Genomic DNA, 115,343 nt, shown 5'->3' with positions numbered 1-115,343 from the left:
GCCGCCACCACCTGCTCACGCTCCGGCTCCTGCAGGTCACTGAGCTCGTGGACGACAACGGTCGTCTCGTCATCCAGCCGTCGCACCCGGAGAATCGTGAAGGTGTCCGAAGCGAACCAGAGGTGGAGCGCGACCTCGCCGTGACCGGGATCGGCGAGAACGTCGGCCAGGTCCCCCGAGTCCCGCACAAGCCGGGCGTCTCCACCGTCTTTCCCCGTACGGAACAGGGAGATGTCACCGGTGAGGGGATGACGAGCCTTCAGCCCTGCCGCCTCCAGACTCTCCAGCAGCCGGCTGCTGCTCTGTGAGGTCAGATAGGACAGGTACCAGGAGAAGAAACCGTCCGCGCCTTCCTTGCCGCCTGCCCCAGTGGCGAAGGGAAGTCCACCGAAAACATCCCGAACGATCTCCTCGACGCGGTCGCGTGACACTGCCGGAGCGGTGTAGCGCGTGGAGCGCATTGTCGCGAGGAAATCTTCCGGCAATTCTGCGTGGTACCGCTTCACGTAATGGTGTAGTTCGATCGGCCACATCCAAGTGCCGTCGGTGACGAGTGATCCGGCTCCCGGAATCCACTCGTCGCCCGTAACGACATCCCGTTCCGCCCCCATGGCGCTGAAGATCTCGGTCCCCGATGAAAGGTACGCCAGGATTCCGGACTCGTCATCCATCCCATGCGGTCGAACAGCATCATGAATCGACGGAGCGGAGAGGTCCGCGTCCTGAGGCTCGAATTCGCGAAAGAACCCCACTCGCTTGATCATTGTGTCTCCGTTGATCGTTCCGCTATTCGGCCATTGGCAAGAAATATTCGCCAGTAGCCGTTGTTGCCAATCTGAGGCGTCTGCCCGGGGCCCAGGTCGGGCGATGTTCCAACCTTGTTGGTCGGTGCGTACACCGGCACCCCAAGGTCGTTGGCCACCCTCTGGGCGAGAGGGAGTTCCACGGAGTTCGGCGCGGCGTAGCCGGAGTGGCACGAGATGAGACGTACCGGGCCGCCGTCGCAGTTCGCTGCCGCACAGTACGCGTGGGCCCACGACGCCCCCGGTGCTGTGCGCTGTGCGGTACCGGGGGCGGAGTCCAACAGAAACGGCAGACGTCAGCCGGTCAGCTGCTCGTACGCGGGCAGCGTCAGGAAGTCCGCGTAGTCGGCGTCCAGGGAGACGCGCAGCAGTAGGTCGTGGGCCTGCTGCCACTTGCCCGCCGCGAACGCCTCCTCGCCGATCTCCGCGCGGATCGCCGCCAGTTCCTGTGCCGCGACCTTGCGGGCCAGCTCCGGGGTGGCGAGCTCGCCGTTCTCGAAGACCACGCCCGCGTTGATCCACTGCCAGATCTGGGAGCGGGAGATCTCCGCGGTCGCCGCGTCCTCCATCAGGTTGAAGATCGCGACCGCGCCGAGGCCGCGCAGCCATGCCTCGATGTAGCGGATGCCGACCTGGACGGCGTTGCGCAGACCCTCGTACGTGGGCCTGGCGTCCAGGGAGTCGATGGCGATCAGGTCGCCCGGCGCCACCGAGACATCCTCGCGCAGTCGGTCCTTCTGGTTGGGCTTCTCGCCCAGCACCGCGTCGAAGGAGGCCAGCGCGATCGGGACCAGGTCGGGGTGGGCGACCCAGGAGCCGTCGAAGCCGTCGGCCGCCTCGCGGTCCTTGTCGGCCTTGACCTTCTCGAAGGCGACCTTGTTGACCTCGGCGTCGCGGCGGGACGGGATGAAGGCCGCCATGCCGCCGATGGCGTGGGCGCCGCGCTTGTGGCAGGTGCGGACGAGGAGTTCGGTGTACGCGCGCATGAACGGGGCGGTCATCGTCACCGCGTTGCGGTCCGGGAGCACGAACTTCGCGCCGCCGTCACGGAAGTTCTTGACGATGGAGAAGAGGTAGTCCCAGCGGCCGGCGTTGAGCCCGGCCGCGTGGTCACGGAGTTCGTAGAGGATCTCCTCCATCTCGTACGCCGCCGTGATCGTCTCGATCAGGACGGTCGCGCGGACGGTGCCCTGCGGGATGCCGACGTAGTTCTGCGCGAACACGAAGATGTCGTTCCAGAGCCGGGCCTCCAGGTACGACTCCGTCTTCGGGAGGTAGAAGTACGGGCCCTTGCCGAGGTCGATCAGGCGCTGCGCGTTGTGGAAGAAGTACAGGCCGAAGTCGACCAGTGCGCCCGGGACCGGGCGGCCCTCGAACTGCAGGTGGCGCTCTTCGAGGTGCCAGCCGCGCGGGCGCATCACGACGGTCGCGAGTTCATCGTTCGGCCGCAGAGCGTAAGTCTTCCCGGACGCCGGGTCGGTGAAGTCGATCTTCCGCTCGTAGGCGTCGATCAGATTGCGCTGGCCGAGGACGACGTTCTCCCAGGTGGGGGCCGAGGCGTCCTCGAAGTCGGCGAGCCAGACCCTGGCGCCCGAGTTCAGGGCGTTGATGGTCATCTTGCGGTCGGTGGGTCCGGTGATCTCCACCCGGCGGTCGTTCAGCGCCGCGGGGGCCGGAGCGACCTTCCAGGAGTCGTCCGCGCGGATCGCGGCGGTCTCCGGGAGGAAGTCCAGGGTGGAAGTACGGGCGATCTCGGCGCGGCGCTCGGCGCGGCGGGCGAGAAGCTCGTCACGCCGCGGCGTGAACCGCCGGTGCAGCTCAGCCACGAAGGCGAGGGCCGCGTCGGTGAGAACCTCTTCCTGCCGGGGCAGGGGCTCGGCTTCGACGATGGCCAGCGGGGACGGCGCTGGTGCGGACATGAGCTGTCACTTCCTTCAGCGGGCGGTGCCCGACGGCCGCCGGGCGTGCTGATACGGCACTCGGTGCCGCAAGAGCCGAGGTGCGGTCGCGGGCGCCGTCTGGGTGTCGGGCGCTTCTGACCAGTGGATAGTAGTTTCCTCATGGTGGAAGTTCAATGGTTTGTTGATATCGAGATTCTCTGGGTCGACAGACCGTGTCGCTGAGTGCCACGCCGCTCACTCAAGGTGCGCCAGATCCTCAGCCGTGTCGATGTCGTACGCCTCGGCCACATCGCCGCACTCGATCAGCGCGAGCGAGGACTCGTGGTCTTTGAGATAGGCGCGGGCACCGCGGTCGCCGACCGCGCCGGCCGTGATCTCCTGCCAGTGCCCCGCGCCGAAGAGCACCGGATGGCCGCGCTCACCCCCGTACGCGGCCGCCGCCAGCGACTGACGGGAGCGGCAGGCGGCCCGTACGCGGGCCACCGCTTCGGCGCCGATGCCCGGCTGGTCCACCAGCGAGACAAGAGCGGCGTCCGCCGCCGTGGCGGACAGCGACTGAAGGCCCGCACGCAGCGAAGAGCCCATGCCCTCCTCCCAGTCGGGGTTGTCGACGAGTACGCAGCCGGGCAGATCGGCCTCCTTGCGTACGCGGTCGGCGGCCGCACCCAGCACCACATGCACGGGACCGCAGCCGCCCTCGCGCAGCACGCGCACCGCGTGCTCCACCAGCGGCCTGCCCCGGTGCGTCAGCAGCGCCTTCGGGCGTCCGCCGAGCCGCCGTCCGCCGCCCGCGGCGAGCAGCAGTCCGGCCACGACCGGTTCCATCCTTGGTTCTGCGACGTGTGCCATAAGGACTCCCTACCTCATTTCCGGGCGAAGCGCTGCGCCGTCCGTCTGCCGCGGGCGCCCATCCGGAACCGCCCGCTCGAAGGCTGTCGTCTGACCTGGAGAGCCCGAGGTGACCTTGGATAAGGTGCATCTCCAATGCTGAACTTCGCCATGGGGGACGAGAGTCGATGAGTGGGCGCGCACACCAGGGAACGGTCTTTCAGCCGCTGGGCGAAGACGATCCGCGGCACGTCGCCGGATACAAGATCGCCGCGCGGCTCGGCGCCGGCGGCATGGGCAAGGTCTATCTGTCGTACACACCCGGCGGGAGGCCCATCGCCATCAAGGTGATCCGGCCCGACTTCGGCCAGGACGCCGAATTCCGCCGCCGCTTCGCCCAGGAGGTGCAGGCCGCGCAGCGAGTGCAGGGCCTGTACACCGCCCCTGTCATCGACGCGGACGCCGAGGCCGAACAGCCCTGGCTGGCCACGGCGTACGTCCCCGGGCCCTCCCTCGCCGACGCCGTCGCCGAACACGGCAAGCTCCCGGTCGAGACCGTGCTGCTGCTCGTCGCCGGAATCGCCGAGGCGCTGCAGATCATCCACGGTGCGGGCATCGTCCACCGTGACCTCAAGCCCGCCAATGTGCTGCTCGCCGCGGACGGGCCGCGCGTCATCGACTTCGGCATCGCACGGGCCGCCGATGCGACGTCGCTCACCAGCAGCGGTGTCACCATCGGCACCCCGTCCTTCATGGCCCCCGAGCAGGCGGCCGGCAGCCAAGTCACCCCGGCCACCGACATTTTCGCCCTTGGCCAGGTCGCGGCGTACGCGGCGACCGGCAAGGCGGCCTTCGGCGAGGGCACGTCGCACGGTGTGCTCTACCGGATCGTCCACGAGGAGCCCGACCTCACCGAACTCCCCGAGCAACTGCGGGAGTTGGTGACCCGCTGCCTGGTCAAGGACCCCGAGGGGCGGCCGTCGGTCGCCGAACTCCTCACCATCTGCCAGTCCGCCAATGCCGAAACGGTGCTGCGCCGTCCCGAGGAGTGGCTGCCCGGCGCCGTCGCCGCGGAGATCACCACGCGCAAGGCGGCCCCCGCGCCGCCCGCGACCCCGCCGGGCGGACAGGCCCCGGCCGCGTACGCTCCCACCGCCCCGGCTCACCCCCCGACCGCGCCCGCCGCCGCTGCGCCGATGCAGGCTCCTCCCGGACCCGGCCAGGTCCCGGCGCCCGGCCAGGTCCCGGCGCCCGGCCAGACCCCGGCCGCGTATGCCCCCACCGCCGCGGCCACGCGACCGACCCCGCCGCCCGGCTTCGGCCCCCCTCAGACGCAGCCGCCGACGTACGGCTACCCTCACCAGCAGGCTGCCCCGCCGCAGTACCACCACCAGCCGGTGCAGCCGTACAACACCCTCGCCGCACCCACCGCGCCGCCCAAGAAGAAGACGGGGCGAAATCTGGCCATTGCCGTCGTCGCCACTCTGGTGGTCGGCGCGGTGGCCGGAGGCCTCCTGTACCTCGCCCTCGGCGACAAGGGCAACGACAAGGGCAATCAGTCGCAGGGCAGTGGCAAGGCCGGCAGTTCGCCGAACGCGGGCGGTAAGGGAGGCGCCACCCCGACCCCTGGGCAGAGCAAGTCGTCGACGCCCGCGGCTGCGCCGGACCCGGCGCCCAAGACGTACAACGGCCTCAACGTCACGGACGATTACGGCATCACCCTCGGCGACGACCCGCTCAAGCCGGTATCGAGCGACTCCGGCACCGTCGACGTCGAGCACGAGTGGTACCTCGGCACGATCGAGGCCCGGAACGCAAAGCTGATCCTGCTGCGCCCCGGCCAGAACGCCGATCTGGAGACCTGCCGGTCGGAGACGCGGTTCGCCACTGTGCTCAAGATCGAAAACCTGTCGAAGGGCGCGAAGTTCTGTGTGCTGAGCGAAACGGGGAACGTAGGCGTGGTGACCTACCAGGGGAGGTCGCCCGAGTCGGACCCCAGCCACTACATCACCCTCGATGTGACGGTCTGGCGCGGCGCGATCGACTCCGTACAGCCTACGTACTGATTTCGGTCGGCGGAGTGGCGCGCACCGCGCCGGATGACGTTAACTTGCCCGCGACCCCGGGCGGCTGACCATCGACCCACGGGTCGCCGAGGCGGCACATGGGTGTGCGAGGGGAAGAACTTTTGTTGCGGAGCGTGGGGCAGACGCGGGTGACGGAGAGCGGCGAGGACCCTAGGGCGACGGAGCTGCGCGCTGCCATCTCCCGGCTCCGCCGCGAACTGGCCGGTCATCCGGGCGAGTTCCCCGACCGGGGGATCGCCGAGGACGAACTGGCCGTGCTGGCGGCGATGGTGGCGGCGGGCGATCCCGAAGTCCCGCGGATGCGGCGCTCGTTGCTGCTGATCGCCGGGGCGATCGGGTCGGTGAGTGCGTTGGCGCCGGGGCTGCTGAAGGTACGGAACGCGGTGGACCTGTTCGGCGAGGTGCCGCGCTAGGAGTCTGAGTCAAACGCCGGACGGGGTGAATACGGGACGGGCTCAGCCGCGGATCAGGCGGCGGGACCGGGCCGTTGCCACCGCCGACGTCCGCGAGTCCACCCCCAACTTCGCGTAAATATGGACCAGATGGGACTTCACCGTCGCCTGGCTCAGGAACAGTTCCTTGCTGATCTGCAGATTCGACAGGCCGTCCCCCACCAGTTGCAGCACCTCCAGCTCCCGCTTCGTCAGTGCCTCCGACGGCGTCCGCATCCGGTCCATCAGCCGGTGCGCCACGGCCGGGGCGAGCGCCGACCTGCCCGATGCCGCCGTGCGGACCGCCGCGGACAGTTCCTCCGGCGGTGCGTCCTTGAGGAGGTAGCCCGCCGCGCCCGCCTCCACCGCCGCCAGGATGTCCGCGTCCGTGTCGTACGTCGTGAGGACCAGCACGCGCGGCGCGTCCGGGAGGGCGCTGATCGCCGCCGTCGCCTCCGAGCCGTGCATACCGGGGCCGAACTGGAGGTCCATCAGCACCACGTCGATGCCGCCCGCCGCGGCCCGGACCACCGCCAGTTCCGCCGTGGCCGCCTCCGCGACCACGGCGAAGTCGGGCTCGGTGTCGAGGACCGCCCGCAGCCCCGCCCGTACGACGGGATGATCGTCGGCGAGCAGCAGGCGGATCGGCGCTTTCATGCGGAAACCTGCGCCGGAAGGGGCAGCGTCAGCGCGAGCGCCGTGCCCTGGCCCGGGGCCGACTCCACGCTGAGCGTCCCGCCGAGCGACCGCGCTCGCGACCGCATCGCGGGCAGTCCGAACCCGCCGTCCCCGCCCGGCACCGGCGCCGCGGTCGTGGGGTCGAAGCCCCGGCCGTCATCGACGACGTCGAGCGAGACCGAGGTGTCCATGAAGCTGAGCGTGATCTCGGCCCGGCCCGCGGCGGCATGGCGCACAGTGTTGGCGAGCGCCGACTGCGCGGTACGCAGCAGGGCGACCTCGTACGGAGTGGGCAGCTCGACGGGCGTACCGCTGATGCCGAACTGGACGGCGGGCCCGGGCCCGGATGCGAGCGTGCACAGGCGCTCCAGCGCGCCCGCAAGCGAGCCGCGCTCCAGATCCGGCGGCGTCAGGGCGCGTACAAAACGCCGCGCCTCGGCGAGGTTGTCCTGCGCGGCCTGCCGGGCCCGGCGTACATGCACGGCGGCCGGAGCGTCCTCGGGCAGGGTCCGCTCGGCGGCGCGCAGCAGCAGCTGGATGCTGGACAGCCCCTGGGCGAGAGTGTCGTGGATCTCCCGGGCCAGCCGCTCACGTTCGGCCAGCACCCCGGCCTGGTGCTCTGCCTCGGCGAGCTCCGCCCGGGTGGAGATGAGTTCCTCGATGAGCTCGCGGCGTGTCTCGCTCTCCCGGTACAGCGCGCGATAGCCGAGCACGGTCGCGACGGCGACGGCCGCGCCGAGCAGCGGCCCGATGAAGGTGCCCGGGGTGATGGTCCTGCCGTGCAGCAGGAAGCTTCCGATGGCGGCGCCCGCGGTGACCGCGACGGCGGGCAGCCCCCAGCGCACCGGAAGCAGGTGCAGCAGCAGGAAGTACAGCGGGAAGGCGGCCCACAGGCCGTCGGGGGAGAGGGCGAGCAGCGCCAGCCAGGCCGCGCCGAGTGCGGCGAGCCAGAGCGCGGCGGCGCGCGGCGAGCGGTGCACGGCCGGACTCAGGACACCGGCGGCGTACACAGCGGCCGTCACGGCGGCGGCCGCCACGACGGCGTGGGCGTGCGGGGTGCCGTCCGCCACGGCCCGTATCGCGGCGAGGGCGAGCAGCCCGGCCAGCAGCGCGTGCAGGCACAGCGGCAGCACGCGCAGGACGGGGGTGAGGGTTCGGGAATCCATGGTCGTCCCAGCGTAAGCGGGGGGCGCGGGCGCGAGGTCAACCAAAGGATTGATGTGAGTACGCACCGAGGCGCGATGTTCGCGAGGCCCTCGTACCGGAGGCTGAGCCCATGTTCGTCGCATGGAGAGATCTGCGGTTCGCCAAGGGCCGGTTCGCCCTGATGGGCACGGTGGTCGTGCTGATCACGCTGCTGGTGGGGCTGCTGTCGGGGTTGACCGCCGGGCTGGCCCGGGAGAACACCTCGGCCGTCACCGGCCTGCCCGCCGACCACATCGCCTTCGCCGCCCCGCCCGGCGGCCGGCCGGTGTCCTTCACCAACTCGTCAGTGAACGAGGACCAGTGGGTGAGCTGGGCGCGGCAGCCCGGCGTCACCGGAGCCCACCCCATCGGCATCCGTACGCTGAACGCCGCCGCCGGGGACCGTAGCGCCGCCGTGTCGTCCTTCGGTGTGGAGCCCGGCTCCGGGCTCGCGCCGCGAGGCCTCGCCCCGGGCCGTGTCGTCCTCTCCGGGAAGGCGGCGAAGGAGCTGGGCGTCGGCGCGGGCGACCGGATCAGGATCGGCAGCCTGGACGAGCGCGTCGCGGCGGTCGAGGGCGATGCCTCCTTCGGCCATACGCCGGTGGTGTGGACGGCGCTCGACGACTGGCAGCGGATCGGGAACTCCGGCACGGCGGTCGGCAAACAGGCCACCGTCATCGCGCTCACGACGTCGGACGGCGCGGGCGGCGTGGACCTCGCGGCCGGTGACAAGGCGGCCGGTACGAAGACACTCGGCGTCGGTGAAGCCCTGACCGCGATCGGCTCCTACCAGGCCGAGAACGGCTCGCTGCAGCTGATGCGCGGCTTCCTCTTCGTGATCAGCGCCCTGGTCATCGGGGCCTTCTTCACGGTCTGGACGATCCAGCGCAGCGCCGACATCGCCGTTCTGAAGGCGCTCGGCGCGTCGACGCCGTACCTGCTGGGGGACGCGCTGGGGCAGGCGGTGACGATGCTGGCGGCCGGAACACTCCTCGGTACCGCTCTGACCGCCGCGATCGGCGCACTGATCGGCGGCGGTGACGTGCCCTTCGTACTGGCGGCGCCGACCGTGCTGCTGCCCGCCGCCGTGATGATCGTGCTCGGCGTCCTCGGCGCGGCCCTGTCCATCCGCCGGATCACCGCCGTCGACCCCCTGACCGCCCTCGGGAGCGCCCGATGACCTCTGCAACCTCTGCGACCGCCGCGAGTCTGCTGCTCGACGACGTGACCCTGACCTACCCCGACGGCGACGGGCGGCTCACCGCGCTGGATTCCGTCTCGCTGGAGGTCACCGCGGGCTCGCTCACCGCCGTCGTCGGCCCCTCCGGCTCCGGGAAGTCGAGCCTGCTCGCGGTCGCGGCGACCCTGGTCACCCCCGACCGGGGAAGGGTCGTCGTCGACGGTACGGACACGGCCGGCCTGGACCGGGCAGGCAAGGCCGCGCTGCGGCGCGAGCGCATCGGCATCGTCTTCCAGCAGCCCAATCTGCTGCCGTCCCTGACGGCGGCCGAGCAGTTGCAGGTGATGGCCCATCTGTCCGGGCACCGAACGCGCGAGGTGGGCGCCAGGGCCCTGGACCTGCTGAACGCGGTCGGCCTGGCCGACCAGGCTCACCGCCGCCCACACCAGCTCTCGGGCGGCCAGCGCCAGCGCGTGAACATCGCCCGGGCGCTGATGAACGAGCCCGCGGTGCTGCTGGTCGACGAGCCGACCAGCGCCCTGGATCATGAACGGGGCGCGGCGATACTGGACTTGCTGGGCGCCCTGACACGGGAGCGGGGGACGGCGACCGTATTGGTCACCCATGACCTGGCACATCTGGAGCGGACCGACCACACCGTGACGATGGCGGACGGGCGGCTTGCGGCCCTGCCGGTCGCGGGCTGAGCCACCGCCCGCCCGCGACTGTTCAGAGGGCGATGCGGCGTTCGTCCGTCGGGGGCCGTCCCCGTCTCGCCGGCCGAGCCTCTTCTGCTCCTGGTGGAGGCGCCATCACGACCGCCGCCATCACCGGGAGCAGCGCGACGGCGGCGCGCGCCAAGGAGGCGGCGCGCGTGCTGCTGGAGGCGGATCGCGCGCAAGGCCCCGACAAGCCGAACGCCCCGCTCCCGCGGCATCGAGCAGGCAGGAGCGGGGCGGTGGGTGTCGCTTGGGGGATCAGCCTTGCGCGGCCGTGTTCGCCAGCGCCGCCGAGAGATCCTTCGCGACCTCCTGGAGGATCGGGACGATCTTCTCGGTGGCCGCCTCGGTGACCCGGCCCGCGGGACCGGAGATCGAAACCGCCGCGGCCGTGGGGGAGTTGGGCACCGAGACCGCGAGGCAGCGGACCCCTATCTCCTGCTCGTTGTCGTCGACCGCGTAACCGGCGCGCCGCACCTGTTCGAGCGCTTCCAGGAAGCCCTCGGGAGTCGTGATCGTTTTCTCGGTGGCCGCCGGCATGCCGGTACGGGCGAGTAGCGCGCGTACCTCGTCCGGCGGGGTGTGCGCGAGCAGTGCCTTGCCCACGCCGGTGGAGTGCGGCAGCACGCGCCGGCCGACCTCGGTGAACATCCGCATGGAGTGCTTGGAGGGCACCTGCGCGACGTACACGATCTCGTCGCCGTCGAGCAGTGCCATGTTCGCCGTCTCGCCCGTCTCCTCGACCAGCCGGGCGAGGTAGGGGCGGGCCCAGGTGCCGAGCAGCCGTGACGCGGACTCTCCCAGGCGGATCAGCCGGGGGCCGAGTGCGTAGCGGCGGTTGGGCTGCTGGCGCACATAACCGCAGGCCACCAGCGTGCGCATCAGCCGGTGGATGGTGGGCAGCGGCAGGCCGCTGCTGAGGGAGAGTTCGCTCAGCCCGACCTCGCCGCCCGCGTCGGCCATTCTCTCGAGCAGGTCGAAGGCGCGCTCCAGGGACTGCACGCCGCCGCTGTTCGCGGGCTTGGCGGCGTCGGTGGAGCCGGCGCTGGACGTTGGCACGTCAACGGTCCTTTCGGGCAGGCGGGCAAGTGAGCAGCCTACCGGGCGTCCGGGCTGCTCGGCGAAAAACACATTCTGCTTTGCGAAATTCTACTTCCACGTTGTGGAAATATCCAGGACCTCAGACCGGATCGGGCAGGTCTTGACGGCGAGGACTGCGGAGTGAAGACTCCTTCAACAGTTCGTTGAATTTCTCTGAGTGGTCCGCTGTACCGGACGGAAGTGAGGGGCACGGGTGTCCAATGTGGACGTGAGGCTGGTACTGCGCTCGACGCGCGTGATCACCCCGGACGGCACACGGGCAGCATCGGTCGCCGTGGCCGCCGGGAAGATCGAGGCGGTGCTTCCGTACGACGCCGAGGTGCCGCCCGGTGCGCGGCTGGAGGACTTCGGGGACGACGTCCTGCTCCCCGGTCTCGTCGACACCCACGTCCATGTGAACGACCCCGGCCGCAGTGAGTGGGAAGGCTTTTGGACTGCCACTCGCGCGGCCGCGGCGGGCGGCATCACCACCCTGCTGGACATGCCCCTCAACTCCCTGCCCCCGACCACCACCGTCGCCAACCTCGCCGCCAAGCAGGAGGTGGCGCGCAGCAAGGCCCACATCGACGTCGGCTTCTGGGGCGGCGCCATCCCGTCCAATGTGAAGGACCTGAGGCCGCTGTACGACGCCGGAGTCTTCGGCTTCAAGTGCTTCCTCTCGCCGTCCGGCGTCGAGGAGTTCCCGGAGCTCGACCAGGAGCAGCTCGCCCGGTCGATGGCCGAGATCGCCGGTTTCGGCGGGCTGCTGATCGTCCATGCCGAGGACCCGAACCATCTGGCCGCGGCGCCGCAGGAGCCCGGACCGACGTACGCGAACTTCCTCGCCTCCCGTCCGCGCGACGCCGAGAACACCGCGATCGAAGGCCTGATCGCCCACGCCAGGCGGCTCGACGCCCGCGTGCATGTGCTGCATCTGTCCTCCTCCGACGCGCTGCCGCTCATCGCGGCCGCCAGACGCGAGGGCGTGAAGATCTCCGTCGAGTCCTGTCCGCACTTCCTCACCCTCACGGCCGAGGAAGTCCCCGACGGGGCAACGGAGTTCAAATGCTGCCCGCCGATCCGTGAGGCCGAGAACCAGGACGCCCTGTGGGACGGCCTGGCCGACGGGACCATCGACTGCATCGTCTCCGACCACTCGCCCTGCACCTCCGACCTCAAGACCCCGGACTTCGCCTCCGCCTGGGGCGGTATCTCCTCCCTCCAGCTCGGCCTCCCCGCCATCTGGACCGAGGCACGCAAGCGCGGGCACACCCTTCAGGACGTCGTCCGCTGGATGTCCGCCGCGCCCGCACAGCTCGCGGGACTCGCCCACAAGGGCGCGATCGAGGCCGGACGCGACGCCGACTTCGCGGTCCTCGCGCCCGACCAGACCTTCACCGTGGACCCGACCGAACTCCACCACCGCAACCAGGTCACCGCGTACGCGGGCAAGACCCTGCACGGAGTCGTCAGGTCGACGTGGCTGCGCGGCGAACGCATCGTGGAGAACGGCACCCTGACCGAGCCGACCGGCCGGCTGCTCGAAAGGAACAACTGATCGTGTCCATTCCCTCCTTCACCGGTGACGCCGGCCCGTTCGGCGGCGGCGACCCGTACGCCGACTACCGCACGGCGGACTTCCCCTTCACGCACTACGCTGACCTCGCCGACCGTCGGCTCGGCGCGGGCGTCATCGCGGCCAACGACGAGTTCTTCGCCGAGCGCGAGAACATGCTCAAGCCCGAGGCCGCGGAGTTCGACCCCGAGCACTTCGGTCACAAGGGCAAGATCATGGACGGCTGGGAGACCCGCCGCCGCCGCGGCATCTCGGCCGAGCAGCCGCACCCCACGGACGACGACCACGACTGGGCGCTCGTACGCCTCGGAGCACCGGGCGTCGTACGCGGCATCGTCATCGACACCGCCCACTTCCGCGGCAACTACCCGCAGGCCGTCTCGGTCGAGGCCACCGCGGTGGCCGGGTCCCCCTCGCCCGGGGATCTGCTCGCCGACGACGTGAAGTGGACGAAGCTCGTGCCCCGTACGGCCATCGGCGGCCACGCGGCGAACGGTTTCGCCGTCGACGTCGAACAGCGCTTCACACACCTGCGCGTCAACCAGCACCCCGACGGCGGCATCGCCCGCCTGCGCGTCTACGGCGAAGTCGCGCCCGACCCCGAGTGGCTCGGCGTGCTCGGCACCTTCGACCTCGTGGCACTGGAGAACGGCGGCCGGGTCGAGGACGCCTCGGACCGCTTCTACTCCCCGGCCACCAACACCATCCAGCCCGGCCGCTCCCGCAAGATGGACGACGGCTGGGAGACCCGCCGACGCCGGGACAAGGGCAATGACTGGATCCGCTACCAGCTGGTGGCGCAGTCCGAGATCCGCGCGGTCGAGATCGACACGGCGTATCTCAAGGGCAACAGCGCGGGCTGGGCGGCGGTTTCGCTCCGCGACGGTGAGACGGGGGAGTGGACGCAGATCCTGCCGAGGACCCGGCTGCAGCCGGACACGAATCACCGGTTTGTGCTCGGGGCTCCGGCGGTGGGGACGCATGTACGAGTGGACATATACCCGGACGGCGGGATCTCGCGGCTGCGGCTGTTCGGCTCGCTGACCACACAGGGCGCGGCGCGGCTGGCTGCGCGGCACCAGGAACTGGGCGGCTGACCCCCGCGGGGCTTGTTCCCCAACCCGCCCTTTCCCGTAACCGGGCGCGCTGCCCCGGACCCCCGCTCCTCAAATGCCGGAGGTGCGGCTGGGCCGCACATTTTCAGCCCGTCCGGCGTTTGAGCACATGCGGCCGAAGGTCGCATACGGGGTCTGGGGCGAAGCCCCAGTTCGGGAAGGGGCGGGTAGGGGAACAGCAGCCGCAGGCGCAACGCCGCGACGACGGCGGCCCTGCCTCCTCGGCGCCGGCGGCAAACCCACGTTGAATCCCCGTGTGACCCTTCAGCAAGAGATCGTCGGCAACGCCATGCAAATGGCGGTCGTCTCCCTCCAGCCGGGCCAGACCGTCTACTGCGAGGCCGGGAAGTTCCTGTTCAAGACGTCCAACGTGACGATGGAGACGCGGCTGTCAGGAGCCGGTGGCCCCGCCTCCGGCTCGGGCTCCGGCGGCATGGGCGGAATGCTGCGCCAGGCCATGGACACCGCCATGCAGGCCGGCCAGCGCGCCCTCGCCGGTGAATCCCTCGCCTTCCAGTACTTCACCTCCACCCGTGGCGAGGGCACCGTGGGCTTCGCCGGCGTACTGCCGGGCGAGATGCGCGCCCTCGAACTCGACGGCACGCGCGCGTGGATGGCCGAGAAGGACGCCTTCGTCGCCGCCGAGTCCACGGTCGAGTTCGGCATCGCCTTCCGGGGCGGCAAGACCGGCCGCAGCGGTGGCGAGGGCTTCATCCTGGAGAAGTTCACCGGCCGTGGAACGGTCATCATCTGCGGCGCGGGGAATTTCATCGACCTCGACCCCGCCGATTTCGGCGGCCGTATCGAGGTCGACACCGGATGCATCGTCGCCTTCGAGGAGGGCATCCGCTACGGCATCCAGCGCATCGGCGGCCTCAACCGCCAAGGCCTGATGAACGCCGTCTTCGGCGGCGAGGGACTCTCCCTGGCCACGCTGGAGGGCAACGGGCGGGTGATCCTCCAGTCGCTGACCATCGAGGGTCTCGCAGGCGCCCTCAGAAAGGCCCAGGGCGGCGACAAGCAGGGACCGACCGGCGGGCTGTTCTCCACGGACGCCGGCTAGGGCGTAAGAAGCACCCCGGGCGCGTCCGAGGCACGCGGGGCCGACCGATGATTTCCTGGTACGAGGGGGGTCTCAGCAGATGACCGGAACACCGCAACTCAGAGCACCCCGAAAGAGGAACCTGCCATGGCTCAGCTCTCGATCACCAGTTTTGTCACCCTCGACGGCGTGATGCAGGCCCCCGGAGGTCCCGAAGAGGACACCAGCGGCGGCTTCGCGCTCGGCGGCTGGTCCGTGCCGTACGGGGACGAGGACTTCGGCCGGTTCATGACTGAGGTCTTCGATCAGGCGGGCGCCTTCCTGCTCGGCCGCCGTACGTACGAGATCTTCGCGGGTTACTGGCCCAAGGTGACCGACCCCGCCGATCCGGTCGCCTCGAAGCTCAACTCCCTGCCGAAGTACGTCGCTTCTACCAAGCTGGAAAAGGCCGACTGGGAGGGCAGCACCATCATCCACGGTGATCTCGTCGAAGAGGTCACCGCGCTCAAGGAGCGCACGGACGGAGAGCTCCAGGTTCACGGCAGCGGAGCCCTCGCCCACTTCCTGATGGCGCACGACCTGATCGACAAGATCAATCTGCTCCTCTTCCCCGTCGTCCTGGGCACGGGCCGCAAGCTGTTCGCCAGCGGCGCCGTCCCGACGGCCTTCCGGCACACCGCCTCCCGGGTCACGGGCGCGGGCGTGGCCATCCACACGTACGAGCTGGCGGGCCGCCCCGAGTACGGCAGCTATTAGGGTCTGTCGTTCGGATCTGGATCTCAACAACCGTGTCCAGATCGCGCTCTTGGCACACGATGCGGGCCTGCTCGACGAGGACGAGCCGGTGCAGCCGACGTACCCTGGCGCGATGGAAACCGTCGATCTGGGGGAGTACGGAGCGGATTTCACCGCGAACCCGTATCCGTACTACGCGCGGCTGCGCGAGTCGGGGCCAGTCCACAAGGTGCGTATGGCGGGCGGCGAGCCGGTCTGGCTGATCGTCGGCCACGAGGAGGCGCGGGCCGCGCTCGCCGACCCACGGCTGTCCAAGTCGCCCGCCACGGTCGGCGCGATGATGCTCGACGAGCAGGTCGTCGGACCGAATCTGCTGGTCCTCGACCCGCCCGACCACACCAGGCTGCGCAAGCTCGTGGCCCGCGAATTCACTGCGCGGCGGGTGGAGAACCTGAGCCCGCGCATCCAGCAGATCACCGACGAGCTGCTGGAGGCGATGCTGCCGGCGGGGCACGGCGATCTGGTCGACGCGCTGGCCTTCCCGCTGCCGATCACGGTCATCTGCGAACTGCTCGGGATCCCGGCCGCCGACCGCGACGCGTTCCGCAAGTGGTCCAACGAGGTGGTGGCCCCGACCGGGGCGAACGCCGAGGCCGACGCCGTCCACGCGCTGGCCGCGTACCTCGACGAACTCATCGAGGACAAGCGCTGTGCCGGGCCCGCCGACGACCTGCTTTCCGCCCTCATACAGACCCGGGCCGAGGACGACGACCGGCTCTCTGTGGCCGAACTGCGGGCGCTCGCCTACCTGTTGCTGATCGCAGGCCACGAGACGACGGTGAATCTCATCTCCAACGGCGTACGGGCCCTGCTCACCAACCCCGACCAACTGGCCGCCCTTCGTGCGGACTTCGGGCTCCTGGACGGTGCGGTCGAGGAGATGCTGCGCTACGACGGCCCCGTGGAGACCGGCACGGCACGCTTCACCGCCGAGCCGGTCCCGGTCGGGGACCGGGTGATCCCGGCCGGCGCGACGGTGCTGGTCGGCATCGCAGCGGGCGACCGCGACCCGTCGCGCTATCCGGCACCGGACACCTTCGACATCCGGCGCGAGACCCGGGGCCATCTGGCCTTCGGGCACGGCATCCACTTCTGCCTCGGGGCGCCGCTGGCGCGGATGGAGGCCCGCATCGCCATCCGTACCCTGCTGGAACGCTGCCCGGACCTCGCCCTGGACCCCTCCGGCGGACCGCTCGACTGGCTGCCGGGCCTGCTGATGCGCGGCGTGCGGCGGCTGCCGGTGCGCTGGTAGCCCGGCGGGGCCCGGCAGTCTGCCAGTCGGCTCAGTCCGCCGGGATCTCCTCCAGCCGGACCGGCCGGTGCTCCCGGCGGGACAGCTCGCACGCCTCCGCGATCCGCAGCGCCGTGAGCGCCTCGCGGCCGTCGCAGGGGTTCTCGGCCTCGCCCTCGACCATCCGGATGAAAGCGTTCAGCTCCGCCTCGTACGCGGGGGCGAACCGCTCCAGGAAACCGGGCCACGGCTTCGTGGCGGGCGGCGGGCCCTTCGGCTCGGTCGAGGTGATCGGCGTACGGTCGTCCAGGCCGACCGCGACCTGGTCGAGCTCACCTGCGAGTTCCATGCGTACGTCGTAGCCCGCGCCATTGCACCGGGTGGCCGTCGCCGTGGCCAGCGTCCCGTCGTCCAGGGTCAGTACCGCGGCCGCCGTGTCGACATCGCCCGCGTCGCGGAACATCGAGGGGCCCCCGTCCGAGCCGGTCGCGTACACCTCGACGACCTCCCGGCCGGTCACCCAGCGCAGGATGTCGAAGTCATGGACCAGGCAGTCCCGGTACAGGCCGCCGGAGAGCGGAAGATACGCGGCGGGCGGCGGTGCCGGGTCGGAGGTGATGGCCCGTACGGTGTGCAAGCGGCCGAGGCGTCCCGAGCGCACCAGCTCGCGGGCCGTTGTGTAGCCCGCGTCGAAGCGGCGCATGAAGCCCAGCTGGAGCTGGGTGCCCGCGGATTCGACCTCGCGCAGGGCGCCGAGCGTACCCGGCAGATCCAGGGCGATGGGCTTCTCGCAGAACGTGGGGAGCCCGGCGCGGGCGGCGCGGGCGATGAGGTCGGCGTGGGCGGCGGTGGCGGAGGCGATCACGACGGCGTCCACGCCCCACTTGAAGATCTCGTTCGCGCTGGGCGCGGCGGTGGACCCGGTGCGCTCGGCGACCTCGGCCGCCCGCGCCGCGTCGGTATCCGCCACGACCAGTGAACCCACCTCCCGGTGCCGGCTGAGCACGCCCGCGTGAAAGGTTCCGATACGTCCCGTTCCGATCAGTCCGATGCGCATGGCCCAAAGGTGGCGTCGCGCCGGTCACGATGTCAAGACTTTGTCCTGACAACCGAACTTCACGACTTCCCGTCAACATTCCGTGCGACTACGCTCACTCCGTGCCCAAGCAGCCCAGACACGTGACGGACCCGTCCCTGTCTCTCGAGCTGAGCGTGGACCGCACCAGTCCGGTCCCGCTCTACTTCCAGCTGTCGCAGCAGCTGGAATCCGCCATCGAGAGAGGGACCCTCACCCCCGGCAGCCTGCTCGGCAACGAGATAGAGCTGGCCAACCGGCTCGGCCTGTCCCGCCCGACAGTCCGCCAGGCCATTCAGTCCCTCGTCGACAAGGGCCTGCTCGTGCGCCGCCGAGGCGTCGGCACCCAGGTGGTGCACAGCCAGGTCAAGCGCCCGCTGGAGCTCAGCAGCCTCTACGACGACCTGGAGGCGGCCGGCCAGCGCCCGGCCACCACCGTGCTGCGCAATGCCGTCGAACCGGCGAGCGCCGCCGTCGCGGCCGCGCTCGGAGTGGCGGAGGGCAGCGACGTGCAGCTGATCGAGCGGCTGCGCTATGCCCACGGCGAGCCGATGGCCAGGCTGCGCAACCATCTGCCGGCGGGCCTCTTCGACTGCGACAGCGAGCGGCTCGAGGCAACTGGCCTGTACCGGTTGATGCGGTCCGCCGGGATCACCCTGCACAGTGCCCGGCAGTCGGTCGGGGCGCGGGCCGCCACCGAGCTCGAGGCCGAGCTGCTCACCGAGGCGACCGGTGCTCCGCTGCTGACGATGGAGCGCACCACCTTCGACGACACCGGCCGTGCGGTCGAGTTCGGCTCGCACATCTACCGGGCCTCGCGTTACGCCTTCGAGTTCCAGCTCCTCGTCCGCCCCTGACCGCCCGTGGAGGGCCGCAAGCAGGTCACGTAAGAATGTCATTCGCGTAAGAATGTTCGGACAAAGTCTTGACGGGGTCGCGTGGCCCCCGTAAAAACTCACCCAGCCGCAATCGGGCGGCCGGGAGAGAAGGCGGACCCACCATGCGAACCACCCGCACGGCAGCAGCCCTGCTCGCCGCAAGTGCCCTGGTCGTCCTTGCCGGATGCAGCAGTTCCGGCGGCAAGGAAGCCAAGGACAGCCCCTCCAAGGACGGCGGAGGAGGGGTTCCCGCAGCCACCGGACGTCTGAAGATCGCGATGGTGACGCACTCCGGCGAGGGCGACACCTTCTGGGACATCGTCCAGAGCGGCGCCAAGGTCGCCGCCCGCAAAGACAACGTCGAGTTCCTCTACTCGGCCAACAAGGAGGGCAAGGAGCAGGCCCAGCTCGTGCAGGCCGCCATCGACCAGAAGGTCGACGGCATCATCGTGACCCTCGCAAAGCCCGAAGCGGTCCAGGATGTCGTCAAGAAGGCCGTCGCGGCAGGCATACCCGTCGTCACGATCAACTCCGGCGCCGAATTCTCCAAGGCGCTCGGCGCGCTCAGCCACATCGGCCAGGACGAGTCCGTAGCGGGCGAGGCCATCGGCGAGGAACTCAACAAGCGCGGCAAGAAGAAGGCCGTCTGCGTCATCCACGAGCAGGGCAACGTCTCGCTCGAAGCGCGCTGTGCCGGAGTGAAGAAGACCTTCAAGGGCACGGTCGAGAACCTCAACGTCGACGGCACCAACACACCCGCGACCACCTCGTCCATCGAGGCCAAACTCCAGGCGGGCAAGGACATCGACTCCGTCGTCGCCCTCGGAGCCCCCATCGCGGCCGCAGCGAGCAAGGCCAAGGAGGGCGCAGGCTCCAGCGCCGAGGTCGACACCTTCGACCTCAACGCCGAAGTGGTCAAGCAGCTCAAGGCCAAGCAGATCGGCTTCGCCGTGGACCAACAGCCCTACCTCCAGGGCTACCTCGCCGTCGACGAGCTCTGGCTCAACAAGGTCAACGGCAATGTGATCGGCGGCGGCAAGCCGATCCTCACCGGTCCCGCGCTGGTCACTGAGAAGGACGTGCCCGCGCTGGAGAAGCTCACCGCCGACGGAACCCGATGACCTGCGTGGCATACCCGATGCCAACCCTCCGACCTGCTGTGACACATACTTGGGCGGCCGGGGCGCGTCACCAAGCCCCCCGGCCGGACCGGGAAGCACAGCGAGTACGGCAAGAGAGGCACGGCGTCGTGGACGCAGTCACCGAGCTGCAGGAATACACAGATCGGGGGACACGATGAGTGCGACCGCACCACCTGCCACACCACCACAGAAGAGCGACGAGCGGCTGCTGCGCACCTCGCCCCTGCGCAAGCTGATGGGCAGGCCCGAACTGGGCTCGGTCGTCGGAGCCGCCGCGGTCTTCATCTTCTTCTCGATCGTCGCGGACTCCTTCCTCCAGGCGTCCAGCCTCTCCACCGTGCTGTACGCGGCATCGACCCTCGGCATCATGGCCGTACCGGTCGCGCTGCTGATGATCGGCGGCGAGTTCGACCTGTCGGCCGGTGTCCTGGTGACCAGCTCCGCGCTGATCTCCTCGATGTTCAGCTACCAGATGACGGCCAACGTCTGGGTCGGCGTCCTTGTCTCGCTGCTGGTCACGCTGGCCATCGGGGTCTTCAACGGCTTCATGCTGACCCGTACGAAACTGCCCAGCTTCATCATCACGCTCGGCACGTTCCTGATGCTGACCGGCCTCAACCTCGGCTTCACCAAGCTGATCAGCGACACGGTCTCCACGAAGTCCATCGCCGACATGGAGGGCTTCAGCTCGGCGAAGAAGATCTTCGCGTCTCAGCTGACCTTCGGTGACGTCACCCTCAAGGTCACCATCCTGTGGTGGTTCGCGCTGGTCGCCCTGGCCACCTGGATTCTGCTGCGCACCCGTTTCGGCAACTGGATCTTCGCAGTCGGCGGCGGCGCGGACGCGGCCCGCGCGGTCGGCGTCCCGGTGAACAAGACCAAGATCGGCCTGTACATGGGCGTCGCCTTCGCCGCCTGGGTCTCCGGCCAGCACCTGCTGTTCTCCTTCGACGTGGTGCAGTCCGGCGAAGGCGTCGGCAACGAGCTGACGTACATCATCGCGGCCGTCATCGGCGGCTGCCTGATCACCGGCGGATACGGCTCCGCGATCGGCTCGGCCGTCGGCGCGTTCATCTTCGGCATGACCAGCAAGGGCATCGTGTACGCGGAGTGGAACCCGGACTGGTTCAAGTTCTTCCTCGGAGCGATGCTCCTTCTCGCCACCCTGCTCAACGCATGGGTCCGCAAGCGTGCGGAGGCAAGCAAATGACGGCCCTCGTCGAGCTCGACAACGTCAGTAAGTACTACGGCAACATCCGCGCCCTGGAGGGTGTCTCGCTGGAGGTCCACGCCGGGCAGATCTCCTGCGTGCTCGGTGACAACGGTGCGGGCAAGTCCACGCTGATCAAGATCATCGCGGGTCTGCACCATCACGACGCCGGGACCTTCCTCATCGAGGGCGAGCAGGCGAACCTGTCCGGCCCGCGCGAGGCGCTGGACCGCGGTATCGCCACGGTCTACCAGGACCTCGCCGTCGTACCGCTGATGCCGGTCTGGCGGAACTTCTTCCTCGGCTCGGAGCCGACGAAGGGGGTCGGTCCCTTCAAGCGCCTCGATGTCGAGCGGATGCGCGAGACGACCAGGTCCGAGCTGCTGCGCATGGGCATCGACCTGCGCGATGTCGACCAGCCCATCGGCACGCTCTCGGGCGGCGAGCGCCAGTGCGTGGCGATCGCCCGGGCCGTGTACTTCGGCGCGAAGGTCCTGGTCCTGGACGAGCCGACCGCCGCGCTCGGTGTGAAGCAGTCCGGCGTGGTGCTGAAGTATGTGGCCGCTGCGCGGGACGCGGGTCTCGGTGTCGTACTGATCACCCACAACCCGCACCACGCGTATCTGGTCGGCGACCGCTTCGTCCTGCTCAAGCGCGGCACGATGTCCGCCAGCCACAGCAAGAGCTCTGTGACGCTGGACGAGCTGACGCGTCAGATGGCGGGCGGGAGCGAGCTGGAGGACCTGCGGCACGAACTGGAGAGGGCGCCGGTGCCGACGCATCTCGGGGGCCACCCGGTGAAGGAGGCGGACGCTTCGTAGCGCCTGCCGCGGACCTGTTCCCCGACCCGCCAGGCCGTAGGGAGGGCGGGTCGGGGAAACAACGCCCGCGCACCGGCACTGCCCACCGGCGCCCGGCGCCCCGTCCCGCCGGATGGCAGAATCGGCCCCGGTGGGCACTGCCCATCGCCGGGGACATGACAGCCGTCGGCCCCCGCCCCGAGACCCCGCAGGGACATGAGCACCTACCGCGACTTCCCGCACCGCGGCGCCGCCCGCGCCACCGTCCTGAAGACCGTCGGCACCCGCGAGCGGCGCTCGCATCTCACCGCGCCCCGCGTTCCCACCGTCGGCATCGACATCGGCGGCACGAAGGTGATGGCGGGTGTCGTCGACGCCGACGGCGTGATCCTGGAGAAGGTCCGCACGGAGACGCCGGACAAGTCCAAGAGTCCCAAGGTCGTCGAGGACACCATCTGTGAGCTGGTCCTCGACCTGTCCGACCGCCACGACGTGCACGCCGTCGGCATCGGCGCGGCGGGCTGGGTCGACGCCGACCGTTCCAAGGTTCTCTTCGCGCCGCATCTCGCCTGGCGCAACGAACCTCTGCGCGATGCCCTCTCGGCCCGGCTCGCCGTTCCCGTCCTGGTCGACAACGACGCCAACACCGCCGCCTGGGCCGAATGGCGCTTCGGCGCGGGCCGCGGCGAGGACCACCTGGTCATGATCACTCTCGGTACGGGTATCGGCGGCGCGATCCTCGAGGACGGCCGGGTCAAGCGCGGCAAGTACGGCGTCGCCGGTGAGTTCGGTCATATGCAGGTCGTGCCCGGCGGCCACCGCTGCCCCTGCGGCAATCGCGGCTGCTGGGAGCAGTACAGCTCCGGCAATGCTCTGGTGCGCGAGGCCCGTGAGCTCGCCGCCGCCGACTCCCCGGTCGCACACAGCCTCATCGAGCGCGTCGGCGGGAACATCCCCGAGATCACCGGCCCGGTCATCACCGAACTCGCCCGCGAGGGCGACGCCATGTGCGTCGAGCTCTTCCAGGACATCGGCCAGTGGCTCGGCATCGGCATCGCCAATCTCGCCGCCGCCCTCGACCCGTCGTGCTTCGTCATCGGCGGCGGTGTCAGCGCGGCCGACGACCTGCTCATCGGCCCCGCCCGGGACGCCTTCCGCCGTCATCTCACCGGCCGCGGCTACCGCCCCGAGGCACGCATTGTCAAGGCCCAGCTCGGCCCGGAGGCAGGTATGGTCGGTGCGGCCGACCTCGCGCGGCTCGTGGCCCGCCGCTTCCGCCGGGCCAACCGGCGCCGTGTGGAGCGCCATGAGCGATACGAGCGCTATGCGCAGGCCATCCGTAACTCCGGCCCCACCCGCCCCACCCGCCCCACCCAGGAACCGTAGTCATGACCGTGCCCCGCCAGTCCATCTCTCCGGACGAGAGCACCCGCCTCCCGGAGGACCACCGCCACATGGTCCGCCGTCGCTGGCTGACGGCGATCATCATCGTGCTCCTCGTCGGAATCCCGGCCGGCTATCTGGTGATCTCCGCGGAGCAGAGCCGTGACAGCGGGCGGGACAAGGAGTCGGAGTCCTCGGCCACCGGCCTGCGCGACACCTGGCCCTCCCAGATGAAGCGCCGCGTCTTCGAGGTGCCGATCCCCGAGAGGTCCACGCATGTCGCGTACTACGAGACGAGCAACTGGAAGACCAGCAGGCTGTACGTACAGTTCCGGACAACCTCCGCCGGGCTCGACCGGTTCCTCAAGGGCGTCGGCACGAGCCGCGCGCAGCTCGACGAAGGCGAGGTCAGCATCGCACCGCATGACGCCGAGACCGTCGCCTGGGACTTCGGCGCGAGCGAGGGCGAGTGGGCGGGCACCAGCCATGTGCAGAAGGACCCCCGTCCCACCCAGGACGTCACCGTCGATCTGACCGACAAGTCCCACCCCATGGTCTATGTCGTCTCGACTGCGACCCCCTGACCGCAGGGCGTTACGTCCAGTCATTACCGTGGGGCGGGTGAGTGAGACGCAGACGCCCCCGAAGACCCTGCAGTACCGGATCGACGGTCCGGACGACGCACCCGTACTCATCCTCGGTCCCTCCCTGGGGACCACATGGCACATGTCGTAGAAACCGTCCATGGGCGTCCAGCTGGCCCAGGGTGAGCGCGTAAATCCAGGTCAGGGCCTTGTGGCGTGAGTGCGTCCGTAGGGTTGGTGACACGCCTGTGACACGTGAGGGGCCCCGTCGGCTTGCTCCGGCAGGGCGTCGTCGTGCAGTTGGTCAAGACGGATTGGGGCTTGCACCGGAGGCTCCGTTGTACTCCGGCTTGCCGCTCTCGAGTACGCGGAGCAGCGAGGCGGTGACGACGCGGGCGGTGCGGCCTATCGGCAGCACGCGGCAGGGGAATTCCCCGCGGCGACCAAGGTCGTAGCCCTTCGATCTCGACAATCCGAACGCCTGGGCGGCGTCCTCGACGCTCGCGGTCCCACTCAAGGTGGCGCGGATGTGCTCGGGGCTGAACGGGCCGTGATGCGTTTCGCTGCCCTGGCTGGGCATTCCTGCCAACAGTGCCTTTCGGTTCGGTTGCTTCCGGGGCAGTGGGGAAGCAGGGAGCTGCGGTGGACTGCCGATTGTCCGAGGAATCACCGGTTTCGGAAACCGGCCATTGACGGGTACCCTGCTCCGCTCAGCGTTGGGATTGAGGTGCAAAGGGCCCAATCAGCGCCAGCGTTGCTGGTTGGGGTCGTCGGCATTGTCTCTACATGTTTCCGATGACGCATCATGTGGAGTGTGTCGCGATCCTTGAGCCAGCCGAAAAGGGTCGCTGACCTGCGGTTTCGCTGAGTGTGCGTTATGGGCGTTACGTGCGTTACGGGCGATATATTGACGCATGTTTGACGCACGAACGGCGCAACTTCTGACGGGTCGTCACGCACAGTTTGGTGGCTGCCAGCGAAGCCCGCAGCCGGTGGTTAATGGGCCCCGGAGGGGGCGGGGGGACGGCCGCCGACCCGTCGGCTGACCTCGCCCTCGCGCCTCTCGATGCTGACGGTCCGTGACGCTGGGTGGAGCCTCAGTCGGGCGGCGTGTCATGGGCTGTGCCCGAGGAATGGCTTCAGGTCGTCGGCTCGTGGTTCGGGGATGTCGGGCAGCCGGGGCGGCGTGCTCAGGGGGTCGAGGTGCTCCACGGTGGCTGACGTCCAGTTGATCCCTGCTTCGGCTTCGGTCCTGGCCTGGCCCGGCAGCATGGCCTCGACTCGCGTGCGTACCGCGCTCATGTATGTGGTCAGTCGGGTGGCGTGGCGCCATGCCGATTCCTGCGCTTCGAAGTGTCTGAAGCGGTACGCCTCGGTGTACTGGACGCGGGCTTCTTCCATGGGGCTTCCCAGCGGATGCGCTTCTGGCGTGCCGCTTCGATCTCGTCGAGGCGTCTGCGTTCGGCGGCTTCTCCGCGAAGCGTGACCTCCTGGAACGTCGTTAAGATCACTGTCGAGGGCATGCCATTTAACAAGCTGCTGTCGGCAACGAAGCACCCGTACTGATCGTGAGTGCGGGCCCCACCGGCTTCGCACTGGCCTGCGACCTGGTGAGGCGCGGCATACGCGCCCGCGTGGTCGAGCGCTCGGATCGCCTCTTCCCGGGTTCGCGGGGAAAGGGCCTGTAGCTGCGCACCCAGGAGGTCTTCGACGACCTGGGCGTGATCGACGCCGCGCGGTGCGATGGCTGCCGCGCGAGGAGCGGAACGCGACGAACGTGCTCACGCGTCGGCAGGAGCACACCGTGTCCTGAGTGCGTCGGAGCGTTCCTCCCGTAACATGCCGCGCTCCTCCGGTACGACGCCCACACCCCCTTCGCGGGCGTCGTACGGGAGCGACCGCGCGTGGATTCAGCGCAAGACCGGGAAGGGGTCTGTACGGTCAGCTGGACAGTCTCCCGCGTGATCATCACCGCCCGGTTTTCCGCCATCGACTCCGCTCAGCCCACCGCCGACGAAATTGGCCCCGTCCAACACGCATGGGCCACAGCCAGCACCAACAGCGCTCAATAACCTACGAGAACCGCGACAGCCGAGCGCAACCGAAACCCCTACGAATTGCCGCGACTGTTCCCCGTTGGGTTCACCTGGCCCTAGGGGCCCCTTAGGGGTTAGCCCGAGCCCTGCGCCCTCCATAGCGTGCAGCCCTGGTCAGGGCAATTGCCCACCCAACGACGAAGTGACGGGGTTGTATGAACAGCGTCAGCGTGCTGATCAGCGGGGCCGGGCCGACCGGTCTGACCCTCGGGCTCGAACTGGCCCGCCGGGGCGTACCGGTGCGGATCATCGACAAGGAGCGGAGCTTCACGACCGCCTCGCGCGGCAAGGCCGGCATCCAGCCCCGCACCCTGGAGGTGTTCTACGACCTCGGGGTCATCGACAAGGTTCTCGCGTCCGGTACGCAGCGGCTTCCGTTCCGGCGCTACCGCCGCGACCGGCTGATCAACGAGACCATCCCGTACCTCGACAACGCGCCCACCCAGGGCGAGCCGTTTCGCCGGCTGCACTTCATGCCGCAGTCGCGGGTCGAGGAGATTCTCCGGGAGCGGCTCGCCGAGTACGGCGTCGCGGTGGAACTGGGCACCGAGCTGGTCGAGTTCGGCCAGCCGGACCCGGACCAGGTGACCGCCACCCTGGCCACCGCGCAGGGCACCGAGCAGGTGTCGGCCGCCTATCTCGTTGGGTGCGACGGTGGCCGCAGCCTGGTCCGCAAGCGACTCGGCATCTCCTTCGAGGGGTTCACCGAGCCGGAGAAGCAGCTGATCGTCGGGGACGTGGAGATCGACGGGCTGGCTCCCGACGCCTGGTACCAGTGGCTGGACCTCGACCTCGGCGTGGTCATGCTGTGCCCGCTCAGCGGCACGCGCTCCTGGCAGATCCAGGCCACACCGCCCGTCGGCGCGGACGGCCGGCCCATGGAGCCGTCGGTGGAGGCCCTCCAGCGGGCCGTCGACCGGGCCACGGGGATGCCGATCCGGGTCCACGACGCGACCTGGCTGTCGACCTCGCGGATCAACGTGCGGATGGCCGACCGGCTGCGGGTGGACCGGGTGTTCCTGGCCGGGGACGCCGCGCACGTCCACCCCGTGCTCGGGGCGCTGGGCGCCAACACGGGCGTCCAGGATGCCTACAACCTCGGCTGGAAGCTCGCGCTCGTCCTCGCCGGGGCGGCACCTGAGCTGCTCGACACCTACCAGGAGGAGCGGCTGCCCGTGGCGCGCTGGACGCTGGACACCAGCGTCGCCAGCACCAGGGCCGTGTTCGAGGAGATGACCGGCGGCACCGGCGGCGCCGAGGCCGGCCTCACCCAGGACACCCTGCAGTTCGGTCTCGAGTACCGGGCCAGCCCGCTCAGCCGCGCGACGCTCAGCGACACCGGCGGCGTCCAGGCAGGCGACCGCGCCCCGGACTCGGTGTGCCTGGACATGGCCGGCCAGCTCGTCCGGCTGTTCGACGTGTTCCGCGGTCCGCACTTCACGCTGATCGGCTTCGGGGCCGGCTGCGAGGCGGCCCTGCGCGAGGTGGCGGCCGGGGGCCCGGACGACCTCAGGACCTGCCTGCTCGGCGAACGGCCGGCGCCCTACGGACTGGGCGCCGACACGCTGGTCCTCGTCCGCCCGGACGGCTACATCGGGCTCACCGCGCCGGCGGGGGACAGCGCGGCGGTGCTCGGGTACCTCGGCTCGCTGCTCGGCGGCGCGGTGTCCGCCGCCACCGCCTGATCAGGCCCCACACGGAAAGGAGAGCGCAGATGGTCTACCGCCCCGACTACTTTCGGCCGCCGGACCTGGAGACGCAGTGGGACCTCATCGAGGAGTACCCGCTCGGCCTGATGGCGTTGTCGGTGGAAGGCCGGCCCGCCGCCGTCCACATCCCGTTCGTGCTCGACCGGCACGCCTGGCCCTATGGCAAGCTGCGCGGGCACCTCTCGCGGGGCAACCCGATTTGTGAGGCGCTCGCCGGCAACGTCGAGGTGGTGGTGGCGTTCCTCGGCCCCAGCTCCTACATCTCGCCCGACCACTACGCCTCCCAGCCGCACTTCCCCACCTGGGCCTATGCGGCCGTGCACGTCACGGGACGGCCGCGGCTGCTGGACGAGGTGCGCACCATGCGCCAGCTGGACGACCTGATCGAGGACCAGGAGAGCCGGCTCGCGCCGAAGCAGCCCTGGTCGCTGCCGCGCCGGGCGAGCGCGCTGTTCGACGAGTACCTGCGGCTCATCCAGGGGTTCGAGATCCCGATCGGGCGCATCGACGGCGTGTACAAGCTCGGCCAGAACAAGTCCCCGGCCGACATGGCCTCCCAGGCGCGGGCCTTCCGGGAGCGCGGCACGGACAGCATGGACCGGCTGGCCGACTACATCGAGCGGCACAACAACCTGCCCAGGCAGGAGCCCGGCCATGATCCGGATCGGCCGGCGGACGCGGCCGACTGATCCGGCGTACGACGGCAGAACGACGACGGCGCCGCCTCTTCGGAGGCGGCGCCGTCGTCGGTCTCACTTCTGGGCGGCTGCCCCCGCCAGGCCCTGGCGCAGCAGGGCATAGGCGTGGTCGGCGTCGGCCACCGCCTCGGGGTAGACCTCGTCCGCGGACCGGCCGGCGACGATGCGCTGCCAGTTCACCGATGCCAGGATGCGCTCGGTGGCGATGACCTGACCGGCCAGCAGGGCGGCCGTGATCGCGCGGTCGGAGTCCAGCGCGTCCAGCGCGTCCACCAGGGCCTGGGCGAGCGCCTCCTCGGCCTGGGCCAGGTACTGGCTGACGCGTGCCACCAGGCTCGGCGTGGAGTACACGAGGTGGTGGAAGGCGAGGACGTCCTCGTCGTCGTTGAGCCCCGTGATGGGGTCCCGGGCCGCCAGCCCGTCCAGGAAGTGCTGGTGCAGGGCGTCGATCGCGGACACCCCGGGCGGCCGCTCCGCGACGACGGTGCTGCTCACCGTCTGGTGGTCGGCGAAGCGGTGGACGACCAGGTCTTCCTTGGTGGGGAAGTACTTGAACAGCGTGGGTTTGGAGACCTCGGCGACGGCCGCGATGTCGACGACCGAGACCTGGTCGAACCCGTGCTCAAGGAAGAGCGTGATCGCCGTGTCGGAGATCGTCTCTCGCGTTCGCTGTTTCTTGCGCTCCCGCAAGCCCATCGGCGCATTCACCAGGCCATCCTAGCACATTCCTTACCCGGGCAATCAGGTGACCGAGTCTGTGAATTGACTTGGTTAAGAAATCTGCTCTAGTGTCCGCTAGCGGAAGACGGACGGGCCGGACCGAGTGCCGCCCGCGGTGAGGGAAGGACATCAGGACATGGCACAGGCAACAGCGGCCTCCACCGAGAGGTCGGTGCGCTACCGGTGGTGGGGGCTGGGGGTGATCGCCCTGGCTCAGCTGATGGTCATGCTGGACATGACCATCGTGAACATCGCCCTCCCGTGGGCCCAGCAGGACACCGGGATGTCGGACGCGAGCCGGCAGTGGGTGGTGACCGCCTACACCCTCGCCTTCGGTGCCCTGCTGCTGCTCGGCGGACGGGTCGGCGATCTCGTGGGCCGCAGGCGCGCCTTCGTGGCCGGCGCCGTCGGCTTCGCCGTCGCCTCAGTGGCGGGCGGCGCCGCGCCGAACGCCGAGGTGCTCGTCGGCGCCCGCGCGGCGCAGGGCGTGTTCGCCGCGCTGCTCGTGCCCTCGACCCTGGCCATGCTCGCCACCACCTTCACCGAACCGCGCGAACGCGCCAAGGCGTTCGGTGTCTTCAGCTCGGTCGCCAGCGCCGGCGGCGCCATCGGCCTGCTGGGCGGCGGTGTGATCACCGAGTACCTCGACTGGCGCTGGTGCTTCTACGTCAACGTGCCCATCGGCGCGGCCGTGGTGGCCGGGGCCTTGCTGCTGCTGCCGGCGATGCCCGCGGGCCGCCAGCGGGTGGACGTCCCCGGCGCGGTGCTCTCCGCCTGCGGGATGCTCGCCCTCGTCTACGCCTTCGACCAGGCGGCGACCCACAGCTGGACCTCGCCCCGCGTCCTCGGCTGCCTCGCGGCCGCCGTGGTCCTGCTCGGCGCGTTCGGCCTCACCCAGGCCAAGGGGCCGGCTCCGCTGCTCCCGCTGCGGCTGGTCGCCGACCGCAACCGGGCGGGAGCGAGCCTGACCATCGCCCTGGCCATGGTCAGCCTGTTCGGCCTGTTCCTGATCCTCACCTACCAGTTGCAGGTGGTAATGGACTTCTCGCCGCTGCGCACGGGTCTGGCGATCCTGCCGGCGACCGTGGCGACGGTGCTCACCTCCACCCAGATCGCCGCCCGGCTGGTGCCCCGCGTCCCGCTGCGCCTGCTGGTGGTGCCGGGCCTGCTCATCGCCATGCTGGGCCTGCTCAACCTCGGCCGGCTCACCCCCGACAGCTCCTACGCCTCGACCCTGATGCCCACCCAGATCCTGCTCGGCATCGGTGTCGGACTGGTGATCTCGCCGTGCATCAGCGCCGCCACCTACCGCGTGCCGCCGCAGGAGGTGGGTGTGGTGTCGGCCTTCGTCTCCACCTCCCAGCAGCTGGGCGGCTCCATCGGCACGGCCCTGCTCAACGCCATCGCCACCAGCGTGACCGCCGACCGGATCGCGGGCGGCGGTCGCGGTGAGCGGGCCGTGACCGAGGCGACCGTCCACGGCTACGCCGTCGCGAGCCTGTGGGCCGCGGGCATCACCGCCCTCGCCGCCGTACTCGCGGGCCTGCTGATCACCATCGACCTGCGCAAGCCCGCCCAGGCTCCCCCGGAGCAGGCGCGCGCCACGGAAGGCGACCTGGCGCCCAGCAACTGACCGCGCCACCACCGGACCAGCAGCTGCCGGGTGATCTCCCCCGGCCTGGTGGCTGCTCCGGCCGCCCGCCGGGACTCACACAACCAACCGGCGGGCGGCCCCTATCAGGCCCCTAGACCCCCTCTTCTCGCCGTGGATCGGCTTCGGCCCCCAGGGGCGTACATAGGCTCAGCGCGACCCGCGAACGGCCCGGAGCCGTCATTTTCGAGGATGTGCCCATGCTTCAGGATTCAGCCCCTCTGGAACTCGACGACGCGTTCATGCAGGACCCCCACTCCGTGTACACACGGCTCAACGCCGAAGGCTCGGCGCACCGGGTGATGATGCCTCCCGGGGTCCCCGTGTGCGGCGGACTGCCGGTGTGGCTGATCACCGGATACGAGGAGGTGCGCTCGGCGCTCGCGGACCCCCGGCTGAGCACCGACCTCAACAGGACGGACCGGCTGTTCGCGCAGAACGAGCCCGACCGCAACAAGCGCGGCGCGTTCTCCTCCGCCCTCGCCACCCACATGCTGCACTCCGACCCGCCGGACCACAACCGGCTGCGCAAGCTGGTGAACAAGGCGTTCACCAGCCGCGCCATCGAAAAGCTACGGCCGGAGATCGAGCAGATCACCGGCGAACTGCTCGCCGCCCTGCCGGACGAGGACCCGGTGGACCTGCTGGACGCGTTCGCGTTCCCACTGCCGATCCGGGTGATCTGCCTGCTGCTGGGCGTGCCGCTGGAGGAGCAGGAGAACTTCAAGTCCTGGTCCAAGGCGCTCGTCTCCGGCGACTCGCCGGCTGCGACCGCCGCCGCGTCGACCGCGATGATCGAGTACCTCGGCGACCTCATCGAGCGCAAGCGCCGTACGCCCACCGACGACGTGCTCGCCGCGCTGGTCTCGGCGCGTGACGTCGACGACCGGCTCACCGAGACCGAACTGGTCTCGATGGCCTTCCTGTTGTTCATCGGCGGCCATGAGACCACCGTGAACACCCTCGGCAACGGCACGCTGCACCTGATGCGGAACCTGGACCAGTGGGAGGCGCTGCGCCAGGACCGCTCCCTGCTGCCCGGCGCCGTGGAGGAGTTCCTGCGGCTGGAGAGCCCGCTGAAGCACGCCACGTTCCGGTGCGCCACGGAGGACCTGAGCATCGGCGACACCGAGATCCCGGCCGGCGACTTCGTGCTGCTGGCACTGGCCTCCGCCAACCGGGATCCGGAGCGCTTCGGCGATCCGCACACGCTGGACGTCCGCAGGCCCACCGGCGGCCATGTCGCCTTCGGGCACGGCATCCACTACTGCCTCGGGGCACCCCTGGCGAGGATGGAGGCGCAGATCGCCTTCGGCGCGCTGCTGGACACCTTCCCCGCCATGCGGCTCGCGGTCGACCCCGAGGACGTGCGGTGGCGCACCAGCACGCTCATCCGCGGGCTCCACTCACTGCCGGTGCGGCTGAACCGCCCATAGTGTTCAGGCCCTGCGGCAGTTCGTCACGGCGGGACAGGTTGAGCTTGCGCAGGACACGCGTCATGTGCTGCTCGACCGTGCTGACCGTGATGAACAGCCGCCGGGCGATCTCCCGGTTGGTGTGGCCCTCCGCCGCCAGGGCGGCGACCCGCAGCTCGGCCTCGGACAGCACGTCGTGGATCTGCTCGGAGGCCTCGTGCCCGGCGGCGCACACCCGGCCATCGGCCGACCGCTCTGCATCCGGCAGCAGGCTCTGGCTGAGCGGCTCGGCATGGCACTTCTTCGCCATCCGGTAGGCACGCCGTACGATCACCCGGGCTCGGTTGGACTGGCCCAACAGGTGGTAGACACGGCCGAGGTCGCCCAGCGCGTGTGCCAGCAGCAGATCGCAGCCGGAGTCCTGGAGTTCGTCCACGGCCTCCCGCAGCGCCCGCAGCCGCTGCCGGGGCTCCATCGTCGAGGCCAGCAGACGCAGGGCGTTGCCGTGCACCCGGGGGCGGCCCTTGTGCCGGGCCAGTTCCTCCCGCAGATACGTCACGGCCTGGTCCGGCTCGCCCAGGCGCAGCCGGGCCTCGGCCACCCCGGTGCGCCAGGGGATGAGCGTGGTGTCGGCCACCCCCCAGCTCTCCAGGGCCTTGCCGCACGCCAGGAAGTCGCCGAGCGCGGCCTGAAGTCGCCCGGTGGCGAGGTGGAACTGCCCTCGGGCGTACAGGTAGTGCTGGCCGAAGAGGGTCTGGAAGACCGCCTCGGGCACCGGCTGGCCGAGCCGGGCCCGCGCCTCGTCGTAGCGGCCCATCGCGGTCAGCGCGTACACCGAACTCGCCAGCGGCAGGCCGATGCTCAGCCCCCAGCCCCCTGACGACATCCGCGACAGGGCCAGGTCGCTGTGCCGCTCGGCCTCCAGCAGCCGGCCCTGCCGGATGAGGTTCGCCGCCCGCAGCGAGGACAGCAGCGCGTCCCAGGTGGGGATGTTGCGCTCGCGGGCCGCCTCCAGCAGCGTGGTGCACCAGGCGTCGACCTGCTCGGTGCGGTCGGCGTAGAACAGCGTCATCAGCGCCAGCGGGATGGTCTCAAGCGTCGGCGTCAGACTGGACATCTCCAGCACATGCGCGGCGCCGACCACGGCCGGCCCGGGTTCGCCGCCCCGCAGGACGACGGACAGGGCGGTGGCCGCGTGCAGCCGCGGCTGCTCGGCGATCGCCGCTGGGGCGATCTCGTGGGTGACGTCGACGCAGACCTCGCCGAACATGCGCCGGTGGAACGGCGGGCACAGCACGGACAGCCACCGCTGCAGCGCCCGCACCTCGGCCACGCCCTCCTCGCCCGGGTCGTCGGCCAGCTGCCGGTCGACCAGCTCCAGCACCTCCGCGGCCTCGTCCACATAGCCGTGCCAGACCAGGTTCTTGATCAGGGACATCGCGCCCGACGTGGCCGTGAGATGCCCGGCCTGGAGCGCCTCCTTCAGTTCCGGGAGCCGCCGCATCGCCTTGGCCGGGTCGACCTGCCAGGCGGACAGCGTGCGTTGGAACAGGATGGACGCCCGCAAGAGCCCGTCCGGGCAGATGGCGTGGGCCAGGTCGAACAGCCGCATCGCCTTGGGGAACTCGTCCTGGGCGAGCGCGTCGGCAGCGGCTTCCCGGAGCAGTGGGGGCGCCCAGGATTCCGCCATACCTCCCGCCGCCACGATGTGTTCGGCCACCGCGGCCGGATGTGCGCCGTTGTCGTGCAGCAGTACGGCGGCCCGCCCGTGCAGCCGCGCCCGCTCCTCGGCGGAGACCTCGCCGCCCAGCACGGTGTGCATCCTCGGGTGGCGGAAGCCCGGGCCCGCCAGCAGGCCGGCCTGGGTCAGCTCCTGAAGGTGCCGGGTGGGTGGGTTCGTGCTGTTGTGGTCGAGCAGCACCGTCAGCGCGTCCGGCCCGAGCACCGCCAGGTGCCGGGCGAGATCGGCCGCGGGCGCGCTGACCCGGTGGACGCAGTCGACCACCGCGGAGTCGAACATCTCCCCGGCGACCGGCCGTAACGCGGCCGCGCCCGTGTACGTGCCTTGCAGGGCGTTGCAGGTGTCCTCGACCAGGGCTCGCGTCAGCAGCGGGCTGCCCCCGCTCGCCGCGTGGAACTCCGCGGCGCCGGCCTCGTCGGCGGGCACGCCCAGCCGCTCGGTGAGCAGCAGCCGGATGTCGCCGGCGGTCAGCGGGCCGACCCGCAGCTGGTGGAATCCGGGCTGCCGGGCGAACTCGGCCCGCGCGGCGGCGTACGGGGGCAGGGCCTGCGGCCGGTCGGTGAACACCGCCAGGACCCGGGAGGCGACCATGCGGCGGGCGAGGTGCCCGAGGCAGCCCAGCGACTCGGGGTCGGCCTCGTGGATGTCGTCGCCGGCGAGGACGAGGGGATGGTCGTCGGCCAATTCCATGACGGCCGCGCAAAATTCATCCATGGCTTTGTCGCGTTCACCTTCCGGTGCCCGGGTGACCGCCGCAAGGCTGCGGCCGACGGCTGCGAGCGTGTCACTCGTACGCTGTGAAGCTCCTTTGAATCGCCCTGTGTGCCACAGGAGTTGATGGACCACGCCCCAAGAGTTGGCGCGTTCCCTCGGGGAGCAGGCCGCTCTCAGGACGAGGGAACCGGATTTCGCCGCGCTCTGGGTGAATTCGTGGAGGAGGGCGGTCTTGCCGATCCCCGCAGGGCCACTGACCAGGGCGATCGGACCCGCTCCGCGGTCGCGTGCGGTCAGCAGGTCATGCAATTGGGTGAGTTGTATGTCCCGTCCGACGATGGACATCCGCAGGTGCTCCTATGGTGCCGAGGCTTCGGTATGTCTTCAGCCATCCTGCAACTTCAGACAGTCCGCGGGGCCTTCAGTGATCATTGCCACAGGGATTTGGCGCAAGTGCGACCGTCGGCAACGGCAATTCGGCCAACTTTGAAAGCCAGGGCAATTTTCCGCCTTGGGGTTCTTCAAGGAGGCGTAAAGAAAATGCGGCCCGGGGGTCCCCGGGCCGCACATCTCGGACAGGTCTCGACAGTTCTCTGACGGTCCCCGCGCCTCAGGCGGCGAGCGGCTCCGGCAGCGGCCGGGTGTGTAGGACGTCGAGCCGGGAGACCGCACGCGTCACCACGACGTACAGCCGGTGCAGGCCGCGCGGTTCGGACTCGACGATCGCAGTCGGCTCCACCACGACGACATGGTCGTACTCCAGGCCCTTGACGACTGTCGCGGGCAGCACGGTCACCCGGGTGGCCGTGCCGACCTCTGCGGCCGTCGCCGTCTCGATGCCCGCCCTGCGCAGGGCGGCCGAGGTGGCGGCGACCGCGTCGTCGGCGGCGATGACGGCGACCGACCCCTCGCGGCCGAGGGCCGCGCGGACGGCGGACACGGTGGCGGACGCCAGGTTGTCGACCGCGCTGACCGTCAACTCGCCGTCGTGGCGCAGCGAACGGGCCGGCGGCACGTCCACGCTAAGGGCGCCCACCAGCCGGTTGGCCAGCTCCATCACCGCGGCGGGCACACGGAAGCCGGTGGTCAGCGGGACGACCGTGGCCTGCGCCTTGCCCAGGTGCGTCAACTGCTCCTGCCAGGTCCGCGCCGACCACGGTGCCGTCGCCTGGGCCAGGTCGCCCAGCACCGTGATGGAGCCGAACGCGCTGCGCCGGGCGATCGCCCGGCACTGCATCGGCGACAGGTCCTGGGCCTCGTCCACGACCACATGGCCGTAGCCCTCGGGGCGCTCGATGAGCCCCGCGACCTCGTCGAGCAGCAGCATGTCCTCGACCGACCAGGTGGCGCTCTTCTCCGAACGCGGAGGCTTCGCCCACAGCAGGGCCCGCTGCTCGGCGGCGTCGAACATCCCGTCCGCCGCGGCCTCCATCACCCCCGGATCGCTCAGCAGCGTGGCCACGACCTCCTCCGGCCGCGCCACCGGCCACGCCGCCTCCAGCAGCGCGGCGACCGGCTTCGAACGGCCGATCTTGCGCGCCCAGGTCACGCTCTTCGGGCCGGCCCGCCGCTCGGCCTGCTGCTGGATCAGCGTCACCACCCGCGAACGCACATGCTCGCGGCCGATCCCGTACGGCACCCCCATGCCCCGCACCTCGTCGATGACCCGGGCCAGGTCGTACGAGTCCACCCGCCAGCGGTACGAGCCGTCGGTGACCGCGATGGACTCCTCCGGGTGCCTCATCCGGGCGCACAGCGCACGCTCAAGGACGGTGGCCATACGGTCGCTGTGCTTCAGGACGCTGACGTCCTCCGGGTCCGCCCGCCGCACCGGGTGCCGGGCGACGACGTCCTCCACCGTCAGCTGGGCGATGTCGATCTCGCCCAGCGACGGCAGCACCTCCGAGATGTAGCGCAGGAAGGTGCGGTTGGGGCCGATGATCAGCAGGCCGCTGCGCTGCAGCCGCTCGGGGAACGTGTAGAGGAGATAGGCGGCGCGGTGCAGGCCGACGGCGGTCTTGCCGCTGCCCGGCGCGCCCTGAACGCAGACCGACTCGTTCAGTTCGCTGCGGACCAGGTTGTCCTGTTCCGGCTGGATGGTGGCGACGATGTCGCGCATCGGGCCGAGGCGGGGCCGCTCGATCTCGGCGGCGACGATCGCGCTCGCCGCGTCGCCGCCGTCGTCGCCCCGGGCGTGGTCGAGGTGCTCGTCCTCCAGGCCGGTGAGGTCCTCGGGAGCGCCGTGGCTCCAGGGCGCCCACCCGAAGCGCCGCCGTACCGCGACTCCGCGCGGTTCCAGGGCGCTCGCCTGGTAGTAGGTGCGGGAGACCGGCGCACGCCAGTCGATCACCAGGGGCGGTGCGGCCGGGTGTTCCGACACCCGCCTGCGGCCGATGTAGTACCGCTGCCGCCGGTGGTCCCCCGCTTCCTCGGAGTCCTCGAAGTCGAGCCGGCCGAAGAACAGCGGGCTGTCGGGCTCCTCCGCCATCTGCCGTGCGCGGGTGCGCAGGTAGCGGCCGAGCGCCTCGGCGCTCGCGCCGTCGCCCGACACGCCCTCGCCCGCGACGACCTGGTACTGGGCATCGTCCACCTGTCGGGTCATCGCCTCGTGGCACACCGCGACATACGCACGCTCCAGGGCCAGCTCGTCGTCGAGTCCGACGGCCTCCTGGGTGCCGTACGTGTCCTGGACGTGTGACGTCATCGATCGACCTTTCCGAAGTGACGGCCTTGCGCGCCGCCCGACGAGGCCGGACGGCGAATTCCGGGTCCCAGCATAACTGAACCCGGTTAATAGACTGGCTGAGTTGTGTTATTGCTGGCCGGATACCGGCGGCCCGTTACCGCCTGGCCGCGATCAGTGCGCCCAGCACCGCCGCGCGGACCAGATGGCCGGGGGCGTACAGCTCCTTGCCGATCCACAGTGGGGGGTGGCGTTCGGCGTCCAGGCCGTGCTTCAGGAGGAAGGCGCAGCCTCGGTGTACGGCCTGGGTCGCCTCCTCGGAGCGGGCGTCGCCGCCGGTGGTGAGTTCCAGCAGGGTGCGTACCGCGTAGGCGGTCTCCTCCGGTGTGCCGTCCGAGCGGCCCCAGGAGCCGTCCTCGTGCTGCCGGTGCAGGAGCCAGTCGACGGACCTGCCGAGGGCTTCGGCCGAGGTCGGGCCGGCGTACCGGTGCAGGGCCAGGGCGCATCGCATCGTCGCGAAGTAGGGCGAGGCGTGCCACTTGTCGGACCAGCTGCCGTCCGGCCCCTGGCGGCCCCGCAGCCACGACGCGATCCGGTCGACCGCGTCCCGGTACCTGTCGCGGTCCCCGCCGGCGGGGCCGTCGGCCAGGTGGCAGCCCAGCGCCTCCAGGATGTGCGCGTTGGTGGTCGTGGACGGCTCGTGCTCCGGGATGGTGGACATGAAGTGGCTGCCGGCGTCGTACTGCCACAGGTACTCCGGCTCCTGCGGCGCCCCCAGGCGGGCCAGGGCCGTCAGGACGATCGCGCTGGTCTCCGCCTCGTACGCGAAACCCGGCGCGGTCGGCGCCCCCGACCGGCCGACGTCGCCGGGCAGTTCCTTCAGCAGCGGGGCGAGCACCTCCCGCGGAACCCCCGCCGTCGCCAGGTTCCCGGCGATCCACGCCCGCTCGTAGAACACGATCGAGGTCATCGCGGCGACCGCGCCGGCGCCCCGCTCCTGGGCCTGCCGCAGGAAGCGCACCGACGGGTGCATGGGATCGGCCGGCTCCCTCGGGCCGAGCCAGGCGGCGGTGGCGGCCGCGGAACAGCCGACGACCCCGTCGACCGGCTCCATCTCGGCGGCGCCGACGGCCGCCGGGCCGACGATCTCCAGGTAGTGACCGGCGAGCGGGTTGCGCCAGGCACCCTCGCGCAGCCCACGCAGCGCCTCGTCGGTCAGTCCGTGCGGCAGCGCCAGCGGCTGCACCGGTCCGTCCCCGAGGACGGCGAGCCGGGCGTTGATCCTCTCCACCAAGGCCGGGATGACCATGAAGAACACGACCGTCGACGGCACCGGCTCCTCGGCGCTCCGCGCCACCAGCGCGGCCGCCGCCGCGAGACCCCGCCGCGCGGCCTCGACGAGCGCCGCGGGCGGCAGCGGCAGCTCGCCGCCCTCCCGGCCCAGCACGGCCAGCAGTGCCTCCGTCGCGCTCAGCGTCGGCACGAGGGCATACCCGGCGGGGCCGCCCCAACTGCCGTCGGGCCGCTGCTCGTCGAGGAGATACCGGACCCGCGCGGCGTCCCCGTCCAGCCACTGGGCCAGCGACACCAGCCGAGCCGTCTCGTACACCGAGGGACCCAGCGCGCCGGTCGGGTGACCCAGCACCCTCTCCACCAGCTCGGCGACGAGCCCGTCGAGATCCACGTCCGTGGGCGCGCTCACGCGGGGAGCTCCTCGGAGACGGTGATGCTGTTCAGGAGCAGCGACGACGGCAGCGTCGCCGGGTCGGGGTCGCCCGGCAGGACCGGGCCGCCGGGGCTGCCGATGATGATCGCCAGACAGAAGTACACGGGCTGGTCGAACAGCCAGCCCTTCGGGGTGGTGTCCTGCGGGGTCAGCTTGAGGTACTCGCGGCCGTCCAGGTACCACGTGATCGAGTCGGGCCCGCGCCGCCAGACCGCCGAGTAGGTGTGGAAGTCCGCGCTGAGCGGGCTGCCGTCCTCCGTGGTCGTACGGGCGCCCATGCCCAGGGACGGGATCTGGTGGCACTCGGGGGAGTGGACGGCACCCCACACCGAGTCCGGCTCGGAGCCGAGCGCCTCCAGTACGTCGATCTCCCCGGCCCGGTACCACGCCTGCACCGGGTCCTCGTCGCCCCGGTGCCGCAGCTGCGTGCCCCAGGCCCACAGCGCGCAGTCCAGGCCGGGACCCGCCGCGGTCTTCACCCGGGCGTCCAGGCGCAGCGCGCCGCCGGGCCGCGGCACGAAGTCCTCGCGCCGGGTCTCCAGCCACGCCGCCCGGTACTCCCCGTCCTCGTGCGTGGCGGTGATCCGCAGGTGCCCGGCGCCGTCGAGGCCGACGTTCGCGGGGTCGTCCGTGTGGAACTCGATGCCGGCGCCGAACGGCTGCCCGGTGACGACCTGCCACAGGGCGGGGTCGGGCGGGGACCCGGCCGGGCCCTCGAACGTGTCCTGCCACAGGACCTTCCACGACGGCGGCGCGGTCGCGGCGGCCGGGGCGGTGGCGTGCTTCTGGTTCACGGTCTCCATGTCTTTCTCGGGCTCCGTCTTCCTCAGTTGCCCGGGGCCGACGGTGCGGCGGCGTCCGGATCGAGATGCTCGGCCATGGCGAGCGGGGTGGGATGGGCGAACAGGTCGGCCAGGCGCACAGGCACACCCAGCGTCTTCTCAATGCGCTGCACGAGCTGTGCGCCGAGCAGCGAATGCCCGCCGCTGTCGAAGAAGTTGGCGTGCGGGCCGAGGTCGGTCCGGCCGAGCGTGCTCTGCCACAGGGCGAGCAGCCGCCCGGCCGTCCCCGACTGCGCCTCGGGCGAGGCCTGCGCCGACCCCGCGGCCGCGCTGCGCTCGGAGCGGCGCTGCTCGGCGAGGCGGGTCAGCGCGAGATGGTCCCGCTTCTCGTTGGCGGTGGTCGGCAGCGACTCCAGCACGACGATCTCCTGGGGCACGGCGGCGGAGGGCAGCAGGGACCGGGCATGGGCGGTCAGCCCGGCGGTGTCCACCTCGGCCACGCCGTCCGTCCCCTCCGCTCCTTCCGCCGGTTCCACGAACGCGACCAGGGCCGCTTCCGGCCCGCCACGGCCCACCACGACCACGGCGACGTCCCGTACGTCCGGACGGTCGAGCAGCACCGTCTCCACCTCGCCCAGTTCGATCCGGTGGCCGCGCAGCTTGATCTGGCGGTCGGTCCGGCCCAGCAGCTCGACGCTGCCGTCGGGCCGCAGCCGGGCCAGGTCGCCGGTGCGGTAGTGGCGCCCGTACGCGGGATGGTCGCGGAAGCGGTCCGCCGTCAGCTCGGGGCGGTTGTGGTAGCCCAGCGCGACGCCCGCCCCGGCGATGCACAGCTCGCCCTGCACACCGACGGGCAGCTCCCGGCCGTCCGGGTCGACGACGAACACCTGGGTGTTGACGATCGGGCGGCCCACCTCCACGCGGACCACCTCGTCCGGCACCGGCCCCGAGGTGGACCAGATGGTCGTCTCGGAGGGGCCGTACACATTGAGCAGTGAGCCGCCCGACGCGGCCAGTGTGCGGGCCAGCGCCGGCGGCAGCGGCTCCCCGCCGCAGACCAGGCGCCGGCCGGCGAGCTGCCCGTCCGCCGCGTCGGCGACGACCCGCCAGGTCGTCGGGGTGGCCTGCACGATGCCGACGTCGTGCGCGACCGCCTCGGCGAGCAGGGCGCGGCCGTCGGTGCGGGCCTCGTCGGAGGCCACGACCAGCCGTCCGCCGCACACCAGCGGCAGGAACAGCTCCAGGGCGGAGATGTCGAAGGCGAAGGTCGTCAGCCACAGCACGGCGTCGTCCGCGGTGACCTTCAGCTCCTCGGTGAAGTGCTGGACCACATTGGCGAGGCTGCGGTGGCTGACCAGGGTGCCCTTCGGCTTCCCCGTCGAGCCGGAGGTGTAGATCAGATAGGCGCAGGAGTCCGGATCGGGGCCGCTCGCCGCGGAGTCCGGGAGCGTGCCGGAGCCGTCGTGTGTGAGCGGCTCCAGCGGAAGCACCCGCGCCCGGACCCCCTCGGGCAGCTCCACCCCCGGCGCCGTGAGCACCGCCTGCGCCCCGGAGTCGTCCAGAACGTACGCCAGGCGCTGCACGGGGTGCTCCGGATCGACGGGCAGATACACCGCTCCGGCCAGCCACACCCCGAGGGCCGCGGCCGCGAGTTCCGGACCCCGGGGCGCGGCGAGCGCGACGATGTCACCAGCCCTCACCCCGGCGTCCGCCAGGACGTCCAGGGTGTGCTCGGCGGCCCGCCACAGCTCGGCGTACGTCGTGCTGCGACCGTTGCCCACGACGGCCGGCGCGGACGGCGTCAGCGCCACCCGCTCCCGCACTGCCGCGAGCACGCTGGGCGGATCCACCGGGCGCGCGGTGTCGTTGCTCGCGGCCAGCACCGCGAGGTCGGAGGGCCCGGCCAGCGGCAGTTCGCCCATCGGCCGGTCCGGCCCGTCCGCGGCCGCGAGCAGCAGCGCCTCGAAGCGTTCGAGCAGCCCCTGTACGTCCGCCCGGTCCAGCACCCGCGTGTAGTACGCGGCCCGGACGGTCACCTTGTCCGCGGAGGACAGGAAGAAGAACTCCAGGTCGAACTTGCTGAAGCCGTTCTCCACCGGGAGCCTGCGGGCCGTGGTGTCGCCAAGGGGGAAGCTCGTACGGCCGTCGTCCGGAACGTAGTTGAACAGATGGCGGAAGACGGTGTTGCGCCAGGAGGCGCCGCCGTCCCTGCGCAGTTCCGGCAGCAGGACGTCGACCGGCACATCGGCGTGGGCGACCGCCCCGAGGAACGCGTCGCGGGCGGTCCGTACCAGGTCGCGGAAGCCGCCGCCGAGGTCGACGGGTATGCGCAGCGGCAGGGTGTTGACGTGGTAGCCGACGGCCCTGGACGCCTCGCGCGCCCGGACGTTGACCGGGGTGCCCACCACCAGGTCGGGACCCGCGCCGTGCCGGGCCAGCAGCAGGCCGTACGCGGCCAGCAGCACCACTGCCTCCGGCGCGCGCAGCTCCTTCTGCAGCCGGCGCAGCACCTCGGTCGCCCGCGGGGACAGGGCGGCCGTGATCTGGTCACCGGTGAGGGTCGGCTCGGGAAGGTCCTCGCTGCCGCACCACAGGGCGAGGCCCGCGGCGTCGGCCCCGGCCAGCTGCCCGCGCCAGTACTCCACGGCGGCCGCCCGGGGAGCGGGCTCCCGGTACGGCGGCTGCGCGGCCAGCAGCTCCGCCGGCGGCGCGGCACCGGTCGCGAGCGCCGTGTACCCGGCGGTGAACTCCTCCAGCAGGACCGCGCCGGAGACTGTGTCGAAGACCAGGTGGTGCACGGCGAGACAGAACGCGTCGCCGTCCGCGCACCTCACCCGCGCGGCCCGCACCAGCGGCCGCCCGTCGATCTCGAAGGGACGCGCGATGAACTCCCCGACGACAGCGGCGACTTCACCCGGCTCCGCCGCCAGCTGCTCGACCTCGACCGGCAGGGTAGCGGGGGCGAGCACCTCCTTGACGAGGCCCCCCTGCTCCTGCCGGAACACCGTGCGCAGCGCCTCGTGCCGGCGCAGCAGCAGATCGACCGTGCCCTGGAGCGCCGGGCCGAGCAGCGGCCCGTCGGCCTGGAGGGCGACGGAGAGGTTGTTGACCCCCTTGACGGGCACCAGCTCGTCCAGGAGCCAGAGGGCGTGCTCCTTGCTGTCGGCCGGGCGGGACCGCACTTCCGTTGCTTCTGGCATTCCAACCGTTCCGTGGGTTCGCGGGAATTCGCGGCGGGGGGCGTACGCACGCGGTTTCTGCGTACGGGACTTGTGCGTACGGGACTCGCGCGTACGGGACTTCTCAGGCGCGCGTGTCCGTGCCGAGCAGCTCGGTCACCGTGCGGGTGACACCGGGGTCGCGCAGCAGGTCGACGTGCGGGACGTCGACGCGCAGTTCCCGGCCCACGGCGATGTCCTGGCCGGCCGCGCGGGAGCCGTTCAGACCGCTCGTGGGTGACGAGGACGTGACGACGACGGCCTCCCGCCACGCAGGCAGCGGGTCGATGTCCGCGGCCGCGATCAGATAGCCGACGAACGACGCGAAGACCGCGGTGATCTCCTCCGTCCGCTTGTCGTCCAGCTCCAGCCGGTCGAAGGCGGGCTTGGCGGTACGCCGGTACACGTCGAGAAGTTCGGCGCCCAGCGCGGCCATCGTGGTGTGCTGCTCGTGGGCCCGCCGCGCCTCGTCCGCCGCCTGCGCGGTCTCCTCGGCGCTCAGCAGGGCGGACATGGAGTCGAGGACCTTGTGGAACTGCGAGTACAGGGTCAGCGGGCCGGACTGCTCGGGGTCGAACAGCACCAGCGCGGGCGCCTGTTCCTGCCGGGCGGCGAGGCGCTGCGCGATCGCGCCCGCGTAGACGCCGCCGACACAGAAGCCGAACACCGCGCGGACCGGGCGGCCGTCGGCCGCCACCTCCTCCAGCCACCGCTCGACGGGGTCGGCGTCGTCGGCACCGGTTCCGGCCTCCTGGGGAATCGTCTCCCAGATAGAGCAGGGCAGCAGATCACCCAGACCCGAGGCCAGATCGGTGAAGCGGCCCTCGGCCCGGCCGGTGGCGTCGAAGTCCACGGCGAGCACGAGCTCGTGCGCGTCCGCGTTGCCGAGAACCCGCCACGTCTGCGGATCGGTCATGGTTCGGGATCCCCCATGGTCTGTGGAAAACACTGCGTTCGGTTCGGTGGAAAACGGTGCACTCGCGTCCGTGGAGAACGGTGAATTCGCGTCCGTGGAATACGGAGAATGCGCGGTCACGCTATCTTCGCCTCCTGGCTCGGATAACCCCTAGCCGACCCCTGCGACCCCCAGCCGCGCGGCCAGCACCTCGGCGACCGCGTCGGTCTGCTCCGAGACGTAGAAGTGACCGCCGTCGAAGACCCGCAGGTCGAACGGGCCGGTGGTGTGCTCCTGCCAGGCCCGGGCCTCTTCCACGGTGGTCTTCGGGTCGTTGTCGCCGGTCAGCGCGACGAGGGGGCAGCCGACGGACGCGCCCGGCGCGCTGCGGTACCGCTCGATCGCCTTGTAGTCGGCCCGCAGGGACGGCAGGAACATCCGGACGATGTCCTCGTCGTCCAGGGCCGCCTGCGCGGTGCCGTCCAGGGCGCGGATCTCCCGCAGCAGCGCGTCGTCGCCCTTGCGGTGCAGGTCCTCGCTGCGGTGCCGGGAGGGGGCCCGGCGCCCCGACACGAACAGGGACACGGGCGTGACGCCCGCCCGCCGCTCCAGCCGTGCGGCCACCTCGAAGGCGACGGACGCGCCCATGCTGTGCCCGAACAGGGCGAGCGGGCGGTCGGTGCCGACGGCCTCGACGACTGCGTCGAACGCGGCGTCGGCCAGCTCGTGCAGATCCTCGAAGGCGGGCTCCCGATGCCGGTCCTGACGGCCGGGATACTGCACGGCCACCACGTCCAGCCGCCCGGCGAGCGCCCGGGACAGCGCGTGGAAGGCCGTGGCCGAACCGCCGGCGTGCGGGAAGCACACCAGGGTGACACCGTCGGCGGGCGCCGGCTGGTAGCGGCGGATCCAGGGGCTCTCGATGGGTGCGGTACGTGTGGGGGTCATGACGCGGTCCTCTTCATCTCCTGGTGCAGGTGCGCGGCGAGCTCCGCTGGCGTGGGGTGGTCGTAGATCAGCGTGGGCGGCAGGTCGAGGCCCGTGACCTTGGTGATCCGGCCGCTCAGCTCGACGGCCGTCAGCGAGGCGAACCCGGCGTCCAGGAAGTCCTGTCCGGCCGGCAGCGCGTGCGGGTCGGCGTGCCCGAGCACCGCGGACGCGGCCGACCGCACCGCCTCCAGCAGCAGCGCCGGCCGCTCGTCCTCGGGCGCCTCGGCCAGGGCCCGCGCCAGGTGCCCGTCGTCCTCATAGGGCTGGGCGTCCTCCGGCGCGTCCGTGGCGGTGGTGGCGCGGCTGTGGTCCCACGCCGAGAGCAGCGACAGCACCGCGTTCAGGGAGTCGGCCTCACGGGCGGAGTCGACGTCGAGCAGCGCGGCCAGAGCACCGACGTCCCGGCTGCCGACAGCACGCCAGAACCGCCGCTCCAGGTCGCTGCCGCCGGCCGGAGCCTGCTGCGGCCCCGACGGCAGCCAGTACGCCGTGCGCTGGAAGGCGTACGTCGGCAGCTCGACCGTCCGGGCGCCGGTCGGCGCGAACACCGCCGCCCAGTCCGGGGACACGCCATGGACGTGCAGTTCGGCGACGGCCGTGGCCAGCGCCCGGGCGTCGGCGCGGTCGCGCCGCTGGACGGGCACCACCAGCGCCTGACCGCCGAGGCACTCCCGGGCCAGCGCGGCCAGCACCGCGTCCGGGCCGACCTCGACGTACGCGGTCACGCCCTCCTTCTCCAGATGCGTCAGCTGATCGGCGAAACGCACCGCCTCCCGCGCGTGCCGCACCCAGTAGCCGGGCTCCTGAAGCAGCCCGTCCGACGCGGTCTCCCCGGTGACGTCGGAGACGACGGGGATACGCGGCGCCCGGTACGACACCTCGCGCGCGACCGCCGCGAACTCGTCGAGCACCGGATCCAGCAGCGGCGAGTGGAAGGCGTGACTGACCCGCAGCCGACGGGTCCTGCGGCCCAGAGCCTTGAAATGCGCGGCGATCTCCTCGACCGCGCCCTCGCGGCCCGACATGACCACGGCCGACGGCCCGTTGACCGCGGCCACACCCACCTCGTGCGTCCGCCCGGCCAGCAGCGGCAGCACCTCGTTCTCGGCCGCCTGCAGCGAGGCCATGGCCCCGTCGGCGGGCAGCGACTGCATCAGCCGGCCGCGGGCCGCCACGAGCCGTGCCGCGTCGGGCAGGTCGAAGACCCCGGCGACATGGGCCGCCGCCAGCTCACCGATCGAGTGCCCCGCCAGCAGCTCCGGCCGCAGCCCCCACGTCTCAAGCAGCCGGAACAGCGCCACCTCGACGGCGAACAGCGCGGGCTGGGCGTACTCGGTGCGGTCCAGCAGCTCCGCCTTAGGGGTGCCGGACTCCGCGAACACCACCTCCGCCAGGGGCCGTTCCAGCAGCGGACCGAACTGCGCGCAGACCTCGTCGAACGCCGCCGCGAACACCTCGGACGAGGCGTACAGCTCCCGGCACATCCCGGGCCGCTGGGTGCCCTGCCCCGAGAACAGGAAGGCGACCTTGTGACCGCCCGCGGTGGCACCCGTCACCACGGACGGCGAGCCCTCGCCACGGGCCAGCGCTTCCAGCGCCGCGAGCCGCTCCGCCGGGTCGTCGCCGAGAACCGCACCCCGGTACGCGAACGTGGACCGGGTCGTGGCCAGCGACAGCCCGACCTGCGCGGCAGTCAGCTCCGGCCGCTCCCGTACGAAGTCCCGCAGCCGGGCGGCCTGGGCGCGCAGGGCCTGCGGACTCCTGCCGGACAGCACCCACGGCAGGGCGACGACCCCGTCCGGCTCGCCCTCCTCGGTCCCGGCCTCGTCCGGCGCGGCATGCTCCAGGACGACATGGGCGTTGGTCCCGCTGATCCCGAAGGACGACACGGCCGCCCGCCGAGCTCGGCCGGTCTCCGGCCACTCGGTGGTCTCCGCCAGCAGCGAGACGGCGCCGGAGTCCCAGTCGACGTGGGTGGAGGGTGTGTCGACGTGGAGGGTCCGGGGGAGGAGGCCGTGGCGCATGGCCATGACCATCTTGATGACGCCGCCGACGCCGGCGGCGGCCTGGGTGTGGCCGATGTTGGACTTCAACGACCCCAGCCACAGTGGCTGTTCGTCGGTGTGGTCCTGGCCGTAGGTGGCCAGCAGCGCCTGGGCCTCGATGGGGTCGCCGAGGGTGGTGCCGGTGCCGTGGGCCTCGACTGCGTCGATGTCCGCACCGGTCAGCCCCGCACTGGACAGGGCCTGGCGGATCACCCGCTGCTGCGCGGGCCCGTTCGGGGCGGTGAGGCCGTTGCTCGCGCCGTCCTGGTTCACCGCGCTGCCCCGCACCACCGCCAGCACCGGGTGGCCGTTGCGCCGGGCGTCCGACAGCCGCTCCAGCAGCACGACGCCCGCGCCCTCGCCCCAGCCCGTGCCGTCCGCGGAGTCCGCGAACGCCTTGCACCGCCCGTCGTGGGCCAGCCCCCGCTGCCGGCTGAACCCGATGAACGTGCCGGGCGTGGTCATCACGGTCACGCCGCCCGCGAGCGCCAGCGAGCACTCGTCGTTGCGCAGCGACTGCGCGGCCAGATGCAGGGCCACCAGCGAGGAGGAACAGGCCGTGTCGACCGTGATGGCCGGGCCTTCCAGACCCAGGTGGTACGCCACCCGGCCAGAGGCGATGCTGCCGGAACTGCCGTTGCCGAGGAACGCCTCCAGCCCCTCCGGCACCTCGGTGACCTGCGTGCCGTAGTCGTGGTACATGATGCCGGCGAAGACGCCCGTACGGCTGCCCCGCAGGGTCCGCGGGTCGATGCCGGCCCGTTCCACGGCCTCCCAGGAGGTCTCCAGGAGCAGGCGCTGCTGCGGGTCCATGGCGAGCGCCTCGCGGGGCGAGATCCCGAAGAACCCCGCGTCGAACTCGGCGGCGTCGTACAGGAATCCGCCTTCCACCGCGTACGTCGTGCCGGGGTGGTCCGGGTCCGGGTGGTACAGCGCCTCCGTGTCCCAGCCGCGGTCGGCCGGGAACCCGGAGATCGCGTCGCCGCCGGAGCGCACCAGCCGCCACAGGTCCTCCGGAGTGCGCACCCCGCCCGGATAACGGCAGGCCATGGCCACGACGGCCACCGCGTCCTCGTCGGGGTCCAGGTCGCTGCGCCGAGCCGGGCCGGCCGCGGTGCCGGGCTCGTCACCGAGGGCCTCGGTGACGAGGTATCGGGCCAGTTCGACCGGGCTCGGGTGGTCGAAGACCAGCGTGGCGGGCAGCCGCAGGCCGGTGGCCGCGGCCAGCCGGTTGCGCAGCTCGATGCCCGTCAGCGAGTCGAACCCCAGTTCCCTGAAGCTGAGTTCGGCCTCGACACCCCCGGCGCCCGCGTACCCCAGGATCCCGGCGGTGTGCTCCCGCACCAGGCCGAGCACCGACGCCATCCGCTCGGCCGGCTCCAACTCGCCCAGCCGGGCGGCCAGGGAACGGCCCTGCGGTTCGGCTCCCTTCCCTGCGGCGGCGCGGCGCACCTGGCGGCGGACCAGCCCGCGCAGCAACGGCGGCACGGGCTCCTCCGCGCCGAGGGAACGCCGCAGCGCCCCGACATCGAGCCGGATCGGCAGCAGATGCGCCTCGCCCGACGCACACCCGGCGTCGAACAGTGCCAGCCCCTCGGCCGCGGAGAGCCCGGACACCCCGTGGCGGGTCATGCGGTGGAGGTCGGTGTGGGTGAGGGTGCCGGTCATGGTGCTGCGGTCTTCCCACAGGCCCCAGCCGAGGGAGAGGGCGGGTTGGCCGTGTGTGCGGCGGTGGTGGGCGAGCGTGTCGAGGAAGGTGTTGGCGGCGGCGTAGGCGGCTTGTCCGGGTCCGCCGAAGGTGGCTGCGGCGGAGGAGAAGAGGATGAAGGCGTCGAGGTGGGGGGTGTGTTGGGTGGTGAGTTCGTGCAGGAGGAGGGCGCCGTCGAGTTTGGGGTTGAGGACGGTGTCGAGGTGGTGGGGGGTGAGGGTGTCGAGGGTGGCGTCGTTCAGGGTGGCAGCGGTGTGGATGACGGCGGTGATGGGGTGGTGGGTGAGGGTGTGGGTGAGGGTGTCGGGGTCGGTGACGTCGCCGGTGACGACGGTTGCGTGGGCGCCGAGCTCTTCGAGTGTGGTGGCGAGGGTGTGGGCGGGGCGTCGGGAGAGGAGGACGAGGTTTCGTACGTGGTGGTGGGTGACGAGGTGGTGGGCGAGGAGTCCGGCGAGGGTGCCGGTGGCGCCGGTGATCAGGGCTGTGCTGTCGGGGCGGAAGACGGGGGCTGCGGCGGGGGCGAGGGTGGTGCGGGCGAGGCGCGGTACGAGGAACCGGCCTTGGCGGACGGCGACCTGGGGCTCACGAGTGGTCAGGGCGCCGCGTATGTCGTGGGTGTGGTTGTCGGTGTCGATGAGGACGAGTCGGTCGGGGTGTTCGGACTGGGCGGAGCGGATCAGGCCCCAGATGGCGGCGTGTTCGAGGTCGGGTGTGTCTTCGGGTGAGGTGACGACGGCGTTGCGGGTGAGCAGTACCAGCCGGGAGTCGGCGAACCGCTCCTCCGCCAGCCACCGCTTGACCAGGTCCAGCACCCAATGCAGTGAGGCGCGTTCACCGGGCGGGCAAGGAGCGACCACGACCTCGGGAGCTGACAGGCCGTCGAGGCCCGCACCGGCGGACAGCCAGACCGGGTCCGGCCCCTCCGCCTGCGCGGCCTCGACGGGCACCCACTCCACGCGGAACAGCGCGTCGCGCAGGCTCGCTGCGGCGGCGGCCTCCGCCGCCCGTCCGGACAGCGGCCGCAGCGCGAGCGAGTCGACGGTCAGGACCGGACTGCCCAGGGCATCCGCCGCGTCGAGCCGTACCTCCTCCTGACCGGTCACGGTCAGCCGCACCCGCAGTACGGTCGCGCCCGTGGCATGCATGCGTACACCTCGCCAGGAGAACGGCATCAGCGCCGCCGCGCCGTCCTCGGCCAGGCTGCTGAGGCCGACGGTCTGCAGGGCGGCGTCGAACAGGGCGGGGTGCAACTCGAATTCCGCCGCGTCCTTGGCCAGGTCCGCCGGCAGGGCGACCTCGGCGAACACCTCGTCACCGCGCCGCCACGCGGCCCGCAGGCCCTGGAACTCCGGGCCGTACTCGAAGCCGCTCTCCCGGAACCGCTCGTAGCGGCCCTCGATGTCCAGCGGCTCGGCCCCGCCCGGCGGCCAGGCCCCGCTGAGGTCCTGCCCGGGGGCGGCGTGGTCCGGGCTCAGGGTGCCGCTCGCGTGGCGCGTCCAGGGCAGGCCGTCCTGCGTCGCGTCGCCGTCCGGCCGCGCGTGCACGGTCAGCGTGCGCCGGCCCGACGCGTCGGCGGCACCGACCCGCACCCGGAGTCGTAGGCCACCGTCCTCGGGCAGCACCAGCGGCGCCTCAAGGGTCAGTTCCTCCAGCAGCGGGCAACCGGCCCTGTCCCCGGCCCGTACGGCCAGTTCGGCCAGCGCGGTGCCGGGCAGCAGGGCCGCGCCCTCGACCCGGTGGCCGCGGATCCACGGCTGGGCGGCGAGCGAGACGCGGCTGGTGAACAGCAGCTCGTCGCCGTCCGCGCTCTCAAGTACGGCACCCAGCAGCGGATGGTCCACCGACTCCAGGCCGAGCGAGCGTACGTCCCCGGACGCACCGGAGGGGGCCTTCGGCCAGTAGCGCTGCCTCTGGAAGGGGTAGGTCGGCAGATCCACCCGACGGGCACCGCTGCCGGCGAACAACGCCGCCCAGTCGACCCGGGCTCCGCGGGCGAACACCGTCGCCACCGCCTCTACTACCGACTCCGGTTCGGCGCGGTCCCGGCGCAGCGCGGCGGCGAACGCCACGGCGTCGCCGGGCAGGCAGTCCTGGCCCATGCCGGAGAGCACCCCGCCGGGGCCGAGTTCCAGGCAGCTGCCGACGCCCAGTTCGCCCAACGTCCGCACGCCGTCGGCGAACCGCACGGCCTGCCGCACATGGCGCACCCAGTAGTCCGGGTCGGTCAGCTCCTCCGCGGTCGCCGTACGGCCGGTCACGTCGGAGACGACCGGGATCAGCGGATCGCTGTACCGCAGCGAGCGCGCGACGGCCCGGAAGTCGCCGAGCATGGCGTCCATGCGGGGCGAGTGGAAGGCATGGCTGACATTGAGCCGCTTGGTGCGCCGGCCCCGCTCGGCGAGTTCGGCGGCCACCGCGAGCACCGTCTCCTCGTCGCCCGACACGACGACGGACCGCGGGCCGTTGACGGCGGCGACGGACACCCGTTCCGTGCGTCCGGCCAGCACCTCCATGACCTCGTCCTCGGTGGCGCGTAGGGACACCATCGCCCCGCCCGCCGGCAGCTCCTGCATCAGCCGGCCGCGGGCGGCCACCAGCGCGCAGGCGTCCGGCAGGCTCAGCACCCCCGCCACATGGGCCGCCGCCAGCTCGCCGACGGAGTGGCCCAGCAGCGCGGCGGGACGCAGGCCCCAGGCCTCGACCAGCCGGAACAGCGCGACCTCGACGGCGAACAGCCCTGCCTGGGTGTACTGCGTCCGATCCAGGAACTCCGCCTCGGGTGTGCCCGGCTCGGCGAACACCACCTCACGCAGCGGACGGTCGAGGTGCGGGTCCAGGGCGGCGCAGACCTCGTCGAAGGCGGCGGCGAACACCGGGTGGGCGGCGTGGAGTTCACGTCCCATGCCCGGGTACTGGCTGCCCTGCCCGGTGAAGAGGAAGGCCGTCCGGGCGGCGCGGTGACCCGCGCCCGTCACCAGCCCCGGAGCTGCGTCCCTGCCCTCGGCGAGCGCCGTCAGCGCCGCGTCGAGCCCGCCGGGACCGTTGTTGTGCAGCACCGCGCGGTGCTCGAAGACCGAACGCCCTGTGGCCAGCGAGAAGCCGACATCGACGGGGTCCGCGTGGACGAACTCCCTTAGCTGTGCGGCCTGTTCACGCAACGCGTCCGCCGACCGGGCGGACAGCACCCACGGCACGACCGGCATCCCGGCCCCGCGCTCCGGCGCGTCCTCGGCGGACTCGTCCTCCGGGGCCTCCTCCAGGACGGCGTGCGTGTTCGTGCCGCTCACGCCGAAGGACGACACGGCCGCACGGCGCGGCCGGTCGGCGGTCGGCCAGGGCCGCTCCTCGGTCAGCAGCGAGACGGCGCCGGAGTCCCAGTCGACGTGGGTGGAGGGTGTGTCGACGTGGAGGGTCCGGGGGAGGAGGCCGTGGCGCATGGCCATGACCATCTTGATGACGCCGCCGACGCCGGCGGCGGCCTGGGTGTGGCCGATGTTGGACTTCAACGACCCCAGCCACAGTGGCTGTTCGTCGGTGTGGTCCTGGCCGTAGGTGGCCAGCAGCGCCTGGGCCTCGATGGGGTCGCCGAGGGTGGTGCCGGTGCCGTGTGCCTCGACTGCGTCGACGTCCGCCCCGGTCAGTCCGGCGGCGACCAGCGCGTCCCGGATCACCCGCTCCTGGGCGGGACCGTTGGGGGCGGTCAGGCCGTTGCTGGCGCCGTCCTGGTTGGCCGCCGTGGAGCGGACCACCGCGAGCACCGGGTGGCCGTTGCGGCGCGCGTCCGACAGCCGCTCCAGCAGCAGCAGACCCGCGCCCTCCGACAGGCTGGTCCCGTCGGCGCTGTCCGCGAACGCCTTGCAGCGTCCGTCCGGGGCCAGCCCGTGCCCCTGCCCCCGGCTGAACTCGTCGAACAGCGTCGGCGTCGACATCACCGCCACACCACCGGCGAGCGCCAGCGAGCACTCGCCGTTGCGCAGCGACTGCACCGCCAGATGCAGCGCGATCAACGAGGACGAGCAGGCGGTGTCGACCGTTACCGCGGGCCCCTCCAGGCCGAGCGTGTAGGCCACCCGGCCGGAGGCGACGCTGCCCGCGCTGCCGTTGTAGACATAGCCCTCGACGGCGTCCGGCGACGCGTCGACCAGCGTGCCGTAGTCGTGGTACATGACGCCGGCGAAGACGCCCGTACGGCTGCCCCGCAGGGTCCTCGGGTCGATGCCGGCCCCCTCCACGGCCTTCCAGGAGGTCTCCAGGAGCAGGCGCTGCTGCGGGTCCATGGCGAGGGCCTCGCGGGGCGAGATGCCGAAGAAGGCCGGGTCGAAGTCGGCGGCGTCGTACAGGAATCCGCCGTGGTCGTAGAGCCCGTCCAGCTGCCAGCCGCGGTCCGTGGGGAACTCCGACACCGCGTCCTCGCCCGCGGTCACCAGCCGCCACAGGTCCTCCGGGGTGCGTACGCCGCCCGGGTAGCGGCAGCTCATCGCGACGGTCGCGATCGGCTCCCGGCCGCGCTCGGTGAGCTTACGGTTGTGCTGCCGCAGCCGCTCGGTCTCCTTCAGGGACGCCCGTAGGGCGGCGACGACCTTGTCGTTGGGGTTGCTCATGGGTGTCACTCACGCTCCGCGTCGGATCCGGCGCTGTCGCCGTCGAAAGCAAGGTTGATGAGGAGGTCGACGTCCATCTCGTCGATGGCGTCGATGGCGTGCACGGTGTCCTGGGCGGTCCCGCGGGGCGCCTCCACAGCCGCCACGGCGGTCTGCGCGGTCTCCTGCGGGAACAGCTTCCGCTCCACGAAGCGGGCGATCGCCTGCGGAGTCGGCTGGTCGAAGACCAGCGTGGCCGGCAGCCGCAGCCCGGTGGCCGTGTTGAGCCGGTTGCGCAGCTCGACCGCAGTCAGCGAGTCGAACCCGATGTCCTTGAAGGCGCGGTCCGGTTCGATCGCGGCCGTCGACGCGTGGCCCAGCACGGCCGCCACCTGCGCGACGACCAGGTCCTCCAGCGCCTGCGCCCGCTGCTCCCCGGACACCCGGGCGAGCCGCTCGGCGAGCGACAACTCCGCAGGCCGTCGCAAGCCGGCCTCCGTCGTACTACGACGCACCCGACGCTGGGCCAGACCCCGCAGCAGCGCCGGAAGACTGTCGTCGTCGGCCCGCCGCCGCAGCGCCCCGACATCGAGCCGGATCGGCAGCAGATGCGCCTCGCCCGACGCACACCCGGCGTCGAACAGTGCCAGCCCCTCGGCCGCGGAGAGCCCGGACACCCCGTGGCGGGTCATGCGGTGGAGGTCGGTGTGGGTGAGGGTGCCGGTCATGGTGCTGCGGTCTTCCCACAGGCCCCAGCCGAGGGAGAGGGCGGGTTGGCCGTGTGTGCGGCGGTGGTGGGCGAGCGTGTCGAGGAAGGTGTTGGCGGCGGCGTAGGCGGCTTGTCCGGGTCCGCCGAAGGTGGCTGCGGCGGAGGAGAAGAGGATGAAGGCGTCGAGGTGGGGGGTGTGTTGGGTGGTGAGTTCGTGCAGGAGGAGGGCGCCGTCGAGTTTGGGGTTGAGGACGGTGTCGAGGTGGTGGGGGGTGAGGGTGTCGAGGGTGGCGTCGTTCAGGGTGGCAGCGGTGTGGATGACGGCGGTGATGGGGTGGTGGGTGAGGGTGTGGGTGAGGGTGTCGGGGTCGGTGACGTCGCCGGTGACGACGGTTGCGTGGGCGCCGAGCTCTTCGAGTGTGGTGGCGAGGGTGTGGGCGGGGCGTCGGGAGAGGAGGACGAGGTTTCGTACGTGGTGGTGGGTGACGAGGTGGTGGGCGAGGAGTCCGGCGAGGGTGCCGGTGGCGCCGGTGATCAGGGCTGTGCTGTCGGGGCGGAAGACGGGGGCTGCGGCGGGGGCGAGGGTGGTGCGGGCGAGGCGCGGTACGAGGAACCGGCCTTGGCGGACGGCGACCTGGGGCTCACGAGTGGTCAGGGCGCCGCGTATGTCGTGGGTGTGGTTGTCGGTGTCGATGAGGACGAGTCGGTCGGGGTGTTCGGACTGGGCGGAGCGGATCAGGCCCCAGATGGCGGCGTGTTCGAGGTCGGGTGTGTCTTCGGGTGAGGTGACGACGGCGTTGCGGGTGAGCAGTACCAGCCGGGAGTCGGCGAACCGCTCCTCCGCCAGCCACCGCTTGACCAGGTCCAGCACCTCGTACAGCACCTCATGGACGCGCGCGGCGAGCTTGTCGGTGCCGTCCTGCTGAGGCGCGTACGGCACGACCACCACGTCCGGGACGACGTCCAGCGTGGCCACGGAGTCCAGCTCGTCGGCCGCGAAGACCGTCGCACCGGTCTCCTCCAGCGTCCGTCCCACCCGCAGCGGGTCGGGCCCGACGACAGCCCAGCGCCGCATCTCGACGGGGGAGAGCCCCGCGGAGGCCGGCCCCCAGTCCATGCGGAACAGGCTGTCGTTCGCGGAGGAACCGGCCGCCTCCAACTGCGCGGTGACCACCGGCCGTACGACCAGCGACTCGGCCGTGGCGACCGGCACGCCGGCCGGGTCCGCCACGGTGACCGACACGGTGTCCTCGGCGTCCCCGAGCGGAGCCACGCGCACCCGCAGCGCGGCGGCGCCCGCCGCGTGCAGGGTCGCCCCGCTCCACGAGAACGGCAGCCGCGCCCGGCCCTCGCCCGCCGCGGGCAGCACGCCCAGACCCAGCGCGTGCAGGGCCGCGTCCATCAGCGCCGGGTGGATGCCGTACTCCGCGGCCTCGGCGGACTCCTCCTCCGGCAACGCGACCTCGGCGAACACCTCGTCGCCGCGCCGCCACGCCGCCCGCAGGCCGTGGAAGGCAGGGCCGTACCCGTAGCCCTGCTCGGCCAGCCGGTCGTAGTAGCCCTCGGTCTCCACCGGCTCGGCCCCGGCGGGCGGCCACGTGGTCAGGTCGATGTCCGGCCTCGGGCACTGCTCCACGGGGACCAGGGTGCCGGTGGCGTGCCGGGTCCACGGCTCGTCGCTGCCGGCGTCCTGCGCGCGTGAGTGGAGAGTCAGCTCGCGCCGCTCCGAGTCGTCAGGTGCGCCCACGTTCAACTGCACGTCCACACCGCCCCGTTCGGGAAGGATCAGGGGTGCTTCGAGGGTGAGTTCCTCTACGGCGCCGCAGTCGACGTGGTGGCCGGCCTGGAGGGCGAGTTCGAGGAACCCGGTGCCGGGGAGCAGCACGGTTCCGGACACGGCGTGGTCGGCCAGCCAGGGGTGGCTCCGCAACGACAGCCGCCCGGTGAACAGGTGCGTGTCCGTGCCGGCCAGCTCCACGGCAGCCCCCAGCAGCGGGTGACCGGCGGCCGCCAGGCCCGCGCCGGAGAGGTTCGTCCGGCTGTCGGTGGGGTTGATCCAGTAGCGCTGGTGTTGGAAGGGGTAGGTGGGGAGGTCGGTGACGTGGTTTCCCTTGCCGATGGGCCAATTGATGGGGTGGCCGTGGGTGTGGAGGTGTGCTGCTGAGGTGAGGAGGCGGGTGAGGGTGCCTTCGTTTCGGCGGAGGGTGCCGGTGATGGTTTCCGTGCCTGCGACTTCCTCGATGCTGTAGGTGAGGACGGGGTGGGCGCTGGACTCGATGTAGGTGGTGTGGCCAGCCTCTGTGAGCTGCTGGATCGCGGTGTGGAAGTGGACGGTCCGGCGGAGGTTGCGGTACCAGTAGCCGGCGTCGAGGTCCGAGGTGTTCAGGAAGCCGGGTTCTACGGTGGAGAAGAAGGGGATCTCTGCCGGGCGCGGCTGGATTCCCGAGAGCGCACGGGCCAGTTGAGCCTCGATGGTTTCGACGTGTGCGGAGTGTGAGGCGTAGTCGACGGGAATGAGCCGGGCCCGGATGTCCTTGCTCTGAAGGTCCGCGACCAGGGTTTCGACGGCGTCCTTGTCGCCGGAGACGACAGTCGTATGAGGGCCGTTGATCGCGGCGATGCCGACGCCGCTGGGCAGGTGCTCTTCGATCACGCGGGCGGGCTGGGGAATGGAGGCCATCGTGCCCAGCCCGGCGAGGTGTTCACCGATGATCCGTGCACGTACGGCGACGACCTTCGCCGCGTCCTCCAGGGACAGCGCACCCGCCACAGCCGCAGCCGCGATCTCGCCCTGTGAGTGGCCGACGACCGCATCCGGACGGACGCCCAGCTGCTGCCAGGTCGCGGCGAGGGACACCATCACCGCCCACGTCACAGGCTGAATGACGTCCACACGGTCCAACTCCGTGCCGGAGCGCAGCACCTCCCTCAGCGACCAGTCGACGTAAGGCGCGAGCGCCTCCTCACAGCGAGCCATCGACTCCGCGAACACGGGCACGGTGTCGAGGAGTTCGGCGCCCATACCGGCCCACTGCGTCCCCTGCCCCGGGAACACGAACACGGTCTTGCCGACGGTCTTGGCCTGGCCTTGAACCAGATGAGTGTGAGGCTGCCCGGTGGCGAGCGCATCGAGCGCGGCGGCGACGCCATCAGGAGCTTCGGCAAGGACAACCGCACGGTGCTCGAACAGAGCCCGCCCGTTGATGAGCGTGTCGGCGACAGCGGCGGTGTCCAACTCGGGCCGCCCATCGACGTATTCACCCAGCCGCCGTGCCTGGTCGCGCAGCGCCTCCGAGTTCCGGGCGGAGATCACCCACGGCACGACGCCCGGAGACTCCGACACCGACACCGGCTCGTCATCCGGCGCCTGCTCCAGCACAGCGTGCGTATTCGTGCCGCTGATGCCGAACGACGAGACACCCGCCCGGCGCGGCTGTCCCGTGCTGGGCCAGGCCGTCTCCTCGGTCAGCAGGGCGACGGCTCCGGCTGACCAGTCGACCTTCGGCGTGGGCTCGCCGACGTGCAGCGTCCTCGGCAGAACGCCGTGTTGCAGCGCCATGACCATCTTGATGAGGCCCGCGACACCCGAAGCGGCCTGGGTGTGGCCGATGTTGGACTTCACCGAACCCAGCCACAGGGGCCGGTCGGCCGGGCGGTCATGGCCGTACGTGGCGATCAGTGCCTGTGCCTCGATGGGGTCGCCCAGCTTGGTGCCGGTGCCGTGCGCCTCGACCGCATCCATCTGGTCAGGGGCGAGACCCGCGTTGGCGAGGGCCTGCCGGATCACCCGCTGCTGGGAGGGGCCGTTGGGGGCGGTGAGGCCGTTGCTGGCGCCGTCCTGGTTCATCGCCGTACCGCGGACGACGGCAAGGACGCGGTGTCCGTTGCGGCGCGCGTCCGACAGCCGCTCCAGAAGCAGCATGCCCACGCCCTCGGACATGCCCATGCCGTCGGCGTCGGCCGAGAAGGCCCGGCACCGGCCGTCCACGGACAGGCCGCGCTGCCGGCTGAACTCGGTGAAGGAGGTGGGCTCCGCCATCACGGACACACCGCCGGCCAGCGCCAGCGTGGACTCGCCCTGCCGCAGCGACTGCGCCGCGAGATGGAGGGCGACCAGCGACGACGAGCAGCCCGTGTCCAAGGTCACCGCCGCGCCCTCCAGGCCGAGGACGTACGACACGCGGCCCGAGGCGATACTCGCGGTGTTGCCCGTACCGAGGTAGCCCTCGATCTCCTCCGGGGTCTCGCCGAGGCGCGAGCCGTAGTCGTGGTAGCTGACGCCCGCGAACACGGACGTACGACTGCCCCGCAGGGACTGGGGATTGATGCCGGCCCGTTCGAAGGCCTCCCAGGACGTCTCAAGCAGCAGGCGCTGCTGCGGGTCCATCGCCAGGGCCTCGCGGGGCGAGATGCCGAAGAACGCCGGGTCGAAGTCGGCGGCGTCGTACAGGAATCCGCCGTGCCGGGTGTACGACTTGCCGCGCTGCTCCGGGTCCGGGTCGTACAGCGCGTCGAGGTCCCAGCCGCGGTCGGTCGGGAGGCCGGAGATCACGTCGCCGCCTCGCAGCAGGAGTTCCCACAGCTCCTCGGGCGAGCGCACGCCGCCCGGGAAGCGGCACCCCATGCCGATGATGACGATCGGGTCGTCGTCGGCGGCCGGCAGGGCCGGCGGCGCCGCGGCGGTCCCGGCCAGCGCGGTGTCCGGCAGCGCGCCGAAGAACTCGTCCCGCAGATGGGCGGCGAGTACACCGGGGGAGGGGTAGTCGAAGACGAGTGTCGTCGGCAGCCGCAGCCCGGTGGCCGTGTTGAGCCGGTTGCGCAGCTCGACCGCGGTCAGCGAGTCGAAGCCCAGATCGCGGAACGCCCGCCCCGGCTCGACCGCCTCACCGGAGGCATGACCGAGGACCGAAGCCGCCTGGTCGCGCACCAGCTCCAGCAGCACCCGGTCCCGCTCCTCGGCCGCGAGACCCTCCAGCCGGTCGCGCAGCGGCGACGACGGAGCGCTCGGCGCGTCCGCGCTCGACGCGGTTCCGGCGGACGACGTGGCCGCCTCGATCTCGCGCTGCGCCTCGGGAACACCCGCGAGAAGCGGGCGAGGCCCCGCCGAGGTGAAGACAGGGACGAACCGCTCCCAGTCCACCTCGGCCACGGCCACGAACGTCTCGTCGTGCGCGAGGATCTGGCGCATCGCGGCGAAAGCCGTGTCCGGGTCGAGGAACGGCAGGCCCCGGGCCTGCAGCTGCTCCGGCTTGACGCCCTCCGGCAGCCGCTCCGGGTCCCAGACGTTCCACACGCCCCACGCGATGGAACTGGCCTTCAGACCGCGGGCACGGCGCTGCTCCGCGAGCGCGTCCAGATGGGCGTTGGCGGCGGCATAGGCACCGTGGTCACCGCTGCCCCAGACACCGGCGATGGAGGAGAACAGCACGAACGCGTCGAGGTCGGCGCCGCCCAGCAGCTCGTCCAGGTGAGCGGCGCCCGCCACCTTCGCCGCCAGCACGTCCGCGAACTCGTCGAGCCCCGACTCCGCCAGCGACGCCAACTCGATGAACGCCGCCGCGTGTACGACCGTACGCAGGGACTCCCCGTCGGCCTTCAGCTGCTCCAGCACACCCGCGAGGGCCTCGCGGTCGGCGGCGTCGCACGCGGCCACCGTGAGACGGACCCCCTCGGCGGCGAGTTCCGTCGCCAGCTCGGCCATGCCCGGAGCGGACGGGCCGCGCCTGCTGGTCAGCACCACATGCTCGGCCCCGTTTGAGGCGAGCCACCGCGCGATGTGCGGGCCGAGCGCTCCCGTCCCGCCGGTCACCAGCGCCGTGCCACTGGTCCGCCAGCCGGGCGCCGCCTGCTGGGGCGTCCGCACGTCCAGTGGGTCGCGCACCAGGCGCCGGGCGAAGACGCCCGAGCTGCGGACCGCTACCTGGTCCTCGCCCGCCGGCCCGGCCAGCACCGCGCACAGGCGCGCCCGGGCCCGGTCGTCCAGCTCGCGCGGCAGATCGACGAGGCCGCCCCAGCGCTCGGGCTGCTCCAGCGCGACGACCCGGCCCAGGCCCCAGACCTGCGCCTGCGCCGGGCTGGTCACGGCGTCGGACGCCCCGACCGCCACCGCCCCGCACGTGCCGAACCACACCGGCACCTCAAGGCGCGCGTCACCGAGCGCCTGAACCAGAGCGAGCGTCCCTGCCGCACCGGCCGTCATGGCGGGATGCGCGGGGTGGGGGCTCTCGTCGAGCGCCAGGAAGGACAGCACGCCGGCGAGCGGAGAGTCCTGCGCGGACAGCTTCTCGCCGATGAGATCGACGTACGTCCCCCGGGCGGCCCCGGAGGCGTTCAGCTCCAGCGGCACGACCTGCGCGCCGTGCCGCGCCAGCCCCTCCGCCGCCGTACGGACAACGTCGTCGGTGGACCGCCCCTCCGGGAACACCACGAGCCAGGTCCCCCCGAGCCTGGTCGTGGCACCCCCGTCGGCCACCGGCTTCCAGCTGATGCCGTACCGCCAGTCGTTCACCGTGCCCTCGCGCCTGCGCTCCTGCCGCCAGGACGCGAGCGCGGGCAGCACCGTGCTGAGCGAGGCGTCGTCGGGCACGGCGAGCGTGTCGGCGAGCGACTCCCAGTCCTCGTTTTCCACCGCCTCCCAGAAACGCGTGTCGACGATGTCGGTCGCCGGGACGGGGGCGTGCGCCGCCGTGATCTCCGGTACGTCGATCCAGTAGCGCTGGTGTTGGAAGGGGTAGGTGGGGAGGTCGGTGACGTGGTTTCCCTTGCCGATGGGCCAATTGATGGGGTGGCCGTGGGTGTGGAGGTGTGCTGCTGAGGTGAGGAGGCGGGTGAGGGTGCCTTCGTTTCGGCGGAGGGTGCCGGTGATGGTTTCCGTGCCTGCGACTTCCTCGATGCTGTAGGTGAGGACGGGGTGGGCGCTGGACTCGATGTAGGTGGTGTGGCCAGCCTCTGTGAGCTGCTGGATCGCGGTGTGGAAGTGGACGGTCCGGCGGAGGTTGCGGTACCAGTAGCCGGCGTCGAGGTCCGAGGTGTTCAGGAAGCCGGGTTCTACGGTGGAGAAGAAGGGGATCTCTGCCGGGCGCGGCTGGATTCCCGAGAGCGCACGGGCCAGTTGAGCCTCGATGGTTTCGACGTGTGCGGAGTGTGAGGCGTAGTCGACGGGAATGAGCCGGGCCCGGATGTCCTTGCTCTGAAGGTCCGCGACCAGGGTTTCGACGGCGTCCTTGTCGCCGGAGACGACAGTCGTATGAGGGCCGTTGATCGCGGCGATGCCGACGCCGCTGGGCAGGTGCTCTTCGATCACGCGGGCGGGCTGGGGAATGGAGGCCATCGTGCCCAGCCCGGCGAGGTGTTCACCGATGATCCGTGCACGTACGGCGACGACCTTCGCCGCGTCCTCCAGGGACAGCGCACCCGCCACAGCCGCAGCCGCGATCTCGCCCTGTGAGTGGCCGACGACCGCATCCGGACGGACGCCCAGCTGCTGCCAGGTCGCGGCGAGGGACACCATCACCGCCCACGTCACAGGCTGAATGACGTCCACACGGTCCAACTCCGTGCCGGAGCGCAGCACCTCCCTCAGCGACCAGTCGACGTAAGGCGCGAGCGCCTCCTCACAGCGAGCCATCGACTCCGCGAACACGGGCACGGTGTCGAGGAGTTCGGCGCCCATACCGGCCCACTGCGTCCCCTGCCCCGGGAACACGAACACGGTCTTGCCGGTCTCGTCCGGCGCGACGCCCTGGACGACGTGCGGCGAGGGTTCGCCATGGGCAAGGGCGTCGAGGGCCTTGAGGAGTTCGCCGGTGCTGCTGCCCAGGGCGACCGCGCGGTGCTCGAACGCGGAGCGGGTCGTGGCCAGCGCGTGGGCGACCTCCGCCGTGTCGAGGTCGGGCCGCTGATCGACGAATTCACGCAGCTGTCGTGCCTGAGCACGCAGCGCCTCCGCGGTCCGGGCGGAGATCACCCACGGTACGACGCCCGCCGGTGCGACGTCGTCCTGTTCCTCGTCCGCCTCGACGGGCGGAGCCTCCTCCAGCACGGCATGGGCGTTGGTGCCGCTGATGCCGAAGGAGGAGATGCCGACACGGCGCGGCCGGTCGAGCGTCGGCCACTGCACGTCCTCCGTGAGCAGCGAGACGGCCCCGGCCTCCCAGTCGATACGGGAGGACGGCTCGTCCACGTGCAAGGTTCGGGGCAGCAGGCCCCGGTTGAGGGCCATGACCATCTTGATGATCGAGGCGGCCCCGGCGGCGGCCTGGGTGTGGCCGATGTTGGACTTCACCGAACCCAGCCACAGGGGCCGGTCGGCCGGGCGGTCATGGCCGTACGTGGCGATCAGTGCCTGCGCCTCGATGGGATCGCCCAGCTTGGTGCCGGTGCCGTGCGCCTCGACCACGTCGACCTGGTCGGGCGTCAGACGGGCGGCGGCCAGCGCCTGGCGGATCACCCGCTCCTGCGAGGGGCCGTTGGGGGCGGTGAGGCCGTTGCTGGCGCCGTCCTGGTTGATGGCGCTGCCGCGGATCACGGCGAGCACCCGGTGCCCGTTGCGGCGCGCGTCCGACAGCCGCTCCACCAGCAGCATGCCGATGCCCTCGGACAGCGCCGTGCCGTCCGCGCCCGACGCGAAGGCTTTGACGCGGGCGTCCGGCGCCAGCCCCCGCTGCCGGCTGAACTCGATGAACGACGCCGGCGAGGACATCACGGAGATGCCCCCGGCCAGCGCCATCGAGCAGTCGCCCTGCCGCAGCGCGTGGCAGGCCAGATGCAGCGCCACCAGCGACGAGGAGCAGGCCGTGTCGACGGTGACGGCCGGGCCCTCCAGACCGAGGGTGTACGCCACCCGGCCGGACACCACACTCGGCGTGTTGCCGATACCGAGGTGCCCCTCCAGCTCGGCAGGCACCTCGGGCAACCGGGTCGCGTAGTCCTGGTAGTTGCTGCCGACGAAGACCCCGGCCTTGCTGCCGCGCAGCGACTGCGGGTCGATGCCGGCCAGCTCCACGGCCTCCCAGGAGGTCTCCAGGAGCAGGCGCTGCTGCGGGTCCATGGCGAGGGCCTCGCGGGGCGAGATCCCGAAGAACGCCGGGTCGAAGTCGGCGGCGTCGTACAGGAATCCGCCCTCCCGCACATAGGACGTGCCGGAACGCTCCGGGTCGGAGTCGTACAGCGTGTCCAGGTCCCAGCCTCGGTTGTCGGGGAACGCGGAGATCGCGTCGCGGCCCTCGGCGACGACCTGCCAGAGGTCCTCCGGGGAACGGACGTCACCCGGGAAACGGCAGCTCATACCGATGATGGCGATCGGCTCGTGGTCCTTGGCCTCGGCCTCGTTGAGCCGGCGGCGGGTCTGGCGCAGGTCGTTGACGACCCGCTTCAGGTAGTCGCGGAGCTTGTCCTCGGTCATGTTCTGGGCAGCCTCGGAGGAACGGGCGGGCTTTGACATCAGGTCACGTCCTAGAAAGGCCGGGAAGGCCAGTGGTCAGGTGGCACGGTGGGGAGGAGAGGGCGGCGGCGCCGCCGCCGAGGGGCGGAGCGGAGACGGGATCAGAGCTGGCCCAGCTCCTTGTCAATCAGGTCGAACATCTCGTCGTCGCTGACAGGGTCGAACTCCCCGTCCTCGAGCCCTTCGAGCCCTTCGGCGTCGACCGCGGTGCCGCGGGTGTCGTCCCACTTCCAGAGCAGGGCCTGCAGCCGCGCCGCGATCTTGCCTCGCGCGTCGTCGTCCAGGGCGGATTCGAGGAACGCGGCCTCCAGCCGCTCCAACTCCGCCGAGAGGGGCAGGCCGGCCTCCTGCGCCTGCGGTACGAGATCGTCCAGCAGCCGCTGCGCGAGCGCGGCCGGGTTCGGATAGTCGAAGACCAGGGTCGGCGTCAGCCGCAGCCCGGTCGCCGACCGGAGCCGGTTGCGCAGCTCGACGGAGGTCAGCGAATCGAACCCGAGATCCTTGAAGGCCCGGTTCGCCCGTACCTCCTCGGGCGAGGCATGCCCGAGCACGGCCGTCACCTGCTCCCGTACGAGATCCAGCAGCAGCCGCTCCTGATCGGCCCGGGCCAGCCCGGCCAGCCGGCCGGCGATCCCGGACACGGCTTCCTCGGTACGGCCCCCGGACGCCGCCGCCGTACGCCGGACGGCCAACGTGCGGACGACACCGCGGAACAAGGGCGCCATGACACCGGCCGTCGCCTGCGCGCGCAGCTCCGCCAGATCCAGCCGGGCCGGCACGACCACGGCGTCGCCCAGCGCGGTGGCGGCGTCGAACAGGGCCAGGCCCTCGTCCGCGGACATCGGCGCCGCACCGACCCGGGACATCCGGGCCAGGTCCACATCGCTCAGCCGCCCGGCCATACCGCTGCGCTGCTCCCACAGGCCCCAGGCCAGCGACACGGCGGGCAGTCCGCGCTCGTGCCGGTGGCGGGCGAGGGCGTCGAGGAAGGCGTTGGCCGCCGAGTAGTTAGCCAGCCCCGCCCCGCCGAGGGTGCCCGACAGGGAGGAGAAGAGCACGAACGCCGACAGGTCCAGATCCTCGGTCAGCGCGTGCAGGTTCAGCGCCCCGTCGACCTTCGGCCGCAGCACCCGGTCGATCCGCTCCGGCGTCAGCGCCTCGGCCACCCCGTCGTCCAGGACGGCCGCGGTGTGCACCACGGCGGTGAGCGGACGCTCCGCCGGTACGGCGGCCAGCAGCTCGGCCAGCGCGTCCCGGTCGGCGACGTCGCAGGCGGCCACCTCGACCGTGGCACCGAGCCCGGTCAGCTCGGCCACCAGCTCCGGCATCCCGTCGGCGGCGGCCCCGCGGCGGCTGGTGAGCAGCAGGTTCCGCACCCCGCGCTCGGCCACCAGATGCCGGGCGAGCAGCCGGGCGAGTCCACCCGAGGCGCCGGTCAGCAGGACGGTGCCCACCGGCGCGAACCCGAACTCCACCTCCTCCGGACGCTCGGCACGGGCCAGCCGCGGTGCGCTGACCTCGGTGCCGTGCAGCCGCAGCTGCGGCTCCTCGCCGGCCGCCGCGGCCGCCAGCGTCTCCCAGTCGGGCTCGCCGCCGTCCGTCTCCACCAGCACGAACCGGCCCGGATTCTCCACCTGCGCCGACCTGACCAGACCCCAGACCGGCGCACCGGTCAGGCCCTGCCCGGCCAGGATCACCAGCCGCGACGCGGCGAACCGGTCGTCGGCCAGCCATGCCTGTACGAGGTCCAGGGCGTGGTGCGTGACCTGGCGTACGGCATCCGCGGTGTCGGCGTCCGCCGTGGTGCAGTCGGTGGTGTCCGGGAACGGGGCGAAGACCAGCTCGGGGACGGGCGCGGCTGCGGCGGCGAGGCTGCCGAGGTCGTCGTACACGTCGATGTTGCTGTGGCCGATGCCGCTGCCGATGATGGCCGACTGCCCGGCGGGGGCGCTTGTCTGAGGCACCGACATCGGCGCCCACTCCACCCGGAACAGCGAGTCGCCCCGCGCCTCCCGCGCTCCCGCGAGCTGCTCCGTGCCGACCTGCCGCAGCGTCAGTACGTCGACCGCGGCGACAGGACGGCCCACCGAGTCGGCCACCGTGACGGACACGGCGTCCTCACCGGCCAGGGCGATCCGCACCCGTACCGCGTCCGCGCCCTGGGCGTGGAGGGTCACCCCACTCCATGCGAACGGACGCCGGGTGAGTCCCTCACCGGGCTCGGCCAGCAGCACACCCAGCCCCAGCGGCTGGAGCGCCGCATCGAGCAGCGCCGGGTGAATGCCGTACTCCTTGGCCTCGGCGGCCGCCTCCTCCGGCAGGGCGACCTCGGCGAACACCTCGTCACCGCGCCGCCAGGCGGCCCGCAGCCCCCGGAATGCAGGGCCGTACTCGATACCCTGCGCGGCCAGCCGGTCGTAGGCATCCGCCACCGTGATCGCCTCCGCCCCGGCGGGCGGCCAAGCGGCCAGATCGGTGTCCGGTCCCGGCGACTGCTGCGCACCGGCGGGAGCCACCGTGCCGGTGGCATGCAGGGTCCACGGCTCGTCGTCCCTGGCGTCCTGCGCCCGCGAGTGCAGGTTCAGCTCCCGCCGACCGGAGTCGTCGGCCTCCCCGAGCCCGAGCTGGATCCGTACGCCGCCCTTCTCGGGCAGCACCAGGGCTGCCTCCAGGGTGAGTTCCTCCACGGTGCCGCAGCCGAGGTGGTGGCCGGCCTGGAGGGCGAGTTCGAGGAACCCGGTGCCCGGGAGCAGGGCGGTGCCGGCTACGGCGTGGTCGGCGAGCCAGGGGTGGCTCTGCAAGGACAGCAGCCCGGTGAACAGATGCGTGCCCGTGCCCGCTAGCTCCACGGCCGCGCCGAGCAGCGGGTGTCCGGCGATGCCGAGCCCGATGGATTCGGCGTCGACGGGCCGTGCGGCGGCCGACGCGGGCCAGTAGCGCTGGTGTTGGAAGGGGTAGGTGGGGAGGTCGGTGGCGTGATTGCCGTCGGTGATGGGCCAGTTGATGGGGTGGCCGTGGGTGTGGAGGTGTGCTGCTGAGGTGAGGAGACGGGTGAGGGTGCCTTCGTTGCGGCGGAGGGTGCCGGTGATCGTCTGGGCGCCTTCGGTTTCCTCGATGCTGTAGGTGAGGACGGGGTGGGCGCTGGACTCGATGTAGGTGGTGTGGCCAGCCTCTGTGAGCTGCTGGATGGCGGTGTGGAAGTGGACGGTCTGGCGGAGGTTTCGGTACCAGTAGCCGGCGTCGAGCTGTGTGGTGTCGAGGAAGCCGGGCTCCACGGTGGAGAAGAACGGGATGTTGCCCGGACGCGGCTGAATCCCCGCGAGCGCCTCGGCCAGTTGAGTCTCGATGGTTTCGACGTGTGCGGAGTGTGAGGCGTAATCGACGGGGATGAGCCGGGCCCGGATGTCCTTGCCCTGAAGGTCCGCGACCAGGGTTTCGACGGCGTCGTTGTCGCCCGAAACGACGGTGGCGTTGGGGCCGTTGACGGCGGCGATGCTGACACCGCTGGGCAGGTGTTCCTCGACAGCCTGGACGGACTGGGGGATGGAGGCCATGGCGCCCCGGCCGGCGAGGTGTTCGCCGATGATCCGTGCGCGTACGGCGACGACCTTCGCGGCATCCTCCAGCGACAGGGCACCAGCCACAGCCGCGGCGGCGATCTCGCCCTGCGAGTGACCCACAACAGCGTCCGGTCGGATGCCGAGGTGCTGCCAGGTCGCGGCGAGGGAGACCATGACGGCCCAGGTGACCGGCTGGATGACGTCGACACGCTCCAACTCGACACGGGAGCGCAGAACATCGCTCAGCGACCAGTCGACGTAAGGCGCGAGCGCTTCCTCGCAGCGAGCGATCGACTCGGCGAACACGGGCACGGTGTCGAGGAGTTCGGCGCCCATGCCCGCCCACTGCGTCCCCTGCCCCGGAAACACGAACACGGTCCTCCCGGTCTCGTCGGGCGCGATGCCCTGCACGAGCTGGGGTGAGGGCTCCCCCTGAGCGAGGGCGTCGAGCGCGGCGACGGCGTCGCGGGTCTCGGCGACGACGACGGCGCGGTGCTCGAACAGGGCGCGCCCGTTGATGAGCGTGTCGGCGACGGCCGCAATGTCCAACTCGGGCTGCTGGTCGACGTATTCGCGGAGCTGTCGTGCCTGGGCGCGCAGCGCCTCCGCGGTCCGGGCGGAGATCACCCACGGCACGACGCCCGAGTCGGCGGGCTGGTCCTGGTCGAGGGCGATGGGGGGTTCTTCGATGATGGCGTGGGCGTTGGTGCCGCTGACGCCGAAGGAGGAGACGCCGGCCCGGCGGGGCCGGTCGGTCTCGGGCCAGGCCTGTTCCTCGGTGAGGAGGGTGACGGCTCCGGCGTCCCAGTCGACATGGCTGGTGGGCTCATCGACGTGGAGGGTGCGAGGCAGCAGGCCGTGACGCAGGGCCATGGCCATCTTTATGACACCGGCGACACCGGCGGCGGCCTGCGTGTGCCCGATGTTGGACTTCACCGAGCCCAGCCACAGGGGCCGGTCGGCCGGTCGGTCCTGCCCGTAGGTGGCAAGGAGCGCCTGAGCCTCGATCGGGTCGCCCAGAGTCGTACCCGTGCCGTGTGCCTCGACCGCGTCGACCTGGTCAGGTGTGAGACCGGCATTGGCGAGGGCCTGCCGGATCACCCGCTGCTGCGAGGGGCCATTGGGCGCGGTCAGCCCATTGCTGGCCCCGTCCTGGTTGACGGCCGTACCGCGGACCACAGCCAGGACCGGATGCCCGTTCCGCCGCGCGTCCGACAGCCGCTCCAGCAGGAGCATGCCGACGCCTTCGCCCCAGCCGGTGCCGTCGGCGGCCTCGGCGAAGGCCTTGACCCGGGCGTCGGGGGCGAGGCCCCGCTGCCGGCTGAACTCCACGAAGACCTCGGGAGTCGACATGACCGTCACACCGCCCGCCAGGGCGAGCGAGCACTCGCCGGAGCGCAGTGACTGGGCGGCCATGTGCAGGGCGACCAGCGACGACGAGCAGGCCGTGTCGACGGTGACGGCCGGGCCCTCCAGGCCCAGCGTGTACGCCACGCGGCCCGACGCCACGCTGCCCGCGATGCCCGTACCGAGGTAACCCTCGACGGTCTCCGGCACCTGCCGGAGCAGGGTGGCGTAGTCCTGCCCGTTGCTGCCGACGAAGACGCCCGCCTTGCTGCCGTGCAGGGACTTCGGGTCGATGCCGGCCCGCTCGAAGGCCTCCCAGGAGGTCTCAAGCAGCAGCCGCTGCTGCGGGTCCATGGCCAGGGCCTCGCGCGGGTTGATACCGAAGAAGGCCGCGTCGAACTCGCTCACGCCCTGGAGGAAGGCGCCTTCGCGCACATACGACGTGCCGGAACGGTCCGGGTCGGCGTCGTAGAGCGCCTCCAGGTCCCAGCCGCGGTCGGGGGGGAACGGCGAGACCGCGTCACCGCCGGCCGCCAGCAGCGCCCACAGCTCCTCGGGCGTCCGTATCCCACCCGGGAAGCGGCAGCTCATGGCCACGATCGCGATCGGGTCGTCGTCGGCGACCGGCGCACCGGGAGTGGCCACCTGCCCGGCCGCGGCGGTGTCACCTCCGAGGCCGGGGAACTCGCCCAGCACATGGCGGGCGAGTTCGGTCGCCGTCGGGTAGTCGAAGATCACGCTGGTCGTCAGCCGCAGCCCGGTGGCCGCGTTCAGCCGGTTACGCAGTTGGACCGCGCCGAGCGAGTCGAAGCCGAGCTCCTTGAACGCGCGGTTCGGGGCCACGGACTGCGGCCCGGCGTGGCCGAGCACCAACGCCGCCTGCGTACGCACCAGTTCCAGCACCAGCTCCTCCCGCTGCGGCGCCGCCAGCGCGGCCAGCTGCCCGGCCAGCGACGACTCCTCGTCGCGCTGCGCGCTGCCGGACACGGCCGGCCCGGCCGCCGCCCGCAGATCCCGTACGTCCGCCAGGTCGGAGATCAGAGGGCTGGGACGGGCGGCGGTGTACGCCGGTACGAAGCGATCCCAGTCGATGTCGGCGACGGTCACGGCCGGAGTGCCGTGGCCGACGGCCTGGGCCAGCGCGGTGAGCGCGAGGTCCGGGGACATCGGGGGGAACCCGCTGCGGTGCAACTGCTCGGCCGCCGCGTGCCCCGTCGCCATACCGGAGTCCGCCCAGGCGCCCCAGGCCACCGAGGTCGCGGGCAGTCCCAGCGCGTGGCGGTGCTGGGCCAGCGCGTCCAAGTGGGCGTTCGCCGCTGCGTAGTTGGCCTGGCCCTCGTTGCCGAAAGTGGCTGCCGCGGAGGAGAACACGACGAACGCGTCGAGGTCGAGGTGACGGGTGTACCGGTCGAGAAGCGCGGCGGCGATGGCCTTCGGCCCCAGGACGTGGTCCAGGCGGTAGGCGGTGAGGTGGTCGAGTACGCCGTCGTCGAGGCTGCCAGAGGTGTGGACGACCGCGGTCAGGCCGGGGCGCTCGGCGATCAGGGCGCGCACCGACTTGGGGTCGCTCACGTCGCAGGCGGCGAAGGTCACGGTGACGCCGAGCCCGGTAAGTTGGTCGTGCAGGTCGGTGGCCCCGGGGGCCTCGCTGCCGCGCCGGCTGGCGAGGACGAGGTGCTCGGCGCCGTTCTCGGCGGCCCAGCGCGCCACGTGTGCGCCGAGGGCGCCGGTGCCGCCGGTGATCAGGACCGTGCCGCGCGGCTGCCATGTCGTACCGCTGCTGCCTGCCGCCCGGGTCAGTCGGCGCGCGAGGAGACCGGCCGCGCGGATCGCTACCTGGTCCTCACCGCCGGGCCCGGCCGCCAGTACGGCACGCAGGCGTGCGCCGCCGCGTTCGTCGAGCTGTTCGGGCAGGTCGACGAGCCCGCCCCAGCGGTCGGGGTGTTCGAGCGCGGCGACCTGTCCCAGGCCCCAGACCTGTGCCTGGTCGGGGTGGGTGAGCGGGGCGGAGCCGCCGGTGGCGACCGCGCCCTGGGTGGCGCACCAGAGAGGAGCCTCGACGCCCGCGTCGCCGAGCGCCTGGACGAGCGCCAGGGTCGGGGCGACCGTACAGGTCTCCTCCCCACGGTCGGCGTCCGCGAGCGCGAGCAGCGAGAGCACGCCCGTCATCGGGGCAGCCAACTCGCCGAGCGCACCCCGCAGTTCCTCGGCGAATCGCTCCCGGTCGGCCTCGGCGGTGTCGAGCACGACCTGACGTACGGCACCGTGCCCGATCTCCAGAGCCCGGACGACGTCACGTACGAGAGGTCGGCTCTCGTGACCGGCAGGCAGCAACAACAGCCAGTCACCCCAGAGTTCAGCCGCCGAGTCGGACGCGTCCGGCATCGGCTGCCACACCACCCGGTAGCGCCAGTCGTCCACCGGCGAACCAGCGGTCTGCTCCCTGCGCCCGGACCACGCGTCGAGCCAGTACCGCCGGCGCTGGAAGGCGTACGTCGGCAGGTCGACGCGGTGCGGTGTGTTCCCTACCCCGGTGAAGAAGGCCTGCCAGTCGACGGGTGTCCCGTTGACGTGGAGTTCGGCCACGGCGCGGGTGAGGGCGTGGGTTTCGTCGAGGTTCTTGTGGAGGGCGGGGACGAGGAGGGTGTCGGTGCGGGTGACGGTGTCCTGGGCGAGGGCGGTGAGGACACCGCCGGGGCCGATCTCCAGGTAGCGGGTGGTGTCGTGCTGTTCGAGCCATGTGACCTGGTCGGCGAAGCGGACGGTGTCGCGGATGTGGCGGACCCAGTACTCGGGGTCGCGGACGGCGTCACCGGCGGGCAGCGGGAGCTGGGTCGGGTGGAACTCGACGCTGTCCAGGACCTGTCGGAACCGGTCCAGCATGGGGTCCATGAGAGGGGAGTGGAAGGCGTGGCTGACCTTCAGGCGCCGCGTGCGGAGACCACGCGCGGAGAGCTGGGCGGCGATGTCCTCGACGATGTGCTCGGTGCCGCTGATGACGGTGGCGCGGGGGCCGTTGACGGCGGCGACGGATGCGTGCTCCTCGTGTCCGGCCAGCAGGGGCAGGACATCGGCCTCGGGTGCTTCGATGGCGATCATGGTTCCGCCGGCCGGGAGTTGCTGCATGAGCCGGCCGCGGGCGGTGACGATGGTGCAGGCGTCGGACAGTGACCAGAGGCCTGCGGTGTGGGCGGCGGCGAGTTCGCCGATGGAGTGTCCGGTGACGAGGTCGGGGTGGATGCCCCAGGACTCCAGCAGCCGGAAGAGGGCGACTTCGAGGGCGAACAGGGCGGGCTGGGTGTAGGCGGTGTGGTCCAGTAGAGCCTGTTCGGCGGGCGCGGCGAACATCAGCTCGCGCAGAGGCCGGTCCAGCAGCCGGTCGAACTCGGCGCAGATCTCATCCAGCGCGGCGGCGAACATGGGGAAGACTGCGTAGAGTTCGCGTCCCATCCCGGCCCGCTGGCTGCCCTGCCCCGAGAACAGCAACGCCAATTGTCCCTGTGCACGGTCCACGGACCCGGTGAGGACCCGGCTGTCCGCCTCGCCCCGCGCGAGCGCGCCCAGTGCGTCGAGGAGGTCCGAGGGGTCCTCCGCGACCACGGCGGCACGGTCGTCCAGCGCCGCCCGCGTGGTGCCGAGCGAGAACGCTGCGTCGGCCGTGGCGAGTTCGGGCCGCGCCGCGACGAACGTCCGGAGCCGCTCGGCCTGGGCCCGCAGGGCGTCCGTGCCCTGGCCGGAGACGACCCACGGCAGCGGTCCCGACTCGGTGCTGGACGCGTCGGCGACGGCTGGCTCCTCCTCGAACTGCTCGATGATCGCGTGGGCGTTGGTGCCGCTGACACCGAAGGACGACACACCGGCTCGGCGGGGCCGTCCGGTCTCCGGCCACTCGACCGCGTCCCGCAGCAGAGTCACCGCACCGGCGGACCAGTCGACGTGCGGAGTCGGCTCGTCCACGTGCAGCGTCCTCGGCAGCACACCATGGCGCATCGCCATCACCATCTTGATGACACCGCCCACGCCCGCCGCGGCCTGCGTGTGCCCGATGTTCGACTTCAGAGAGCCGAGCAACAGGGGCTGTCCGGCGGGCCGGTCCTGGCCGTACGTGTCGATCAGCGCCTGCGCCTCGATCGGGTCGCCGAGCCGGGTGCCGGTGCCGTGCGCCTCGACGGCGTCGACGTCGGCGGCGGTCAGCCGGGCCCGGCCGAGCGCCTGGCGGATGACCCGCTCCTGCGAGGGGCCGTTGGGGGCGGTGAGGCCGTTGCTGGCGCCGTCCTGGTTGACCGCCGTACCGCGTACGACACCCAGGACCGGATGCCCGTTGCGCCGGGCGTCCGACAGCCGCTCCAGGAGCAGGACACCCGCGCCCTCGCCCCAGCTGGTGCCGTCGGCCGCCGCGGAGAAGGACTTGCTGCGGCCGTCGGGAGCGAGCCCCCGCTGCCGGCTGAACTCCACGAACGTCCCCGGCGAGGCCATCACGGTGACGCCGCCGGCGAGCGCGACGGTGCATTCGCCATCGCGCAGCGCCTGGACGGCCATGTGCAGGGCGACCAGCGAGGACGAGCAGGCCGTGTCGACCGTGACGGCCGGGCCCTCCAGACCGAGGGTGTACGCCACCCGGCCGGAGATCACGCTCGCCGCGGTGCCGGTGAGGAGGTACCCCTCGAATCCCTCGGGTGCCTCACTCATGCGCGGCCCGTACTCGTCCTGCGACGCCACACCGACGAAGACGCCCGCCTGGCTGCCGGCCACCGACCGCGGATCCATCCCGGCCCGCTCGAACACCTCCCAGGACGTCTCCAGCAGAAGGCGCTGCTGCGGGTCCATCGCCTGCGCCTCGCGCGGCGAGATCCCGAAGAACTCGGCGTCGAAATCGGCGGCGTCGTACAGGAATCCGCCCTCGCGGACGTACGACGTGCCCGTACGCTCCGGATCAGGGTGGTAGAGCGCGTCGATGTCCCAGCCGCGGTCCGTGGGGAACACGGACACCGCGTCCCGGCCGTCGGTGACCAGCTGCCAGAGGTCCTCGGGCGAGCGCACGCCGCCCGGATAGCGGCAGGCCATGGACACGATGGCGATCGGGTCGTCGTCGGCCGCGGCACCCGCCGGCACCGGGAGCGCGGAGGCGGACTCCGCGGTGCCGGTCGCCTGCGTGCGCAGGAAGCGGGCCAGCGCCTGCGGCGTCGGATGGTTGAACACCAGCGTGGGCGGCAACTTCAGGCCCGTGACGGCGACGAGCCGGTTGCGCAGTTCGACCCCGGTCAGCGAGTCGACACCGATGTCCTTGAAGGCATGCGAGGCGTTCACCGAGTCCGCCGACGCGTGCCCGAGAACAGCGGCGGCCTGCGTCCGCACCAGGTCCAGCAGCAGCCGCTCGGCCTCGGCATCGGAGAGGCCCGACAGGTTCTGCGCCGTCCACGTCCCGTCCTCGTCGGCACGCTGGGCGCCGGACTCGGCCCGCAGATCCCGTACGTCCGTCAGGTCGGAGATCAGCGCGCTGGGACGGGCGGCCGTGTATGCCGGCACGAACCGCGCCCAGTCGATGTCCGCGACGGTGACCGTCGCCTCGCCGCGCCCGACGGCCTCTCCCAGCGCGGTCAGCGCGAGGTCCGGCGCCAGGGCCGGCAGCCCGCGCCGCCGCAGCTGCTCGGCTACGTCACCTGCCGCCATGCCGTCCGCGTCCCAGGGGCCCCAGGCCATGGAGGTGGCGGGCAGCCCGAGCGCGTGCCGCTGCTCGGCGAGCGCGTCCAAGTGGGCGTTGGCCGCACCGAAGTTCCCCTGCCCGGCCCGGCCGAGCGTGCCGACCACCGACGAGAACAGGACGAACGCGTCGAGATCGAGGTGACGCGTGCACTCGTCGAGAAACACGGCGGCCGTGGCCTTCGGACTCAGGACGTCATCGAGGCGCTCGGAGGTGAGCCGGTCGAGCACCGCGTCGTCGAGGACACCCGCGGTATGGATTACGGCGGTCAGGCCGGAGTGCTCGGAGATGAGAGCGCGCACCGACTTGGGGTCGCTCACGTCGCAGGCGGCGAAGGTCACGGTGACGCCGAGCCCGGTAAGTTGGTCGTGCAGGTCGGTGGCCCCGGGGGCCTCGCTGCCGCGCCGGCTGGCGAGGACGAGGTGCTCGGCGCCGTTCTCGGCGGCCCAGCGCGCCACGTGTGCGCCGAGGGCGCCGGTGCCGCCGGTGATCAGGACGGTGCCGCGCGGCTGCCAGGCCGTGCCGCCGCGGTGCGTGCCGCCGCCGGTGCCGGTCCGGGTGAGTCGTCGGGCGAGGAGACCGGTGGCGCGGATCGCTACCTGGTCCTCGCCGCCGGGCGCGGCGGCCAGTACGGCACGCAGGTGTGCGGCGCCGCGTTCGTCGAGCTGTTCGGGCAGGTCGACGAGTCCGCCCCAGCGGTCGGGGTGTTCGAGCGCGGCGACCTGTCCCAGGCCCCAGACCTGTGCCTGGTCGGGGTGGGTGAGCGGGTCGGAGCCGCCGGTGCCGACCGCGCCCTGGGTGACACACCAGAGAGGAGCCTGCACACCGGCTTCCCCCAGCGCCTGGAAGAGAGCGAGCGCCGGCGCCGCGGGGGCGACGTCGTCGCCGCTCAGCGCGAGGAGGGACAGCACGCCGCTCAAGGCAGCGTTGTCATCGTCCGAACCCAAGGCGCCGGAGAGCTGCTCGGCGTAGCCCGCCCGGTGCGCCTCGGCCGGGTCCAGCACGATTTGCCGACCGCGTACAGCACGGGTGACGGCGCCCACCAGCGCGTCGTCCTCCCTGCCGAGGGGAACCACGACCAGCCAGGTACCCGCCGGTCCGGCCTGCGGATCGGCGACCGGCCTCCACGTCGCCCGGTAGCGCCAGTTGTCCACCGTCGACGCACGATCCAGGCTCTTCCGCCAGGACGCCAGTGCCGCGAGCACCGTACTCAGCGGGGCATCGCCCTCCACCGAGAGCGTGCGGCCGAGCGACTCCCAGTCCTCGTTCTCGACGGCCTCCCAGAAGCGGGTGTCCTCGGTGTCGGGGGAGCCGATCGGACGGGGGTTGATCCAGTAGCGCTGGTGTTGGAAGGGGTAGGTGGGGAGGTCGGTGACGCGGTTGGTGTGCGGGGTGGGCCAGTTGATGGGGTGGCCGTGGGTGTGGAGGTGTGCTGCTGAGGTGAGGAGGCGGGTGAGGGTGCCTTCGTTGCGGCGGAGGGTGCTGGTGGTGAGGGTGTCCGCTGCGGTTTCTTCGATGCTGTAGGTGAGGACGGGGTGGGCGCTGGTTTCGATGTAGGTGGTGTGGCCGTCGTCGGTGAGTTGCTGGATGGCGGTGTGGAAGTGGACGGTCTGGCGGAGGTTTCGGTACCAGTAGCCGGCGTCGAGCTGTGTGGTGTCGAGGAAGCCGGGCTCGACGGTGGAGAAGAACGGCACCTTGGCGGTCTTGGGTGTGATCCCGGCGAGGGCGGTGGCGATCTCGTCCTGGATGGTTTCGACGTGTGCGGAGTGTGAGGCGTAGTCGACCGGGATGAGCCGGGCCCGGATGTCCTGTTCCTGCATCTGGGCCACGAGGGTTTCGACGGCGTCCTTGTCGCCGGAGACGACCGTGGTGTTGGGGCCGTTGACGGCGGCGATGCTGACACCGCTGGGCAGGTGTTCCTCGACAGCCTGGACGGACTGGGGGATGGAGGCCATGGCGCCCCGGCCGGCGAGGTGTTCGCCGATGATCCGTGCGCGTACGGCGACGACCTTCGCGGCATCCTCCAGCGACAGGGCACCAGCCACAGCCGCGGCGGCGATCTCGCCCTGCGAGTGACCCACAACAGCGTCCGGTCGGATGCCGAGGTGCTGCCAGGTCGCGGCGAGGGAGACCATGACGGCCCAGGTGACCGGCTGGATGACGTCGACACGCTCCAACTCGACACGGGAGCGCAGAACATCGCTCAGCGACCAGTCGACGTAAGGCGCGAGCGCTTCCTCGCAGCGAGCGATCGACTCGGCGAACACGGGCACGGTGTCGAGGAGTTCGGCGCCCATACCGGCCCACTGCGTCCCCTGCCCCGGAAACACGAACACGGTCCTCCCGGTCTCGTCGGGCGCGATGCCCTGCACGAGCTGGGGTGAGGGCTCCCCCTGAGCGAGGGCGTCGAGCGCTGCGGTGAGAGCGTCGCGGGTCTCGGCGACGACGACGGCGCGGTGCTCGAACAGGGCGCGCCCGTTGATGAGCGTGTCGGCGACGGCCGCAATGTCCAACTCGGGCTGCTGGTCGACGTATTCGCGGAGCTGTCGTGCCTGGGCGCGCAGCGCCTCCGCGGTCCGGGCGGAGATCACCCACGGCACGACGCCCGAGTCGGCGGGCTGGTCCTGGTCGAGGGCGATGGGGGGTTCTTCGATGATGGCGTGGGCGTTGGTGCCGCTGACGCCGAAGGAGGAGACGCCGGCCCGGCGGGGCCGGTCGGTCTCGGGCCAGGCCTGTTCCTCGGTGAGGAGGGTGACGGCTCCGGCGTCCCAGTCGACATGGCTGGTGGGCTCATCGACGTGGAGGGTGCGAGGCAGCAGGCCGTGACGCAGGGCCATGGCCATCTTGATGACACCGGCGACACCGGCGGCGGCCTGCGTGTGCCCGATGTTGGACTTCACCGAGCCCAGCCACAGGGGCCGGTCGGCCGGTCGGTCCTGCCCGTAGGTGGCAAGGAGCGCCTGAGCCTCGATCGGGTCGCCCAGAGTCGTACCCGTGCCGTGTGCCTCGACCGCGTCGACCTGGTCAGGTGTGAGACCGGCATTGGCGAGGGCCTGCCGGATCACCCGCTGCTGCGAGGGGCCATTGGGCGCGGTCAGCCCATTGCTGGCCCCGTCCTGGTTGACGGCCGTACCGCGGACCACAGCCAGGACCGGATGCCCGTTCCGCCGCGCGTCCGACAGCCGCTCCAGCAGGAGGATGCCGACGCCTTCGCCCCAGCCGGTGCCGTCGGCGGCCTCGGCGAAGGCCTTGACCCGGGCGTCGGGGGCGAGGCCCCGCTGCCGGCTGAACTCCACGAACATGCCGGGGTTGGACATGACGGTCGCCCCGCCCGCGAGGGCGAGCGAGCACTCGCCGGAGCGCAGTGACTGGGCGGCCATGTGCAGGGCGACCAGCGAGGACGAGCAGGCCGTGTCGACGGTGACGGCCGGGCCCTCCAGGCCCAGGGTGTAGGCCACCCGGCCCGATGCCACGCTGGGCGTCGTTCCGGTCAGCACATAGCCTTCGATCTCCTCGGGCGCCTCGTGCAGCCGGGGGCCGTAGTCCTGTGCCGTGGCACCGACGAAGACACCGGCATTGCTGCCGCGCAGGGACTTCGGGTTGATGCCGGCGCGTTCGAGGGCCTCCCAGGACGTCTCAAGGAGCAGCCGCTGCTGCGGGTCCATCGCCAGGGCCTCGCGCGGCGAGATACCGAAGAACGTCGGGTCGAAGTCGGCGGCGTCATGGAGGAACCCGCCCTCCCGCGCGTAGGACGTGCCGGACCGGTCCGCGTCGGCGTCGTAGAGCGCCTCCAGGTCCCAGCCGCGGTCGGCGGGGAACGGCGAGACCGCGTCACCGCCGGCCGCCAGCAGCGCCCACAGCTCCTCGGGCGTCCGTATCCCACCCGGGAAGCGGCAGCTCATGCCGACGATGGCGATGGGGTCCCAGGCGGCGTCGGCGTTCGGGGAAGACAGCGCCTGCGGATCCGCCACCACTCCCCCCCGGCCCGCGAGTTCGTCGCGTACGTGTCGTGCCAGCAGCTCCGGGGTGGGGTGGTCGTAGAGCGTGGACGACGGCAGCCGCACGCCGACCGCCCGGCCGAGCGCGGCACAGAACTCCACCGACATCAGCGAATCGAAGCCGAGCTGCTTGAACGGCACGTCCACCGTGACCTGTTCGGGGCTGTCGTGTTCGAGCACGGCGGCGATGTGCCGTCGTACGAGATCCAGCAGCTCCCGGTCCGTCTCCTCTTCGGACATCCCGGCGAAGGAGGCAACGGGACCGGCCGTCTGCGGCACGGACTCCTCGTCCACGACGGCATCGGCCACGTCCTCAGGGAGCCCGGCCGACATACTGACCGTTTCCTTGAGCCAGTACCGCCGGCGCTGGAAGGCGTACGTCGGCAGGTCGACGCGGTGCGGTGTGCTCCCTACCCCGGTGAAGAAGGCCTGCCAGTCGACGGGTGTCCCGTTGACGTGGAGTTCGGCCACGGCGCGGGTGAGGGCGTGGGTTTCGTCGAGGTTCTTGTGGAGGGCGGGGACGAGGAGGGTGTCGGTGCGGGTGACGGTGTCCTGGGCGAGGGCGGTGAGGACACCGCCGGGGCCGATCTCCAGGTAGCGGGTGGTGTCGTGCTGTTCGAGCCATGTGACCTGGTCGGCGAAGCGGACGGTGTCGCGGATGTGGCGGACCCAGTACTCGGGGTCGCGGACGGCGTCACCGGCGGGCAGCGGGAGCTGGGTCGGGTGGAACTCGACGCTGTCCAGGACCTGTCGGAACCGGTCCAGCATGGGGTCCATGAGAGGGGAGTGGAAGGCGTGGCTGACCTTCAGGCGCCGCGTGCGGAGACCACGCGCGGAGAGCTGGGCGGCGATGTCCTCGACGATGTGCTCGGTGCCGCTGATGACGGTGGCGCGGGGGCCGTTGACGGCGGCGACGGATGCGTGCTCCTCGTGTCCGGCCAGCAGGGGCAGGACATCGGCCTCGGGTGCTTCGATGGCGATCATGGTTCCGCCGGCCGGGAGTTGCTGCATGAGCCGGCCGCGGGCGGTGACGATGGTGCAGGCGTCGGACAGTGACCAGAGGCCTGCGGTGTGGGCGGCGGCGAGTTCGCCGATGGAGTGTCCGGTGACGAGGTCGGGGTGGATGCCCCAGGACTCCAGCAGCCGGAAGAGGGCGACTTCGAGGGCGAACAGGGCGGGCTGGGTGTAGGCGGTGTGGTCCAGTAGAGCCTGTTCGGCGGGCGCGGCGAACATCAGCTCGCGCAGAGGCCGGTCCAGCAGCCGGTCGAACTCGGCGCAGATCTCATCCAGCGCGGCGGCGAACATGGGGAAGGCTGCGTAGAGTTCGTGTCCCATCCCGGCCCGCTGGCTGCCCTGCCCCGAGAACAGCAACGCCAACCGGCCGGCCGCCGCCGCCCCGGCCCCCCGGCTCCGTACGACCCGAGACGCCGGCTCTCCCGCGGCCAGTGCCGCGAGCCCGCTCAGCAGGCTCTCCCGGTCCGAGCCGAGGACCACCGCCCGGTTCTCGTGGGCGTCGCGGGACGTCACCAGGGACTGCGCCACGGCGTCCGTGTCCAACTCGGGCCGGTCCGCGACGAACGTCCGGAGCCGCTCGGCCTGCGCCCGTAGGGCGTCCTCACCTCGGCCGGAAACCAGCCACGGCACCACACCGGCCCGACGCTCAGCCCCGCCACCGTCACGACTACCGGCCACCGGAGCCCCTTGCAGGACCATGTGGCAATTGGTGCCGCCCATACCGAAGGAGCTCACGCCCGCGAGTGCGGGCCTGGACTCCGACTCCGGCCAGTCCGCCAGCGACTGCTGCACGCGCAGGTTGAGTTCGTCCAGCGGGATCCGCGGGTTCGGCGTCTCGTAGTGGAGGCTGGCCGGGATCTCGCGCATATGGAGGGACAGGGCGGTCTTGAGGAGGCCGACCATTCCGGCGGCACCCTCCAGGTGCCCAACGTTGGTCTTGGCCGAGCCGACCGTGAGGGGCAGCCGGCGGCCGGGGGCCGTGCCCAGGACGGTGCCCAGGGCGGAGGCCTCGATGGGGTCGCCGAGGGCGGTACCCGTGCCGTGCAGCTCCACATAGTGGACGTCCGCCGGGTCGATGCCCGCCCGGTCGTAGGCCAGGCGCAGTACCTCGCTCTGCGCGTCCGCGCTGGGTACCGTGAGTCCGTCCGTCGCGCCGTCGTTGTTGACCGCGCTGCCGCGGATCACGCAATAGATCGTGTCGCCGTCGGCGAGGGCCCGCGCGAGGGGTTTGAGGAGTACCGCGCCGCCACCCTCACCGCGGACGTAGCCGTTGGCGCGGGCGTCGAAGGTGTAGCAGCGGCCGTCCGGTGACAGCCCGCCGAACCGGTCGGCGGCGAGGGCGCTTTCCGGCACGATGTTGAGGTTCACGCCGCCCGCCACGGCGAGTTCGCAGCCGCCCGAGCGCAGGGCCTCACAGGCTTGGTGGACGGCGACGAGGCCGGAGGACTGCCCGGTGTCCACGGTCAGGCTGGGGCCGCGCAGCCCGAGGGTGTACGACACCCGGTTCGCGATGATGGCGCGCTGCGTCCCGGTCAGCGAGTGCTGGGTGACGGCGGACAGCCCTTGCCGGTTCAGCAGCACCGCGTAGTCGTTCGCGATCGCACCGACGAAGACACCGGTGCGGCTGCCACGCACCTGCTGCAGGGGGATGCCGGCGTCCTCGAATGCCTCCCAGGACAGTTCCAGCATGAGCCGCTGCTGGGGGTCCATCATCGAGGCTTCGCGTGGCGATATGCCGAAGAATCCCGGATCGAATGTGTCTACTCGGTCGAGAAAGGCTCCGTGCCGTGCGGCGGGGGGAAGATCCTCGGCATTCCAGCGGTGCTGCGGCACTTCCCCGATCGCATGCCGCGCGTCGCGCAGCAGCTCCCAGAATGCGCTCTTGTATGGGGCCTCGGGGAGTCTGCAGGAGAGCCCCACTATGGCGATTACGTCGTCCGGTATCCCGACCTCGGTGAAGTCGTCGCGGAATTGAGACATGCGACCGTGATCCCCCAGTAAGTGAAATGCGTGAGAAGCGCCCCCTGCGGCACACGCAAAGGCAGTTGCCGACTGTAATCAAATGATCGTTGGCCCCTACACCCCTATCGATCCCCTAGTGGCCGCTGAACACGCTGGCGGGTAGGGGCGGACGGGCCGAGGGGTACGGGTCCCCGCGCGGAAACCCCTACCCCTCGCCTCGCCTCAGGCCGGCGGCGCCTGCACGGAGAGCGCGTGCCGGAACACGTTGCGCGGATCCCAACGCGCCTTGACCGCCTGCAGCCGCGGGTAGGCGTCCTTGTAGTACAGCTCGGACCACGGCACCCCGGAGCTGTTCCACTCGTCGTCCGCGAGGTCGACGTCCGGGTAGTTGACGTACGCGCCGTCGGCGGCACCGCCGGGTACCGGTACGCCGCCGGTGGCCGCGTACACGTCCCGGTACAGCTCGCGGATCCACCGCACGTGGATCGGGTCCTCCGCGGAGTCCTCCCAGGTCGTGACGTACACGATCTTGAGGATGGAGTCCCGCTGTGCCACCGCGGTCCGGTCCGCAGAGACGGCGTTGACCTTGCCTCCGTAGGCGATGAGCGCGACGACCCCGGCCGGGTTGTCGTAGTCGGCGCTGGTCAGACGCGTGTACAGGGTGCTGATCTGCTGGCCGTCGAAGCTCCGGCGCGCGTACGCCGCCTTGATCTTGGCCCGTCCGGTCATGTCGCCGTCCCCGGCGATCCCGGGCCAGCGGGTCGAGTGCAGCCAGGGCAGACGCCGGGTGTCGCTGTGCGACTGCACGCCCACACCCTCGGAGACGGCGGCGAGGTACGTCTGCAGCCGCTTCTCCGCGTCCGGGCCGGTAGCGTCGAGCTGTGTGGTCATCGCGAGGGCACCGGACTGGCTGCGGGTCAGGGCCAGCACGCTGTAGAGGTCGCACCAGGGGGAGTCGGGGCCGCTGTTCTCCTCGAACCACCTGCCGTGGTTCCGGACGAGCCGCGCGAAGGCCGCCTCGTCCAGTCCCTCCCACGGCCACACGGTGGTGTTGAGGAGCACCTCGGCCGGCGGCCGCGGCAGCACCCGGCGGGGATCCGGCGGTACGTCGGCCTCGGTGGTCCGCAGCCAGTACCTGACGACCACGCCGAAGTTCCCGCCACCGCCCCCAGTGTGGGCCCACCACAGATCATGGTTCGGATCGTCCGGCTCGCGCGTCGCGATCACCGTCCGCGCGTCGCCCGACGCGTCGACCACGACGACCTCGACCGCGTGCAGGTAGTCGACGATCGAGCCGTGCATCCGGGACAGCGGGCCGTAGCCCCCGCCGAGGACGTGCCCGCCCGCCCCCACATCGGGGCACGCCCCGCCGGGCAGTGTCACGCCCCACACCCGGAACAGCGTCTTGTAGACCGCGCCCAGCGTGGCACCGGCCTCGACGACGAACGCGCCGCGCTCTTCGTCGAACCCGACCGCCGACAGCGGCGACATGTCCATCACCACACGGACATCGGGATGGGCCACGAAGTCCTCGTAACAGTGACCTCCACTGCGCACGGCGACCCGCTTTCCCGATCGGACGGCATGCGAAAGGACCTGCTCGATCTCAGTGGCGGATCCCACCAGATGTATCTCTTCCGGATCGCCGACGAAGCGGAGGTTCTCGCCCCGGCGTAAGTCCTCGTACCTGATATCGCCGGGGGCCACGAAATCGATGTGCTTCATGCGGTTCTCCTGCCTTCGACACGGAAGTGAAGCTGTACTGTTGCCGTCGGATCCTAATTCACCTGTCACGCAAAGGTTTTGGAGCGCTCCGAAAAGGAGGGACGGGATGGTCGCGGACCTGATCGCCGGTCTGGTGCCGGCGGGGGTGCGTACAGCGGAGGTGTTCGGTGACGTGGCGGACGTCTCACTGTTCCCGGAGGAAGAGACTGCGATCGCAAGTGCGGTGGACGCGCGGAGGCGGGAGTTCGCCACGGGACGCCACTGCGCCCGTGCGGCGCTGTCAGCGCTGGGCCGACCGGCTGTTCCCCTGCCGCCGGACGAGCACGGTGTGCCGTCGTGGCCTGACGGAGTGTTGGGATCCCTGACCCACTGCGATGGCTATCGCGGTGCCGCGGTGGCCAGCCGTGAGGATGTCATGTCGCTCGGCATCGATGCCGAGCCACACCGCCCGCTTCCACAAGGGGTGTTGGAGGCAGTGACGATCGCCCCGGAGCGTCCCGCGCTGGCTGTGCTGGCGGACTCGTACCCTTCGGTGCACTGGGACCGTCTGCTGTTCAGCGCCAAGGAGTCGGTCTTCAAGAGCTGGTTCTCCATGACGGGGGACCGCCTCGGCTTCGACGACGCCGAGGTGGAGTTCGAAGCCGAGATACCGTTCTTCCGCGCCTGGGTCCTGCGCCAGCGGCCCGGCTGGGCCGGCAAGGCGCCCACGGCGGTCGGCGGCCGCTGGCTGGTGTGCCGTGGTCTCGTACTGACGGCGGTCTCGCTGTAGCCGGAGGACCTGGGGACGCATCAGCCTCGATGTGCGTCCATGGGCTCAGCCGGTCGGCAGGGTGGGAGGAGGTGGAGTGTCCCGGACGCGGCGCTTGCCGAGGCCTGATGGCGTGCTGGGAGAGTCAGCAATGGGCCAGTGTGAGTCCTGAAACACCCTGGGACAGCTGACCGCAGATGCGAATCGTTGTAGCGCTCCGGAGGCCGCCCTTGACCTGCAGGAAGCAGGCAGGGAGCAGCCCCACCAGCCTCGATCCCTACCTGGAGTACCTGGGCAGCGATGGGAGGAAGGCGAGCACACCACGACCGTTCTGCACCAAGAGATCGTCGCCAAGGGTTACCAGCGGGTCAAGATGGCAAGGCCGGGAATTCTCGGTCGGCGCGACGGCGCGTGACGAACCGGCTGGCATGTCCATCGCTTCCACGGCGCTTCCAGGGGCAGCAGCCCGTCCATGGTCCGAGAGACCGTCTCAGTGGGCCTGATCAAGAGAGGGCAAGGGTGCCTACGTGTGAATCCACACCGTGCGCCTGCCCACCTCCACGACCTCCGCCCACAGTGCCGGGTCGCGCGTCAGGGGGATACGGGCGCCCCGGTGAGCCGGGTTCGCTGCGAAGTGACGAGGGTAGCCGCTGTGACCGGCGATCCCCGCGATGTACGCGAAGAGGTCCTCGGCGGTCACCGTCCCGCCATGCGTCTTGGTGAGTAGTTGCAGCAGACCGGGCGTCACGTTGGGTTCTGACTGGGGGGTGGCGGTAGAGGGGAGCGACGCGGCCGCCCTCGGTGCCTTTGAAGTGGCGGACGTCGGGCAGGAGGGCAGTGAAGCTCACCGCCGGGCCCGGACGGACCGACTCGGTGTGCAGTTCGGCGAGGTAGATCTGACGTCGATCGTCGTGAGCGAACCGCAGAGCCGGTCGTGGAAAGTCGATCACTCTCCGGTCCGCGATGGCGTACTGCCGGTCGAAGGTCACCCGGCCGTAGGGGCTGTCGTGACAGATGAGAGGGTCGGACGGGTGAGCGAGACACCACCGAAAACGCTGCAATACCGCTGTGACGGGCCAGAAGACGCCCCTGTTCTGATCCTGGGTCCGTCACTGGGTACCACATGGCACATGTGGGACCGGCAGATAACCGATCTCGCCCGCCGGTGGCAGGTGTTCCGGTTCGATCTGCCCGGCCACGGCGGCGCCCCCGCCCACCCCGCGGCCTCCGTCGCCGAGCTCGCCGACCGGCTGCTCGCGACCCTCGACGGGCTGGGCATCCAGTACTTCGGCTACGCGGGCTGTTCCATCGGCGGCGCGATCGGGGTGGAGCTGGCGCTGCGCCACCCGCACCGGGTGGCCTCCCTCGCGCTGGTGGCGGCCTCGCCGCGGTTCGGGACCGCCGACGAGTTCCGCCAGCGCGGTGTGATCGTGCGGACCAACGGCCTGGACCCGATGGCCCGCAGCGCTCCCGAGCGCTGGTTCACGCACGGCTTCGCCGCCGCCCAGCCCGCGATCGTCGAGTGGGCGGTCCAGATGGTCCGTACCACCGACCCCGGCTGCTACATCGCCGCCTGCGAGGCGCTCGCGGCCTTCGACGTACGCGGCGAACTCGGCCACGTCGGCGTCCCGACCCTCGTCCTGGTCGGCTCCGAGGACCAGGTCACCGGGCCCGCCGAGGCCCGCACCCTGGTCGCCGGCATACCGGACGCCCGGCTCGCGCTCGTGCCCGGCGCATCGCACCTCGCCCCCGTCGAGCAGCCGGGCGCGGTCACCGACCTTCTCGTACACCACTTCTCCACCGCCTGGCAGACCGCTTCCGATTCACCGACGGGGCTCACGGCGATCCCGGCCGCGCCGATCGCGCCCGCCCTCTCCGCCGCGGTCGCCCCCGACGGGGAGATCGCCCCCGCCTCGCCCGCGCAGCCCGAGGCGGTGCAGCCGGGACGCCCGGATCCGTACGTGGCCGGGATGAAGGTGCGCCGCGAGGTACTGGGCGACGCGCATGTCGACCGGGCGACGGCCGCGGCAGACGACTTCACCGGCGACTTCCAGGAGCTGATCACCCGCTACGCCTGGGGCGAGGTCTGGACCCGCGAGGGCCTCGACAGGCGCACTCGCAGCGTGGTGACGCTGACCGCGCTGGTCGCGGGCGGGCACCTGGAGGAGCTCGCCTTCCACACCCGTGCGGCCCTGCGCAACGGCCTCACCCCCGCCGAGATCAAGGAAGTCCTCATTCACGCGGCGGTGTACTGCGGTGTCCCGGCGGCGAACTCCGCCTTCCGCGTTGCCCACGCGGTCATTCAGGAGGAGACCAACCCCGAGGGGTAGCAGGATGGGGCCATGAGGCTCACGAAGAAGACGCACGCCTGCATCCGGCTGGAGAAGGACGGGCAGACGCTGGTCATCGATCCCGGCACCTTCAGTGAACAGGACGCCGCCATCGGCGCGGACGTCATCCTTGTCACCCACGAGCATCCCGACCACTTCAACGAGGACCGGCTGCGGGCCGCGATGGAGGCGAACCCGGGCGCCGGGATCTGGACCCTGCGGAGCGTCGCCGAGAAGATCTCGGCGGCCTTCCCGGGACGGGTCCACACCGTCGGCCACGGCGACACCTTCACCGCGGCCGGGTTCGACGTGCAGGTGCACGGAGAGCTGCATGCCGTGATTCACCCGGACATCCCCCGGATCACCAACGTCGGTTATCTGGTGGACGGTTCGGTCTTCCATCCGGGCGACGCCCTCACCGTCCCCGACCGTCCGGTCGAGACGCTGATGCTCCCGGTGCAGGCCCCCTGGAGCAAGATCTCCGAGGTCATCGACTATGTGCGCGAGGTGAAGCCGCGGCGCGCCATCGACGTCCACGACGCCCTGCTCACCGATCTCGCCCGGCCGATCTACGACCGGCAGATCGGCGAGCTCGGCGGCACGGACCACGGCAGGCTCACTCCGGGCGAGGCGACCGACCTGTGACAGCCGCAGGGCCGGCTGTCAGACCGCCCGGCTAGGCTCTTCGCATGCGCATCGCCACGTGGAACGTCAACTCGATCACCGCCCGACTGCCGCGGCTGCTGGCCTGGCTGGAGAACAGCGGCACGGACGTCCTGTGCCTGCAGGAGACCAAGACCACCGAGGCGCAGTTCCCCTCCGACGAGCTGCGCGAGCTCGGTTACGAGTCCGCGGTCCACGCCACGGGCCGGTGGAACGGCGTGGCGGTGGTGTCCCGGGTCGGCCTCGACGACGTGGTCAAGGGCCTGCCCGGCGGGCCCGAGTACGAGGGTGTGCAGGAGCCCCGGGCGGTCGCCGCGACCTGCGGCCCGGTCCGTGTCATGTCGGTGTACGTGCCCAACGGCCGCGAGCCCGGGCACGCGCACTACGCATACAAGCTGCAGTGGTTCGAGGCCCTGAAGGCGGCGGTCGCGTCCGACACCGCGGCGACCCGCCCCTTCGCGGTCCTCGGAGATTTCAACGTCGCCCCGACCGACGACGACGTCTGGGACCGTGAGTTCTTCGAGGGGCAGACGCATGTCACCCCGCCCGAGCGGGCGGCGCTCACCGCGCTCCAGGAGGCGGGCTTGACCGACCTCGTGCCGCGCCCCCTCAAGTACGACCACCCGTTCACGTACTGGGACTACCGCCAGCTGTGCTTCCCCAAGAACCGCGGCATGCGTATCGACCTGGTCTACGGCAATGATCCATTCGCCACGGCGGTCAAGGACAGTTACGTCGACCGTGAGGAGCGCAAGGGCAAGGGCGCGTCGGATCATGCGCCGGTCGTTGTCGATCTGGACATCTGACGTTTGCTGACGCGCGCCCTGTGGTGCGCCCGGCGGCAGGGGTGCGAGGCTGAGTGGTATGGAAATCCCTTTCTTGGACAATTGGCTCAAGCGGCACGACGCCGAGCAGGTGACCGTCGAGCCTGCCGCTGAGTACGACCCGGAGCGCGCGGCGGCCATCGCCGAGTTGCTCTCGGAGTGTGAGCTGCTGCGTGTCCGAGCAGGGCAGGCCGGGCTCGAACTGGACGACAGCCCCGCTTCGTTGGCCGCGCTCGACCAGCTTCCGCCGCGCTGGCGCGACGACCCGGAGGAGCTGCCCTGGCTGGGCAATGACGCGGGTCTCTACCTCGGCACCGTGATCGTCCGCTCGGTCCCCGGAGCGGCCTGGCACGTCTGGCCGGGCGGTCATCCCGTGGTGCAGCTCGCCTCCGGCAGGGAGATCAGCGTGGTGGAGGCGGGCCTCGACTGGGCTGTCAACGGAGCGCCTCAGCTGTCCCAGGTGTACGCGGAGGCCGCAGAGGCTTGAGCTGCACAGACGTCGTTAATACGGCTTATGCCCTATTTACGCGTGTCGGGTGTGAAGTCCCTTGTCCGCCTGGATAGTTTGCGCTGACCTCGACACAGCCGAGAGTGGGTAGGGCAGCGTATGATCGTCGATCCTTTGATCGGACTGCGTGATGCGAACACGCACGACGAACAGGTGCACGTGCCGCAGGACTGACGGGGGTGCAGGACCCATGACACGACATCTCTTCCACCCGCGCCGCGGCACTCTCGCCCGCGCCGCGCGGAAACCTTGCCATCGCCAGCCGCTACGACCACCGGATCTCGACTACGATGTGCCCTTCATCCTCGTGGTGATGGCGATCTCCCCGCGTACACAGGCCGCGTATCCGGCCCCGGCCGGACCAGGGACGCTGCTGCCGGGTGGGGGTGCCCCCACGGCCCCCAGGCCGTAGGGGGAGCAGCAGCTCAGGGCCATTCCCGCCCGGCGGCAGCCGGTGATCACTTCTCGCGCAGCGGGACCGACAGGTATGACGGGTCGGCTGCGGACGAGGAGAAGGTCAGCTGCGCGCCGGACGGGTTGTGCTCGATGTAGAGCGGGTCGACAGTGTCGACGACCAGGGCGAGACGGTGGCCCGCCGGGACGTCGTAGGCGGTGGAGAAGAGCTCCAGGTCGACGGCGAACGGCTTCCCGGGTGTCGTGCCGTGGAAGGTGTACGGGGCATTGCTGACCAGCTTGCCGAGGCCGAGCGGGCCCACGTCGTAGAGGTATGCGACGAGGGTGCCGCTCTCCTTGGTGCTTGTGACCGTGGTGTGCAGCTTGGCGGTGCCGCGGATCTGCTGCCCGGAGCCGTAGCGCCCGGTCTGCCAGACGGCTGCGAAGGCACGCGGCAGCAGCGGGATCGAGGCCATCGGGGGCAGCTTGGCGAACTGGTCCAGGATGCTCGACAGGAAGATGACTCCTCCGTTGGCGCCCGAGTCGATATTGGCGAAGATCCGCTTGGACCCGCCGAGGTCGATCTTCCGCTCGGTGGCGGCCACCGACTTCCAGTCGGGGTAGCTCACGTATCCGCCGGTGGAACGGGACATGATGCGGACCGGCTGCTCGCGGTCGACGCCGTTGTCGACACCCTTGAGGTAGTGGTCGAGCCAGCGATGGGCGCTGGTCCACGTGTCGTTGGGCAGGCCGAGCAGGCCGCCGGCCTCCGCCGTCGCATGGTCGCCGGGGCGGAACTCCAGGCGCTTGGGGCCTCTGAGCTTCTCGTAGAAGTCGGCGTACTGGTTGGGCGGGAAGACGGAGTCGCCCCAGGCGTTGCCGAGCATGATCGCAGCGCCGTTGGCGTTGATCTGGTCCAGATAGGTGGCGACGGAGCGCTTCTTCCCCCAGTCGAGCATCTCCTGCTCCTTGGCGAGGTTGGAGGAGAAGAAGTCCTTCGCGATGCCCTGGAACTCCTCGCTCGGCCGGCCAGTGAGATAGCCCGTCCCGGTGAGCAGCGCCGTGGCCTGGACATGCTGGGTGCGGCCGCTGTAGATGGAGTTGGTGAGATCGGCCCAGCCGCTGAGGGCGGTGACGGCCTTGATGCGCTTGTCGTGGGCGGCGGCAAGGAGGCTGATGCCCGCGCCGTACGAGACTCCGGCGATGCCGATCCTGCCCGGGTCGGCGGGGGTGTTCGCGAGGGCCCAGTCGATCACTCTGGAGGCGTCCGCGATGTCGGGCGGCCCGGCCACCTCGATCGTACCGCCGGACTGCCAGAACCCGCGGACGTTGTAACTCACCACGACATAGCCCGAGTCGGCGAGCTGCTTGGCCTGCGCAAGGTATTCGATCTGGGGCAGCGCCCAGCTCGTGGGCAGCACGACCACGGGGTACTTGTGCCTGCCGTCGGAGCCTGCGGGCGTGACGACATTGGCCTTGAGCACGGTGCCGCCGTCGCCGGTGATGTCGACGAACCGTACGTCCGCGGTGGATTGCGCCTGGTCGCCGGTCGTCGTGGCGGCGGGAGCGACCCCGGCGGCCGGTCCGGCGAGAAGCGCGACGGAGACCGTACCGATCGCGGCCGTACGCAGGGCCTTGCGCGACTGTCCCACGGGTCACTCCTCACTCGTGTCACTACAAAGTGACCCGACGGTAACCTTGAGGCCTTACTTGGGGTAACTCCTCGGTAAGTTACGCGACGGTAACGATTATTGGACGTGGTGTCAGTTGGCACGTGGACCCCTGGTGTTCTTGTCGGCTGAGCGGCACGATCGCGCCGTGGACGCGACGACGGATCGGACGACCCTCCAACTGCGGCTGCGACGGCGGGTGGAGTGGGTGCCCGTCGCCGCGCTCGTACTGCTCGTCGTGTGGGGCATCGCCGTCGCGGCAATCGTCGAAGGACCGAACGGCACCGCGGGCGGGATCGCGCTGTCGGTCGTCGGCGTGCCCCTCGCCCTTGTCGCGGTCAGCTGCGCCGGGCATCTGGTGCGGCCGCTCGGGGTGAGCGCCGACGCGCACGGGCTGACCGTACGGCTGCCCCTGTGGCCCGCCAGAACCGTCCCCTGGTCAGCGGTCCGGGCAGCCGACGCCTCCTCCGGCTACGTATTCGTCGACTGCGACGCTCCCGTCGGGAAGCTGCCGCGCACCTGCCGACTGCGGGCCGCGTACCGCAGGATCGGCCCCGAGCTGGGGCGTCTGGGCGGCGACGGGCTCTGTTTCGAGACGCAGGTCTTCGACGTCGATCCGGCCGAACTGCTGGACGCCATCAGGCAGTACGCGCCGCCAGGGATCACGATCACGGATGAAACCCCGCGGTAGGCGGGCGTCCGCGTACGACAATGGAGAAATGACGAGGCCCGAAGAGCACGAGCCCTCTTGGAGCACGGCCGATCCGGACCCGGTGGCCGATCCGGACCCGGTGGCCGGTCCGGACCCCGCGGGGGATCCGACCGTGCCCGATGTCTTCGACCCCCGGATCTACGCCGCCGGTCTGCCGCACGCCGCGTTCCGCGAGCTCCGAGAGCGCCACCCCGTCGCCTGGCAGCAGGAGTACGAAGTCCTCGGCTGGCCCCGGGGCCCCGGCTTCTGGGCCGTCACCCGCCACGCCGACGTGGTGAGAGTCCTCAAAGACTCCGGAACCTTCTCCTCCCACCTCGGCGCCACCCAGATCCGCGACCCCGACCCGGCCGACCTGCCCTTCATCCGGCGCATGATGCTCAACCAGGACCCTTCCCCTCGCTTCGCGGGGGAGACCCCATCGGACCACGGGCGTCTGCGACGGCTGGTCAGCCGGGCCTTCACGCCCGGACGTATCGACCGCTTCGGCGCGGCCGCGCGAAACCGAGCCCGCCAACTGCTCACCGCGGCACGGGACATCGGACACGCCTTCGACCTGGTCAGCGCCGTCACCGACGACTACGCCCTGCTCAACCTCTCCGATCTGCTGGGCGTCCCCGAGAGCGACCGCGGACTGCTGCTGAAGTGGACCGAGCGCGTCATCGCCTACCAGGACCCCGACGAGCCGCCGGTACTCGGACCCGACGGGCGCCCGGTCAACCCCCGCTCACCGGCGATGCTCCAGGAGATGTTCGGCTACGCCCAGGAACTCGCCGCGTACAAACGGCAGAACCCCGCCGACGATGTCATGACCTCGCTCGCGCAGTCGGAACTGTCCGACGCGGAACTGGAGATGTTCTTCTTCCTGCTGACGGTCGCGGGCAACGACACCGTACGCAGCGCCGCCCCCGGTGGTTTTCTGACGCTGGCCGAGCACCCCGGCGAACAGCGCAGGCTGCGGGAGGGCGACGTGGACCTGGACCGTGCGGTCGACGAACTGCTGCGCCGCCACCCGCCGGTCCTCAGCTTCCGCCGGACTGCGACATGTGACACCACGCTCGCCGGGCAGTGCATCCGCCGTGGCGACAAGGTGGTCGTCTTTCATGCCTCGGCCAACTACGACGAGCGGGTCTTCGACCAGCCGTACGGGCTCGACCTCGGCCGCTCCCCGAATCCGCATGTCTCCTTCGGCGACGGCCCGCACGTCTGTCTCGGCGCCCACTTCGCCCGGCTTCAGCTGACGGTTCTGTACGAGGAGGCGATGGATCTGTTGCCGCCGCTGGTGACGGCGGGTCCGCCGCGGCGGCTCGTGTCCAACTTCATCAACGGCGTGAAGTCGCTGCCGCTGACCACCGACTAGAAACCGCGTTCCGGATCTTCGAGAAGAGTCCGGCCGGCAGACGAACCACGTTGTGTCCTCGTGCCGGCCGGGGCTCCCGGTCGGCGAAGCTGCGATCCATGAGGGCGGCACGTCAAGAGGCTGGGCGGCGGCCGGTCGCAGCGTCGACTGATGAGACCTGCGCCACGTGGACGGGCCAGGCCGGCGTTTCCCGGACAGAGGGCCTAGCTTGCGGCGCGATGTGCGCTGCGCGCGGCTGGTGCGGGAGCCTGCGCCGCGCGGGTCACATCGGCGACCAGCTCGACCACATCGGGGCCGTACGCCTGGGAGTTGACGACCTTCAGCAGCAGACAGAAGGAGTTGCCGCCGTGCTTGCGGGCGAGCTTGTCGTGGTGGCGCGCCAGGTAGCGGGTTGCCGCCTGGTTGGTGATGGCGCGCTGGCCGCAGAAGAGAAAGACGGGCCGTGCGTCCTGACCCGCGGTGAGCCGCGCGAGCAGGACGTACTCGGCGACACCGGGCTCCATGCGGTAACGCTCGGAGCCGATCTGGAACGCGCCCTGGTCGGGGCCGGGCTCCGGATCCGCGTTGATCTTCACTCCGGGGAGCAGCGAGTGCAGATGCGCTGCCATCCGCCGGTTCGAGACCGGACCGCCGACACAGAATTCCGTGCGCTCGCCGAAGCCCTGCTGGGCTATGTCGTGCCAGACGATCTGCGCGTTCGCCCCGCAGTCCTTGATCAGCGCGGAGAGTTCAAGCAGTGCGAAGACGTCGAAGCGGTGCACGGAACCGTCACGGCCGGCCTCGCGATTGACGACGAGCAGCGACTCGGAGTTCACGGGCAGCCCGAAGAAGTCCTGCTTGCGCCGGAGTCTGCGCCGCCACAGATAGGTGCGGGCGAGCCAGCCCAGCGTTGCGCTGATACCGGCGGCCAGCACGCCGAGCACGATGTTGCGTAGGTCATCAGTCATGGGCGCGCATGTTAGCGGTGTTTGCGGACCACTGTTCGAGGCGGTCCTGACGGGGCATTGGCGGTGAAGTTACAGTGCGCGGACGTACGTTGACTGGAGGTACGGATGCGTCGCTCGAATGCACGGAATGTGCCGGTTCTCGTCGTTGCCGCGGCTGTGGTCTCGACCGTTGTCTCGGTCGGAGCGGCCGCACCGCCCCCGAACGCTCCGCCGGCCGGGTCCCCGGTCAAGACACCCGTCGCCGTGGGCTACGGAGGCGCGGTCGCGAGCGTCGACGCCGATGCCTCGGCCGCGGGCATCGAGGTGCTGCGAAGCGGCGGCAACGCCGTCGACGCGGCGGTGGCCACAGCGGCCGCCCTCGGCGTCACCGAGCCGTACTCCGCGGGCATCGGCGGCGGCGGCTTCTTCGTCTACTACGACGCCAAGCACCGCACGGTCCACACGATCGACGGCCGCGAGACCGCGCCCCGCAGCGCCGACGCCTCCCTCTTCCTCGAGAACGGCAAGCCCATCCCCTTCGAGGAGGGCGTCACGAGCGGCCGCGGCGTCGGCACCCCCGGCACCCCGGCGACCTGGGACACCGCGCTCGGCGCCTGGGGCAGCAGACCCCTGCGGCACCTGCTGAAACCGGCCGAGCGACTGGCGAAGGACGGCTTCACCGTCGACGCCACGTTCCGCTCCCAGACCCAGGCCAACCAGGCGCGCTTCGCGGACTTCCCGGACACGGCGAAGCTCTTCCTGCCGGGCGGGCAGCTGCCGGTGGTCGGATCCGTCTTCAAGAACCCCGACCTGGCGCGTACGTACAAGGAACTGGGACGCGAGGGCGTCGGCGCCCTCTACCGCGGTGACATCGCCGAGGACATCGTCAGCACCGTGCGCAAGCCGCCGGTGGCTCCGGGCGCGCAGCGGATCGTGCGGTCCGGCGACCTGACGGAAGGGGACCTGCGCTCCTACGAGACGGTCCGGCGCGCGCCCACCAAGATCGCCTATCGCGGTCTCGACGTGTACGGCATGGCACCGGCGTCCTCGGGCGGCACGAGCGTGGGCGAGGCGCTCAACATCCTGGAGCGCAGCGACCTTTCCAAGGCCACGCAGGCGCAGTATCTGCACCGGTTCATCGAGGCGAGCAGGATCGCGTTCGCCGACCGGGGGCGCTGGGTCGGCGACCCGGCCTTCGAGGACGTGCCCGTGAAGGAGCTGCTGTCACAGCGCTTTGCGGATTCCCGCGGCTGCCTGATCAAGGACGACGCGGTGCTCACCAGCCCGCTTGCCCCGGGCGACCCGCGCAGGCCCGAGGCGTGCGGGGCATCGGGAACCGCCGCCCCCACCACGTACGAGGGCGAGAACACCACTCACCTGACGGCCGCCGACAAATGGGGCAACGTCGTCGCCTACACCCTGACGATCGAGTCGACCGGCGGCAGCGGCATCACTGTGCCGGGCCGCGGGTTCCTGCTCAACAACGAGCTCACCGACTTCTCCTTCGCCCCGGCGAACCCCGCGGTCCACGACCCGAATCTGCCGGGCCCGGGCAAGCGCCCGCGTTCGTCCATCTCGCCGACGATCGTGCTCGACCACGGCTGTCCGGTGCTCGCCCTCGGCTCACCCGGCGGCGCGACGATCATCACGACGGTGCTCCAGACGCTGACGGGCCACCTGGACCGGGGCCTGCCCCTGGTCGACGCGATCGCGGCGCCTCGCGCCAGCCAGCGCAACCAGACGACGACGGAGCTGGAGCCCGCCCTGTGGAACAGCACGCTGCGCGCCGAGCTGGAAGCCATCGGCCATGCCTTCCGGCAGAACCCCGAGATCGGCGCGGCCACAGGCATCCAGCGACTTCCCGACGGGCGCTGGCTGGCGGCGGCCGAGAAGGTACGCAGGGGTGGAGGTTCGGCGATGGTCGTGCGGCCGTTCGGTAACCCGTCCGGCGGCTGACCGGACGCGCACGGGCCGTGAACGAGGGAGCCTTTCGGTACTTCCGGACAGAAAGGCTCCCTGTGCGTATTCGACATACCGCCTTGGCCGCGGCTGCCGGTTCGGCCCTGTTGGCGGCGACGGTGCCGTCTGCCGCTGCCCACCCCGCCGACCGAATAGGCACTGCCTGGCGTGAGGGTTCGGTCTCCGCGGCCGACCTGCTCGCCAGGGTCGAGGGCTGTTCGCAGATATCGAAGGGCGGGTACCGCGAGGACGCGCTCGTGCGCGCGGCCGTGAGTGTCCCCGTCTGCCAGGCGAACGGGGCGGTGTTCTGGAAGGCCGACATGGACATCGACTGCGACGGTCAGCGGACCAGTGCGTGCAACACCCGGACCGACCCGTGGTTCCAGAGCGCGACGGCCTTCCAGCAGTCCGACGGCCTGCCGCTGGACGCGGAGAGGCTGCCCTTCATCGTCGTGCCGACGCCGAGCGGCATCTGGGACTACCGCACGTCCGACATCGGGGGCGGCACGGTCGCCGCCGTCATATACGGCGACCGCGTCCAGTACGCCGTCGTGGGCGACACCGGCCCCAGCGGAATCATCGGTGAGGCCTCCTACGCCACCGCCGAGGCCCTCGGCATCGACCCCGATCCGCGGACCGGCGGGGCCGCGTCGGATGTCACGTACATCCTGTTCACCAACTCGCGCGTGGCACCGATCGAGGATCCCATCGGCGCGGAGATCCTCGGTGAGGCGCTGGCCCGGGACTTTCTGGAGAACAACTAGCCAGCGCGCGGGGAGCACTCAGAGCGCGGTGAGGACGCGCGGGCCGTCGTCCGTGATCGCCACCGTGTGCTCGGCGTGGGAGGCGCGGCTGCCGTCCGTCGTACGGATCGTCCAGCCGTCCCCCGCCGTTCGGTGCTCGTCCTTGCCGCTGCTGATCACCATCGGCTCGATGGCGAGCACCATTCCGTGGCGCAGCGGCATGCCGCGGCCCGCGCGGCCCTCGTTGGGCACGCCCGGGTCCTCGTGCATATGGCGGCCGATGCCATGGCCGCCGAAGCCGTCCGGGATGCCGTAGCCGGCCGAGCGGCAGACCCGGCCGACCGCGTGGGCGATGTCGCCGATCCGGTTGCCCACGACGGCCGCCGCGATACCCGCCTGGAGAGCCTCCTCGGCCGTGGCGATCAGGTGTACGTCCTCGGGGCGGGCGCGGCCCACGGTCAAGCTGACGGCCGCGTCGCCGACCCAGCCGTCGAGCGTCGCACCGCAGTCGATGCTGACCAGGTCGCCGTCGCGCAGCCGGTAGTCGTCGGGGATGCCGTGCACGATCGCGTCGTTGACGGAGGCGCAGATGACGGCCGGGAAGGGGGTGGGTGCCCAGCTGGGGCGGTAGTCGAGGAAGGGGGAACCGGCTCCGGCCCCGGCCAGGACCGCACGGGCGGCGCCGTCCAGCTCACGCAGGCTGATGCCGACGGCCGCGGCCTCGCGGACCGTGGCGAGGGCCTGGGCCACGATGCGCCCCGCCTCGCGCATCGCATCGATCGACGTATCGCTCTTGATCTTCACCATGCCAATTACTATACCGGTACTGCCGGTATAGTAATACCGGCATTAGAATAACGGCATGGTACGCACTCCTCTGACCCCCCAAGAGCGCGAACGCGGCGAGCGGCTCGGGCAGTTGTTGCGGCGGGCACGCGGTGACCGGAGCATGGTGGAGGTGGCGGCCGCGGCGGGGCTGTCCGCGGAGACCCTGCGCAAGATCGAGACGGGTCGCGCGCCGACACCGGCGTTCTTCACGGTGGCGGCGCTGGCAGGGGTGCTGGGGCTGTCCATGGACGAACTGGCGGTGAGCTGTGCGGGGGCGGCTGTGTGACGCCCTTTCGCCCCGCCCGCGAGGGCGGAGACGGGCAGCCCCCGCAGGGTCCACCGATCGCCGCCCGGCGTAGGCTCGCCGCGTGAATGCCGAGGACTTCGCCAGCGCCAGGTACGTCAGCCTCACCACCTTCCGCAAGGACGGGACGGGCGTCGCTACACCCGTCTGGTTCGCGGTGGACGGCGGTGAGCTGTTCGTATGGACCCGGTCCGACTCCTGGAAGGTCAAGCGGCTGCGCAACGACAGCCGCGTCGTCGTCACGGTCTGCGATGCACGCGGCCGGGTCGCGGAGGGTGCGCCCAGCGTGGAGGGCGTGGCGCGGCTGCTGGACGACGCGGGGACGGGCGCGATCCGTAAGCTGCTCTCCCGCAAGTACACCTGGCAGTTCTGGCTCGTCGACTGGCCCGCCACGGTCGTACGGCTCGGAAAGCGGCCGCACACCGGCATCGCGGTGACTATCTGAAAACACGGCGTGACGCTGTCGTAACACTGCTGCGGTCGAATGCCTGCGGACTGGATGCTTCCAGACGGGAGGGTTCCATTCGACGGTGGGGCAGGGGCAGCGATGACGGTGCATCAACTTCCGGTGGAAACTGGAGTGTTCGCGCGATACCTGAAGGGACTGGCGGCGCTCGTCGACCCGGGCAGCGGCTGGTACGGAATCTTCTGGCAGCGCGATCCCGAGGGCATGCGGGCCTGTCTGGACGGGACCGAGATCCCGCCCTGGGACGTGGTGGAATCGATGCTCCAGGACCTGGCGGGGGTGCGCGGCACGCAGTTCGCGCAGACGGAATCAGTACGCGCGCGCGAGCTCCACGCGGCCTCGGCACAGTCGCACGACCGCCTGCCCGGCGGCCGCGAGGCGCTGGAGGAGCGGCTGGAGCTGATGCTCCGGGAAGAGGCGTACGCGACGGGCCGCGCGGATGAGTTGCTGCGCCGCCTGGCGGGGGAGCCGGAGGGCAGCGCCGCGGCTGAACGGCTGGCCCACGAACTGGAGTGGACGCGCGACGACTACGCCCGCGCGACGGCCCGGGTGAGCGAACTGCGGGCCCGCCACGCGGCGCTGCGCGCGGACGCGGCGCAGGCGGCCGGACCGGAGCACAGCCCGGAGCCGGACGAGTGGTCGGGCTTCGCGGCACGTACGGCGCATGAGGCGCCCGGTATCGAGGCCGACGGCTGGAGGGGCCCCGGGGAGCGACCGGGCTCGGGGTACGGGACGGGTGCCGCCCAGCAGCCGGGTGCTCCAGCGGCTCCTGAGTACGAGGCGAGCGGACCGGCCCCCGGCGCGATCGCTCTGCCCGACGACTGGTTCCGGCCCCAGCCCACCGCACCCCACGACGGCCCGCACGCACACGCGGACCCGCCCGCTCCGCAGGCGGAGGCGGCGAACCCGCATCCCGGCCCCGCACCCACTGCGCCCACCGCACTCGCCGCCGGCAAGAAGAAGCGGCGCCCCCGCGGCGCCCGGTTCGCCGGGGTCGAAGGGAGCGGGGAGGAGGCCGCCGCCGTGCCCGTGCTGCCCGTCGTCGGCGACACACCCCGAGGGGCACGGTTCGGCGGCGCGCCCGCGGAGCAGCAGGCTCCCACCGCGCCCGAGCCCCCGGCCGGGGCGCGGCAGGCTGCCCGTGACACCGTCGCCACGCTCGGGCGGCTGCGGGCCGAGGGCCGCAGCGGCGAGGCGCACGCCGTGCTCTGCGAGGCGGCTGCCCGGCCCGCCCCCTGGCTGCCCGTGCTCGCCGCGGAACTGCACCGCGCGGGCCTCGCCGCCGACTGGACGACCCTGCTGTGGGAAGCCGCATCGCAGTCGGCGCTGAGGCTGGCGGCGGCCGCGGGCGCACTCGCCGCGGCCGGCCGCACCGAGGACAGCCGCCGACTGCTGCGGCAGGGCGTGACCCGCCCCGCCGACGACATCGCCGCGGCCGTGCTCGCCCTGGAGGACGAGGGCCGTGAATCCGAGGCGCGCGCTTTACTGACCGCGTTCGTCCAGCTTCACTCCGCCGAGGACACCGTCGGGATCGCGGACCGCGACCCGCGCAGGCTGGTGCCGCAACTGCTCGACGCTGCGCGCACGATCTCCACGTCGCATGAGCGCGATCTTGTCCATGCGCTGCGTGTGGCGGGTCATATCGGCGCCTGATCCCGTATCGATCTCTGCCGATCCCGTGCCTGTCCGCGGCTGACGCGCACCCTATCCGGGACCGAAGCTGTTCGGTGTGGACCGCTCGGGTGTGAAACATGATCGACTCTGCCGGTTAACGACGATGGTCTTGCCCCCGTGTGTGACGAGGCTTACGTTCTCCTCCTATACAGAACATCTACGTGCGTAGAGGCTCTCTGACCCCGCGTCGAAGGAGCAGCTCATGGCCAACGTCGTACGCGCCGCCCTCGTCCAGGCGACCTGGACCGGCGACACCGAATCCATGATTGCCAAGCACGAGGAACACGCCCGTGAGGCGGCCCGCCAGGGCGCCAAGGTGATCGGTTTCCAGGAAGTATTCAACGCTCCCTATTTCTGCCAGGTCCAGGAGCCCGAGCACTATCGCTGGGCCGAGCCCGTCCCGGACGGCCCCACCGTCCGCCGGATGCAGGAGCTTGCCCGCGAGACCGGCATGGTGATCGTGGTCCCGGTGTTCGAGATCGAGGGCGCGGGCTTCTACTACAACACCGCCGCGGTCATCGATGCCGACGGCTCCTACCTCGGTAAATACCGCAAGCACCATATTCCCCAGGTCAAGGGCTTCTGGGAGAAGTACTACTTCAAGCCGGGGAACCTGGGCTGGCCGGTCTTCGACACCGCGGTGGGCAGGGTGGGGGTGTACATCTGCTACGACCGGCACTTCCCGGAGGGCTGGCGTCAACTCGGCCTGAACGGAGCCCAGTTGGTCTACAACCCGTCGGCGACCTCGCGCGGCCTCTCCGCCTACCTCTGGCAGTTGGAGCAGCCCGCCTCCGCCGTCGCCAACGAGTACTTCATCGCCGCCATCAACCGCGTCGGCCAGGAGGAGTACGGCGACAACGACTTCTACGGCACCAGCTACTTCGTCGACCCCCGCGGCCAGTTCGTCGGCGAGGTGGCCAGCGACAAGGCGGAGGAACTGCTCGTACGGGACCTCGACTTCGACCTGATCGATGTCGTACGACAGCAGTGGGCCTTCTACCGCGATCGCCGCCCGGACGCATATGACGGGCTGGTGCAGCCGTGACCAGCCTGTACGAGCGGCACCGGGCCGTCATCCCGGACTGGGTCGCCCTCTATTACAAGCAGCCCGTCGAGATCACGCACGGCGAGGGCCGCCACGTCTGGGACGCGGACGGCAACCGCTATCTCGACTTCTTCGGCGGCATCCTCACCACCATGACCGCCCACGCCCTGCCCGAGGTCACCAAGGCCGTCAGCGAGCAGGCCGGGCGGATCGTCCACTCCTCCACGCTGTATCTCAACCGCCCGATGGTCGAGCTGGCCGAGCGGATCGCCACCCTCTCGGGCATCCCCGACGCCCGGGTCTTCTTCACCACCTCCGGCACCGAGGCCAATGACACCGCCCTGCTGCTGGCTACCGCGTACCGCCGGTCGAACCAGATCCTGGCGATGCGCAACAGCTACCACGGCCGGTCCTTCTCGGCGGTCGGCATCACCGGCAACCGGGCCTGGTCGCCGACCAGCCTCTCCCCGCTGCAGACGCTGTACGTGCACGGCGGCGTCCGCACCCGCGGCCCCTACGCCCAGCTGTCCGACGCGCAGTTCATCGAGGCATGCGTGGCGGACCTGGAGGACATCCTCGGCCAGACCCGTGGTTCGGTCGCCGCGCTGATCGCCGAGCCCATCCAGGGCGTCGGTGGCTTCACCTCCCCGCCCGACGGTCTGTACGCCGCGTTCCGCGAAGTCCTCGACCGGCACGGCATCCTCTGGATCGCCGACGAGGTGCAGACCGGCTGGGGCCGCACCGGCGAGCACTTCTGGGGCTGGCAGGCGCACGCCGACAGCGGCCCGCCGGACATGCTCACCTTCGCCAAGGGAATCGGCAACGGCATGTCGATCGGCGGCGTCGTTGCATCCGCCGAGATCATGAACTCCCTTGACGCCAACTCGATTTCGACCTTCGGCGGCTCCCCGGTCACCATGGCGGCGGGCATCGCCAACCTCGGGTATCTGCTGGAGCACGACCTTCAGGGCAACGCCCGCCGCGTCGGCGGCCTGCTGATCGAGCGGCTGCGAGCCATAGCGGCCGGCGCTCCCGCCGTCCGCGAAGTACGCGGCCGCGGGCTGATGATCGGCATCGAGCTGGTCAAGCCCGGTACCGACGAGGCCAATCCGGAGGCGGCATCGGCCGTCCTTGAGGCCGCGCGCGAGGGCGGCCTGCTGATCGGCAAGGGCGGCGGCCACAACACCAGCGTCCTGCGTATCGCCCCGCCGCTCTCGCTGACCGTCTCCGAGGCGGAAGAGGGCGCCGCGATCCTCGAACGCGCCCTGCAGCAGGTGTAGTCGACCGTACGCACGAGAGGGAGCGCACCACCATGAGCAGCACCCGCACCCTGATCCGCGGCGGCCTGGTCGTCACCGCAGCGGACGAGATCCATGCCGACGTACTGATCGACGACGGCCGGATCGCCGCTCTCGCCGCGCACGGCTCCGCCGTCGCCGGGGGCTGGACCGCCGACCGCATCATCGACGCGACCAACAAGTACGTCATCCCGGGCGGCGTCGACGCGCACACACACATGGAGCTGCCCTTCGGCGGGACCTTCGCCTCCGACACCTTCGAGACCGGCACCCGGGCCGCCGCCTGGGGCGGCACGACCACCATCGTCGACTTCGCGGTGCAGACGGTCGGCCAGACCCTGCGCGAAGGACTCGACGCCTGGTACGCCAAGGCCGACGGCAACTGCGCCATCGACTACGGCTTCCACATGATCCTCTCGGACGTGAACCAGTCCTCACTGAAGGAGATGGACCACCTGGTGGAGGAGGGCATCACCTCCTTCAAGCTCTTCATGGCCTACCCGGGCGTCTTCTACAGCGACGACGGGCAGATCCTGCGGGCCATGCAGCGCTCCGCCACCAACGGCGGGCTGATCATGATGCACGCCGAGAACGGCATCGCGATCGACGTCCTGGTGGAACAGGCACTCGCCGAAGGCCGCACCGACCCGCGCCACCACGGAGAGGTGCGCAAGGTCCTGCTGGAGGCGGAGGCCACACACCGCGCCATCCAGCTCGCCCGGGTCGCCGGCGCGCCGCTCTATGTCGTCCATGTGTCGGCCGACGAGGCCGTCGCCGAGCTTGCGGCCGCCCGCGACAAGGGCCTGAACGTCTTCGGCGAGACCTGCCCGCAGTACCTCTTCCTGTCCACCGACAATCTCGCCGAGCCGGACTTCGAGGGCGCCAAGTACGTGTGCTCCACGCCGCTTCGGCCGCGCGAGCACCAGGCCGCGCTGTGGCGCGGACTGCGGACCAACGACCTCCAGGTCGTCTCCACCGACCACTGCCCGTTCTGCTTCAGCGGCCAGAAGGAGCTGGGACGCGGGGACTTCTCCAAGATCCCCAACGGGCTGCCGGGCGTGGAGCACCGGATGGACCTGCTGCACCAGGCCGTCCTGGACGGGCACATCACCCGCCGGCGCTGGATCGAGATCGCCTGCGCCACACCGGCCCGGATGTTCGGCGTCTACCCCAAGAAGGGCACCATCGCCCCCGGCGCGGACGGAGATGTCGTCATCTACGACCCGCACGCCGAACAGACCCTCTCCGTCGAGACGCACCACATGAACGTCGACTACTCGGCGTACGAGGGCAAGCGGATCACGGGTCAGGTGGAGACGGTGCTCTCGCGCGGCGAAGTGGTCATCGACCAGCGGAAGTTCACAGGCCGGGCAGGACACGGCCAGTACACCCCCCGAGGCACCTGCCAGTACCTGAACTAGGAGCACCACGTCATGGACTTCGGACTTGTCCTGCAGACCGACCCGCCGGCCTCGGCCGTCGTCTCGCTCATGCGGCGCGCTGAGCGCAACGGCTTCAGCCACGGCTGGACCTTCGACTCGGCCGTGCTCTGGCAGGAAGCCTTCGTCATCTACAGCCAGATCCTGGAACACACGCAGAAGATGCACGTCGGACCGATGGTGACCAACCCCGGGACCAGGACCTGGGAGGTCACCGCCTCCACCTTCGCGACCCTGAACGACATGTTCGGCAACCGCACGGTGTGCGGCATCGGGCGGGGGGACTCGGCGATGCGCGTCGCGGGCCGCAAGCCCAACACCCTGGCCCGGCTCGGCGAGGCGATCGGCGTCATCCGCGACCTCGCCGAGGGCCGGGAGGCCGAGGTGGACGGGCAGACGCTGCGGCTGCCCTGGGTGCGCGACGGAAAGCTGCCGGTGTGGATGGCGGCGTACGGGCCGAAGGCACTGGCGCTCACGGGCCAGAAGGCCGACGGATTCATCCTCCAGCTCGCCGACCCGTTCCTCACCGAGTGGATGGTGAAGGCGGTCCGCGCCGCCGCTGCCGAGGCCGGACGCGACCCGTCGAAGATCACGATCTGTGTCGCTGCGCCCGCCTATGTCGGCGACGACATCGCGCATGCCCGTGAACAGTGCCGCTGGTTCGGCGGGATGGTCGGCAACCATGTCGCCGATCTGGTTTCGCGCTACGGCGAGCACTCGGACATGGTGCCCGAGGCGCTGACCGCGTACATCAAGGAGCGGCACGGTTACGACTACAGTCACCACGGCCGCGCCGGTAACCCGTCCACGGACTTCGTCCCGGACGAGATCGTCGACCGCTTCTGTCTGCTCGGCCCCGCCGAGGCGCACATCGAGAAGCTGAAGGTGCTGCGCGAACTGGGCGTGGACCAGTTCGCCGTCTACAACATGCACGACGCGAAGGAAGCCACCATCGACGCGTACGGCTCCGAGATCATCCCGGCACTCAACAGCTGAAGGGCCAGCCGCCCATGACCGCGACCGTCCCTTCCGGAGAACCCATATACGACCAGGCGGGCCGCGTCGAGCTGGCGCCCGGCGCGGCCCCCACCGACAACCGCTTCGTGAACGACGACCTGCTGCCCGTACCGCTCGCGCAGCGCCGCTGGACGACGTACAACTTCGCCGCCCTGTGGGTCGGCATGGCCCACAACATCCCGTCCTGGCTGCTCGCCTCCGGTCTCGTCACGCTCGGCATGGACTGGAAGCAGGCGGTGTTCACCATCGCCCTGGCCAATCTGATCGTGCTGTTCCCGATGCTGCTGACCGGGCACGCGGGACCCAAGTACGGCATCCCCTTCCCCGTTCTCGCCCGGGCCTCCTTCGGCCTGCGCGGCGCGAATCTGCCGGCGCTGATCCGGGCGGGGGTGGCCTGCGCCTGGTTCGGCATCCAGACCTGGATCGGCGGCCAGGGCATCTTCGTCCTGCTCGGCAAGATCTTCGGCGGCTGGGCGGAGGCCGCCGAGGTCGGCGGACAACCGTGGACGCTGTGGGTGTGCTTTGTGCTCTTCTGGCTGCTCGAACTGGCCATCATCTACCGGGGGATGGAGACACTGCGACGGTTCGAGAACTGGGCGGCGCCCTTCGTCATCGTCGGCGCGCTGGTGCTGCTGGTGTGGATCGCCTCCAAGGCGGGCGGCCTCGGACCGCTGCTCGACCAGCCCTCCAAGCTGGGCTGGGGCAAGGACTTCTGGCCGGTCTTCTTCCCCTCCCTGATGGGGATGATCGCCTTCTGGTCGACCCTCTCCCTGAACATTCCGGACTTCACCCGCTTCGGGGCGGGCCAACGGGCCCAGATCTGGGGGCAGTCGCTCGGACTGCCGACCACGATGACGCTCTTCGCCCTGCTGTCGGTCTTCGTCACCTCCGGGTCGCAGGCCGTGTACGGCGCCGCCGTCTGGGACCCCGTTGAGCTCACGGCCAAGACCGACAGTGTCTTCGGGCTGCTGTTCGGCCTGGTGACCGTGCTGATCGCGACGATCTCGGTGAACATCGCGGCGAACGTCGTCTCACCGGCGTACGACCTGGCGAACCTCGCGCCGAAGGTGGTCAACTTCCGCAGGGGAGCGCTGATCACGGGCGTCGTCGGAGTGCTGATCATGCCGTGGAAGCTCACCGAAACACCCGAGCTCTACATCTTCACCTGGCTCGGGCTGGTCGGCGGGCTGCTCGGCACGGTCGCGGGCATCCTCATCGCCGACTACTGGGTCGTGCGCAGGACCGTGCTCGACCTACCCGGCCTCTACACCCCGGGCAGCCGCTACTGGTACGTCTCGGGCTGGAATCCGCGCGCGGCCCTGGCCTTCGCGGTCGGCGGTGTACTGGCGGTGGGCGGATCGCACTCCGCGCCCGGCAAGGGACCCTTCCCCGAGGACGGCCTCATCCCCTTCCTGAAGCCGCTTGCCGACTACGGCTGGGCGGTGGGACTGGGGGCTTCGCTGGTGCTCTACATGGCGCTGATGCTGCCGGAACGGGCCCGGCTTTCTGCGGGCTGAACGGTTCGTGGCGCGAGCGGGCTGCTCCTCCTGCTCGCGCCACGCCCCGGTTCAGCGGCTCTGCCGCTGGGCCTGAACGATCTTGCGGATCGTGGGCTCGGCCCCCGACCGCCGCTGGACCCGTTCGGCGAAGCCCGGGAACTGCCCGGCGATCGCGCTGAGAATCTTCAACTCCAGGGGCGCGACATTGATTTCGGCGACGTCGCGCTCGACGGCCCGCACCACGCCGTTCACGACCTGCCGTGGCGAGACCGTCCGCACCCCGGCGGGAGTCCCCGAGCCGGTCGCCGCGAACATCCCCAGATCCCGTACGAAACCGGGCTGGACGATCGAGACGCCCACGCCTGTGCCGTGCAGGTCCTGGCGCAGGGCGAGCGAGAAGCCGCGCAGGGCGAACTTGGTCCCGCTGTACAGCGACGTGGACTTGGTCGCCGCCTTTCCGGAGAGCGAGCCGACGAAGGCTATGTGGCCACGGCCCGCCTCGACCATGGCGGGAGCGAGCAGCCGCGCCAGGAGTGCGGGAGCGCGGAAGTTGACCGCGATGGCGCGGTCGATCTGCGCCGGTGTGTAGTCCAGCAGATCACCGCTGGAGGGCAGCGCGGCGTTGGCGATCAGGATGTCCGTACCGGCGGCCTCGTCGGCGAGCCGCCGCACATCGTCGTCGTCCGCCAGGTCGGCGAGAATCGTGCGCGCCCCATACCGGTCGGCGAGCGGCTCCAGGGCTTCGCGGCGGCGGCCGGTCAGCACCAACTTCGCACCCCTGGCGGACAGTTCGGCGGCGAGTGCACCGCCGATGCCGCCGGTGACCCCGGTCAGCAGAACGGTTGCTCCGGTGATACGCATCTGGTTACCCTTCAGTTCTGTTCGTTCGAACGAACAATAGGGAGGCGGGGCGGTCGTGTCCACAGACGAATTCGGCGGACTGGCTGAACACGTAGGAGCTTTGAGGAGCGGTCAAGCCTCGTCCGAGAAGCTTGTGACGAACGCGCTCAAACGCATCGAGGCCAGTCAGTCCACCATCAACGCCTTCCGCTGGACACGCGGCGAACGGGCCGTCGACGAAGCGAGGGACGCCGACCGGCGGCTCGCGGCGGGCGAGCGGCTGCCGCTGCTCGGCGTGCCCGTCGCCGTCAAGGACGACACCGATGTGGCCGGACTGCCGACCCTCTTCGGCTGCTCGGGCGAACTCCCCCCGGCCGAGCGCGACGGAGAGGCGGTACGCCGCCTGCGTGCGGCCGGTGCCGTCATCGTCGGCAAGACCAACTCCTGCGAACTCGGACAGTGGCCGTTCACCGAGGGCCCCGCCTTCGGCGCCACCCGTAACCCCTGGTCCACCGACCACACTCCCGGAGGCTCGTCCGGCGGCTCCGCCGCAGCCGTCGCGGCCGGGCTCGTGCCCGCCGCCCTCGGCTCAGACGGCGCGGGCTCGGTCCGTATCCCGGCCGCCTGGACCCATCTCGTCGGCATCAAACCTCAGCGCGGGCGCGTCTCCCTCCACCCGTACGCCGACGCCTTCCAGGGCCTCGCCGTCAACGGCCCGCTCGCGCGCACCGTGGCCGACGCCGCCCTGCTGCTCGATGTGGTTCAGGGCCCGCACGCCCAGGACCTGTACCAGCCGGCCGCGATCGAGGCGTCGGCCGCGGCCCGCCGAGACCCGGGCAGGCTGCGGATCGCCCTTGCCTGGCGGCCCCCGCTCACCCTCACCCGCTCCATGCCGCACCCCGAAGTACGCCGCGGCATCACGGCACTGGCCGAAGCTCTCGCCCGGCTCGGCCATCATGTCGAAGAGGCACGGCCGCGCTACGGGCTGATCGGCCTCGCCTTCGTGCCCCGCGCCACCGCGGGCATCGCCGAAGTCGCGGCTCTCCACCCCGACCCGGCCCTCCTCGACCCGCGCACCCGCGCCGCCATGCGGCACGGCCGCACACTCGGCGGCCGCGTCGTCCGCGCGGCCCGCGCCCGTGAGGTCCGCCAGCACCGGCGGATCGGCGCGATCTTCGACTCGTACGACGTCGTCCTCACGCCCACGACCGCAGCTCCGCCCCCGCGCATCGGCACCTTCGACGGCCTGAGTGCCTATCGCACCGATGCGACCATGGCCGCCGCGTGCCCGTACGCCTGGCCCTGGAACGTCCTCGGCTGGCCGGGCGTCAACGTCCCCGCCGGCTTCACGACCGATGGACTGCCCGTCGGAGCCCAACTGCTCGGCCCCGCCGGCGGAGAGGAACGGCTGATCTCGCTCGCCGCCCAACTGGAGGCCGACCTGCGCTGGTACGAGAAGCGGCCGCCCGCCCCCCTGATCAGCGGGAGCGTGCCGGTGGAACAATGACCGCCATGTCCAGCCCCGCCCGCTCCGCCCCCACCCGGCAGCGCATCATCACCGCCGTCCTGCACATCATCGGCAAGGACGGCGTCGCGGCGGTCACCAACCGGCGGATCGCGAAGGAGGCCGGGGTCTCCCTCGGCTCGGTCACCTACCACTTCGAGACGCAGCACGACCTGCTGCGCGAGAGCCTGCTGCACTTCGTGCGCGAGGAGACCCGCCGCTTTACCGAACTTGCCGACCAGTGCCAGAGCGACGGCGTCGACATCGACGGCGCGGCCGCCCTCGCTGGTCAGGTGGCGGGCGGCACGGCCTTCGACAGCGAGCACATCGCGCCCTTCGAGCTGTACGTCGAGGCCGGGCGCGACGAGCGGCTGCGGGAGGCCGCGGCGGAGGCCTTCACGGCGTACGACCGGCTGGCGACGCAGATCCTCACGGGCCTCGGCGTCCCGGACGCGGAACACCTTGCCGCGACCACGGTCGCGCTGGTGATGGGCCTCCAACTGCGCCGCCTGGCAACGGGAGGCCCGGCACAGGACCTGGTCGACGCGCTGCTGCTGCTGGCGCGGGGGGCGGTAGGCGGTCCCAACTGCAGGTGAGACGGGGCGCATTGCGCTACGACTGGCGGCGGTTCGGGTCGAGGGTGACCGGTCAGCCGGTGGCCAGTACGAGGTCCACGACGGGGCTGTACTCGCTCTCCGCCGTCTCGTCGAGGCTCTCGTGCGCCGCGATGCGGAAGATCAGGGCGCGGACGAGGAGTTGACGCCAGTCGGGCAGACGCGACCATCGCTCCAGCAGTGCCGAGTCGGCCGCCGACCGGCGCAGCGCGTCGACGGCGACGATCGCCGAGGCCCAGGCCGCCGGGCGCCAGTACGGTCGCCAGTCGGTGATTGCGGGGGGCAGGCCGGGCTCGAAGAGGACATGGGCCAGCAGATCACCGTGGACGATCTGGGCAGGTGCATCGACCGGACGGCGGGCGGCCAGGAGCGGCTTGAGCAGCGGGACGTCCGGGGCCGCGTCGATCTCCTGCCAGGCCAGCCGGTCCGCGCGCGACCACGGGGTGTCGCGTATGCCGAGGAAACGCGGACGGGGCAGGTCCCTGAGCGCCGCGTGGAACGCCTCGCCCGCCCGGATGACATCGTCGGCGCGGTCCGGATCGGCGGATCCGACGATCAGCCGTGAGGCCTCCCAGCCGTGCGCAGTCCAGCCGCCGTCCACCGCCGGGACGGGGCGGGCCACCCGGAAGCCGGGGGTCTGCGGCAGATGGTGCAGCACGCCCGCGCGCCACACCGTCTCGGGCGCCGCCTCGGCGGGCTCCAGCACCAGCGGGCCTGAACGCCAGGCGGAACCCCGGCCACCGGGCAGCGGGACCGGCTCTTCGGTTGCCCCGAAAGCCGTGAGTACGCGAGCGGACGGTGCGAGGGACTGGCTCATGGCCGGGGAGCGTAGGCGGCTGGCTTGCATAGTTGCCGAACCTTCCCTTCGTACCCGATGAACTCGAGGTGCCGGGCGAAGTCGAACCGCGGCGCGTCTGCCTTCTGCCGCCGGGGCGGCGTCGCAGCCTCGCTCCCCGCAGCCTTCGTGACACCCCGTCAGTTCAGTCGGGGTGTCGGTCGGGCTTTGTGCTCCATGCCTCGAAGGCCTTGGCGCCCAGCTCGGGATGGATCTGCTCGATCTTGATCCGGCGTATTCCCCTATTTGTCCGATAACTCCCTTACGTAGTAGGCTACTCCGTAACGGTGTTACTGCAAGCCGGGTCCGGGGCGGCGAAGGCGCCACCCTCGTGACCTCACTGACTGACGACCGACAGACACTGACGACTGGTCAACCAATGGGGTCATCGTGCGCGGACCGACGCAGGCGCGGCGTATCGAGGGCGACATAGTCCGGCGGGGCGAGCCCGCATACGAGAGGGCCTGGGAGGGCATCCTGTGGAACGGGCTCAAGCCCCATCGGTTCCCGGACGTAATCGTGCGGGTCGCCTCGGAACGCGATGTCCCGGAAGCCGTCGCACTGGCTCGCTCCGAGGGACTGCGCATCGCCGTACGGGCGGGCGGGCACAGCTGGGTCGGTTCGCCACTGCGCGACGGAGGCATGCTCATCGACCTCGCCGCACTCAACCGGACCCGCATCGACCCGGACTCGGCCACGGCGACGGTCCAGCCCGCCGTCACCGGCAGCGCACTCGCCGCCGAACTCTCCAGGCACGGCCTGGCCTTCCCCACCGGGCATTGCGGGTCCGTCGCCGTCGGCGGATACCTCCTCAGCGGCGGTCTCGGCTGGAACTCCGGCGCGCTGGGACCGGCTTGCGCGAGCGTGCGGCAGATTGAAGCCGTGACCGCCGCGGGCGAGGTCGTCACCTGCGACGCGAAGGAGAACTCCGACCTGTTCTGGGCGGCGCGCGGAGCCGGCCCCGGTTTCTTCGCCATCGTCACCAGCTTCCGCCTCGCCCTGTACCCGCGCCCGGCGGCCATCATCACGACCACGTACGCCTTTCCGCTGGCAGACGTCGTACCCGTGACCCGCTGGTTCAGCGAGGCCGCCGCCGAACTTCCGCCGACCGTCGAAGTGTCCTTCCTGCTGGGCACCGCCGACCCGGCCATGTCGGCGGCCACACCGAGGCCCAAGGTGGTCGTCGTCGCGGCCACCGCCTTCGCGGACAGCAAGGACGAGGCGATCCGCGCCCTCGGGCCACTGCGTGCCTGCCCGCTCCACGACCGGGCCGTCTTCAGCCGGGCCGACGAGCCGGCGGCCACCTTCGAGACCCTGTACGACACCTCAGAGTCCCTGTGGCCGGCGAGCCACCGCTGTGGCGCCGACACCCTGTGGTCGGGCGCGGACTACGAAACCTTGCTGTCGCGGCTCGCCGCAGTGGTCGCCGCGGCCCCCTCCGAGAGGTCGCTCGTACTCGCCCCCGTGTCACCGGTTTCACGGGAGAAGACACTCCAGCAGGACATGGCCTTCTCGGTGCTCGGCGACAGCTACGTCGTCCCGTTCGCGATGTGGGACTCCCCGGCGCAGGACGGTGCCAACATCCGCTGGCTGCGCGACGCCATGCGAGCGGTCGAACCACTCGGGACGGGCCACTACATCGCCGAAGCCGACCTCACCGCAGACCCCTCCCGCGCCCGGCGCTCCTTCAGCCCGTCCGACTGGGACCGCCTGGAACGGCTCAAGGAACGCTACGACCCCGACAACGTCTTCTTCTCCTACCTCGGGCGATAGATGTCCTCGTCCGCTTACAGGGCGTGCTCTCCGCCGCGCGAACCCGAGGGGAATGCAGGGTTACGCAGCGGGGTGCCGACCGGACAGCGCGATGTCAGCGGGCCGTGCTTTGCTGGAGAAATGATCGATGACTTCCTAAACGGTGATCTTTCCGCTGTCGAGGAGGCGGTCCGCAAGGCGGCCGCCACCGAGATCACGCCGCGCTACCGCCAGCTCGCCGCACACGAGATCGTCGAGAAGAGCGGCCCGCACGACCTTGTGACGACGGCCGACCGCAATGCCGAGGAGCACCTCACCGCCTCGCTGACGGCCCTGCTGCCCGGCTCCGTCGTGGTGGGCGAGGAGGCCGTCCACGCGGACCCGTCGGTGTACGAGGCGCTGCTCGGCGACGCCCCCGTGTGGATCGTGGACCCGGTGGACGGCACACGGCAGTTCGTCCGCGGCGAGCCCGGATTCTGCACGCTCGTCGCCCTCACACAGCACGGCGAGGTGTTGGCGTCCTGGACGTACGCACCGGTCCTGGAAGAGATGGCGATCGCGATCCGGGGCAGCGGCGCACGGCTCAACGGCACCCCGATACGGTCGGGCTCGCCGGCGCCGGGCGCGGTCCTGGAGGTCGCGATGTCCCACCCGGACTTCACGACACCGGACCAGAAGCACGCCCTGCTCGGCCTGAACGGCGGGGGCGTCCAGGCACGCCCCTGCGGATCGGCGGGCCTGGAGTACCTGTCCGTGGCCCGGGGCGATCTGGACGCGGTGGCCTTCTCCTGGGAGAACGCGTGGGACCACGCGGCTGGCCTGCTCCTGGTGACGGAGGCGGGCGGGGCGCAGATGACGGTGTCGGGAGAGCCTTTCCGTATCGCGGGAGGAAACACGCTTCCGTTCACGGCGGCGAGGGACAGCGGAACGGCCCAGAAGGTGCGGGATCTGCTGCTCGGCCCATCAGGCCCGTCCGCCGTCTGAGGACGCCCGCGCAACGGACGGGTCCGGGAAATCATCGCCGCGGAGCCCACTGCCGCCCCCGCTGTCGGTGCTCCGCCCTATCCTGGGGACCTGGCCATCGGCTGACAAAGGAGTCCGAAGGTGCCGTCGATGCTCGATGCCGTCGTCGTGGGGGCGGGGCCCAACGGGCTGACCGCGGCGGTCGAACTGGCCCGCCGCGGCTTCTCGGTGGCGGTGTACGAGGCTATGGACACCATCGGCGGGGGAGCGAGGACCGAGGAGCTCACCCTCCCGGGCTTCAGGCACGACCCCTGCTCGGCGGTCCATCCGCTCGGCATCGGCTCACCCGCCTTCGCCGCCATGCCACTTGCCCGGCACGGCCTTCAGTGGCTGCACCCCGAACTGCCCCTCGCGCACCCCTTTCCGGACGGCACCGCGGCCGTGCTGAGCCGCTCGGTCGGGGAGAGCGCCATGTCGCTGGGCGCCGGTGACGCCGGGGCATACCGACGGCTTGTCGCGCCCTTCCGCGGACACTGGGACACCCTCGCCGCGGACTTCCTGCGCACCCCCTGGGACGGGCTGCCTCGCGACCCGTATCGTCTCGCCCGCTTCGGGCTGCTCGCGCTGCAGCCCGCCACCTGGATCTCGCGCCGTTTCGAGGGGGAGCGTGCCCACGGTCTGCTCGCCGGTCTTGCCGCGCATGCCATCGCGCCCATCAGCGGGTTCGCCACCGCAGGGGTCGCCCTGTGCTTCGCGCTCGCCGCGCACGAGGTCGGCTGGCCGGTGCCGCGCGGCGGTTCGCAGGCGATCTCCGACGCCCTCGCCTCGTATCTGCGTGAGCAGGGCGGCGTGATCCATACGGGCGCGGAGGTCAAGCGGCTGGACGAGCTGCCCCCGGCCCGAGCGTATGTTTTCGACACCTCGCCGACCGCGCTGGCCAGGATCGCGGGCCTCGGCCAGGCGTATGGGCACTACCGGTACGGCGCCTCGGCTTTCAAGATCGACTACGCGCTCTCGGGGCCCGTGCCCTGGACCGCGAAGGAGGCCCGCAGGGCAGGGACCGTGCACATCGGCCCCACCGCCGGTGAGATCGACGCGGCCCTGACCGCCGCCGTCGCGGGCCGCGACCCCGACGTTCCCTTCCTGATCACCGCCCAGCCCAGCCTGGTGGACCCCTCCCGGGCCCCTGCCGGCAAGCATGTCCTTTGGGCGTACGGCCATGTTCCGGCCGGCTGGGAGGGCGACGCGACCGAGGTCATCGAGCGGCAGCTGGAGCGTTTCGCGCCCGGTTTCCGCGACCTCGTGCTGGCCCGCGCCGTCGCGGGCCCGCCCCGGATCGCCCGGCGCAACGCCAATTACGTCGGCGGGGACATCGCCTGCGGAGCCTTCGCCGGACTGCAGACGCTGATCCGGCCCAGGCTCGCCCGCGTCCCGTACGCCACCGCGCACCCCGCCGTCTTCATCTGCTCCTCCGCGACCCCGCCGGGCCCCGGTGTGCACGGCATGTCCGGCCACCACGCCGCGAAGGCGGTCTGGCGCACTCTGCGCCGTGTGCGCGCTGCGTAGGCTGGACGTCATGGTCGAGATCACGCTGGTGCGCGGGGACATCACCCAGCAGCATGCCGACGCCATCGTCAACGCCGCCAATTCCTCACTGCTCGGCGGCGGCGGTGTCGACGGGGCCATCCACCGTCGCGGCGGACCCGAGATCCTCGCGGAATGCCGTGCCCTGCGCGCCTCGCAGTACGGCAAGGGGCTGCGCACCGGGCAGGCCGTCGCCACCACCGCGGGCCGCCTGGACGCGGACCACGTGATCCACACGGTCGGCCCCGTCTGGTCCCGGCAGGAGGACCGGTCCGGCCTGCTGGCCTCCTGTTACCGGGAGTCGCTGCGCGTGGCACAGGAGCTCGGTGCGAGGACCGTCGCCTTCCCCGCCATCTCCACCGGAATCTACGGCTGGCCGATGGACGACGGCGCACGGGTCGCCGTCCGCACGGTCCGCGAGGCGGCTGCCGTGCCGGTCACCGAGGTGCGGTTCGTGCTCTTCGACGAGGACGCGTACAGGGAATTCGAGACTGCCCTGGCAGCACAAGGTTGATGTCGTTTTCTCGCTAGCACCGGCCCTGGCGCTGCCAGATGCTTGAGCCATGCACACCGACACCGAGCGCTGCGTACGCGCCGTCCAGTCGAAGGACGCCCGATTCGACGGCTGGTTCTTCACGGCCGTGCTGACCACGCGGATCTACTGCCGCCCCAGCTGCCCGGTGGTGCCGCCGAAGGTCGAGAACATGACCTTCTACCCGAGCGCCGCAGCCTGTCAGCAGGCCGGATTCCGGGCCTGCAAGCGCTGCCGCCCCGACACCAGCCCCGGCTCCCCGGAGTGGAACGCCCGCGCGGACACCGTCGCGCGGGCCATGCGCCTCATCCGCGACGGAGTGGTGGACCGCGAAGGGGTCCCCGGTCTCGCCGCCCGCCTCGGCTACTCGACCCGGCAGATCGAGCGCCAGCTCCTCGCCGAGCTGGGCGCGGGACCGCTCGCACTGGCCCGCGCGCAGCGCGCCCAGACCGCGCGCCTGCTCATCGAAACCACCCCGCTCCCCATGGCCGAGGTCGCCTTCGCGGCCGGCTTCGCCTCCATCCGTACGTTCAACGACACCGTCCGCGAGGTCTTCGCACTGGCCCCCGGCGAACTGCGCACCCGGGCCGCCCGCAGCCGCACCGCACCCCCGCAGACACCAGGTGTGATCTCCCTGCGGCTGCCGTACCGCGCGCCGCTCGACCCGAGCAACCTCTTCGGCCACCTCGCCGCGACCGCCGTACCCGGTGTCGAGGAGTGGCTGGACGGGGCCTATCGCCGCACCCTGAACCTCCCCCACGGACACGGCATCGTCGCCCTCACCCCGAAGCCCGACCACATCGCCTGCCGGCTCTCCCTCACCGACCCCAGCGACCTCACCCTCGCCATCAGCCGCTGCCGCTGGATGCTCGACCTGGACGCCGATCCGGTCGCCGTCGACGACCAGCTGCGGACGGACGAGTTGCTCGCGCCGCTGGTCGACAAGGCGCCGGGGCGGCGCGTGCCGCGCACCGTCGACGCGGCGGAGTTCGCCGTACGGGCGGTGCTCGGCCAGCAGGTCTCGACGGCCGCGGCCCGCACCCACGCGGCCCGCCTGGTCACCGCCCACGGCGAGGCGATCGAGGACGCCGAAGGCGGCCTCACGCACCTCTTCCCGCCCTGCGAGGCGCTGGCGACGATGGACCCCCAGACCCTGGCGCTGCCCGGCACCCGCCGCACCACCTTGATGATCCTGGTCGGGGCCCTGGCGGACGGCTCACTGCGGCTCGGCATCGACAGCGACTGGAACGAGGCCCGCGCCCAGCTGACCGCGATGCCCGGCTTCGGCCCCTGGACGGTGGAAGTGATCGCGATGCGCGCCCTGGGCGACCCGGACGCGTTCCTGCCCGGCGACCTCGGGATGCGGCGCGCCGCCGCCGAGCTGGGTCTGCCCTCGACCCCGGCCGCGCTCACCGAGCGCGCCGCGGCCTGGCGCCCCTGGCGGGCCTACGCCGTCCAGTACCTCTGGGCCACCGACGACCACCCCATCAACCGCCTCCCCTCATAAGGAAGTTCAGCCATGACCAAGCAGCACACGGTCTTCGACAGCCCGTACGGCCCGCTGACCCTCGTCGCCACCGACGAAGTGCTGAGCGGCCTCTATATGACCGACCAGCGTCACCGGCCCGACGAGGAGACCTTCGGTGTGGAGGATCCCGCGCCCTTCGGCGATGCGATCCGCCAGCTGGAGGCCTACTTCGCCCGCGAGCTGACGGAGTTCGACCTGCCGATGCGGCTGCACGGCACGGACTTCCAGCAGCGCGT

The 115,343-nt window shown here is 71.2% G+C and carries 68 protein-coding genes and 4 pseudogenes (2 of these 72 running past the window's edge); 45 read left to right on the top strand and 27 right to left on the bottom strand.

Features of this window, described 5'->3' with window-relative positions; genetic code table 11:
• The 3 genes from FBY35_RS07210 to FBY35_RS07195 form a co-directional block, all read right to left on the bottom strand.
• Positions 1-671, bottom strand: partial view of a hypothetical protein gene (locus FBY35_RS07210; RefSeq protein ID WP_142212975.1) — the 5' portion only. Its footprint begins 253 nt before the window's first position; the window shows 671 of its 924 coding nt (coding positions 1-671); the start codon lies at positions 669-671; its stop codon lies off the left edge, out of view.
• 428 nt (positions 672-1,099) lie between these two features.
• Complete coding sequence (gene aceB, locus FBY35_RS07200; protein WP_142212974.1) at positions 1,100-2,722, bottom strand: malate synthase A; 1,623 nt, start codon at positions 2,720-2,722, stop codon at positions 1,100-1,102.
• Between the two features lie 216 nt (positions 2,723-2,938).
• Positions 2,939-3,553, bottom strand: coding sequence for an NTP transferase domain-containing protein (locus tag FBY35_RS07195; protein ID WP_260848545.1), 615 nt, complete (start codon positions 3,551-3,553; stop codon positions 2,939-2,941).
• A 167-nt stretch (positions 3,554-3,720) separates the two neighbouring features.
• On the opposite strand from FBY35_RS07195, the gene FBY35_RS07190 reads away from it, so the two are divergent.
• Together FBY35_RS07190 and FBY35_RS07185 are read left to right on the top strand one after the other, a co-directional pair.
• Positions 3,721-5,598 (top strand): serine/threonine-protein kinase, encoded by a 1,878-nt coding sequence (locus FBY35_RS07190; RefSeq protein WP_142212973.1) that lies wholly within the window; start codon positions 3,721-3,723, stop codon positions 5,596-5,598.
• Between the two features lie 122 nt (positions 5,599-5,720).
• Complete coding sequence (locus FBY35_RS07185) at positions 5,721-6,032, top strand: DUF5955 family protein (protein WP_142212972.1); 312 nt, start codon at positions 5,721-5,723, stop codon at positions 6,030-6,032.
• Positions 6,033-6,074: 42 nt separating this feature from the next.
• Here FBY35_RS07185 and FBY35_RS07180 read toward each other — a convergent pair whose 3' ends face one another.
• Both FBY35_RS07180 and FBY35_RS07175 read right to left on the bottom strand, forming a co-directional pair.
• Positions 6,075-6,707 (bottom strand): response regulator transcription factor, encoded by a 633-nt coding sequence (locus tag FBY35_RS07180; protein ID WP_142212971.1) that lies wholly within the window; start codon positions 6,705-6,707, stop codon positions 6,075-6,077.
• Positions 6,704-7,894 carry a sensor histidine kinase gene (locus FBY35_RS07175; protein WP_142212970.1) on the bottom strand — a complete coding sequence of 397 codons (1,191 nt, stop codon included), beginning with the start codon at positions 7,892-7,894 and terminating at the stop codon, positions 6,704-6,706. The genes FBY35_RS07180 and FBY35_RS07175 overlap by 4 nt, the downstream gene beginning before the upstream one ends.
• A 110-nt stretch (positions 7,895-8,004) precedes the next feature.
• Between FBY35_RS07175 and FBY35_RS07170 the strand changes: the two genes are divergently transcribed.
• Entirely contained in the window at positions 8,005-9,093 is a 1,089-nt protein-coding gene (locus FBY35_RS07170) for an ABC transporter permease (RefSeq protein WP_142212969.1), read from the top strand.
• Entirely contained in the window at positions 9,090-9,800 is a 711-nt protein-coding gene (locus tag FBY35_RS07165; protein ID WP_142212968.1) for an ABC transporter ATP-binding protein, read from the top strand. The genes FBY35_RS07170 and FBY35_RS07165 overlap by 4 nt, the downstream gene beginning before the upstream one ends.
• 270 nt (positions 9,801-10,070) lie before the next feature.
• Here the strand turns inward: FBY35_RS07165 and FBY35_RS07155 are convergent, their stop codons facing one another.
• On the bottom strand, positions 10,071-10,871 hold the full coding sequence (locus FBY35_RS07155) for an IclR family transcriptional regulator (RefSeq protein ID WP_142212967.1): 801 nt from the start codon (positions 10,869-10,871) through the stop codon (positions 10,071-10,073).
• A gap of 235 nt (positions 10,872-11,106) precedes the next feature.
• Between FBY35_RS07155 and allB the strand changes: the two genes are divergently transcribed.
• The 5 genes from allB to FBY35_RS07130 all read left to right on the top strand — a co-directional run bounded on the left by allB (position 11,107) and on the right by FBY35_RS07130 (position 16,672).
• Positions 11,107-12,450 carry an allantoinase AllB gene (gene allB, locus FBY35_RS07150; protein ID WP_142212966.1) on the top strand — a complete coding sequence of 448 codons (1,344 nt, stop codon included), beginning with the start codon at positions 11,107-11,109 and terminating at the stop codon, positions 12,448-12,450.
• A complete protein-coding gene (alc, locus tag FBY35_RS07145; RefSeq protein ID WP_142214947.1) occupies positions 12,450-13,565 on the top strand; it encodes an allantoicase in 1,116 nt (371 codons plus the stop codon). Before allB ends, alc begins: the two co-directional genes overlap by 1 nt.
• Positions 13,566-13,839: 274 nt before the next feature.
• Entirely contained in the window at positions 13,840-14,646 is an 807-nt protein-coding gene (locus FBY35_RS07140; RefSeq protein ID WP_142212965.1) for an AIM24 family protein, read from the top strand.
• Positions 14,647-14,772: 126 nt separating this feature from the next.
• Positions 14,773-15,381 (top strand): dihydrofolate reductase family protein, encoded by a 609-nt coding sequence (locus FBY35_RS07135; RefSeq protein WP_142212964.1) that lies wholly within the window; start codon positions 14,773-14,775, stop codon positions 15,379-15,381.
• Positions 15,382-15,493: 112 nt separating this feature from the next.
• Positions 15,494-16,672, top strand: a complete 1,179-nt coding sequence (locus tag FBY35_RS07130) for a cytochrome P450 (protein ID WP_142214946.1) — start codon at positions 15,494-15,496, stop codon at positions 16,670-16,672.
• Positions 16,673-16,703: 31 nt separating this feature from the next.
• Here the strand turns inward: FBY35_RS07130 and FBY35_RS07125 are convergent, their stop codons facing one another.
• Positions 16,704-17,708 carry a Gfo/Idh/MocA family oxidoreductase gene (locus FBY35_RS07125; protein ID WP_142212963.1) on the bottom strand — a complete coding sequence of 335 codons (1,005 nt, stop codon included), beginning with the start codon at positions 17,706-17,708 and terminating at the stop codon, positions 16,704-16,706.
• Between the two features lie 155 nt (positions 17,709-17,863).
• Between FBY35_RS07125 and FBY35_RS07120 the strand changes: the two genes are divergently transcribed.
• The 6 genes from FBY35_RS07120 (at position 17,864) to FBY35_RS07095 (ending at position 23,723) form a co-directional block, all read left to right on the top strand.
• Positions 17,864-18,583 (top strand): GntR family transcriptional regulator, encoded by a 720-nt coding sequence (locus tag FBY35_RS07120; protein ID WP_142214945.1) that lies wholly within the window; start codon positions 17,864-17,866, stop codon positions 18,581-18,583.
• 143 nt (positions 18,584-18,726) lie between these two features.
• Positions 18,727-19,725 carry a substrate-binding domain-containing protein gene (locus tag FBY35_RS07115; protein WP_142212962.1) on the top strand — a complete coding sequence of 333 codons (999 nt, stop codon included), beginning with the start codon at positions 18,727-18,729 and terminating at the stop codon, positions 19,723-19,725.
• Between the two features lie 175 nt (positions 19,726-19,900).
• The gene (locus FBY35_RS07110) at positions 19,901-20,956 is read left to right on the top strand and encodes an ABC transporter permease (protein ID WP_142212961.1); all 1,056 of its coding nucleotides are present in this window, start codon (positions 19,901-19,903) and stop codon (positions 20,954-20,956) included.
• On the top strand, positions 20,953-21,777 hold the full coding sequence (locus tag FBY35_RS07105; protein ID WP_142212960.1) for an ATP-binding cassette domain-containing protein: 825 nt from the start codon (positions 20,953-20,955) through the stop codon (positions 21,775-21,777). The genes FBY35_RS07110 and FBY35_RS07105 overlap by 4 nt, the downstream gene beginning before the upstream one ends.
• Positions 21,778-21,972: 195 nt before the next feature.
• A complete protein-coding gene (locus tag FBY35_RS07100) occupies positions 21,973-23,142 on the top strand; it encodes an ROK family glucokinase (RefSeq protein WP_142212959.1) in 1,170 nt (389 codons plus the stop codon).
• Between the two features lie 2 nt (positions 23,143-23,144).
• Complete coding sequence (locus tag FBY35_RS07095; RefSeq protein ID WP_186356873.1) at positions 23,145-23,723, top strand: hypothetical protein; 579 nt, start codon at positions 23,145-23,147, stop codon at positions 23,721-23,723.
• Between the two features lie 304 nt (positions 23,724-24,027).
• Here FBY35_RS07095 and FBY35_RS07090 read toward each other — a convergent pair whose 3' ends face one another.
• Positions 24,028-24,303, bottom strand: coding sequence for an AlpA family transcriptional regulator (locus tag FBY35_RS07090; protein WP_260848544.1), 276 nt, complete (start codon positions 24,301-24,303; stop codon positions 24,028-24,030).
• Positions 24,304-24,836: 533 nt separating this feature from the next.
• Positions 24,837-25,124: a hypothetical protein gene (locus FBY35_RS07085; protein WP_260848543.1), complete on the bottom strand. Its 288-nt coding sequence runs from the start codon at positions 25,122-25,124 to the stop codon at positions 24,837-24,839.
• A 161-nt stretch (positions 25,125-25,285) separates the two neighbouring features.
• Between FBY35_RS07085 and FBY35_RS07080 the strand changes: the two are divergent.
• The 3 genes and pseudogenes from FBY35_RS07080 to FBY35_RS07070 form a co-directional block, all read left to right on the top strand.
• Positions 25,286-25,471: pseudogene (locus tag FBY35_RS07080) on the top strand (FAD-dependent monooxygenase); the annotation flags it as partial.
• A 503-nt stretch (positions 25,472-25,974) separates the two neighbouring features.
• On the top strand, positions 25,975-27,504 hold the full coding sequence (locus FBY35_RS07075) for an FAD-dependent monooxygenase (protein ID WP_142212958.1): 1,530 nt from the start codon (positions 25,975-25,977) through the stop codon (positions 27,502-27,504).
• Positions 27,505-27,533: 29 nt separating this feature from the next.
• A complete protein-coding gene (locus tag FBY35_RS07070; RefSeq protein ID WP_142212957.1) occupies positions 27,534-28,217 on the top strand; it encodes an FMN-binding negative transcriptional regulator in 684 nt (227 codons plus the stop codon).
• Between the two features lie 63 nt (positions 28,218-28,280).
• Here the strand turns inward: FBY35_RS07070 and FBY35_RS07065 are convergent, their stop codons facing one another.
• On the bottom strand, positions 28,281-28,934 hold the full coding sequence (locus FBY35_RS07065) for a TetR family transcriptional regulator (protein WP_142212956.1): 654 nt from the start codon (positions 28,932-28,934) through the stop codon (positions 28,281-28,283).
• Between the two features lie 148 nt (positions 28,935-29,082).
• On the opposite strand from FBY35_RS07065, the gene FBY35_RS07060 reads away from it, so the two are divergent.
• Complete coding sequence (locus FBY35_RS07060; RefSeq protein ID WP_142212955.1) at positions 29,083-30,579, top strand: DHA2 family efflux MFS transporter permease subunit; 1,497 nt, start codon at positions 29,083-29,085, stop codon at positions 30,577-30,579.
• A 218-nt stretch (positions 30,580-30,797) separates the two neighbouring features.
• A complete protein-coding gene (locus FBY35_RS07055; protein WP_142212954.1) occupies positions 30,798-32,033 on the top strand; it encodes a cytochrome P450 in 1,236 nt (411 codons plus the stop codon).
• Here the strand turns inward: FBY35_RS07055 and FBY35_RS07050 are convergent.
• The 11 genes and pseudogenes from FBY35_RS07050 to FBY35_RS06965 all read right to left on the bottom strand — a co-directional run bounded on the left by FBY35_RS07050 (position 31,987) and on the right by FBY35_RS06965 (position 82,552).
• A complete protein-coding gene (locus FBY35_RS07050; protein ID WP_142212953.1) occupies positions 31,987-34,812 on the bottom strand; it encodes an AAA family ATPase in 2,826 nt (941 codons plus the stop codon). The genes FBY35_RS07055 and FBY35_RS07050 overlap by 47 nt on opposite strands.
• A 265-nt stretch (positions 34,813-35,077) precedes the next feature.
• On the bottom strand, positions 35,078-37,171 hold the full coding sequence (locus FBY35_RS07045) for an AAA family ATPase (protein WP_142212952.1): 2,094 nt from the start codon (positions 37,169-37,171) through the stop codon (positions 35,078-35,080).
• Positions 37,172-37,307: 136 nt separating this feature from the next.
• Positions 37,308-38,852: a prenyltransferase/squalene oxidase repeat-containing protein gene (locus FBY35_RS07040; RefSeq protein ID WP_160159245.1), complete on the bottom strand. Its 1,545-nt coding sequence runs from the start codon at positions 38,850-38,852 to the stop codon at positions 37,308-37,310.
• Complete coding sequence (locus FBY35_RS07035; RefSeq protein ID WP_142212950.1) at positions 38,849-39,679, bottom strand: family 16 glycosylhydrolase; 831 nt, start codon at positions 39,677-39,679, stop codon at positions 38,849-38,851. The genes FBY35_RS07040 and FBY35_RS07035 overlap by 4 nt, the downstream gene beginning before the upstream one ends.
• Positions 39,680-39,702: 23 nt before the next feature.
• A complete protein-coding gene (locus FBY35_RS07030; protein ID WP_142212949.1) occupies positions 39,703-42,858 on the bottom strand; it encodes a non-ribosomal peptide synthetase in 3,156 nt (1,051 codons plus the stop codon).
• 103 nt (positions 42,859-42,961) lie between these two features.
• A complete protein-coding gene (locus tag FBY35_RS07025) occupies positions 42,962-43,792 on the bottom strand; it encodes a hypothetical protein (protein ID WP_142212948.1) in 831 nt (276 codons plus the stop codon).
• 150 nt (positions 43,793-43,942) lie between these two features.
• Positions 43,943-44,719: a thioesterase II family protein gene (locus tag FBY35_RS07020; protein ID WP_142212947.1), complete on the bottom strand. Its 777-nt coding sequence runs from the start codon at positions 44,717-44,719 to the stop codon at positions 43,943-43,945.
• Positions 44,716-45,138 (bottom strand): annotated as a pseudogene (locus FBY35_RS37980) (acyl carrier protein); the annotation flags it as partial. The gene FBY35_RS07020 and the pseudogene FBY35_RS37980, both read right to left, overlap by 4 nt.
• 99 nt (positions 45,139-45,237) lie before the next feature.
• Positions 45,238-63,206: pseudogene (locus FBY35_RS37975) on the bottom strand (SDR family NAD(P)-dependent oxidoreductase); the annotation flags it as partial.
• Between the two features lie 140 nt (positions 63,207-63,346).
• The gene (locus FBY35_RS06990; protein WP_186356872.1) at positions 63,347-80,845 is read right to left on the bottom strand and encodes a type I polyketide synthase; all 17,499 of its coding nucleotides are present in this window, start codon (positions 80,843-80,845) and stop codon (positions 63,347-63,349) included.
• Positions 80,846-81,049: 204 nt separating this feature from the next.
• A complete protein-coding gene (locus FBY35_RS06965; protein ID WP_142212945.1) occupies positions 81,050-82,552 on the bottom strand; it encodes an FAD-binding oxidoreductase in 1,503 nt (500 codons plus the stop codon).
• A gap of 106 nt (positions 82,553-82,658) precedes the next feature.
• Here FBY35_RS06965 and FBY35_RS06960 point away from each other — a divergent pair, with 106 nt between their 5' ends.
• Positions 82,659-83,321 (top strand): 4'-phosphopantetheinyl transferase, encoded by a 663-nt coding sequence (locus tag FBY35_RS06960; protein WP_142212944.1) that lies wholly within the window; start codon positions 82,659-82,661, stop codon positions 83,319-83,321.
• A gap of 502 nt (positions 83,322-83,823) precedes the next feature.
• On the opposite strand, the pseudogene FBY35_RS36055 reads toward FBY35_RS06960, so the two are convergent.
• Positions 83,824-84,250: pseudogene (locus FBY35_RS36055) on the bottom strand (type ISP restriction/modification enzyme).
• An 81-nt stretch (positions 84,251-84,331) separates the two neighbouring features.
• Between FBY35_RS36055 and pcaC the strand changes: the two are divergent.
• The 4 genes from pcaC to FBY35_RS06930 are packed head-to-tail and all read left to right on the top strand — an operon-like array spanning position 84,332 to position 87,604.
• Entirely contained in the window at positions 84,332-85,630 is a 1,299-nt protein-coding gene (gene pcaC, locus FBY35_RS06945; RefSeq protein WP_142212942.1) for a 4-carboxymuconolactone decarboxylase, read from the top strand.
• A 12-nt stretch (positions 85,631-85,642) separates the two neighbouring features.
• Positions 85,643-86,275 (top strand): MBL fold metallo-hydrolase, encoded by a 633-nt coding sequence (locus FBY35_RS06940; protein WP_142212941.1) that lies wholly within the window; start codon positions 85,643-85,645, stop codon positions 86,273-86,275.
• 44 nt (positions 86,276-86,319) lie between these two features.
• Entirely contained in the window at positions 86,320-87,099 is a 780-nt protein-coding gene (locus tag FBY35_RS06935) for an exodeoxyribonuclease III (RefSeq protein ID WP_142212940.1), read from the top strand.
• A 58-nt stretch (positions 87,100-87,157) separates the two neighbouring features.
• On the top strand, positions 87,158-87,604 hold the full coding sequence (locus FBY35_RS06930) for a DUF6278 family protein (RefSeq protein WP_142212939.1): 447 nt from the start codon (positions 87,158-87,160) through the stop codon (positions 87,602-87,604).
• Between the two features lie 479 nt (positions 87,605-88,083).
• Here the strand turns inward: FBY35_RS06930 and FBY35_RS06925 are convergent, their stop codons facing one another.
• Positions 88,084-89,670, bottom strand: a complete 1,587-nt coding sequence (locus FBY35_RS06925; protein WP_142212938.1) for a CocE/NonD family hydrolase — start codon at positions 89,668-89,670, stop codon at positions 88,084-88,086.
• A 166-nt stretch (positions 89,671-89,836) separates the two neighbouring features.
• Between FBY35_RS06925 and FBY35_RS06920 the strand changes: the two genes are divergently transcribed.
• Together FBY35_RS06920 and FBY35_RS06915 are read left to right on the top strand one after the other, a co-directional pair.
• Positions 89,837-90,379 carry a hypothetical protein gene (locus FBY35_RS06920; RefSeq protein WP_142212937.1) on the top strand — a complete coding sequence of 181 codons (543 nt, stop codon included), beginning with the start codon at positions 89,837-89,839 and terminating at the stop codon, positions 90,377-90,379.
• Between the two features lie 28 nt (positions 90,380-90,407).
• Complete coding sequence (locus tag FBY35_RS06915) at positions 90,408-91,757, top strand: cytochrome P450 (RefSeq protein WP_142212936.1); 1,350 nt, start codon at positions 90,408-90,410, stop codon at positions 91,755-91,757.
• Positions 91,758-91,960: 203 nt separating this feature from the next.
• Here the strand turns inward: FBY35_RS06915 and FBY35_RS06910 are convergent, their stop codons facing one another.
• On the bottom strand, positions 91,961-92,704 hold the full coding sequence (locus FBY35_RS06910; protein WP_142212935.1) for a hypothetical protein: 744 nt from the start codon (positions 92,702-92,704) through the stop codon (positions 91,961-91,963).
• 105 nt (positions 92,705-92,809) lie between these two features.
• Here FBY35_RS06910 and ggt point away from each other — a divergent pair, with 105 nt between their 5' ends.
• Complete coding sequence (gene ggt, locus FBY35_RS06905; RefSeq protein ID WP_142212934.1) at positions 92,810-94,639, top strand: gamma-glutamyltransferase; 1,830 nt, start codon at positions 92,810-92,812, stop codon at positions 94,637-94,639.
• Between the two features lie 62 nt (positions 94,640-94,701).
• Complete coding sequence (locus FBY35_RS06900; RefSeq protein ID WP_142212933.1) at positions 94,702-95,406, top strand: glycoside hydrolase family 75 protein; 705 nt, start codon at positions 94,702-94,704, stop codon at positions 95,404-95,406.
• A gap of 18 nt (positions 95,407-95,424) precedes the next feature.
• Here the strand turns inward: FBY35_RS06900 and map are convergent, their stop codons facing one another.
• Entirely contained in the window at positions 95,425-96,192 is a 768-nt protein-coding gene (gene map / locus FBY35_RS06895) for a type I methionyl aminopeptidase (protein ID WP_142212932.1), read from the bottom strand.
• 55 nt (positions 96,193-96,247) lie between these two features.
• Between map and FBY35_RS06890 the strand changes: the two genes are divergently transcribed.
• From FBY35_RS06890 to FBY35_RS06855, 8 genes are all read left to right on the top strand, one after another.
• Positions 96,248-96,499: a helix-turn-helix domain-containing protein gene (locus tag FBY35_RS06890; RefSeq protein ID WP_142212931.1), complete on the top strand. Its 252-nt coding sequence runs from the start codon at positions 96,248-96,250 to the stop codon at positions 96,497-96,499.
• An 82-nt stretch (positions 96,500-96,581) separates the two neighbouring features.
• Positions 96,582-96,962, top strand: coding sequence for a PPOX class F420-dependent oxidoreductase (locus FBY35_RS06885; RefSeq protein WP_142212930.1), 381 nt, complete (start codon positions 96,582-96,584; stop codon positions 96,960-96,962).
• A 135-nt stretch (positions 96,963-97,097) separates the two neighbouring features.
• Positions 97,098-98,636: a hypothetical protein gene (locus FBY35_RS06880; protein WP_313904647.1), complete on the top strand. Its 1,539-nt coding sequence runs from the start codon at positions 97,098-97,100 to the stop codon at positions 98,634-98,636.
• Between the two features lie 223 nt (positions 98,637-98,859).
• Positions 98,860-99,702 (top strand): nitrilase-related carbon-nitrogen hydrolase, encoded by an 843-nt coding sequence (locus FBY35_RS06875; RefSeq protein WP_142212929.1) that lies wholly within the window; start codon positions 98,860-98,862, stop codon positions 99,700-99,702.
• A complete protein-coding gene (locus tag FBY35_RS06870; protein ID WP_142212928.1) occupies positions 99,699-100,982 on the top strand; it encodes an aspartate aminotransferase family protein in 1,284 nt (427 codons plus the stop codon). Before FBY35_RS06875 ends, FBY35_RS06870 begins: the two co-directional genes overlap by 4 nt.
• A 32-nt stretch (positions 100,983-101,014) precedes the next feature.
• Positions 101,015-102,421, top strand: coding sequence for a dihydropyrimidinase (hydA, locus tag FBY35_RS06865; RefSeq protein WP_142212927.1), 1,407 nt, complete (start codon positions 101,015-101,017; stop codon positions 102,419-102,421).
• Between the two features lie 12 nt (positions 102,422-102,433).
• Positions 102,434-103,435 carry a TIGR03842 family LLM class F420-dependent oxidoreductase gene (locus FBY35_RS06860; RefSeq protein WP_142212926.1) on the top strand — a complete coding sequence of 334 codons (1,002 nt, stop codon included), beginning with the start codon at positions 102,434-102,436 and terminating at the stop codon, positions 103,433-103,435.
• Between the two features lie 14 nt (positions 103,436-103,449).
• Entirely contained in the window at positions 103,450-104,973 is a 1,524-nt protein-coding gene (locus FBY35_RS06855; protein ID WP_142212925.1) for an NCS1 family nucleobase:cation symporter-1, read from the top strand.
• Between the two features lie 51 nt (positions 104,974-105,024).
• Here the strand turns inward: FBY35_RS06855 and FBY35_RS06850 are convergent, their stop codons facing one another.
• A complete protein-coding gene (locus FBY35_RS06850; protein ID WP_142212924.1) occupies positions 105,025-105,816 on the bottom strand; it encodes an SDR family oxidoreductase in 792 nt (263 codons plus the stop codon).
• Between the two features lie 55 nt (positions 105,817-105,871).
• Here FBY35_RS06850 and FBY35_RS06845 point away from each other — a divergent pair, with 55 nt between their 5' ends.
• Both FBY35_RS06845 and FBY35_RS06840 read left to right on the top strand, forming a co-directional pair.
• Complete coding sequence (locus FBY35_RS06845) at positions 105,872-107,302, top strand: amidase (RefSeq protein WP_142212923.1); 1,431 nt, start codon at positions 105,872-105,874, stop codon at positions 107,300-107,302.
• A 5-nt stretch (positions 107,303-107,307) separates the two neighbouring features.
• On the top strand, positions 107,308-107,895 hold the full coding sequence (locus FBY35_RS06840) for a TetR/AcrR family transcriptional regulator (RefSeq protein ID WP_260848541.1): 588 nt from the start codon (positions 107,308-107,310) through the stop codon (positions 107,893-107,895).
• A 52-nt stretch (positions 107,896-107,947) separates the two neighbouring features.
• Here FBY35_RS06840 and FBY35_RS06835 read toward each other — a convergent pair whose 3' ends face one another.
• On the bottom strand, positions 107,948-108,730 hold the full coding sequence (locus tag FBY35_RS06835; protein WP_142212921.1) for a TIGR02569 family protein: 783 nt from the start codon (positions 108,728-108,730) through the stop codon (positions 107,948-107,950).
• Positions 108,731-109,138: 408 nt separating this feature from the next.
• Here FBY35_RS06835 and FBY35_RS06825 point away from each other — a divergent pair, with 408 nt between their 5' ends.
• The 6 genes from FBY35_RS06825 to FBY35_RS06800 form a co-directional block, all read left to right on the top strand.
• Positions 109,139-110,521 (top strand): FAD-binding oxidoreductase, encoded by a 1,383-nt coding sequence (locus FBY35_RS06825; RefSeq protein WP_260848540.1) that lies wholly within the window; start codon positions 109,139-109,141, stop codon positions 110,519-110,521.
• A 120-nt stretch (positions 110,522-110,641) separates the two neighbouring features.
• Positions 110,642-111,484, top strand: coding sequence for an inositol monophosphatase family protein (locus FBY35_RS06820; protein WP_142212919.1), 843 nt, complete (start codon positions 110,642-110,644; stop codon positions 111,482-111,484).
• A 120-nt stretch (positions 111,485-111,604) separates the two neighbouring features.
• The gene (locus tag FBY35_RS06815) at positions 111,605-113,029 is read left to right on the top strand and encodes an NAD(P)/FAD-dependent oxidoreductase (RefSeq protein ID WP_142212918.1); all 1,425 of its coding nucleotides are present in this window, start codon (positions 111,605-111,607) and stop codon (positions 113,027-113,029) included.
• A 10-nt stretch (positions 113,030-113,039) separates the two neighbouring features.
• Positions 113,040-113,561: an O-acetyl-ADP-ribose deacetylase gene (locus FBY35_RS06810; protein WP_142212917.1), complete on the top strand. Its 522-nt coding sequence runs from the start codon at positions 113,040-113,042 to the stop codon at positions 113,559-113,561.
• A 49-nt stretch (positions 113,562-113,610) separates the two neighbouring features.
• Positions 113,611-115,086, top strand: coding sequence for a DNA-3-methyladenine glycosylase 2 family protein (locus FBY35_RS06805; protein ID WP_142212916.1), 1,476 nt, complete (start codon positions 113,611-113,613; stop codon positions 115,084-115,086).
• Between the two features lie 12 nt (positions 115,087-115,098).
• Positions 115,099-115,343: the 5' portion of a methylated-DNA--[protein]-cysteine S-methyltransferase gene (locus tag FBY35_RS06800; protein ID WP_142212915.1), read on the top strand. Its footprint extends 250 nt past the window's final position; 245 of the gene's 495 nt are visible here — the first part of the coding sequence; it begins with the start codon at positions 115,099-115,101; its stop codon lies beyond the right edge, outside the window.

The organism is Streptomyces sp. SLBN-118 (genome assembly GCF_006715635.1).
Classification (GTDB): domain Bacteria; phylum Actinomycetota; class Actinomycetes; order Streptomycetales; family Streptomycetaceae; genus Streptomyces.
Note: the sequence above shows the minus strand (reverse complement) of the source record. Positions and strands in the feature narration are given on the sequence as shown.

Coding starts and splice junctions, on each gene's coding strand:
- aceB (WP_142212974.1), bottom strand. CDS start 2,722: ATGTCCGCACCAGCGCCGTCCCCGCTGGCCATCGTCGAAGCCGAGCCC.
- FBY35_RS07195 (WP_260848545.1), bottom strand. CDS start 3,553: ATGGCACACGTCGCAGAACCAAGGATGGAACCGGTCGTGGCCGGACTG.
- FBY35_RS07190 (WP_142212973.1), top strand. CDS start 3,721: ATGAGTGGGCGCGCACACCAGGGAACGGTCTTTCAGCCGCTGGGCGAA.
- FBY35_RS07180 (WP_142212971.1), bottom strand. CDS start 6,707: ATGAAAGCGCCGATCCGCCTGCTGCTCGCCGACGATCATCCCGTCGTA.
- FBY35_RS07175 (WP_142212970.1), bottom strand. CDS start 7,894: ATGGATTCCCGAACCCTCACCCCCGTCCTGCGCGTGCTGCCGCTGTGC.
- FBY35_RS07170 (WP_142212969.1), top strand. CDS start 8,005: ATGTTCGTCGCATGGAGAGATCTGCGGTTCGCCAAGGGCCGGTTCGCC.
- FBY35_RS07165 (WP_142212968.1), top strand. CDS start 9,090: ATGACCTCTGCAACCTCTGCGACCGCCGCGAGTCTGCTGCTCGACGAC.
- FBY35_RS07135 (WP_142212964.1), top strand. CDS start 14,773: ATGGCTCAGCTCTCGATCACCAGTTTTGTCACCCTCGACGGCGTGATG.
- FBY35_RS07130 (WP_142214946.1), top strand. CDS start 15,494: ATGGAAACCGTCGATCTGGGGGAGTACGGAGCGGATTTCACCGCGAAC.
- FBY35_RS07125 (WP_142212963.1), bottom strand. CDS start 17,708: ATGCGCATCGGACTGATCGGAACGGGACGTATCGGAACCTTTCACGCG.
- FBY35_RS07115 (WP_142212962.1), top strand. CDS start 18,727: ATGCGAACCACCCGCACGGCAGCAGCCCTGCTCGCCGCAAGTGCCCTG.
- FBY35_RS07110 (WP_142212961.1), top strand. CDS start 19,901: ATGAGTGCGACCGCACCACCTGCCACACCACCACAGAAGAGCGACGAG.
- FBY35_RS07105 (WP_142212960.1), top strand. CDS start 20,953: ATGACGGCCCTCGTCGAGCTCGACAACGTCAGTAAGTACTACGGCAAC.
- FBY35_RS07100 (WP_142212959.1), top strand. CDS start 21,973: ATGAGCACCTACCGCGACTTCCCGCACCGCGGCGCCGCCCGCGCCACC.
- FBY35_RS07095 (WP_186356873.1), top strand. CDS start 23,145: ATGACCGTGCCCCGCCAGTCCATCTCTCCGGACGAGAGCACCCGCCTC.
- FBY35_RS07090 (WP_260848544.1), bottom strand. CDS start 24,303: ATGCCCAGCCAGGGCAGCGAAACGCATCACGGCCCGTTCAGCCCCGAG.
- FBY35_RS07085 (WP_260848543.1), bottom strand. CDS start 25,124: ATGGAAGAAGCCCGCGTCCAGTACACCGAGGCGTACCGCTTCAGACAC.
- FBY35_RS07075 (WP_142212958.1), top strand. CDS start 25,975: ATGAACAGCGTCAGCGTGCTGATCAGCGGGGCCGGGCCGACCGGTCTG.
- FBY35_RS07070 (WP_142212957.1), top strand. CDS start 27,534: ATGGTCTACCGCCCCGACTACTTTCGGCCGCCGGACCTGGAGACGCAG.
- FBY35_RS07060 (WP_142212955.1), top strand. CDS start 29,083: ATGGCACAGGCAACAGCGGCCTCCACCGAGAGGTCGGTGCGCTACCGG.
- FBY35_RS07055 (WP_142212954.1), top strand. CDS start 30,798: ATGCTTCAGGATTCAGCCCCTCTGGAACTCGACGACGCGTTCATGCAG.
- FBY35_RS07050 (WP_142212953.1), bottom strand. CDS start 34,812: ATGTCCATCGTCGGACGGGACATACAACTCACCCAATTGCATGACCTG.
- FBY35_RS07045 (WP_142212952.1), bottom strand. CDS start 37,171: ATGACGTCACACGTCCAGGACACGTACGGCACCCAGGAGGCCGTCGGA.
- FBY35_RS07035 (WP_142212950.1), bottom strand. CDS start 39,679: ATGGAGACCGTGAACCAGAAGCACGCCACCGCCCCGGCCGCCGCGACC.
- FBY35_RS07030 (WP_142212949.1), bottom strand. CDS start 42,858: ATGCCAGAAGCAACGGAAGTGCGGTCCCGCCCGGCCGACAGCAAGGAG.
- FBY35_RS07025 (WP_142212948.1), bottom strand. CDS start 43,792: ATGACCGATCCGCAGACGTGGCGGGTTCTCGGCAACGCGGACGCGCAC.
- FBY35_RS07020 (WP_142212947.1), bottom strand. CDS start 44,719: ATGACCCCCACACGTACCGCACCCATCGAGAGCCCCTGGATCCGCCGC.
- FBY35_RS06990 (WP_186356872.1), bottom strand. CDS start 80,845: ATGTCTCAATTCCGCGACGACTTCACCGAGGTCGGGATACCGGACGAC.
- FBY35_RS06965 (WP_142212945.1), bottom strand. CDS start 82,552: ATGAAGCACATCGATTTCGTGGCCCCCGGCGATATCAGGTACGAGGAC.
- FBY35_RS06960 (WP_142212944.1), top strand. CDS start 82,659: ATGGTCGCGGACCTGATCGCCGGTCTGGTGCCGGCGGGGGTGCGTACA.
- FBY35_RS06940 (WP_142212941.1), top strand. CDS start 85,643: ATGAGGCTCACGAAGAAGACGCACGCCTGCATCCGGCTGGAGAAGGAC.
- FBY35_RS06935 (WP_142212940.1), top strand. CDS start 86,320: ATGCGCATCGCCACGTGGAACGTCAACTCGATCACCGCCCGACTGCCG.
- FBY35_RS06930 (WP_142212939.1), top strand. CDS start 87,158: ATGGAAATCCCTTTCTTGGACAATTGGCTCAAGCGGCACGACGCCGAG.
- FBY35_RS06915 (WP_142212936.1), top strand. CDS start 90,408: ATGACGAGGCCCGAAGAGCACGAGCCCTCTTGGAGCACGGCCGATCCG.
- FBY35_RS06910 (WP_142212935.1), bottom strand. CDS start 92,704: ATGACTGATGACCTACGCAACATCGTGCTCGGCGTGCTGGCCGCCGGT.
- ggt (WP_142212934.1), top strand. CDS start 92,810: ATGCGTCGCTCGAATGCACGGAATGTGCCGGTTCTCGTCGTTGCCGCG.
- map (WP_142212932.1), bottom strand. CDS start 96,192: ATGGTGAAGATCAAGAGCGATACGTCGATCGATGCGATGCGCGAGGCG.
- FBY35_RS06890 (WP_142212931.1), top strand. CDS start 96,248: ATGGTACGCACTCCTCTGACCCCCCAAGAGCGCGAACGCGGCGAGCGG.
- FBY35_RS06875 (WP_142212929.1), top strand. CDS start 98,860: ATGGCCAACGTCGTACGCGCCGCCCTCGTCCAGGCGACCTGGACCGGC.
- hydA (WP_142212927.1), top strand. CDS start 101,015: ATGAGCAGCACCCGCACCCTGATCCGCGGCGGCCTGGTCGTCACCGCA.
- FBY35_RS06860 (WP_142212926.1), top strand. CDS start 102,434: ATGGACTTCGGACTTGTCCTGCAGACCGACCCGCCGGCCTCGGCCGTC.
- FBY35_RS06855 (WP_142212925.1), top strand. CDS start 103,450: ATGACCGCGACCGTCCCTTCCGGAGAACCCATATACGACCAGGCGGGC.
- FBY35_RS06850 (WP_142212924.1), bottom strand. CDS start 105,816: ATGCGTATCACCGGAGCAACCGTTCTGCTGACCGGGGTCACCGGCGGC.
- FBY35_RS06840 (WP_260848541.1), top strand. CDS start 107,308: ATGTCCAGCCCCGCCCGCTCCGCCCCCACCCGGCAGCGCATCATCACC.
- FBY35_RS06835 (WP_142212921.1), bottom strand. CDS start 108,730: ATGAGCCAGTCCCTCGCACCGTCCGCTCGCGTACTCACGGCTTTCGGG.
- FBY35_RS06820 (WP_142212919.1), top strand. CDS start 110,642: ATGATCGATGACTTCCTAAACGGTGATCTTTCCGCTGTCGAGGAGGCG.
- FBY35_RS06810 (WP_142212917.1), top strand. CDS start 113,040: ATGGTCGAGATCACGCTGGTGCGCGGGGACATCACCCAGCAGCATGCC.
- FBY35_RS06805 (WP_142212916.1), top strand. CDS start 113,611: ATGCACACCGACACCGAGCGCTGCGTACGCGCCGTCCAGTCGAAGGAC.